Raw genomic sequence first — 81658 nt, 5'->3', positions numbered from 1 at the left:
GCAATTCTACTGCGACTGCATGTCGGTGACGTCTCTTGAGCGATGAATGAAGATCCAATACGACTCTGAGCTATTCCGTTCGCGCAATTGCGACGAGTGGATCACTTTTTCTTTGACCAGATTATTTTTGGCTTGCGGTTTCGTCCACCCTTACCGCGGTCGAGTCACGTTGTAGCGAGTGAAACACATTGTCCGAAGACCATCGAAACCCCTTGAACCGAACGTAAGGTCAAGTTGTACACTACCAGAAATGGTAGGGCATCGGGGCCTTCGATGACGTTCGAACGAGGATTGTGAATGTCTCAAACGCAGTTGTTGGCGCCGCGCCAGTCCGCAATCCGCTTCGATCACTTTGGAGGAGCCCGGGTGCATCTGTGTGTGTTTGCAGGAAAGCGGCCACGCTATCACGGCCCCCACGGGGCGGACATGCTTGAGGTCCGCCGTTGCCGACCAGCAGACACTGCTCTGTCTGAATTCACCGCCGACAGCCTCCATCGAGAAATCGATGCGGTACTCCAGTCCCGTCATAGGCCTCCGCTGGGGTTGAACAGCAATCCAAGTTGCGCATTTTCCTTCGCTTGACACGCGGAAGCGCACAATCCGACCGGATCGCCCCCTCGCAAAACACGATCGGGTCTACACAAGTTGCAGTTTTGATGTACACTTCATGCAACTGTTAGGATCTCCATCTAAACTCGGATGAAGCCCTGGGCCGTCTGACTGTGAAGAGGCAAGTCGGCCTGTTGGTGCGCAAGCACGTGAGCCAAGCACCAGAGTGTCACTCAAATCGGACAATCGCCATGCTCAGAACCCATGCTTTTCGACGGAGCGACCACATGTCAGACGCAAGGCTGCTTAGCGCACTCTCGTCCCTTTCACACGTGGCAAAACAGCTAGACGTTCCGCCGCCCGCGCCCGCCGCGCTTGACGCAAATTGCGTCAAACTCAACATGAACGAGAACCCATTCCCATTACCGGAAATCATCAAGCAAAGCGCGATTGCGGCTCTTGAGCAGCATTATTTGTATCCGGAAGATGATAACGCCGGCTTGAGAGAAGCGGCTGCCTGTGCCTACGGTCTCTCTGCCGATCAGGTGATTGCTGGGAACGGATCGTCCGAACTTCTCGGTCTCATCTACAAAGCGTTCCTCGCTCCAGGCGACACCGTCGCGATGATATCGCCGGGGTTTTCGTTCAACCGAAAGCTCGCCATGTTGCACGAAGCTCAATTTCTGGAGATCGGGTGGGGTAAGGCCCATTCCCTACCGACGCACCAACTGCTTTTCGGTCCAGCCAGAGACGCCAAGTTCATCGTGCTAGCCAATCCCAACAACCCGACGGGAACATTCGTTCCGATCGGCGATATCGAAAGGTTCGTAGCGCAATCGGACCGACTAATCGTCCTTGACGAAGCGTATGTCGATTTTGCGCCTGATAACGGACTACGGCTCGTTAACCGCTATTCAAATGTTCTGCTGCTGAGAACTTTCTCGAAAAGTTATGCCACCGCTGGCCTTCGCATCGGCTTCGGCTTCGGTCACCCCGAGCTCGTTGGCAGGCTTCGCGCCATGCAGAACCTCTTCAACATGAATGTAATTGGTCATGCGGTCGGCGCGAGCATCATTGCACATCGATCCACATTCGAGGACAACCATCGACAAATCGTCCTTGAAAGAGAGCGAACGACAATTGAGCTATCAAAACTTGGGTTCACTATACTGCCTTCCCAAGCCAATTTCGTGCTAGCCCGCGTGCCTGAAGGACACGATGGGACCTGGTGGCAGGCCGCGTTGCAGAGGCAGAACGTGCTTGTTGCCTTCTTCCCCGAGAACGGTCTCGAGAATTTCGTACGCATTACAATCGGCACGGAACGGCAAATGGATACGCTTTTCTCGGCCGTCAGTGACATTTCGAGATCGTCACTCTGAAGCCAAGCCGACAGCTCTCCCGCTGCAATTCTCGAGGTGGCCAAGTGAATAATACCTTTTCCTCAACACTGGCGTTCGGCATCTTCGATCATCTGGACGCGGATGGCCGTGATCTCGCCCAACAATATGCAGATCGCCTTCTGCTCGCCGAGGCATGCGATCGCCTGGGGTTCTATGCTTATCATCTAGCTGAGCACCACTGTACTCCACATGGCAGAAGCCCCTCGCCGAATCTGTTCTTGTCTAGCGTCGCACAACGCACAACCCATCTTCGCTTCGGGCCGATGGTCATGCTGCTTAGCCTTCATCATCCGCTGCGAGCATTTGAAGAGGTCTGTATGCTGGACCACTTGAGCGGCGGCCGGCTAGAGCTTGGCATCGGACGCGGCTCCCTGCCGGTTGAATTGGGATATTTCGGGGTCAGTGCAGATGCGGCGCCAGCGCGTTATGCAGAAGCCAGCGAAATTCTTGTTAAAGCCATGCGAGGTGGCCCCCTCTCCTATGAAGGCAGCCATTTCCAGTTGGACGACGTTCCACTGATGTTAACGCCTCATCAGCGGCCACATCCGCCGACATGGATCGCCGTAAATCAACCAGGCTCGGCAAGCTGGGCCGCTGAGATCGGCGCGAATATCGCCAGCGTTGGACCTGCATCATCCGTTCGAAGGGTAACTGACGCATATCGCTCGCATCGAGAGCAACACTCGGACCCGAATGGTCAGTCTCCGTTCCTTGGCTTGCTTCGAATGGTCGTGGCTGGAAATTCGGAAGCAGACGCTTATTCACTCGCAGAGCCTGCTTACGATCGGTGGCTCGACAGCTTCAAGTTCCTTTATGATCGAAATGACATCCCAACTCCATCAAACCTGCCCTTGACCTTCGATGCAGCAATCGAGAGTGAGTTGTGCGTTGTGGGCACGGCCGCTTCGGTACGACAAACGCTCCTTAATCATCTGGAAGAGGCGGGTGCCAACTATCTTCTCTGCCAGCTCGCATTTGGTGACCTTCCCCTAGATGCTTCATTGAACACTGCAACCGTCATTCGGTCTGAAGTCGTTGCGGGCGTGGCCAAACGTGAGGCCCGTCGTCGGTCGATGGAGATCGAATAGTTGCAGGCGTATCTTTTGAGGTTAGCGCTGGGTCATGACGTTAATCTATTCATTGCGCCGCGCTTCACACCTTTGTCTTGGTGTGATTTTCGGCGGCGCCGCTGCCGACGAGGCGGCCCGTCATGTACTCCTCGCGCATGGCCGATGCGATGTCATCAGCGCGCCGCCTTCGAATGGCGGCGGCCGGTAGCTGCCGCCACAAGACAGAGGGCAAGTTCAGAGCGCCGAACTCGCCACCGAGCGCAGACGTTCCTACACCCTTCCCTTAGCGATACGCGCTCTTGGTGATTTCTTGCTGAGAGCTAGGTCGACGAGGCACCGAACAGCCTCTAGTCGGGTCAAACCTTCATCCCTCTGCTTCGCAATCCTGCTGGCGCCAAACCCGTCAACGCCTCCGCGACGAAATGCCCATCATGCGACATGCGCAAGCGAGCGAGGCCTATCACGGGCGTCATGCAGTTTCCGATCGTTCTAGAGCCAGTCTCGGTTATATTCGTCGCGGTATCAACCTCCCGCGCATTCAGCGCACGCCAGATCTTCGCGGCGACCCGCGTCTCGCCTCCGACACTCAAGGTCAATCCCAGGACTTCCGGCGGTGGTACGGGTTGGCTGTGCGGGCATCAGCCGCGACTCGCTCGGGGTCCAATCAGGTCTTGAAATCAGCGCGCGCCGGATCTTCGCGCTCGACCAGGCGCTGCGACGTTCGCTTCCCAACAACGAAATAGACGAACCCGTAACCTGGAATGAATGCCGACAAGGCGGCATTTAGGATGGACCTGTTCTGAAAACTTCGAAATATCCCGATCGTCCGGCTCGCAAGTACGGCAATCGTCCAAACCCAGTGCAAGACGGATAAACTCAAGACCGAACCCCCACCCGACGTGTCCAACTAGCTCCAAGCAAAAACGGCCTCAGTTGGCCCGGGGGGGCAAATGCTGAGGCCGTTCTGCTCGATCTGCAAAACAGCTCGAGCTTGGTTGAAACGCGGTCTATGGTTGTTTGTTCCCGAATAGGAACGTCACTCGGCCGCTCTATTCGAGCAGAGCATGCATCTGAAGACTCCACGACCCGCAGTTTACAACCGATATCAATCCGCTAGTGGCGAACGGATTTGCCCAAAGCAACGAACGAGGTGCTGCGTGGACTCATCCGACGTCTCCCGGGAGAGTTCTGGAAACGCATCTGAACAGTTGAAAATGAAAGGCATAGAGAGAGCGATCGGCCCGGAGAGCAGCTTTCATGAGATACAACCTTGCTTTGATCCACAAGGACGCGGACAGCGACTACGGCGTCTCGTTTCCTGATCTTCCCGGCGTGAGCACCGCTGGTACGGATCTGGACGATGCGCGCGCCAGGGCCGCTGAAGCCTTGGCCCTTCATCTGGAAGGTATGGCAGCAGACGGCGAGGCCTTACCTGAGCCCCCCTCTCTCGAGGCGATCATGGCGAGCGCTGAGAACAGGGACAGCGTCGCCGTTCTCATGCCAGCGGCTGCAGGGCATGATCTGTGATACGCCTGAATATATAATGCCCGTGCGCGCGTGAGCGTCTCGCGCGATGGCTCGGGCGGTGAAGGCTTCAGACCACTCTTTCGATGTGTGCACGGATCGCATTTACTTTGAGATCGATCCAGCCTCGTTCGCGGGCACGATCGACCATCTGGCTGTAGGCCACGTCCCAATCTCGATTGTCGTTCGGACGACCAGGCAGGTTCGGCACTAGATCGATAGGAACCAACGCATTGTCCTGATCAACGACGGTAATTCCTCCGAGCCTTGGTGGAACACCGAGCGCACCTCTCAAAACGAGCTTGAACCCGGAAAAGTCGAGCGGCTCCGTCAGACGGATGCCGCGGTCGGGCGAGCATTCTACGATCATGACTTGGCTCCATCCATTTCAACCACACGTCTAGCTGTCAACGCTAAAAGGCCATTGCAAACACTGCGTTCAATCATGTGGCAATGTTCGAAGTTTGCCGCGACAGTTGATAAGCGGATTGCCATCGCCTGGGCGCACCGCAACGGTTCGGCCGATAAATAGCCCATGCGTGCCAATGACCTGGTAATGGTGCAAGAGGCATTCGAGCGCGCAGATTGCGCCCTGCAATAGGGGTACGTCGAGAATCCCCTGATCCCAAGTAGCCGTATCGAACCGCTGGAGACCTTGGGAGCCATCCCGGCCGGCGAATCGCAGAGCGATCTCCTGATGATCAATAGCAAGAAGGCTGACGCCAAACCTGCCGGTCGCAAGTATCGCATCGTGAGTCCCGGAATTGATGTTAATGCCGACCAGCAAACAAGGGGGCTCTATACAAATCGAGGTGATAGAACTCACCGTTAACCCGCGCCGTTCAAGTGCCGATCCGGTCGCCACGATGGCAACGCCGCTGGCCAGATTTCGCATGGCCTGCCGAAACTCGATCGCCTCGATTGATCGAATATCGCTCATCTGACAAGGCAACCCAAGATCAGCAGCCCCCTACGAATCGACATCCAAGTTCGATCGTTCGCGGGATGCGGGCCTCGCCTTGCCCACCGCTCACGGCTCTCCAGGCCGGCATCCGAGGCGTTCGTGCGAAAGGTACCGTTCTCGGAGTGAATAAGAGTGTGCCGCAACAGTTGGCTGGAGACTTTGCGTGTCATTGACGCGACCCGCTCGCCGCGGCTTGGTTTGGTGAAAGTAGCGCGCGAGTTGCTGCTGCGAGGTCTGACTGACGCATGAGACTTTCGCCTACGAGGAAAGTCGAGACGCCGGCTCGCGACAGCCGCGCCAGATCATCGAACGCACAGATGCCGCTTTCGCTGACAATCAGGCGATCCTTCGGGACGAGCGGCGCCAGCGTTTCACTTGTTTTAAGGTTTGTCACAAAGGTGCGCAGGTTTCGGTTATTGATACCGATCATCTTCGAGCGAAGCTTAAGGGCGCGATCGAGCTCTGCTCGATCATGAATCTCGACCAACACGTCCATACCATACGCTAAAGCCGCAGCTTCGAGGTCACGAGCGGCCCCGTCGTCCAGCGCCGCCATAATCAGCAGAATGCAGTCGGCACCACGGGCGCGAGCCTCGATGACCTGATACGTGTCGAAAATGAAGTCCTTGCGCAAAACTGGCAGGTTTGTGGCCGCCCGCGCCGCCTCCATGAAGTCAAGATCGCCCATGAAAGACACTTTGTCCGTCAAGACCGAGAGGCAGGCGGCGCCCCCTGCTTCATAGGATCTGGCAAGCGATGGCGGGTGGAAGTCCGCGCGAATGAGCCCCTTCGACGGCGACGCTCTCTTGATCTCTGCGATGAGAGCATAGCTACCCGACGCGTGTTTCTTGTGAATTGTGCTGATAAAGCCGCGCGGCGAAGGCGAGCGGCGCGCTCGCGCGTCGAGCTCGGCACGCGGAAGCGTCCGCCTGGCAGCTGCGATCTCTTCGCGCTTATATGTCTCAATCTTCGTCAGAATGTCGGGATAGATCATGCCGTCTATTTGGAATTGGAGACTGCGACCAGAAGCTTCAAGCGGCCGGCGGCGGCGCCACTGTCGAGTGATGCCTGTGCGATGGCCACGCCTTCCTTCAGAGTTGTGGCCCGTCCGGCCACTATAAAGGCCGCTGACGCGTTCAAGAGAGCAACATCGCGATACGGGCCGCGCACGCCCTCAAGCACGCCTTGCAGTGCAACCGCGTTGCTATCGGGGTCCCCGCCCTTCAATCCCTCCCGTCCGCAAAGAGGTAACCCGGCTTCTTCCGGCGTCATCTCGAAGGTCCGAATCTCGCCCTTTTCGAGCGCGGCGACAAAAGTGGGACCGGTGAGCGTGATCTCGTCGAGCCCATCGCAACCGTGAACCACCCATACCGATTCCGCGTTAAGCCTCTTCGAAACCTCCGCTAGAGGCTGCACCCACCGGCGCGAAAACACCCCGATCACCTGCCGCTTGACGCAGGCAGGATTGCAGAGGGGCCCGACGAGATTAAAGATTGTGCGGGTCGCGAGTTCGACGCGAGTTGCACCCACGTTCTTCATCGCCGGATGATGGGTCGGCGCAAACATGAACCCAATTCCGGCATCCCGGATACAGCGGGCGACTTCTTCTGGCTCCAAATCGATCTTCACTCCGAGCGAGGCCAGTACATCGGCGGAGCCTGAGCGCGAGGATAGGGCGCGGTTGCCGTGCTTGGCGACAGGAATGCCGGCACCCGCCACAATGAAAGAAGCACACGTTGAGACGTTGAGCGAACCGGAACCGTCACCGCCTGTGCCCGCGATGTCGACCGAATCGGGCGGTGCACTGACCGATCGCATTCTGCTGCGCATCACGGAAACTGCGCTGGCCACTTCTTCCGCTGTCTCCCCGCGCACCCTCAGCGCCAGCAACAAAGCGCCCATCTGCGAGGGCGTGGCCGCGCCGGATAGCATACTGTCGAATGCCAGGGCCATTTCCTGGTGGCTCAGGGGGGCGCCGCTGGCGACTTTGCCCATGATCAATTTGAGATCCATCAAGCGCTCTCGGACTGAGCGGAGTTGCTGCTGGCGTTTCCGGAACGGGCAGGCGCGGCCTCGTAGATCGCGGCAATTGTCGTTGGCGCCGTCCGAAACCGACTGCAAGATGCTTCAGATCTCGTTGCCACCACAGCCGGCACCTTCAGATTAGCAATCACGTGCATGACATGCGCTATTGTGGCGCGTGGTCACGATCGATTTCTTGAAGCCTACAACTTGACGCTGCGGGAGCTTCAAGCGATTTCAGCGAACGGAAAGACCAGCCACTGGCAAATGAGAGGCGCGCTCTCGAAACCGGCGTGAGTCCGTCTGGCTAACATTCGCCAAACTACTCACACTCGACGCTCCTCTCTGCGGAGCTCGATCTTGCCATCGGGCGATTCGTTCCGCCTGGAGCGCCAGGGATGTCGTCGCGTGCGGGTTTAAGCGCCTAGCGCCAGCTGCGATCACTGCGCGCCTCGCCTGGCGCACCTTGGTCAATTGTTCCGCCGCGACTGCGATTGAGCAGCAACGCGCGCGACCAAACAGAGAGAAATCGCCTGCCAAATACCAGGAATGGACCAGCGCACTTGGTCAACGGCGCGGCGATGGCAATTGCCGAGGTCTGAAATCGCAATCTCCAGACGGGATGCTGCCCGAGCAAGATTGGCGTCGATCTTTCAATCTGACGTCATCTCCTTGTTCAATATCGCCCTGCCCAACCGTCTTGGCTTTTCAATGGCCCCAGGTGGCTGTTTCGCCCTCGCTTTGCAACAGGGCATTCAAGAGGAGACCCCCGCCGGTGCACTCGGCGGGGGCACTGCGGGTGGATGACGCGAGGCTCGCAAGCGAGGTGTCGCATTAAGGACCCGCAATCATCAAAGGAAAGGCCCGTAGCTACCGATGAGCCGGAACATCATCTTCCGTGTCAATCGCCTGGGCTGCACTTCCTCATCATCTGGCTCGGCCCAAGGTTTTCTCGAGCTCCGCTTCCGATCACCAAGCCTCAATATGCTCTACGCTTGGGCGATTGAATAGGACGTTCTGAAACGCGGGAAATGGGACGAAATGAGGCCGCGTGTAAACGGTAGCGCTCACGCCGCTTATGAGAACGCCATGCGCGCAGGGTGTACCCTGCTGCGAAACCTATGAACAGGATTGATAGTAAAACGAAAACTGCAGTCATTGAGAATTCTCAGTTTGCAGAGCGGTTGCGCTTTTTTGGATCGGCAACAAGGACATCATGACACGGCCCTTCGTGTTCTTTTTGGGTTGAAGTCATTTTGGCATCATACAACTTGACGCTAGGTCCGATTCAAGCCCTGTGGCCGGAGAGTCCTGCTGCGGAGGCAACTGCCGTCGCAACCTCACTCAAAGCGCGCCCTGCCCGGGACGAACTGGTGACGTCGGGGCACTTCGCTCACCGTATTTGAAGGCGTTACCTTGGTCGCACTATCTCGTCGGCCAGAACGAACCAACTGTGCGGCCGATGACTGTTGCTGGCATTACGGTCCACGCGGGAAACATCCGCCCCTCACCAACGTCGCTTTTCGGAACCGAGAATCGGAAGGTCTTCAGTAGCAGGCCGTCAAATCCACTTGTCGGATTTATCGCGACAGGCGCCTGAACGCCGAAATGCCCTCGAGGCCGCACGCGGAGATGGAACGGTCTCCCCGGACTCAGGATTAGAGAGCGTCGCTTGATTGTAATCGGTTTTCTTGCAGCTTGACGGGCGGTTCACCGATCCTTCACAACCTATCGATGGACACCCCCGCGCAACTGCGATGCGAAGGCTACGAAATGAAGGTCAAAGAACTTATTGAGCTTCTCTCAACATGTGAGCAGGATGCTGATGTCATCATTCCGGATTCATTTTCATCACGCAGGGCCTTCGCAGTGGTGAAAGCCGTCCAGACCGGATGGACCTTTAATCCCCAGCTTGCCATTGAGGATATGTCGTTTTGGATTGATGGGGTTGAATATGCTGAGCCGCCGCGTGGTAGCCATATAGCTCGTGGAGTGAGATTGCTCGGTCCAAAATGTGGACCAGTACTTGCATTCCAGTAGATTCACATAGGCGCTAACGTCGTTGAAGCATCAAGCTTTAGGGCATCGATTGTTTTTCCCCTCGCCCCTCCAGCAACGTTGCGCTGCTTCCAGCTCTTCATTTGCGGCGTCCTTCATGAGGTCGTTCTTTTGCCACTCTGGAATCGCGCCTTGTGTATTACTTCGCACGCCGCTATTTAATGCACGATGAGATTTCCCCGCAGTGGCCGATCGCAATGAAAATGAATGACCTGAAGTCAATGACCGTCGATGAGTTGTGGAGTCTCCACGAGAAGGTGGCTGCGGCTCTCGCTCAACGGATTGCGGCAGAAAAAGTCAAACTAGAGGAGCGGCTGCGCAAGATCGGAGGGGTCGACAAGGTTGCCCGGCCCACCCGTGAGCGCCGCCCCTACCCGCCAGTGCGGCCAAAGTATCGAAACCCGAAAAACCCAGCGCAAACTTGGTCAGGGCGTGGCAGATTACCCCGATGGCTCAGCCCGCAAATTCGTGCGGGTCGGAAACTGGATGATTTCCTCATCGATCAATCTGCGCGAAAACGTCGCCACTAAAGCCTGACAGGTCAGTCAATCATGGCTGCCTCAACTCGATGCGTCCGTGCTTACCGCATCTGAGCTTATCGTCTCTGACCGACCTCGGGCTGCTTCCCGCACGTCTCACAGGTGCTCAATGTCTCGGCATCGCCAAGGCTTCGACTCGCAATTTTTGCACCTTCTGGCTTAGCGATAGAATAACGCGAGCACCCCGTGCGGTGAGCCCACGAGGACGCAAAGATTCTATGATTTCAATACCCCCTTAACCTACGATTTCGGGTCACCTCTTGGGACGCCAACGCCCTTCAGTGGAGGGATAGCTGTCGGCTCGACGGCGGAGTAGAGGTCACGTACCGGGGATCATGCGTTTGACTAAGAAGCCTATTCCGACTTGTCGGCCTTCTGTTTGCGCTCGATAGCGAACATACCTTGCGGCAAACAGAAGGCCGAATCCGAGTTAGCAGTTTTTATTCCGAAGCAATACGTCACCCTCCACTGCGCGGGGATAGAGAGTCACCACTTCGAACGATGGTAGGAGCTCGAGAATGGCTTGCAGGGATAGCTGCCCTTCGTAAAGCTCCCGGTCGCTATATTCCGTGTAGATGAAGCGCGTATTGCTCAGGGTACGTCCGCCACCAGCGATGACATCGGATTCTGCTCCCTGAACATCCATCCATATCAAATCAATCTTGTTTACGTTAGCTTCGCTGCTCCAGTCATCCAACCTCCGGGTTTCGACGGAAATTGGCTGATCGAATCGAACCCAATCGTACTCAGCTAGATGGTTTTTTGGCCGACGTATTGAGCCCGACAGATCCCATCCCTCCGCCTCTCCATCCCCATTGCTTGGATGAAATTCAATCCGGCCATTTCGATCGCTGATCGCGACCTCAAATAGCTTCACATTGTTGAGGTCTTGCATGTTCTTCTTGAAGCGAAGGACCGCTCGAGGATCGGGCTCAAAGCAATAGAACCGCGCTTCTGGGCACAGCTGGAGAAAACGTCGCGTATCAGTTCCGTCATAAGAACCGATGTCCAAGATAACGGGGTTTGGATTTCCCAGACGTGAAACGATCTGGCGGTGTACTTCTAATGGGTTAGGGTCTAGCATGCTTTAGGCCTTTCGCAGAAATTGCGGTTTTGGGCTTCGGTAGAGTTTCTCTGAGCGCCGGAACTATTTCCACTGCACGTCTTGACGTGCGCATATCCCCGCATGTGGTGATTTCAGCCATCGTTTCTCCGACGCTTTAGCCTTTTCGAACTCGAATCTTTGGAAAGGCAGCTCGTCGCTTTGAAGCCCTTCGAGTTCGGCGGATCATAACCTTGCACCCATTCGGCCGTCAGGCGTCCACGGTACTGGTCACACACGAGGGACGACTCTGGAAGTTGCGAACAACAATATTCAAGCGCGGCTCCGAAGCGTCGTCTGGTCTTTGAGTGCCGATTTGATGCACGCGAGCAGTTCGCTATTGCTGAATGGCTTGTGCAGGAATCGCGACACTCCGGCTTGCAGCGCGCGAGCCCGGCTGTCGTCGTCGGGACCTGCGAGAACAAGAATGGTGGGAATCGCGTTTCCGGATGCGACAAGGCGCTCGTATAAACTTAGTCCACTTGCGCCCGGCAACTGCATGTCCGAGATCAAACAAGACGTGCTGATGAAACGCTTCGAATTCACAAATTCATCTGCACTGTGGAACAGATCTGGCACATAGCCTGCCGAGATAAGCATCTCCAATATCGGTTGATGGACTGCCCGTTCGTCGCACACAACGGCGATGATATCGAGCGTATGGGCCATTCGGACCAGATCAAGGAAGGACTTCTTCTGCAACTTGGGCGCGACGTGACGCGCCACCTGACCGCACTCCACACGATCCTTTTGAAGAAACATTAGACACCTTAAATCGACAACTCTCGCCTTCGTCGCGAGGCTAAAGTGCCGTCGAGGGGGGCTCAATTGTACGGAGGTAGGAGGCCAACATCGAAGAGGTTGGAAACACTATACGAAGGTTTGCCGATAGTCGTTTACCACGGGCATCTGGCGCGCTTTCTGCTGGTCCACGAAAACACCTTCTAAATTGGCATCCGACCTCGATTGAGATTTCTTTTTCGTTGCCAATCATTCCGATGCGCCTGAGTTAAAGTCTCATCGGCATTTGTTATCAGCGGTTCTCGGTAGTTCGTAAAATCGATTGTATTGATAGATTATATCCGAACAGTGGATGGGTTCGCCGTCGTAGATAAAGCGGGCGAGCACACGAAAAGGATGACTGCCGAGCGCGATGAATTATCGATCCCAGCGCGAAATTCTTGAAGGCCACCAAGCGGAACAATTGGCGATCAATTGCATTCTTCCGGCCGATCTTGCGGGCAGCGCGCTATACGTCACGATCGGGATGAGCCCCAGTTCATGATCGTGCGAGCTCTAAGACCGCTCCATGGTCAGGGTTACCTGACCCGCATTTGTGCAGCCAGCGTAGCCGCTTCGGAAGGGCCAAGCCCAACTATGCCCACAAACCCCGAGGGGGGCATCGGAATTTCCTGGCTAGTCGGCCTCCAGAGATGCAGACAGTATCGGCTGTTGTTCACGTATTCGGACTGGGGCGGATGCAGCTGCATCACGCACTCTTCCTCATCCCAAAAAAGGTCCTTGACGAAGCACATCTCCTGCCAGTTCGGACAACGCCGCGGTGTTGAGACGGAGACATGCTCCCAGCGCGGGCGGAGCAATCCAATGACCCTGAGCTTGCAGCCACAGGGCCCCTGGACAAAGAAAAGACCACAAGGACCTGATCCGGGTGGGCTGGCGAATTGTCCATGATGTACGCGACCAGCCTCGAGCTGGCTCCCAATCCGTGCTCTCATGCTACCTCCCTCTGCCTGGCAGATAAGTTGAATCCAACGCAGATCACGTTCTGCTCGAACCTTCTTTCTTCGCTTCAGGCAAGCACTGCCACGTAATGGCAGTAAGCTCCTTGTATTGTCATGATGTGCAGGGCACATGTCGCAACGCACCCCGTCCTTCGATAAAGCCGCCAGACATCCCTACCTTTCAATCCGCCTACCTTGTGCGCCGATGGGATGCGCCGTTGTTCCGCGCGGACAGCCCAGCAAGTCGCGAACGGTTCACGACTTGGGGCGAGGCGCGATCGCGCTGAGGATAGACAGGCGTCCCTGGCACAACGCTTTTGGACGCTACTCTCGCCCCGCTCTCGGTGGCATGGTCGCTCGATCCGTGGACGACCCGACCTCGGCTCGAGCTTTCTTAGGTGCGCATGAAGCAACGCATCAGTTTACTCAGACAACATGTTGGCGCCGCCATCGTCCGACCAAGCCATTGCTGTCTCGGCTGGGCAGTAGGGGAACGTCGTGGCGGTGGCGCGCTCGACCGGCCGAGACGAGGCTGTGGCCATTTGACCGGTGGCGACTTCAATCGACCTCATCCTATAACTTGCGGCACCCTTCTGCCGGCAACCGAGGTCGCCAAACGGCCACACCGGAGGAGTTGGCTGCTCCTGCACCAACTCAATGGCTGCTTTCTCCTGCATGGCCACCGCGTGCAGGCGCTTCGAAACGCGCGCTGTCACCAGTAGCATCCCGGATTTCGCTGATCCTTCTTCGTCGCGCATTCAATCATAACGCTCTACACAGGTGCTTGACGTAGCGGGCAACCAGCTCTCTCCGACTGAATTGACCTACGGGTCACCCACGATTGTCTCTAATCCTACAACTTGACGCTACGTCAGGTTCAAGTCATTCCATGAGGCCGGTCACACTTTTTGTCTACCGGCCAGCGACTGCTCGGCGCGACGACAGCAGCTGAGATGTTTGGCAGCTACAAGATCAGGATTGGTGCGACTTCAAACCGCTTCGCTCTTTACAATGGTTTACCATTCCGGCCATGAACCGTGCTAAGAAGGTGGCGGGAGCTAAAGAAGGGGACAAATCATGCAAGCGCGGCGGACCTGGGCCTTCAACTCTCCAACACGTCGTGACGCGGACATCCAGCGACTTCAGTCTCAGCTAGATCGACTGAGCCAACGCCTGGACGCACTTGAATGTCATGCTCCAGAACTCTCCAGTATCGCGGCTATTCGCGCAAGAGCCCTTATGATATCTCAGGAAATTGAGGATATGCGTTGCTCGGCTGAAGCGATCGACGCGTTAACGGAGCTTCTTCGGAGATAGCTTTGACGTATTGCAGCGCGGCCGCAGAGCGCCTCCGTTGCGACCTAGTGCAGTGCCTAACTTAGACCTCAATGCTGCCGTCTCAAGATGCGCCTTCGGCTTCTTCGATAAGCCAGCCGCCATGTCCCCGAACTATCAAGATGATGTGGAAATCGGCTAAGTTGCGGCTCAATCAAATTCAATGTGGCTTTGAAATTCTCTACGGTTTTGACATTGCCATTCTGACAACCGAGATCCCGGGCATCTTCGGCTATTCATGGTTCGACGACGGCACCATCGTGTAACTCTCACGGTGCGGTTGCAACGTGCGCTGTTGCTTCTTCCGCCGACGCGCAGAGATCATCGGCGCGTGCCGATCCAACTGCCAAGCCGTAACGAACTTGTCGCTCTCGTGCTCGTCCTATCATCGGCCAGCAAGCGCGGGGGAGCGCCTAATCGATGATGCTCGCCGATCGATCTACCGGCAAACTCGCCCATTGAGCTTCTTGCGGTCGAGCTCGCCCTCCCACCAGGCAACGACCACGCAGGCGATGCCGTTGCCGCAAAGGTTGGTCAGCGCGCGGCATTCGCTCATGAACTTGTCGATGCCGAGCACGATCGCCATGCCCGGCACGAGCCGCGGATCGACAACCGCGAGCGTCGCGGCAAGCGTAATGAAGCCGGCGCCCGTGATGCCGGAGGCGCCTTTCGAGGTCAGCATGGCCACCACCAGGATGGTGATCTGTTGGCCCAAGGTGAGATCGACGCCGAGCGCCTGCGCGATGAACAGGGTCGCCAGCGTCATGTAGATGTTGGTGCCGTCGAGGTTGAACGAATAGCCGGTGGGTACCACCAGGCCGACCACGGATTTCGAGCAGCCGAGGCGCTCCAGCTTCTCCATCAAAGACGGCAGTGCGCTTTCCGAGGACGAGGTGCCGAGCACGATCAGCAGCTCGTCCTTGATGTAGGCGAGAAATTTGAAGATCGAGAAGCCGGCGACCCGCGCGATGGTACCGAGTACGATGAACACGAACAGCGCCGCCGTGGCGTAGAAGGTCGCGATCAACCCGATCAGATTGAGGATCGCGGCGGTGCCGAATTTGCCGATGGTATAGGCCATCGCGCCGAACGCGCCGATCGGCGCTGCGTGCATCACAATCGAGATGACGCCGAACACGGCGTGCGCGGCATCGTCGATGAAGTTGCGGATCAGTTGGCCGCGCTCCCCGAGCCCCATGATGGCGAAGCCGAACAACACCGAGAAAAGCAACACTTGCAGGATTTCGCCCTGCGCGAAGGCGCCGACCACGGTGTCGGGAATGATGTGCAGGATGAAGTCGACAGTCTTCTGTCCCTCGGCTTGCCTGGCATAGCTTGCGACCGCCAGAGCGCTGGCCGCCCCACTGCCGAAGCCCGCGCCCGGCTTGACGAGATTGCCGACGATAAGCCCGATCAAAAGGGCGAAGGTCGAAACGATCTCGAAGTAGATCAGCGACTTGACGCCGATGCGGCCGACCTTCTTGGCGTCCTGGATATGGGCGATGCCGGAGACGACGGTGCAGAAGATGATCGGGGCGATCACCATCTTGATCAGCTTGACGAAGCCCTCTCCCATCGCCCTGACCCAGTCGTTGGTGGCGACCGAGGGCCACAGCCAGCCGACGATAACGCCCAGGAAGATGGCAATCAGCACCTGGGCGTAGAGAATTTTGTACCAAGGCTTCATGGATAATACCGCGCCGCGACAGTCGTGAGAGATTTCAACGGCCCATCGCTACGACCTCGAATCAGAAGCGTGTGCCAGGGCTGCAAGTTCAGTTTCAAGCTTTGGCCGGTGCTTAAAGATCGCGTCGATCAACGCTGGTACAGGCTGCTCGGCGCCCTCCACCATCATTGCTTTCTCAGCACGCTTCGGGGGCGCAAAGACACGCTTAACGATAGTCGGCGAGCCCTTAAGACCACATTTCGAGATATCTGCCACACCAGCGTCCTGTGCGTTCCATTTTGCGATGTCAGTGCGTGCCGCACGCAAAGCGTCCCTCATGCCGCCCCGACGGATCTCGTTTGTCGCCTCTAGCATGGTGATGAGACATGGAAGCTTCGTGCGCAGCACCTGCACGCCGCCTTCCGCGCGTCTCTCTACCTCGATTGCGCGTGCCGCGAGATCCAGGTTCGTGATCTCAGCGACGTAGGTGAGTTGAACCACTCCGAGCCGCTTGGCAATACCTGGCCCAACCTGAGCGGTGTCACCGTCGATCGTCTGCTTGCCTGCGAATATGAGGTCGGGCGGGCCGTACTCCTCTCCGATCTTACGAATAGCCGTCGCGAGCGCGTAAGTGGTCGCTAGCGTATCGGCCCCCGCGAACACACGATCGGTGAGCAATACGGCGCGATCTGCACCGAAAGTCAGCGCCTTTCGCAGCGAGTCTTCGGCGGCGGGGGGCCCCATGGTCAGAACGGTGATCTCGCCGCCAATCTTATCGCGTAGCTCCAGAGCAGCCTCGAGCGCGAACAAGTCGTAAGGATTGACGATCGTCGGTACGCCTTGGCGCATGATGGTGTTCGTTACGGGATGCACGCGAATCTGCGCTGAGTCCGGAACCTGCTTTATGCAAACGACGTTGTGCATCGCGTATTTCTCCAAAAGATGCGAGGAATTGGGGTAAACCAGCCAGTCTCATACCAGAGACGGCTTCCACAGTTCGACTGTCGAGGCAATGGGCTGCCGCGGACGCAACTGAAGGCGTCGGTTGATGTCTTAACAATTTCGACGATCCGTCGCAGGTACGACGACAGAGTTTCTCGCTGGTTCAGGCGGCAAGCGATACTGCGGCCGCGATTCGTACCGACGTTCCATACGCGTATCCATCCCTTCGGGCGGCCTTTTTACTCTAGGCCGCGTCATTGCGAATTGCCGCCAGGTCGATGCGAGTTCCTGGCTCAGAGAATAGAACAGGGCGGGCCCGACACACGAGCAGGGGCGCATCGGGCCCGCCCCTACATCACCAGACTGAGTGGCGATGTTACCTTGAGCAGAAGCAAGCAACGTGCCGCAACCGACAACGCCGTTCTCAGAAAGCAATTCGTACAAGCATCTTTGAATGGACCGCTGCTAAACATCAACGTCATTCGAATTGTGGTCAACGTAACAATTGATGCTCGTAGTCCTACGCTCGGTTTGGCAACAGTGTACAATCGTGCAACATTCTCAGCGTCACCCTCGACTCGTGCTGTCTTCCATCAGAGGCGTTTCAGGCTTTTTGACTTTGCCAGTGTTTCCTCGATCACTGAGGAACAATTCATCAGTAGAGATTGCGCTTCGAACATGCCTTGCAGGAGAGGGGCCCGGACTGTCCGGCAATCCGAGCCCATAACCTCAGCAACCCGAGCGGTCGGTTGTTCGGCTACAAATACACCGTAGTTGGGAACGCCCGAAAAGCGCATTGATGTCGCTCAACAGCGCTTGAGCCTCCCATTTTGGCAGGCACAAGTCACAATTGTGGATAGCTGCGGACTGGGTGACGGTACCTATCATGTACGATGCAAGGTCCTCGAACGCTCGAACAGAGCCCTTACGGACAGTTCTGCACGATCGGTCTCTGGGACTTGAATCGTACGTTACGTCAAGTTGTAGCTAGTTCAAAGCAGTCGCCGGTGAATGAGGTCTCCGAACTCAGGCTGTCCGCAAACTTTCAACAGGTGCCGCGCGACAATGATACTGGACAGAATTGGACGGATCTCGGCTTTCTCGATCAGACGCACCGGTTTGCTTAGCTGGCGTGCGCCCAGGTGTAGCGACAGCAAAGACTACGACGTTCATGTTCCTAACGTGGAAGCACCAGGCTAGCCAACGCCGGATGTGTCGTAGCTCATTACGCGCAGCTAGCCGCGGCTGCCTCCCTCCCGCGTCAAGACGAACCGCGATGAGCTTCGAACGCAGCAAGGCTGGTCAGACGCAAACGCAAAAACGCAAAACAACCGACAGGAATACGATGGCAGATTTTGCACGCCACATCGAACGGAGCGCTTATGGAAGGCGTTGACTTGTTTGCGATGGTGATGGCAGGAATGACGCTAGGCGGCTTAGCCGCAGCCATCGCGCGTGACACGTCCGAGCGCGAGTTATGTTGGTGGGAGCACCTCGCGCTGTGGGCCGCCTCGATCGCTCTATTGTGTTTCATCGTCCACAACATAAGCGGGGCCGGCATGACCGCTGACTCAAATTAGAGCGCGGTCACACCACGAGAGCAGCAAGCTGCTGTAAGCTGACGATCGATGCCATCGAATGGTCCGCTCCATGTGGCATCGGCGCATAAGTCGCCGGACGTAACGATTGCCGCAGATTTACTCATCCGCAGCAATTTCGATGGCCGATGCGCAGAACGAAATCAATCACCTGTCAAGCCGTCTCTCGTCAGCAGAACGGATCATAGTTGGACGTCGCGCACGTTGTCCGCGCTTCCATCATTGACACGGCCTATCGATCATTATCAGCTTCCGTTTGCCCGGAAGCAGATACGTTCGTCTCCGGCTGCACCACGACCCGTCGCGCTTCCATCACATCGAGGACGGCCCGGCCCTTTTCCGTGATACGCCAGCCACCGTTCATCCGCTCAATGAGCCCCTGCGAAAAGATGTCGAGGTTCTGGACACGAGCGGCCATTCTCTTGGTACGCGCGGCCCAGTCTCGACCGCTCGTCGCTAAAATCGCCATATCGCGTTTAAGCTCCGCCATCGACGCGAACCCGTCCGGATAGCTCACAAGAATCTTTAGAACGGTAACCTGGAAATTCACCTGAGTTATTGTCGGCGTCTACCGCCACATGGTCGGTGCTTCTCGAAGCGCTTCGACACCAATCTGTTTGAGGCGGCCGGGTATCCTTTCGCCTCTGGTTGCGGCTTCCAGAAGCTTAGCAGCAACATGTGCGCGGACGCCCGTCTCGTATCGGGAAATGCTCGCGCAGACCTCCTCAAGCACAGCGCGCAGAAGCTCGGCGGTAGCGGTATCCAGCATTTGGAGATCTCCCCCGTCGTCTCGTGAGGAAGATAATACGGATCGCGTGATCCTGAATTCAAGTGAGATAGATCACGTATCTTCCAATACTGCTTCTTCCAGCTGTCTCAGAGAGTCCGGAGGCGTTTGCTTAATTCGTCGTTTGGAACCCGTTCGGCTTCGATCGCACTTCCCGCTGCGGCATGCTCTAGTTTTGACTCTCGGAGTTCTGCTGCGGCCCGTGCAATGCTCGATTGCAGCCCTCGCACTCCCTTATATCCTGCCGGCCTTTCTCAATGACCTCAATACTGGTCCTGTGCGACCTCAAACTTGAGAACAGTCCTGCGGAGGCTTTTTTTGCTTGGCGTCTTAAGCGCGGTGACCAGGCAATAGAGATAAATGGCCAAATCCTGCTACCATGGCGCTTCGCCGAATTTCAAGATGGGCACTACCCGCGTCAATTTCGTCGACTCCCAAGCAACCGGCCCGCACAAAGGTAGAGTTCCTACCGGATGTAGCTAGCTTTCGACTTTGATTAATGCAAGGAGCTCGCTATCGGCGCATAAATTCCGCACTTGGTTGCGTTTTTCGACGGATTTCACTCGCTCGCGTCGTGGCACTTCACAACTTTATCTATCGATTGCTCAGCGATTTTCGGCGCTGGAATATCGCTCGAAACTGCGTTCAGTGTCTCTAGTGCCGCGCCGGGACGCCCTTGGCGCGGCTGTTCTGAACACCTTGCCAGCATAGCGAACCGCAGGGCCAGGCGAAAAAGCTCTGCAAAATCATCGATATAACCGTCTATTGTCCTTCAGTACTCATTTCTTTATGACCGCGCAACGGTTTAGCTCCCGGCAAGTACCTGAAGGCCACGGAAATCGATCGGTTCGTTTGCATCAGGGTGAAATCTGACTAATCAAACTCTCAACGGCGGGTCGCCTTGATCACCGGCGTGACCGGGCAGGATGGCGCCTATCTCTGCGAATATCTCCTATCGCTCGGCTATATCATGCATGGCATCAAGCGGCGATCCTCTTCCTTCAACACCGCGCGCGTCGATCATCTGTATTAGGACCGGCATGTCGGGAGCGTGCCGTTTCTCATGCACTACGGCGACATGACCGACTCGACCAATCTGATCCGCCTGGTCCAGCAGATCAGACCGACCGAGATTTGCAATCTTGCCGCCCAGAGCCATGTCGGCGTCAGCTTTGAAAACCGGAATATACTGCGAACGCCGACGCGATCGGTGTGCTGCGCCTAAGGCGATCCGAAATCTTGGCTTGGAGAAAGAGACGCGCTTCTACCAGGCTTCGACGTCTGAGCTTTACGGCCTGGTTCAGGAAATCCCCCAGAAAGAGACCACGCCGTTTTATCCGCGCTCGCCCTATGGTGTGGCCAAGCTCTACGGCTATTGGATTACGGTGAACTACCGCGAAGCCTATGGCATGTTCGCAAGTAACGGCATTCTGTTCAATCACGAGAGCCCAATTCGCGGCGAGACTTTCGTCACCCGTAAGATCACCCGCGCCGTCGCCCGCATTGATGTCGGTCTCGAGGAGACGCTCTATCTCGGCAATCTCGAAGCCAAGCGCGACTGGGGGCATGCCCGCGACTACGTCGAAGGTATGCACATGATCCTGCAGGCGGACAAGCCCGATGATTTCGTCCTCGCCACCGGCGAGACGCGGTCGGTGCGCGAGATGGTCGAGCTCGCATTCGCCGAGGTTGGGCGCAAGATCGAGTGGCACGGCAAGGGAGTGGATGAGGTTGGCCTTGATGTGGCGAGTGGCAAGACGGTGGTCAGGATCGACCCGACCTATTTCCGCCCGACCGAGGTTGATCTTCTCATTGGCGATGCCACCAGGGCGCGCGAACAGCTCGGCTGGAAGCCGAAGCGCAATTTAGCGCAGCTCGTGCAGGAGATGATGGCGAGCGACCTAAACGAAGCGAAGCGGGAGGCCGCCGGTGGCTGCCACACCGTTTGAGCTGAAGGCAAGACGGTCGATGTCGCCGGCCATCGCGGCATGGTCGGGGCCGCGCTGATGCGCCGGCTTGCGCAGGAAGACCTGCGGCTCGTCACTTCGGAACGAAGCGAGGTCGATCTGCGCGACCAGGCCCAGGTGTTCGGCTGGTTCGCCAAGACGCGGCCCCAAGTTGTGTTCTTGGCTGCCGCCAAGGTCGGCGGCATCGTCGCAAATGATACACTGCGCGCCGAATTCATTTACGACAACATTGCCATTGCCGCGAATGTGATCCACGCGGCTCATCTCAATGAGGTCGAGAAGCTGATGTTCCTGGGGTCCTCCTGCATCTATCCAAAACTTGCTCCCCAGCCATTGCGCGAAGACATGGTGCTGTCCGGTCCGCTGGAGCCGACCAATGAGCCCTATGCGATCGCCAAGATCGCCGGCATCGAGATGGTGGAAGCCTATCGCAGTCAGTACGGAAGCGACTTCATCAGCGTGATGCCGAGCAACCTATACGGCGCCGGCGACAACTACCATCCCGAATATAGCCATGTTATAGCAGCCCTGATCCGCCGCTTTCACGAGGCGAAGCTCTCAGGTGCAGCGAGCGTTGCCGTCTGGGGCACCGGCACGCCGCGGCGCGAGTCCTCTATGTCGACGACATGGCGGATGCCTGCGTTCACCTCATGAAGACCTATTCGGCCGTGGAGCTGATCAATATCGGCACGGGCGAGGACGTCACCATCGCCGAGTTCGCCCGCGTCGTCGCCGACATCGTCGGGTATAGCGGCGCCATCACCTTCGACACTTCTCGCCCCGACGGTACGCCGCGCAAGTTGCTCGACGTCAGCAGGCTCGCAAAGCTGGGCTGGCGCGCGAAAACGTCCCTGAGAGATGGCATCCAGCAGGCTTACCGCGCCTTCCTGACATCAGGCGAGGACTGACGAAGATACCAGGACTTGAACTGAGCGCACCCTACTACGCTCTTATTTTGATCAAGAAGTCACTGACCTGCCCCTGTAACGATGCGATATTTTTGCTCAGATCGGTTATCTTCCCAACCGCCTGGCCCGCCGATGAGCCAGAGGTGCGCGATGCATCATTCAGTTGGTCAATATCTCTGGACGCATCGCGCATATCAGAACTGATGCTGGTGATACTTCTTGAGATGTCGTTCGTCACAATGGACTGCTCTTCTATGGCCGCCGATATGCTGCTCGAGATCTCCTGCACCTTGTCGACTATGTCAGCGATGTCCCCCATCGCCGCAGTTGCCAGTTCTGTCTTTTGTTGGATGGCGATGATTTGAGTATCAACCTCGCTCGTCGCTTTTGCTGCCTGTGCGGCGAGATTCTTAACTTCCCCCGCCACGACTGCAAAGCCTCGCCCCGCTTCGCCAGCGCGTGCTGCCTCGATGGTGGCGTTGAGGGCCAGCAAATTGGTTTGCGAGGCTATGCTCTCGATCATTTGGACGACGCTGCTGATCTTCGTCACCGACGCAACGAGCTCACTTAATGTAGCTTCAGCGCGCACGGTCTTATCGCGCGCAGTTTGCGAAATGCTCGCCGCGGTCGACACTTGTCGGCTGATTTCGGTAATCGAGGCCGAGAATTCCTGAGCAGCCGAAGACACGGCAGTGGAGTTTTCCTCCGTCTTTTTCACCATTCCTGTCATAGCTTCAGTGCGATGGTATACATCGTCCGTTGAAGCAGTAATTTCCGATGCAACCGCTTGCATGTCCTGCATTGAGCTCGCCACAACGTCGACGACCCGCGACACATCGCTATCAAATCTCCTTGCAAGACTCAGCCTCTCTTCGCGCATACGAACCAGGTCGGTTATGTCCTGCCAAACACACACGACTATCGGACGGCCGCTGAATTTCGATACGACAAGACTAATCCTGACCGGAATGGAGGTTTGATCTTTACGCCGAAGCCACCACTCGATTGCGACGTGGCCCGACCTCATCACAAGCTCATTGGTCTCCTCGAACATCTGCGCAACCGTCTTGCCGTTCGGTTGAGGATCCAGAGAAAGCGAAGCGATATCCAATCCTCTCAGTTCTTCTGCATTGGAAAGCCCGAGCATGTGAGCTGCAGCATCATTGCCGAGCACGCACCGGTCGGCGTCATAAATTGTAATACCATCTTTGATCGACTCGAACGCTTTGATCGCCATCGCTTCGTCCAAGTTCACTGCTGGCGCCTCCCGTCTCGTCGACGTCAAGAAGGAAAGGACCAACATCAATCCGCCGAGAAGGAGTCCGGCCCAGAAGTGAAGTGAGAGCGCATCTGCATTAGCCGCAACTGTTGCTGCTGGGACGGATAATGCCAGGGCGAGATTTGATATCCGATTGTGCCACATAATTCCAACCGCCACTTGAATCCAACATAAGTGGGCGTATCGAATCTCAATTAAGATTTCCCTTGCGCACCATCCTATCGGTGGCGCACCTATACTTGCGTATAGTCGAGTATACCGGCGTATATGTGCAGTTGCTCGCGAGGAAAGCTTGGCGTGCAGTCCAAGATCTCGGCGACAGCATGCGAGCGCGATCTGGACCACCGCTGTTGAGCGGTGATCAGTATCCAGTGCATGAAGGAATCCGCTGTACGGCATCTGGACAATCTTCGATGGAGACCGGGGCACCAGCGAAGTCAGCCCCGGGACCGTACCTAAGTCTATGGCTTGACGCGCACCATGGGACGAAGCGAAGGCCCTGCATCGGCCGCTATCCGATGACGCCCCAAAGATTGTCGCACGCGGCGTTTCCAAGGGAGATCGGGCCGTGGCATGAAACATGTCCAGGCACGCCCGTATGCCGGCGGAGCCGGCTCTACCGCAGCGGCATGTGGGTGACAATCGTTCACCTCAGTAGGTCTTCGATCGGCACTTCGTTAAATGGATCTGCGAGCGCGCGTCTGGCAACGAAGAGTCCAATTACGGGCGTCTGCGGAGCGCGCTCAAGAATCATCTCCTTGACGGCTTTGAAATGGGAGCCTGTCGTGAGGACGTCGTCGGACGATACCCACGATACCGCGCAGGTTCTGCAGTTGGTTTTCCGCGATCCTGTAGTTCTGCTTGAGCTCGGTCGGCGACATCCGGTTGCCGCCCTTGAAAGTGTTCGTCGAGGCGATCTGCTCGACTAACTCCCTGACGTCGGGAGGCGCCGGGGCGCGGACTGCTCTGCAGACCTGCACCATACGATCATCGTAGGCGGGATCGGTTTTCATCTTCGATGGCGGAACCGGAACAATCGTGGCTTGGCCCAACCATTCGGCGTTTAAAACCGCTGACAGATCGTTCGCGCATCTAGCGATTGCCGCGGCCTTATATTGGTACCCACCGTCGCCTCGCTTCTTCTGAAGATTGTGAATGAGCTGATTGGTCTCGCCGCCGCGCCAACCCAAAGGGGCCGTAATTTCGTAGAGGTAGTGACAATCGTCACCCTCGTCGAGGTACCAGTGGTCTCTGCGGTTGGTCTCGTCAATTTGCTGGAGAAGGCGTGCAATCACCTAACGCGCCCCAGATATCGGCAAGATCGCGGACACGGATCGCGCCCCTCTTCTCGAAGTTCGCCGGCCAAGTGATGTCATCTCGCTTGAAGCAGGAATCGAGAATGAACAGCTTGCGGCTTTGCTGCAAGGCCGCGCGAGCCTGCGTGAGCGTCCCGCTTGTGTCGCTGGCCTCGACGATGATCGTCCCCTTGGTGAGAGCGCTCATCGTGACGTTTCGCTCAGGGAAAAACAGCTTGTTCTGCGGTACGTGCTGACTAGCGTACCGGAGCACTGGCACCTGAGAAATGAGCAGATCTTCCTCCGCGATCCTGCGCTGGAGCGCCTGATTCTCCTTCGGGTAATAGGTCCCGATCGGCGTGCCGATCACAGCGATTGTGTGGCCCTTCGCCTCGATCGCGGCTGTATGAGCTGCAGTGTCGATGCCGGTTGTGAGGCCCGACACAACCGTAAAGCCGCGCTCGACCAACGCGCGTGAGAGCCTCGCCGCACGCGATTTTCCAGCTTCGCTAGGATTGCGGCTCCCCACGACGGCAACGCATCGCGTCTCGACGAACTCCCAAGCACCTTGGAAATAAAGCATTTCCACCGGATGTCTTGCATCCCGGAGCTTCGGAGGATAGTTGCCAGTGAGATTCAGCCGAGTTCCGAACCTAGATACGCCTGCCTTCTTGAGCGCAGCCAGAACTTCCGATGCGCGAACGTCCGCCACAGCACCTGAAACGAAGTCGGAAGGGACAGCAGTCGGGTCCGATGCGAATTTCTCGGCGATCGTTTTGAAGGTAGCCCCCTTCTCAAGCCACAGCGCTTCGTAGGCACCCAACTCCCTACGCGGCGAGATTGACCGTACGGCCGGCCCGTCATTCATTCGTGCGAGAAGGTTCATCGTCCAACCCTAGCTACCCCCTGCGGCGGCTGCTTTTCGGGGACAAAAGCGTCTGGAGGGTGTAGCAACTCGCAAAGAACAAATCAAGAACCGTAAATATCTCCATACAGATCATTGGGTTAAATGGTTAACATTTCCTTGATTTGCCGGTGCACTGTCCTCGGACGAGGCCGAGCACCGTATCGGCCGCTTCGGGCGTCAACCCGACAGTGATGTAGCGAATTGCCCCCCAAGACGCGCCGATCAGTCGGCCGCCGCCAAAATCGGGGAGACCTTTCCACCGAAAAGGAAGAAGTGTTGAAGAGTCGGCACTGTTCGCCCGTAACGCCCCGGCTCCACAACTGAAGCCAGCCATAATGTCTGCCAGGCAGTGGTCCGCGCGGCTCTGCCTATGGTCGCGGCCGAACAAGTCGGATGCCGCGAATGCAGAACCGATTTGTGAGGCCGGCACCCGGCTCACAATGCGGTTCGTACCGGTTATCTCTGTCGAACGACAAGCCACCGGCACGATTTGTGAAGGCGTAAAATGCTGATGAGGCAGCGTAGCCCGACTGTCTGCCCTGCGTGTCCACATGGACGATTGGGAATTGTGGCGGGCGCTGGCTTGGCGAGCACCGCCGAGCTGCTGGCGATTCTTCGGAACGAAAACCACGACAGAATCCCTGATGCCGCCCGCTTTGCCCTTATCCAAGTCGCTGAGCAGATTGAGCTGCTTAACGATATCGAGCGATTGGATACGTTCAGGCGCGAGAAACACCCGGTCCATGCTCCCCTCCTCTTCGATGTCTGACGTGAACGAAGGGACGATCATCATCGTCAGCAGCGGCTGGCTGCCGTACCAAACTGTATAGCGCCTGCGAGATCGAAGATCATTTCATGCCAAGGCTCCGGGCAACGTTGACAAGTTTAGCAGCGCTACTTACGAGCCTCGAAATCGTACAGCCAATGCAAGAATGCCTCCAAGAAACGGGAGATAAATTCCATTGATAGTTCGACTGCCGAAATTCATAGGTTTTTCCGGATTGATGATCTCCGCCTCGAAAAACCCGCTCTGGTCGCCCGTTCTAACGCTGACATCTTGAAAATCCAGGAATTCACCGGTTTCTGGCGAATATGCTTTGTATACAGCCTCCTTGATTACGAAGATTAGTTTTGGGCCAAAGCGACTGCTGGACCATTCCCGACGTTGTAGTTCCGCGGAGGTGCATATGATTGGCATAAGGTCAGCTCCGAGCGGCTCTTCATCTTCGATGTCCAATCCCAGGGCGAGGACGTTTCTTGAGCATCCCGCAACGGCGCCACAATCAGACGAAGAGTGGGAAATGCTCCCAACGACGCCTACGGGCCAAAGAGGAGCCCGATCACTTCTAGACAAGATCGGAACAGGAGTGAATCCGAGGCGGCGCAATCCCTCGCGAGCGTGATGACGTCCCCAAGCGAATTCACGCCGACGACGCAGGGACACGTTGCCTAAAATTTTCGCTTCAGGGGGAAACGGAGGAGGAGCGGGATCGTACATTGGTCCGCCCGAAAAGCTGATATCATGCGCCAAAGCGGCAGAAATGGCAGCTCCTAACGTCGCGAGCGCTTTCATAGCTGGGACAAACCCTTTTTTTTTCGAGGAGCGCGAAGTGGGACCTTTGAATTCCCGCGAGTGGTTAGCTTGCGACCACAAGAGCTTCAAGTCGCGGGAGACCAGCTCATCATGCGAGCGGCACCCCGATCTCGACCGGCGGGAAACTCCAGCTCCGCGTCCAGTTTCAACCCACAATCTGGGTTGCTCTTGAAGTGGGATGCCAGAGCGCTCGTCTAAGCTCAGCGAACTGTTGAAACATAACAAACAACGCGATCATGCCGGCGCCCAGCTCAGCGATTGCTTGACTGATCAACAGTCCGTTGAAACCCGATATGATCGGCAATAATAGTACGGCCGGTATGAAGAGATAGCCCTGCCTCGCGAAGGACACAACCGCACTGAGGCGCGCCCTCCCGAACGACTGAAGCATCGTCGTTACGAAACTCTCAAGACCAAAAAACCCAAAGAACAGATGGAAGACGATGGAGGTCGAGACAGCAATTTCCCTGACCTTATCGCTATTGCTGAACAGCCCAACCAAAGGCCGGGCAAAAATCACAACGGCCGCAGAATACGCAACGGAAAACGCGACCGTTATTGAGAGTATGAACTTCGCAGCCTTCAGTACACGAGCAAAGTCCCGTGCACCCCAGCCAAAGCCAAGGACAGCCTGCGAGCCCATACAGAAGCCGGTGATAGGCAGTGCGCCGATCGTCAAGATCCGTACAGCTATTCCCAGGGCCGCGATAGACTCGTCCCCGAACGGCGCAGCAGCTCCGTACAAGAGCATAACGGCAATAGCCGATAAAATACTGGTCGCGGACGCTGGCGCCCCTATGAACGCGAGCTGCTTGATGCGATCAGCTCGCAACGAGACGTGAGATATCCTGACGTGGACTATCCCGCGGAGCCTCGCAAAATACGCGATATAGAGGCTAACAGCAGCTATCTGAGATACCAGCGTTGCGAGGGCTGCGCCTCGCACACCGAGGTCCAGCAGAAATATGAAGATGGGATCAAGCACAGCGTTCAGTATGAAGGCGGTAACCATCGTCCACATGCTGAACCGTGTATTGCCTTCGGCCCTGACGACGAATCCGTTTACAATGTTTAGAAGCATCAATGTGTACCCAAACAAAAGCGTCGTTGTGTAGTCGAGCGCCACGGGTATAATCGTTGGGGTCGCCCCGAGCGTTACGAAGATCCCTCGCAGGTTTATAAGCAGCGCGACCGTAACCGTGATACCGATCGGAACGGCGAGCGCAAGTGCGGTGGTCGCGCCTCGACTCGCTTCCAGGTACTCTCCAGCGCCAAGATGACGAGATATGACCGACGCTGCTCCAACACCGATCCCCTGTCCAGCTGCTGTGAGCAGGACCACGATCGGGAAGGCCATGCTGACAGCTGCGATCGCCTGTGCGCCAAGCGCGCCAACAAAGATCGCGTTGACGACCTGCTGTAACGCGTTGATCGACAAGCCAACAACAGACGGAATCGCGAGCCGCAGAATGAGGCTCGACAGATTGGGGGCCGATAGGTCAATGTGCTGCATCTTCTTCGGCATCGCATCGCGATCGCTCTCGAAGGCGAATTCCGCATCTGGCTCATTCATGGGTGAACGTGTCGCGAGCTCTTCCGCATTCGCTAATCGTTTGCACCAACTCCTGTTGCAATGTTGTGCAAAGATTACGGGTCAGCTCATAACCGACTTGGCTTGAATCATACCTCGCTTCGATCTGAAGCTGGCCGGCTTGATATCCGACATCGAACCAGAACAGGTGAATCACGGACCCTTCATCCATGTCTTCGCCGATCCAGAGTCGAGAGGGTTCCCTGGCTAAGAGACGGCGTGGAAAATGGCGCTGCACACCCGCTCGATAATTCAATCCAATTCTTGGTAAGGGCAGGCGACCGACCCGGCTCCGCACGTCTGTATCTCGGTTTAAGAATTTCATGGCCCGAAACCCGATTCCCCTGCGCGGCAAGGAATTGCGCTGGCGGTATATTGAACGCGCACGATCGGGGCGGTGCTCCGTTGCTTTCAGTCTCAAGGGAAGCGGAACAAGTTCGCTGATATGGGCGATGATCTGAGATGGATCGAGATCATCAAAAAGCCGCCCACGGATTGAGGTAAGGCTATCGATCCAGAGCGAGTAGTTGCCGAAAACGCGTCCAAAGGCGCTGGATATGGCCGCAAGAAAGACATCGACGTCCTGACAATGCGCCCACCTGGCTGCAATATTGAAGAGATCAGCTGTCGCTTGTTTGTCGATCTCAAGATGGTATTTGGCCTGATCTTCCCAGAGGGATCGGCAGTTCGCTTCATCCGTGCGCCCCTCAAGGCGTGCATAGTGAAGCTCTCTCGCCGTCACCTTCGAAAAGCTTGCGCCGCCAGATGAAGCGTCGCTGATGTGAAAATCGAACTGATTGTAGTCAATCCCCTCCCAGTATTCGAGTTCGGCTGGCGCTTCGCTGTTCGCGTAGTGCTCAAGGCGCTTCAACCATGGACAGAGCGCTTGTGTGTTCTCGGGACCGCTTAGAGCATCGCCCGAGGCAAAAGCGTTGTATGCCGTATCCAACGCTTCCAGGAAAAGGCGATAGCCGATCCCGTCCGCTACAAAATGATGGATCAGGACCAGAAGATAGTAATCGCCGCTTTCCGCTGTGCGGAACGCTGTGACGCTGACAAGAGGCGTCTGGCCGTCAAACCGAAACATATGCTGACGTCTTGCCGAGATGCTCTCGATTATCTTACGCTGCTGAAGGACGTTTATTCCGACAAGATCGATCTCTTCCACCAAGCGTTCGGCCACGGAAGGCTCGATTGTCAGACGTAGGCCATCAGCAGTTCGAGCGACACGCAGTCTGAGGCCTTCGTGCCTATTCATGACATGGGCAAGGGCACGCTCCAGCGTTCGGACGTTGAGGACGCCGGCGGGCAAGTAGAACAGATCGCCGATGTTGAAGTGCTCGTCGAAGGCGGCAAGACGGTTCCAAGATGAGATTGCGGGGGTGATTGCCAATGAACCACCCGCGGAATGGGGTGTAACCGCTTCGTCTGCCGCCAATTCCCTGATAGTCGGTGTTCGATGAAGTCGCTCGACGGTGAGATTCAGCCCGGCTTTGCGCGCCAGCGTGACGCAGCGCACGCTGAGAAGAGAATCTCCGCCGATATCAAAGAAGCTCTGATCGAGTCCGACCCTCTTGGTGCCTAATAGATCCTGCCAGATCGCAGCAAGAATGCGCTCCTTCCGCGTGCGGGGCTCAGCACAGGGAGCTGGCCCCACCTCGCGGTAAGGAACGGACGACAGGCGAGAACGATCTATCTTCCCACTTGCCGTAAGGGGGATGCTGTCAACCAAACGGAAGGCGGCAGGAATCATGTAGGATGGCAATGTGTGGCGCAGGTGAGCGACGATATCTCCAGAGCTTAGACTGTGGCGAGCCGGAACCACGCTGGCGATCAAGCGGCGATGACTATCCATGCCGTCTGCGACGACCGCGGCTTTTGCGATTGCAGGATGAGACTCAAGAGCCGTTTCGACCTCCTCCAACTCAATGCGAAAGCCCCGTAGTTTGATCTGGTTGTCCGATCGGCCGCAAATCTCGAGCAGGCCGCCGGTTGAAATGCGTGCGATGTCGCCGGTTCGATAAAGAACGCTGTATCGGCCGTCATCATACGGATTCGGGATGAAACAGCGGTTGGTCCGATCTTGATCCCGCCAGTACCCAGCGCTCACGCATCGTCCGGCAATGCAGAGTTCGCCAGCAACTCCGACAGGGACTCTCCTTAACTGAGCATCGAGCACGTAGAGTTTGACGTTATCGATTGGGTGCCCAACGGGGACAACCGACGAGCCGTCGTCGGCCTCCGATGTTTCGTAGACTGCTGCATTGGATGCACATTCCGTAGCACCATAGAAGTTCCACAACGGCGTTTCAGGAAAATTCGCACGCCAGCGCCCGGGAAGCGAGGAAGGCATCGATTCGGCGCTGCTTGTGACCAGCCGCAAGGCCGTCGGTCGCGGGCGCCGTTCTTGCGAAGCGATGACGGCGGATAGGAGTGGCGGGGAGGCAAATAAATGTGTCGCACGACATCTCGCCAACGCGCATAACAGCAGATCCGGATCCAGCAACTGCTCCTGGGCTAGGATCAGCGCCGGTATACCCTTCAGAAGCCCCCCAAAGTACTCCCAAGCCGAAGCAACAAGTGATGCGGACTTCTGCACAACCATAACGTCGGTACCGTCGAACGGAAAGCGTCGCCACATCCAGTTCAGTCGATTGAGAATTGCCGATTCCGGTATAAGAACTCCTTTCGGCTTTCCGCTTGATGACGACGTGTAAATAAGGCTTGCAATTCCCTGATCTGATGGTTTGTCCCTGCGCCCAAAATCGTGCGCGGGCACGCTCGACCCCTCTAGGCTCAATAGACAGACCGACGGCACGTCGAAACGAGGCTCGGCGGCATTTGCGTGAACCAAGAGCTTTGCCTGACTATCTCGCAGGATATGTTCGATCCGATCACGCGGATAATCCGGCGATATCGGGACAACAATGGACCGCAAGGCTCGTGCCGCAAGAATAACCGCGGCCACGTCGGGCGACCGGTCGACAAGCATGGCAATCATATCGCCAGCTCCCACGTCCGAAGCCCGCAGTAGCGATCTGATAGCTGTTACGCGCTCGCGCAGGTGGCCGAATGTGATCTCACCGAACTTACCGAAATATGCCACCTGGCTCTGATTCGAGACGCAGATTTGCTCGAACGCCTCGACAAGCGGGCATTCAGTCTCATATGGCTGCGCCGAGCCAACCAGCGAGTCCAGCATAGCGACGTCTGACGCGCTGAGGCAGCTCAGATTCTTAATGGGCGCAAGCGACTTCTCAATGCAAGCTGCGATCAGACCGCGCAGATTGTCGGCCATGCGAACAATCAGATCGCTCGAAAATATGTCTTCCGCATACGCTAGCTGGAGAGCAATTTCATCGCCCTGATCTTGTGCGTACAATGTCAGATCGAATTTTACATAGCCGGTATCATATTCGCGGAATGTCAGATCCAACTCATGTTGGCCGGATGGCTCGGCGGCCTCGGAGTACATGTTGAACATGACCTGGAAAATCGGTGAGCGGCCGGCTTCGCGAAATAGACGGGCATCCCTCACCATCCAGCCGAATGGATATGCCGAATTTGCGATGGCAGTGCTAACTAGATCCTGGACGCGCAACGCATGAACCACAAAGGACTGGTCGACATCGATCGCGGTCCGGATTGGCAGCATATTCAGGAAAAAGCCAATAATTACGTCGCTGCCTGGTTGATCCCGTACGACGTGAGGTATGCCAACAATAATATCGTCCTGACCGCTATACATCCGCAGCAGCAGCTTGAAACATGAAAGGAGTGTTGTCGACGTGGTGCATCTATGGCGGCGCGCAAACTCCCGGACCTGATTGGAGAGCTCGCTGCCAAGCAGCACCGCATGCGAAGCGCCGCGATAGGAATTTGTCTGCGGCCGCGCTCGTCCCGTTCCGAGCGAAAGAACCGGCGGATCATCGCCAATCTGATTACGCCAATAACTCCGTTGCTTGGCTAGCGCCTCCGGCGTCGTGTGTTGGATTTCCCAGAGGGCATAGGTCGAGAGTGACGCCCGGATTTCTGGCAAGAACGCCGCAGCATCTACGTACCTTTGTCGAAGGTCCCTGAGCAGAACGGAGATCGACCAGGCATCGATGATGATTTCGTGAGCGGTGATCAGTATCAGATGGTTGTCAGGGCTAAAACGGATCATACGCGCGCGAAATAAGTGGCCTTGGCCGAGATCAAAATTGGCGTTAAGCTCTGTTCGTCGCAGCTCCGCGATCAGCTCCTCTGCTTCCTGCGCCGTGAGATGAGATGCATCAGCCAGTTCAAGGCTTGCGCATTGAGGAACACCGAAACATTGAAGCGGACCTTTCTCGTCGATGAAGCGTGCAGAAAATGCCTGATGGGAGTGAATGACATCGGTCCAGGCGCGATTGAACGCGGCCAAATCGATGCTGCCCTTTATTCGCAGCCCGCCCTGAATGATGTAGTTCCTGGCAGACGGATCAAACTGTGAGAGAAACCATAGGTGCTCCTGAACTCGCGTGAGGGGCGCTCGCGTTAGCCTACCGTGCGTCGGGACTGTGCACGGCTTCGATTCGACTGGAGCCGAGATCGACGCCGCAAGAGATCGGATCGTTCCATTCAGAACGCGCCTGAAATCCGCTCTCATTCCGAGCAAGGTCTGCACCTGGCCCAATATAAGCATCGCCCGAAGCGAGTCTCCGCCGAGACTTATGAACTCGTCATTCACGCCAATGTTCTCAATGCGCAGAACGCCGGACCAAATTTGACACAGCTGAGCTTCGAGCTCTGTTTGCGGCTCCTCAAATCGAGTCGGCAAGAAAGGGCGAACACTGGCCGGGTCCGGCAAGGCTCCAAAATCGACTTTTCCGTTTCTGGTCAGTGGAATACTGCCGACGTGGATGAATCTTTCTGGAAGCATGTAGGTGGGAAGCGCTTCGGCAAGAAAGTTCTGAAGCTCGCCCTCGCTCACCTCAGCCGGGGCCGACACGTATGCGATAAGTCGCCGCGATCCAGTTTCTCCCTCAGCCCTGGTTATGTTTCTCGCCGTAAGCTTCACGCCTGCGCAGGCGGAGGCGACCACGACGGCGCCACGTACCGAATGATGAGCGCAAAGGCGGGCCTCGATTTCTCCCAGCTCAATTCTGTGCCCGCGAATTTTCACCTGACGGTCCCGTCGACCGAGACATTCCAAGAGGCCGTCGGAACGAGCGCGCCCGAGATCACCTGTCCGGTATAGACGCTGGAACGAAGGATCGTTCGAGAACGGGTTTGGCCCAAAGGCATCCTTGGTGCGGTCGTCGTCATTGACGTAACCAGCAGCGACACCAACGCCGCTAACACAGATCTCGCCGACCTCTCCCGGGTTGCACAGCCGCGGTCCGTCCGCGACATAAACCTCTAGGTTGGAAATCGCTTTGCCGATCGGCACATAGAGGTCAGTCAGCGCAGGGGGGACGGAAAGCAGATGATGCGCAACGCCGTCCGCGCACTCGGTCGGCCCGTAGTGGTTGAGAATGGGGACCAGAGGATATAAGGTAAGCCACGCGCGCGCCAGTCCCGGCGTGAGAGGTTCTCCGACCGTAGAAATAACCCGCAAACCGTTCAGAGCTCGCTCAGCGGCCGCAAGCGATTGCAAATATTCAACAAACACCGCAAGCATCGACGGAACGAATTGAACAACCGTCACGCCACCTTGTTGAATTGATTGGAGAAGACCAACTGGCGATTTCAGGGTCGCATCATCGATGATAGCGCTACAGCCGCCGACGCAAAGCCCCGCCAGAAGCTGCCACAGCGAGATGTCAAAGCAGTGCGACGCTGTCTGCGCGACGCAATCCGTCCGGCTTAGGGTTAAAGCGTCAATTTTTGCCGCCAAATGATTATTCAGCGCTGCGCGCTCGATCATTGCGCCCTTGGGGCGGCCCGTCGAACCAGACGTAAACAGAATGTAGGCAAGTCCATTCCCGTTCGATGATGGCGCAAGAGACGACGCTTGGCCTTCGCGCAGCGCCGCCTCAATCGTCACGAATTGCGTGATGGCTTTGCTGTTCACCTGGAGTTGGCTAAGCGACGCCAGCCGGTCTGGACCAATAATCAGAGCGCAGCGGCTCTGCTCGATCATGAATGATGTACGGGAAGCGGGTAACGACGGATCGAGCGGCAAGTAGGTTGATCCAGCCTTCAAGATTGCGACGACAGTCGTCGCCCAATCGAGGTCCCGCTCACCCAAATAGGCGACCACCGCGCCGTGAGTCCCCCTCTCTCGTAACGTCCTCGCAAGGGCATCCGATCTTAAGCGCAGCGCCTTGTAGGTGAGTGCGTCTGCGCCGTACCTCAGGGCAACCCTCTCGGGATCCGAAGATGCAAGCCGATTGATCTGCATGATTGGATCGACCGGTTGACGTTCCTCAACAGGGTTTTTGTCCGATCGATTTTCCTTACGCATACGCCTTCCGCCATTCGTCGCCCTGTGTGGCCCTTGAATCAGAACACCGAGGGTCCTGAATGGCGGGTACATTTCTCCACCCTGGTTCTGCCAGTCATAATATGCCGTTTTGACTAATTGTTAGCCTGTCGTCCTTTGCGCTCACTGTTTCCTCGATAATCGGCAGGGGAATACGACCGAACGCTAGGGCCTCAAGTTGGCGGTCGCATCTACCTGATCTGGTAGTAGACACGCAATCGTCTGCATGCCACCCGCAATCAACGCGCCCAGAGACTCGGTTTTGGCTTGTGAATTCTTGCATGTGCTCTCCTGATGAAAGAAGACCTGACGCTCGCCGGGTTACATGTTGCCTACGGTCCCCAAGCGATGACGTCGACATCAAGACGGATGCGTGTTTGTTTTTCCACGAGGCGGTTGCGTAGCCGCTGAGGGGCAGTTGTAGGTGCTCGAACATTTTGACGCTTTTGGCTTTGTAGGGTTCTGCTGTAGGTCGGGAAGACTGAAACTTGCTTTGACGCGATGAAAAGGATTGTCGAGCATGCATCTCGCGGCGGCCAAGCGGCACTACACAAGCTTCAATTACCGCTCGGAACGCGTACCGGAGCGCCCTTTCGGGTACTCTAGAGGTTGCCCTCCGCGACCAGAGATGACGTTTCCGAGTGCGGGGCAGCGTAACGAGTCTTAGGCGTGCAGAACCAGCCACCGCGAGGTCCTTAATCTGCCGATGTTCGCAGCCGCTTAGCACCACAGCGAAGCCGGAGCCGGCGTGTTACAGGCATTCGTGGCAAGCTGGAAGACACTGACGGCGAGCCTTTCCCGCCGTGCCGCGTTGCGTGACCGATCGCTCGTGACGACTTCCCGCGAGCCGGACTTCGATAACCCCAGCGTAGCTCGTGCGCTGTGCGGGCAGATGGGTCCAGCGTCCAGGCCGGCTCCGCTCGTCGGTAAGAACCAGTGGATTATACCGGTTCGCATCAGCCTCGATAGGTGAGATCGAAATTCTGTCGAAACCAACGAAAGGCTCCTTCTACTCTGCAGCGAGGAAGGCGGCTTCCTGCCGCGCAGCATGTCGTCGGTACGTACAGAGCGATTGTCAGCTTTAAGACCATTGTCCACAACTTGACGCATGCACCTGGTACGAAGCAACTCGAGACTCCTCAATTTCCAAGCGGCACGCTGCTTGCTTCATTCGCGGCGCTATCACCGATGCAAGCTCGAAAGTGCTCGGTTGTGGACAGAGATTGCGCCGCGGAGTGTTTGATGCGATCTGGAGTTCGTTCTGGGGGAGCGACAACGATTGCGCTGGTCGCAAGCGGCGTAGCCCATTCGGCGGATCTTGAGCCAGCAGTACGTCTGTCATCGGCTCCGTGGAGCTTGTCCGGAGGATATATTGGCGGGCACGTCCGCGGTGGTTGCGGCCAAAAATGCTTCACTAATCCCGACATTCCGTCTGTCTATCACGGTGGCATCGATACCCATGCGTTCCTTGCAGACGACAAGATCGGCTACAACTCCCAGAAAAACAGTTCGGTGTTCGGCCTCAAACGTGATGCCTGGGGCGCTGTCTCTAACTGCACAAATACCTGCCTCGCCGCCTCCCGCATAGCACTGAGCGCAAACAAGGCGAGTCCAATCGTCTCTGTCACCGCGGCCGGTCGCCTCGGTTACGCTCTGGGCACGCACAGCCACACCCTAGCCTACCTCAAGGGAGGCGTGGCTTGGCAAAGCAATCGAGGCGAGGTCATAAATAACAACGAGTTTCGCCAATGTCGGCGACGGCGCGCTCGGCTTTTACAAGACGCTCGACGAGGTCTTTCCTGGCACAGGGCACAACGATGCTGGGTACACAAGACCGCGAACCTCCAGTGCCACCGTCGTTCAGGCCACCACGAAGAGGGATTTGCGCGAGGTCTATTGGCCGCGAATCGAGCGTTCGCGCGAAGCGGCGACCGAACTATTTGCCGACAAGTATTGCGCCAAGTACGGCCGGGCATTGAATGCCGACGCAGCGCTGGCCTTCCACCATCTTCTTGGCGAACAGAGATCTCTTGTGGACCACCAATTCAATCGAGAGCGTGTTCGCCACGGCAAGACAGGACCACGCAGACGAAGTGCTCCTGGTGCCAACCGCCCCAGGCCAAAGGTGTTTGAGCTGGTGATCGAAAAATAAAGGCCTGGCGGTGGCTTAAGGCACAAAGAGGTGCCGAAGGTCGCAGTTGTCAGATTCAGCGACGGCATTCACGTAATCAAGGTGCCGAGCGGGCCTGATCACCTCGTCACCTAAATCCCAAATAGCTCAGCTTAATGGGCCCATAATTCAATGGAGATTTCTGAGTGACTATTGATAGCGAGAAAGAAACCACGCCGTCTCTGTCCTCCGGTGCGACGCATATGCTCATCGACCTATGGGGAGCGAGGAACCTTGACGATCCAGTCATTGCCGAAGACGCAATCCGAAAAGCCATCCTGGCGGCGAGTGCGACATTGCTCCATCTTCATGTTCATAAGTTTTGTCCGGGTCACGGCGTCTCCGCAATAGCCTTGTTGGCCGAATCGCACATCGCCTTACACACCTGGCCTGAGAGGTCCTACGCGGCCGCCGATGTTTTCGTATGTGGCAACAGCGATCCTGAGAGCGCCGTCCCAATTTTAGTTGAGGCCTTTCAGCCCGAACACTCTGACGTTCGTCGCTTCCGCAGAGGCGTGTCAATCAAGCCAACGCGTTGAAGCAGCTGTCGATCTCCTTGGATTGGCCGCGGAGGCTGCTTCGCTCGCGCAGGCGTCGCGTCAGCAGTATTGCGAAAGCCGATTTGGGGCCCGCCCTTCGCAATCTTGCGGACGATGGCGGGGATGACAACGACCGGAGCAGCTTGGGTGCTCGATATCTTCACCTGAGCGTCGTCGACGAATGAGGCATCATTCAGTTTTTATCATCTTGAAGCCGTGTCATGTCGCAACGATGACGACCTAGCGCGCGGCGCTGTTGCAATGCGTGTCTCCTCAAAGAACTGAAGAAAGTTCTATCGAATAGAGTTCTTCCATTTTGCTCGCAGTCGCTAGCCAGTGCAGATATAGCCGTTTTGCATACAGCTTGCCGAGTGGCATCTCGCGACTTCGATAAAGCGTCGGATCGTAAGCACGCTTTCCTTGAGCAGGTTTATTCTATCGCAAGACGTTTTCGTGGACAAAGTCAGTTGGGTTCAGAACGCAGACGAGCTCTGCTTGGATTAAAAGTAGACGCAAAAGTGACATATCCCCGACATCAAACTCGGTAGCTGCGACGTCGATGCGCACTCAGATCAATTGTGCTTCTCAATTGTTTTTGATAGCACTGTGTCGCCCGTGCACTTTTTTAGGTCGCACGAGAAGCGTACGTAGGTTTTCGCCGAAGTGGACATCAACCTGTGCGCGTATCGGCGACACCTTGAACTGCCGGGAACAGCAACATGCAAGTGAAAGAACAACTCGATAGAGCCGTTAGCGACTTCATCTGGAACATCGTTGAGGTCCATTCCCAACTCGAGGAAATACACAAGAGTTGGGCTCAGCTACTAGGCATAACCGAAGCGCAGTGGTTGATCCTCATGGCCATCGACGAACTCGATGAAGGTCGAGGCGTCTCGGGAACAGCGGTTGCGAACAAGCTGCGAATCCATCCTGCTTTTGTTACCAACCAAACAAAGAAACTCGAACAAATGGATTTCCTGGCCCGTGTGACCTCGCCTGATGATGCGAGATACCTACAGATCTCACTGACGCAAAAGGCGCGGGCGGAAATCAGGAAGCTGTCAATCAAACGACAAGCTCTCAACGCCGCGATGCTTGACGGGCTCGACGAGGAGTCTCTTCACTACGTCAATAAACGGCTACTCTTAATTGCTAAGAACAGCCGATTGGCATCTCAAAAGCTGAGTATCGGAATATTGTAGATCTAAATGACGCGGTGCTGAGCTAGCATCAGAGCCTGCTCGCTCGGCACCACGACTTGAACCGCGGCGCCTAGGCCTGCTGAGCCCGCAACTTGACGAATACACGATGATGCGTCGAAAGTTGTGATCTACCGCTGAGAGGACGATGTCCATCGCGCCGCTGGCGCGCTTTTCGATTTAGCAGTTGGTGGGATGATCCTTGCGCGAAATTCCACCCTTGGCCGCAGCGAAACGCGAGCTGCAGAGCCTTTGGGCGCGCGTCTTCGCTTGGTTGCGATTGCTTTTTCGACCGGCGGCAACGATGGCCCGTATGCTGATGGATATCGTGATCGCGTCGCAGATGATTTTCGTAAAGATCATCGTGATCGGCGTCATGCTGACGATCGCGTTGACGTTGTTCGGTCAGCACAAGGTGCTGGCTGCGCGCAATGCGTGTCGACCATGGAGGGGGCGCCTTGAGACCCGAGAGATCCAGTCCGCTTCACGCTGGTGCGCGAGGATAGGTCGCGGGCCGTGAACCGCTGGCTCCGCCCAAAGAACGCCAGTCCGGCCCCGTGTCCGAGCATGTCGGTCTCAGCAAGGGGGAGGCTAGAGGGGGGAAGCTAGGTTCCAGGTTCCAAATAGTGGATGGGAACATTTTTTTGATGAGCCATTGATTTTGCTTTTGTTACCATTTTGCCGAAATGGACACAAAGACTTGCAGAGGCTATTGAGGCCCATTTCAGCGAGCCTCTGATCAAGGCCGGCGCGACTGCAGCAGCCGAGGATGAATCATTGCTGCAAGCCCTCGATGCATACGCGCGCCGCACTGAGCGGGAGGATATGAGCCAACCCAATGGCTCGCGCTATTCGCACTCCGCTTGGGCGCCGGCGCTCTGGACCAATCTGGGCCTCTCCTATCGTCACGACGGTTACTTCTCGCGCGCCCTCAACGCCTCGCAAAGGGCCTGGGCCGAAGGCCGACTAGTTGCTCAGATTGGACTTCTACAGAGCAACCTCCCTGGGATTGTTCGGGCGTCATATCGCCCATGTATGTCGACGCGAGCTTGTCCGCCGTACATTCGTTTGCAAGTAATGCCTCATGGCCACGCTTATGGCGTCTCCTGATGTGAGGCAAAGGTGTGAGAAGTTATACTGACGATATCGCCTGTGGCAACGGAATACAGCAGCGCGAGCGGCGCGAGGACTCAACAATGAATAGAGAGCGAGCTCAGCACAAGCTTGTGCTCTAGCCATCCGAAGATTCGATCGTCGGAGGTCACGAAATTTTCGACCTCTCCTCCGTCGGTCGTGATCGTCCGTGGTATGGCCAACTGCAGATCAATGGGTGCGGCCGCGCCGTTACGCAGCAGCTTCATCGCTTCCGACGCGCTGACGATGCCGCGGCCACCTGCTACCACGAGAACAGGGCATCTCAACCGCCGGAGCAACCGCAAGCGACGGGCCGAAATCACTTCCTCGTCCGGCACATCTGTGGTTCCGGTAACCCAGTCGACAGACGCCAGCATCCGAGCCAAATTCCAGAGGCCACCGTCACAGACCGCTGCGGCAACGCGGCTGTCGGATGCAGCGAAATCGGATGCCATGGCAGCGGATAACCCGTCTCCATAGATGCCTATACGAGCAGCATCAATGTCTGACCGGGCTGCTAAATAATCCGCACAGCAAGACAAGTACATGTCCGACTGACCGCGCCGGGTATTTGAGACGTCCTCGTGAGCGACAACAAGGACGGACATGCCTCGATCCATCACAACGGGCAAGAGCCTTCCAAGCAGCGTCGTTGCCGGCTCCTCTTCCGTGCTGATGCAAATAATTGCTGGGGCGCTAGAGCTGCGACCGTCTGCGGGCAAGTAGTGCGCGACAATCTCACCTTGATCGCAGCACTCGATTTGCACTCGCTCGATCTTCTGTTCCAAGGCTCCGAATTTTTGAATGACAGCGTTGATTTTGGCCGGAATGCCTGCGCTGTCTGAAGCGTCTTCACATGCCAAACGCCTTGCAACTTCAAAGGCGGTTAGCGCGCATAGCCAATCTTGTGCCGCCTCATCAAGGTATCCCTTTTCCCGATTCGTATCACCAAGGACCCGATGGGCATCTCCGATGTTTATCCATCTAATGACCCATTCAGTTCGGCTGATACCTGTGCAGGCGGCTTCGAGATTGTTGAGGAACGCCGCAGCGCCCCATCGCGTGGATCTAAGATCGCCCCTCACCTGGGGCCACGCAGCGTCGTCCATCCCATTTGCCCCTTGGTGCGGATCTGAAGAGATAGCCGGTTCTATAGCGCCAGCTTAGCTCCACGTGTCACGGAGACAGTAGCTGACATCGCTGGAGAAACTTCGCAGTATTAAGCCATGTAGCGCTGCAATTCTGCCTTTGGTCGCGAGCGCGCGCAGTTTTTCATCCACCTCCGTTCCGCTGCACCAGACGATCCGCGACTCAGTAAACTTGGCGCGAACCGCAAAGCCCTTGGAACTATAAACTGCCAGCAGTGCCGAGCCCTACGACGCCTCTATTGGCGCCGACTAGGAGACCAGCGCCACGATGAAAGCGGCTTGGTTCGCACTTCAAATCCTTATCACGCAAGGGGTATGGTAAATCATCACGCTAGGAGATTGACGGAGCTTTCAGCCCTTTGCACAATGTTAGCACAAGAGCCGGTTTAGCACGCTTCGCGTGAGCCAACGAAAGACATGCGTCACGCTGCAGGACGGACACCCGCGTTGCGCGCTTCCGCTGGCGATCGCTTTGCGTCAATCGGTGCTCGAGGTCAGCAGTTCGCGACTAGTCCAGCAGGGCAAAAGACTAAAGTCGAGCAGATCTATCAGTACCTGACTGCAACAAGATTTCGTCAGCGCGTTGAGGCCGTCGTCGAAAAGTTCAACGACATGCGCGACGACCTGGACAAGGAACGCAAGTTCATGAGCCGGCAGTGGGCCCAAGCGCGAGACGGATCGTCGCCGTCATCGAGTCCACCGTCGGCGTGGTGGAGGACTTGCAGGCGATCGCCGGAAAGGCGATGCCGGAGATTGCCTTGCTGGAAGTGCCCGATTTGGAGACTCGTGACGGGCCGCCAGAAATCCTGGGGCGGGACATAGCGTTCGGTGCGATAGATCGGGCGGGCTGATGAGTTGGAGACTATCTTATCTGGAGCACCCTATCAGCAGACCGGTGCCGTCCTTCGAAACGTTCGCACGACCATGGACGGCTCCGAGCGCTCAGGAAAGTCGGTTCGGAATCAGAGGATGGCACTGCGCCCTCTGTTCTTGAAGACGTGATCGGCACGAAGCCGATCTGAAAGCCGAACGCACGTCCGATCTTTTGAAGAGTTTCGGAAGTCGGGTTCGCCACCCCGCGCTCGATTTCGGCGACCTGACGTGTCGTAAGTTTGAACAGTTTCGCGAACTCGGGTTGCGAAAGCCCGAGCGCGTGACGCATCTCTGCGACAGCATGCGGAAGCCGTAGCTCGCCTGCCCGCGCCTTCGCCGAAACGGCGGCGCGGCGCTCTCGAATCTCGACTTTGGTCGGTTTGCGCCATCTCGGCATGTCGATCACCTGTTGCGGGGAACGTTCCCCAATTTCGCGACACCGTCCGCCATTTCCTTGTTCCTGATGATTGCATTCTGCACGACGGCCTCGGGTACCTCGTGCTGGCGCGCGAGGTCAGGCAAAGCGCGCAACAGATTCTCCTTCGCGGCCAAGCGCTCCATCAGACGATCGGCAGGAACTCCGGGAGCGGCGACGGCTTCGCAGACTTGCCGCCAATCGGGGGGCGTATCCCGGTTCTGTAGTCGCATGCATTCCCAGGTCGTAGACCTAGGAATGGCCGAAGCATCGAGCTTCATCGGACAGAAGTCGAAGAGTGGAGACAGCCGGATTGTTTCATCGGGAAACTTCCGAAAGGCGGTGTTGCGGCCATGATTGTCCGGATTTCCCATCGCCAAATTGAGGATGTCCCTCAGCAGATATTCGACGGTGTCTTCGAAAGGATCTGCCGATACCTCTTGGATGAGCTTGAGGTACGCCTCATGATGCCTCCTTGCGCCGAATTCTGCGACACCAAGCGCGGATACGAGACTCTCCTGGCCGTAGCGCACCAGTCCTTTGTCGGTGACCAGGCGGTCGAAGCGAGGGATGACGAGCACCCCGTCGCCATAGGTATTTTCACCTTCGACGATCAGGCCAAAATCCTTGGCTACTTTCAGGTAGCCGGCTTCGGCCTCAAGAATGCGTTTGTCGATCGCTTCGCCGCTGCGTAGAAGCTTGGCGATGACGTGAGCGCGGCGTCGTGCCACTCGCCGTTGAAAAACGTCTGAATCGTCAAGTCCATGACACACCCATTGTAGGGGTTTATATATCCCGGCTGCGTGGATATTCAACCCTTCTAGTGGGTTGAAACACATAAACATCGGAGACTATCCGGGCATTATGATGGGTTGATTGACGGATCGTAACCGCGCGGAATTGCAGAGTGGAAAAGGTGTGTTCGGCCGGTGACCGGTGACCCTAGTTTCCCCACCGTGGGATCAGGAAAGACCCTGCCCTTCGCCCCCTCGGCTTCGGAAGGAATAGCTTGCGGATCGACGGATGATCTCTCGGCATGATGCCGCGCTGACGACCGTTTCCGTGGGTCGCCTACCGCCTTACGAAGGGCTAGGTCTTCACCTCCGTCAAGGAAACCGACTGTTCCTGAAGTTCGGCAACTTTCCAGTGATGGCGGACGCAAAACAGTAGATGATGTAGTCCTCTCCGCCCACACTGTCGACGTTGTGCGGATCGCTTTGCGCGCGTTCGACATGCTCGGCCAGATTGCTGACTTGGAGAACGTTCGCGATGATCTGGTTGCGCTTGGCGTGCGTATGCTCCGAAATCGTGGCCGCCTGTGCCGCGAGCAACCAGATGTCGCGTGGCGTCGATTTGTTACCCAAGTCGCGGACGACATGTTCGAATTCGTTGGCGCCCCATTCCGGCGCTGTACCTCGGACCTGCAGGTAATAGAGCCAAGGGCTATCCCGGAAGCCCTCGCCCGATGCATGTTGAGTTTCAGTCAATGGCCCGAGATTCGGTGGCATATCTTCCGTGAAGCCACTCAAGAGCCTGCAGATGTTGACTGCGGTCTTTCGTCCGTCGCGGTGCTTGCCGAAGAAACGGCGCAGGAATTTCGAGACTTCCGGCGTTGCGAACTCCACGGTATTTAGGAGTCCCTTTGCTCCGCTGCCGCCCGACGTGGAGTAGGCGGTCCGGAACAAATGCTCGGCAGCCAGAAACTCTTGGATCGAGCGATGGCCGAAATAGACGTGTCCGCCGTATTTCTCGACGAGGCAGCCGGCCATCAGTTCGCGCCTTAGGGCGTCATCATCAAACTCGTGAAAGATGCCTTCGACCGCGTTGCGGCAGATGGACATCGGGATATTGTCGATCGATGCTCCGATCGCAGATTGCTTCGTCAGCAGCCACTACGATACGGCTGCATTGAACTTCGCGTGGACTTAAGGAAACGGCCTCAGCGGCTCCGGGGGGATATGCTGAGGCCGCACCTACGCCTCCGCGGAAAGGCCGGAGGCGAAGCCAGAATTCTCTTCTGTTCGCGCGAGCACGATTATTCAAGTCGGAGATTTTCGGCGAACATTATGCCAGAACGTCCGGCCCTTATCTCGTAGCTGATCTTTGCACCCTCTGCAACTCAGCGTAGCCGGCCTTTTCAACGGCACGAATGTGGACGATACATCGGGGCCGCCACCATCCGGCTCGATGAAGCCGTACCCCTTGGTCGAGCTAAACCATTTCACCGTACCGATTGCCACCACAGTAACTTCAAATTGAACCCGCAGGATTTTAGCCAGAGTACCTATTGAGCATCAAGACCATCTGCGGTCTGCGACATACATGCTGCTAGGCCGAGCGGACGTCGCGAATTCTCGATCGCCTCCCATGGCGTCCCCCTTGACTTGTCAATCGGCGTTGCGGCCCAGGCACCAAAGGTAGCCATCCGTTGGCAAAAGCCGCATCGAGCGGAAGACACGAAGCCACAGCCCAATACTCCAATATCGATGCACCATGTTGATCCACCCGGTTGCAGGGCTTGCGCGCGCTTGAGGCCGTCGAGCGTCGTTTCGCCATCGGTAGAGGTTTTCAGAAACCCTGGGGCGACATGAGCGTGGACGCCAGTCTCCTGCTTGGGATGTTCTCGCAAACCTCATTCACGATCGCTCGCTAAGCGACCGCATACGAAGGTTTGCGCGAAGGACGGGCGGTAAGTCCGCTTGGTTGCGGCCGTGACAAAGATTTCTTTGCCACCTCTGATCAGCTCGATTCAGCTGGGGACGGTTTCGGTTGCATTGTGTACATGCCAAACTGGCTGGTCCGCCAAGCCGGATCGGTGCTTGGCTCGCGCGAGTTCGTTCCCTGGCCGCATCAGGTTGTACTGCAGCCAAGCCTTTGCTCCGGGTCGCGCTGACTACGCCGAAACAACGTCTCGGCATATCTGCCCATACGGAGCGGTAGAAATGGTTGGCCATGTCCTGCTCCTATGGTGCTGCGCCGAATTGGTGTGGTCCCAACCGGCGCTTGTCCCTTATTGCCTCCAAAACAACGTGCGTAGTCCTGCAAGGTATGGCTTTATCGATATTGATTAACGCAATGATTCACACATCGACGCACAAATTCGGCGCCTGAACAGTCTTTTTGACGGATTTCACCACTCGATTGTCGGCCTCTGCTGCTAGCGAAGCCAACCACTTTGCCATCGCGAATGAAATGCTCCATACAGCGGCCAACGAGGCAAGAAAGCTCACTCATGTTTCTCCTCAACTCGCACCCCGATCATCGCGCTCTCCTTGACGCTTCGGACGCCGACACGCTGAGCGTCGATGCCGCCCGCGAGGTCGAGCGTTTTCTCAGGGATCGCGATGGGCACAAGGAAACTCCTCTTATTTCTTTAGCGGGCCTTGCCCGTGAGATCGGAGTTGGCTCGATCCATCTAAAGGATGAAGGCGATCGCCTCGGCCTTGGTAGTTTCAAAGCGCTGGGCGGTTCTTATGCTGTGATCCGCCTGGTGCTCGAGGAAGCCACTCGGCAGCTCGGTCGCGATGTTGAGCTGAGCGAATTGCACACATCTGAAGTTCAGTCCGTCGCACGAGGCATGACGCTCTCCTGCGCAACGGATGGCAACCACGGCAGATCAGTTGCTTATGGGGCCCAGCTTGTTGGGGCGAAATGCGCCATTTTTGTTCATTCGGGCGTCAGCAACGAGCGCATGTTCGCCATTGCTCGCTTTGGCGCGCAGATGATCCGCGTCGATGGCAACTATGACGATGCAGTTGCCGAGGCATCCCACGTTGCGGCCCAAAACGGCTGGATCACGGTATCTGATACGTCTTGGCCTGGTTATGAGCGAATCCCAGGACTGGTGATGCAAGGATACACCGCGCTACTGAGTGAGGCTCTGCGTCAATTGCGCGAACCCCCGACTCATGTGTTCATTCAGGCGGGCGTGGGTGGGCTCGCCGCCGCGATGTCCGGACATTTCTCGGTCCTGTTCGGCAACGACCGCCCGTTCTTCACTGTTGTCGATCCCTCGCGAGCGGCGTGCCTCCTTGAAAGCGCGCGGGCCGGGCGTCCTGTGAAAGTCAATCACCTGCATTCCACCGTGATGGCAATGCTCGAATGCTACGAGCCCTCGCTTATCGCGTGGCGCATCCTTTCGCGCGCAGCGGACGCTTTTATGACGGTCGACGACGAGGACGCAATCAGCGTGATGAAGCGCCTGGCAAATCCGAGGGATGGCGATCCGGCAGTTGTTGCTGGCGAAAGCGGTGGTGTTGGTCTCGCAGCGTTACTGAAAGCTGCTTCTGAGCCGACCTTGCGTGCCAAGCTTGGTCTTGGACCGAATGCACGGGTTTTCCTGGTCAACACCGAAGGTGCGACTGATCCTTCCCTCTATGAAGAGCTGGTCGGCACGACGCCTTCTCACGTGACCGCGAAAAACGATAAGGCCGGCAAAAACATGTCAACGGATGCTGCGAGCTAGCCTTTTGGGATCTGAACACCTTCTTGAGCATTCAAGCTGGGCGATCTTGATTGCGGCGAATGTGGCCGCTTTCTTCATCTCGAATCGTCCCAAGTTGTCTCTTTGCAGAGTGCACCACCTGTGCAAGCGGCTCGCAAAGACGTTGCCCAAGCCGTCAGGTCGGCTCAACGCATAAACTCCCCATCGATCAAACAGCAGACACTCTTAGAACGGCTCGACCAATAATCAAGATCTATTCGAATCGATTGCCGTGATCACAACGGACACCTCAATTCCAGGGATGTCGCGGCGGACGTACTCCGTTCAGCACGTAGTTCCCGATATGAAAGTACTTCCAGCGCACCGGGTCGTGCAGCGTGTGGGTACGCGCATTGCGCCAATGTCGATCAAGGTTGTACTGTGCAAGCGTCGATCGCGTTCCGCCAAGCTCGTGCAGTTTGTTCGCTGCCAAAATCGCGATCTCCGTCGTCGCCACCTTGGCGATTGCAACGGCGATTGATGCCTCGTCGACCGTTTTATCGTTTGGCTCCGCAACGGCAAAATCCAAGGCGTGCCCCGCTCGCTCGAGCAGGGCTTCAGCCGCGTGCAGTTTGATGCTGAGATCTCCAATTTGGGCGATAGTGAACTGGTCCTCATAACCATGGTTCTGACCGCTATCGATCCATGGCCGTACATACTGGCGCACGAAAGCAACCGTGTCGGCAAGAGCGCCTTTGGCGATGCCCGCGTCGATCGCGGCATGGACGAGCTGGGCAAACGGTCCGTTCGCAGTCGGGGCGTCATATACCGCATGCGCCGGCAATACTGCCAATTCGGGTACCCGAAGATTGCGTATAACGACGCTGCCGCTGGCAGTCGTCCTCTGGCCGAAGCTGGACCAATCATCAATGACGCTCAATCCATCCGCATCGCGAGGCGCGATCGCGATATGCGCTCTTCCGTTGTCGTCAGTTGCTGCAATGGCGATATAATGAGCAAAGAGCGCCCCGGTCGCATAGAACTTCTGACCGTTGATCAGAAAGCTATCTCCATCAGGGGTTATCGTCGTCTCGAAGATGCCGGTATGCTTGCTTTTGGCTTCGGAGACCGCATTGCCAAAGCGATGGCCTTGCAGGACCTTACCAAACCAGAAGCGCTTCTGATCGTCCGAGCCGGTCAGTCGCAACAGGTCCAGGACTCTCAGATGACTTTGTGGAATTTGCCCGAGTGAGGGATCGGCGGCCGAGATGATCTTGACTACTTCTGCGACCGTCGCGAAGGAGACGCCGGCTCCGCCATAAGCCTTCGGTACGGTGATGCCCCAAAGACCGCTTGACGAAAAGCGATCAAGCTCGGCTGCCGGCAGACGCCGTTCGCGATCGCGCGCTGGCGCATCGATCGCAAGTTCGGCGGCCATTTTGTGCGCGATGTCGATGGCCTCCGCGTCAGAACTGAGGACCTGCGCCTTTGGTACGACGTTGAACTCCGATCCAGCCTCGGGTCGGCCAGCACGTTCAATTATTGTGGTCATGAAAAACTCCGAAAGGCCTGGCGGCCGCCCCGGCTGGCTGGCACCATGCGGTGCCGTTCGCTACCTTGAGCCCAATCGCCGCATCTTTCGCGGCATAGACTCGCTTCCGATACGGTGCTCGAACTACTCTCCACCTTCGTAGAAGAGCTCAAGCGGCAAGCCCACCAGAGATTTGCCGATCCAGTCCCGAGCGATGATGTTCGATGGGCCCATTGCGATAGCGGCACGCGCGTCGCGGAAGGAACGTTCAATCGGCCCCCGGTGATAGCCGTAACCTCCGGTGACTGTTAGCGCAGCGGCGGCGACCTTGTTTGCGACCTCGGCCGCATGCACCTTGAACTCGGTCAGCGGGATCAGGATTTCGCTCTGCGGCTTGCCGGCGCGCCAGAGTTCGTCCAGCCTTGCTGCAAGCTCGAGGCGCCAGGGTCGCAACGATTCAACGAGCACCTTGGCCGCACCGAGTTCCTGCCGGACCGCCTGATAGTCCGCAACTCTCTTGTTCCGATCCTTGTGTACGAAACTTGCGGTGTGCTTGACGGCCGCATTCAACACGCCCCGGGCGAGACCTTCCCAGACGGCTCCGAGCCCAATCAGATAGACGGGCGAGACGCCATTGTAGATGATTTCCTTCCCCTGTCCCTCAGCACCGAGCCGGTCCCGTTGCGGTACCCGCACGCTGGTGTAATGGATTGGCCCCGAGTGATTGGCGCGCACGCCGAGGGCGTTCCAAGGTTTTGATTCAATTCCGGCAGACTTGCCGTCCACGATGAAGAACACAATGTCGGTCTGGTCCTTGGCGCCCGGCGTCCGTGTCTGCACCACATAGAAGTCGGCCTGACCGGAGCTCGTTGTGAATGATTTCTTGGCATCAAGCAGATAGTTGTCGCCATCGCGCGATGCCTCCGACAGATTATACCACCAGTGCCCGCCAGTGGCGCGCTCGCTGGTCGAATATGTACCCAGCAAGGCACCGTTGTTCGCCTTGAGCCAGCGCTCCTTCTGGTCGTCGCTACCATATAGATTGATAGTCTGAGCCGCGCCGACATGCATGACGTAGACAAGGCCCGTCGATGCATCAACCTGGCCAATACGATAGGCAGCTTCGGCAAAATCGACATGGGCAAGGCCAAGGCCGCCAAACCGGGTTTCGTTCAGGACGCCGGTCCAGCCGGCTTCCGCCAACGCTGTCAAATTCTCTCTCGGAAAGCGGCTTTCGAGATCATTGCGATCGGCATTGATCCTTACGGTCGCATCGATGGCAGCATCCAGCCGGGAATAGGGGGGTTGGCTGAAGTTGTGTGCCAGTTTGGCTGAAGCCATTCTCAGTCTCTCCTTTTTTCTTGCGAATTCAAGCAACGGCGTGCGTCAACACTTTCTGTGTGGAGTCGGTTGGGGGTGAGCCGCCGAGGTAAAGCGCTTTGATCTCGTCGCGATTGCGCAAGGCGACCGATGTACCGGAAAGGACGCTATGGCCGTTCTCGAGGACGACCGCGTGGTCGGAAAAGCGTAACGCGACCGTCGAATTTTGTTCAGCTACCAGGATGGAGAGGCCCTGCTCTCTGTTGAGCTGCTTCAGCGCTCGGAAAATGCTCTCAACGACAAGCGGGGCCAGCCCCATCGACGGTTCGTCAAGCACCAACAAGCGCGGCCGCGACATCAGTGCGCGGCCGATCGCAGTCATCTGCTGCTCGCCGCCCGACGTTAGTCCCGAGATGGACCTGCGATGATGTTTCAGCCGTGGGAAAAGCTCGTAGATCTCGTCCAGGCCAGCGCGGATCACACGAGACTTGGCGTCTCGGCCAATAGCGCCCGTAACAAGATTCTCTTCCACTGTCAGCGAGCGGAAGCAATGCCGGCCCTCAAGCACTGGAACGATCCCGGAGCGAACCAATTTGGCGGGCGACGCCGACACGATGTCGCGACCGTCAAAATTGATCCGTCCGGCGGTCACCTGGCCGCGCCGCGCCGGCAGGAGCCCTGAGATCGCCTGAAGCGTCGTGGACTTGCCAGCACCGTTGGCACCCAGCACGGCGACAATCTCGCCCCGCCGGACCGCGAATGACACCTCGTTCACGGCCCGGACGACATGATTGTAGGTCGCCGCCACCCCCTCGAGCGAAAGCAGAATGTCACTCATGCCCGGATCCATCCTTCCTCAGGCGAGATCTTTCGGGAGCTGACGCCTTCCGAAAGATACCGCGCAACACTTGCATTACTGGCTCACCGGATCATCACCGGAGGTACGGGTCTTGATGCCATGCTCCTTGGCATAGGCCGTCGACGACTTCTCGATGATCGGCCGGAGGAACGCCCAATCAGGCGCGATCCAATCCGAGACGACCTTCCACTTGCTCCCGTCCCATTGCTGAAACGTGACACGGCCGTCGCCCTCGTGATTGTCCCAGGTGACGTTGATCGAGTGGAATAGCCCTTTTGCGCCCAGCGCCTCGACCCGCGCAGGATCAAGCTGAAGGTGCTCAAAGCCCCAGCGAACCTCGTCGCCCGTCAGGGTGCGCTTGCCGAACTTGGCCTGCGCGATCCGGACAGCTTCGACGTTGAGGATACCGTTTACAATCCCGAGATTGTGATAGACGCTACCGATCCGCTTCTTGTCGTCGAGATTGCCCTTGTTCGCGCCGTACACGGTCTTGATCACATCCTGCAGCACCGGATATTCGGCGCCGGACGCCTGGGTCGTAATCGCGATATAGCCCTTGGCCGCCTCTCCTGCCGGAATGACGTCTTCCTCGGAATTGGACCAGACATTGCCGATGATGTGGTCTGCTGGGAAGCCGACCTTTTGTGCGCTCTTCAAGGCCACCGGATTCATCACGCCCCAGCCGCGCAGGACCACATAGTCCGGCTTTGCCCGGCGGATCGATAGCCACTGCGATTGCTGCTCATTGCCGGGATGCGGGACCTCGATCTGCTCAAGGTCAAAGCCGTACTTGTCCGCGAGCAGCTTATAGATCGGGATTGTTTCCTTGCCGTAGGGCGAGCCATGATAGAGCACGACGATCTTCTTGCCCTTGAGCTTGTCCGGGCCGCCCTCTCTCGAGGCGATGTAGTTTACAATTCCAGAGGTCTCGCTGTAGGGATTGAGCAACAGCGGAAAGACGTAAGGAAACACCCGGCCATCGGTCGAATCGGTACGACCATGGTTGATCGTGATCAGCGGCACTCTATCCTTTGTGATGCGGTCGATCATGGCATAGGCGATCCCGACCGACAGCGGATTCCAGGCAGCGATGCCGGGACGATTCTTCAGCCGCTCATAGACCTCTACGCCACGCTCGACCTCGTACTGGGTCTCGCCTTCATCCCAGGTCAATTTTACGCCGTTGACGCCACCATCGCGGATGTTGATGAGATTGAGGTAATCGATGAATCCGCCGAAAAAGCCGGTGCCGCCGGCGGCATAAGGACCGACGCGATAGCTTTGCAATGGAAAGAACTGTTCGTCGGCGTGGGCCGCCAGCGTACTGGCAAGGCCGGCCGCGAGTACCGCCCCCAGGGTCATTTTCAGGCGTGTCAGCATGCTCATTGCAAGCTCCTTTGAGTTGTTAAGAGATCAAATTGGCGCTGCCGTGCGCCTTCCAGACCGAAGGGTAGACCAGGTGCGATCCCACAAGGCGATCAGACCGCGTGGTTCGGCGATGACAAATACGATGATGAGCGCACCGATCAGGATACGTTGGCTCATCTCCAGAACGCCGGAATCAAAGACGCTGCCGAGCAGGGCCGCGCCGACGCGTGACAGCAGAAGCGGGAAGACGACGATGAAGGCCGCCCCGATGAAGGAGCCGCGCAGTGAGCCGAGACCGCCGATGATGATCATGAACAGGATCTGAAATGAGCGGTCGAGATTGAAGCCGGCCGGCTCGACCGTGCGCAAATAGGCAAAGGCCCAGAGAACGCCGGCAACGCCGATGAGGAACGACGAGATGCCGAAGGCGAGCAGCTTGGTTCGAAGCAGCGGCACGCCGATCACTTTGGCCGCGATCTCATGGTCGCGCACTGCGATGAAGTTGCGGCCCGACTGGGATCGTAGCAATCGCAGTGTCAGCAAGGTCGAGATGACGACGATCGTTAGAGAAAAAACATACCGCTCGGCGGCGTTCGTGAACGAAATACCCGCAACGCTCAGAACGGGTGCATCGATCACACCGGATGGATTGTCGTTAGAGAACCAGCCGAATTTGGTGAGCGCCCATTGTACGAAGAATTGTGCGGCGAGAGTCGATACCGCAAGATAGAACCCTCGCAACCGTAGGCTGGGCAATCCGAACACGATCCCAACGGCAGCCGCGATACCGCCTGCCAGCACCAGATCAACCAGCAGCGGCAAGCTCGGGATGCGAAGATGAAGGTTGTAGGCCGCATACGCGCCGACCGCGAGAAAGGCGGCCGAGCCGAGCGAGACCTGTCCAGTGTATCCGGTGAGAACATTGAGCCCCACGGCGGCCAGCGCTAGCGCCAGGAACGGCGTCAGCACCGCATCGAGCAGATAATCCGATCCGACGAACGGAACAACGCCGTAGGCGAGTGCGACGATGATCCCGCCCCACAGGATCTCGGCCGACGGACAGCTCGATTTGCTGAAGGGAATCGCCACTGCCTATACCCTCTCCACGAACTTCTGTCCGAACAGGCCAGATGGCCGGATCAAGAGCAGCGCAAGTGCCGCGACATAGGCGACCCAGGTCTCGATGCCGCCGCCAAAGGAGGGTCCGACATAGACTTCGGACAATTTCTCGATTGCCCCAACCAGAAGCCCGCCGACGATCGCGCCTAGGACGGAATCGAAACCGCCGAGCACCAGCACCGGCAGTGCCTTCAACACGACGAGCGAGAGCGAGAACTGCACACCGAGCCGCGCGCCCCACAACAGCCCACCGACCAGGGCGACGATCCCGGCCACTGTCCAAACTGCGGCCCAAACACGCGGCAGCCGCAGGCCGATTGCAAGCGCTGCAAACTGATCGTCGGCGACCGCACGGAACGACAGTCCAGTGCGGGTGTAGCGGAAGAACAGCGCAAACACCGCCACCAGGCTGCCTGCAACCGCGGCCGCGAACAGATCGAACCCGCTGATCAGCACGCCGGCGACTTCGAATGGGGTATCACTGATCCCGATGTCAAGCCCATGGACTTGCGTGCCCCAGAGGAGCTGTGCGGCGCCTTCGATCACATAGGAGAGCCCGAGCGTCGCCATGAACAATGTGATCGGAGGCTGGTTGACGAGCGGCCGCAGCACCGTGCGCTCAACGGCGATGCCCAGCGCGATCATGATGGCCAGTGTTGCCACGAGCGCCGCGGGAAACGGCGCCCCACGCTCGACCAGGCTGACAAAGGTCAGCGCAGCGAAAAGCAGCATCGCGCCTTGGGCGAAGTTGAGTACGCCGGAGGTCTTGTAGATCAGCACAAAGCCGATCGCGACCAGGGAGTACATCACTCCTGACAGGAGGCCTCCGATCAGCACCTCAATGAAGAACTGATAGTCGAACATCAAATCACAAACTCCGCATACTTCTCGTGGTCGACGCCGAGATAGGCTTCGATCACGGCAGGATCGGCTCGGACTTCCTCAGGCGTGCCGTCGGCTATCTTCCGCCCATGGTCGAGCACGGCCACGCGATCCGACAGCCCCATCACGAGGCCGATGTCATGCTCGATCAGCACAACCGTGGCGCCGAAGTTGTCGCGGGCGTTGCGCACGTGGTGCGACAACTCCTGCTTTTCGGTCATGGTCACACCAGCGAATGGCTCGTCTAGGAGCAGGACCCTTGGCCGGCCCACCAGCGCCCGCGCAAGCTCGACGCGCTTCTGCACGCCATAAGGCAGCGTTCCGGCAATACGGTCCTGAACGTGGTCAAGATGCAGGAAGCCGATGATCTCCTTTGCCGCCGCCCGGTTCTCCGCCTCGATGCGCCGCGCCAGCGGCGAGCCGACGATCTGCCGCAGAAAGCCGGGCCGCAAGCGGTGCGCAAGCCCCATGAGTACGTTGTCGAAGACCGAAAGTCCCTTGAACAGGGCGAGATTCTGAAATGTCCGCGCCACGCCATGGGCGGCGAGCTTCGACGTCGGCACATCACGGAACGAATGCTCGCCGAACCATACTTCGCCTTGACCAGGCCGGTAGAGTCCGCTGACAACGTTGAGCAGCGAGCTCTTGCCGGCCCCGTTAGGCCCAATGACTGCCCGGATTTCACCCCGCGCGACCTGTAAATCAACATCGCGCAGTGCTACGGCACCGCCGAAGCTCAGCGAGATGTTCGCAAGTCCGAGAACCGGACGTGCGAGCGTAACAGGCTCTGTGCGGCTCACAATCGCCTCGCCCCGCTTTCGCCTCGCGTGACCGACATGTTCGTCGGAAGAACCATCCTCCAGACAAAGCGCAGCCCCTCCTGTCGCAATCCCCGCCACTTGGTCCCCTCCCCAACGAACTCGATTATTCGGCAGCCTGCGCACGTACGGGCGCGCTTGCCTCGAGCTCTCGAACGAGCGGGATCACATGCTTGCCGAAATATTCGACCTCTTCCTGGAAATGGAGGAAACCGAGCAGGATGAGATCGGCACCAGCGCCCTTGAGCTCGATAATGCGTTCGGCGACCTGTTGCGGGGTTCCGATCAAATTCGAGCGGAAGCCATCATTGTATTGAACGAGGTCCTGGAAGGTGGATTTGGCCCAATTTCCCTCGCGCTCGGGGCTGGCATTGCCTGCATTCTGGACCTCGTGGTGGAATCCACGAACCGCATCGGGGATCGCCTTATCGATGATCTCCTGCAAGACTTCCTTAGCTTCGTCTTCTGTTTGCCGGACGATACCGAAGGCATTGATTCCAATCTTGGTGCGCCAGCCCTTGCCAAACGCCTTTTCCTTGGTCCTGATGTCCTCGACCTGGGCCTTCAGGCCGTCCGGGGTATTGCCATTGGTGAAGTACCAGTCGGACACACGGGCAGCCATGTCGCGGGCTGCCCGCGAGGAGCCGCCCTGAAAGATCTCTGGCAGCGGATCGAGCGGCTTTGGCTTGAGCGAATAGTCGTTGAACCGATAGAAGTCGCCCTTGAGGGTGAAATTTTCCTCGGTCCAGATCCCGCGCAGCGCGTTGATGAATTCCTCCGAGCGGCGGTAACGCTCGTCATGGTCCAGCCAAGGCTCGCCGATTGCATGGAATTCGCCGCGGAACCAGCCCGAGACGATGTTGACCGCAACGCGTGCATTGGTGAGTTGGTTGATCGTCGCAATCTGCTTTGCGGCGAGCGCCGGATTCCAAGGCCCGGGAAGGAGAGCGGCGATCACCTTGAGTTTTTCAGTCGCGGCAAGGAGCGCGTGAGAGAAGCTGACGGACTCGTGCTGCTTGTCGGCACCATAACCTGCCGTGAATCGGATCTGGCTCAAGGCATAGTCGAAGCCAGACTTCTCGGCGATCTGGGCAAGCTTGCGATTGTAATCGATATCCCAGCTGGTGCGCTGTTCGATCGAAGAAATCACGAGGCCACCGGATACGTTCGGCACCCAATAAGCGAATTTGATCGGATTGTTGCTCACAGTCATCCTGTTTGTCCCTCAAGAATTAAGCTTTGCGTGAAGAAGAGCGACGATCTCAGGCAGGCAGCATCGTGCCGTCGCACCCATCGAGACCGACGCGGCTCACGTGCTGTTCGTCGTCGTTTAAGCTATTGATTCAGAAGCGCTACGGTCGTCTCGGACGCGGTCCGAGCATGTGCATTTCAGCCGCACCAACACACGTTCGCACAAAAGCATCGACAAGCCGTGGGTTTGGTCAAATCACTCACCCCGTCGACGTTGTTGTTGCGCATCATGAGCGTCCCTGGCTGGCACCGTTGCATGATCTATCGTCTCAAAGAATTCTCGACGGCGCGAGTCGAAGACGAACTATTTTTCCTCCACTTAAGATAATCAATTTTTGTAATTTTTCATCAGACGCGATTTTTATTGCGCGAATGAGAACACCCACTGAATGAATGCGTACAAACTTGTCGCAAAGCTCACGATCGTCAGCCAACGTGTGTCTTATTCATCGAAAGGCCTTCAGCTGTTTTTCAACAGTCAGGCTCAGTCTTTCTTATCGTCCCATAAACTCTTCTAAAATCCTCGCCATGCTACCCCTCGAGGCAATGCACTCACCCGTTACGATCACGAGTGCTTTCGATTTCGTCTGCATGCTGGAACGGTCTTTTTTGCTGGCTGCCGAGATCCGCATGCCGCTCAACAGCTCAAACGCCGAAGTGACAAGGAGCGCTCAAATATATGACTAGCTGTCGCAAACAAAAACAGACATCCGGAGCGCGCGACGATGGGCGCGATGCCTTCGTACCGGCGTGGCTGGACATCAACTGATGCCATGTCCCATGGTGACAGGCAGACGCCTCGCGACTTCGCACCTTGAGATCTTCATCGCTCACAGAACGCTTTTTCATCGGTGATCGTCCATCGAAAACTGTGGAGGATAGCGGACAAACGATGTCCGTTGCCGACTGCGAGCGAGCCATGCTCCTGCGGACCACGGAGGCGTCTAGCGCGGTTGTTTGCTTTTGGAGCCGCCGAGCGCCGCGCGTTGGGATCAGCGAGGTTGAACCTACAGTTCGGAGGCAAAGAATTCGGAGGCTGGCGTCGGAAAAGCCATCACGAAGGCGGGACTTCGGACAACATCGACAAGGTCGTTCATGAGGTGCAGAGCGATGAACCGGATGCCGCTCACGGCGACGCCACGCATCGGATTTGATTCCACTGAAGGCGACCTTTTTCGGCGCTTCGATCGCTCCAATGAGTCCAAAACATCCCGCGTCTTTGCACCTAATACGATGCGTTCCGCTAACTTTGGCTCATGCGGTCTCCCAAAAAACCCAGCATCGGCGCTCTTGTCCATGACCGGCGCAAGCGCCTCAACGCTAGCCAACGCATTGGCACCACCCGCTAATACCGAGCGTGGTCACGCGCATGCCGAGTTGCGACTGCTGCTCTGTACCCTTGGGCTTCCGCCTGGATGCAAGCCGATCAGTCCGGGTACGCTCAAATCCCGCCTTGAGATCAACGCGGTCGTGACAGGAGCTAGAAACCAGAAAGAGCGACCTTGTTTGACCTGTTGGTGGGCTCCCCGCGGCCGACCATTTGGAGAGCAACTTGGTCCATTAATAAACCACTCTAGGCATTACGGTCGATTTATAGATCAAAACATCGAAGCTTCAGGCCGCAACGGCAATCGTCGAAAAAGGAGAGCCGCTGACGCAGGACCTCGATCGCGCGCTCATACATGGAAGCTCGATCGGCGGCGCCCGGCCCAAGACAGTGATCACCTCAGACAGCACGAAGTACATCGCCAAGTTCTCCTCGCAGAACGACCTTTACAATGTCGTGAAAGCCGAGTTCGTAGCCATGCGACTGGCCACCAAAGTGGGGCTTGCTGCGGCTTCCGTCAGCCTTGAGCGCGCCGCTGGCAAAGATGTGCTGCTGATCGAACGCTTTGATCGGCAAAGGGCCAATGGCGGATGGGAGCGCCGCGCCATGGTGTCAGCACTGACCCTGCTTGGGCTCGACGAAATGATGGGGCGCTACGCAAGCTATGAAGATCTTGCCACCATCATCCGCCACCGGTTCACTTCGCCCAAGGAGACGCTACGTGAGTTGTACGGCCGGATGGTGTTCAACATCCTTTGCGGCAACACGGACGATCATGCCCGCAATCACGCGGCGTTCTGGAACGGAAAAGATCTTATGCTGACGCCTGCCTACGACATCTGTCCACAAATCAGGACGGTCGGAGAAACAACGCAGGCGATGCTTATTGTTGGCAATCACCGCACGAGCCAAATTTCCGTTTGCCTTGAAGCGGCTCCCTTGTTTCTGCTCAACAAGATTGATGCCGTCGAACTGATCGCTCGCCAAATCAAGACAATCAAGAGGACCTGGAACGAGGTATGCGACGCCGCATCGCTGACGGAGGTCGACCGCAATTTCCTCTGGGGGCGCCAATTCCTTAATGCGTTCGCGTTCGTCAATGCTCCAGCGGTTCTCGCCGAACTTTCCAACTGAAGCCCGTCTTCATCGCCGAGGGCGCGACCCATCCCATGCGCGCGCCGGAGCCCACAGCACCGGCACGGCCGCATCGTGACATTTGTCGAGCATAATTTGACCGCCGAGCCAGCTCGTTAGCAATCAAGCCGTCGAAAAATACAGAACGGCATTTCCAGGGCCTTTCTGCGCAGTTGGCACGGACTCTTGAGTTTCTCTCTTTGCGGGAGGGGCTGAGCAGCATCTCTGACTGATCTTCTCATTTGAAAGGAGATAGCAATGAGGACGGCGCTTGTGCTGAGGCACGAAACTCTTTCCGAAGAGCCTGCGCGGCGCGTGGCGGTCGCCGATTCGTCAATGGACGGCGAAGAACTTTGGGCTCTCACCGGAAGGGGTTTCGGCGTCGGCTTGGTCGTGGGCCTCGGCTACGGAATTGTCTTGGGCCATCGGGCAGGCAGTTTGCTCCCCTGACTGTGGCTTGCCGCCGAGGCTTGGAGATTCTCTGGATCATGCTATTCAGCGCGGGACTTCGACCCCGGGCTTTGCGACATCAATTCAGGAGGGTGGCTAGGATTTTGGGAGCTTCGGCCGTAATTGCTTGAGCCGCCGAGCGACAGCGTTTTCGCTTCTCTCGAGAAGGATGGAAATCCGTTTCGGTACCTCGTTGTTTGCGGCGAGTTGGAGCAGACGTTTGTCCTCTTCCTTGCTCCATCGCCGAGACCCATTCCTAGGCATGCTTCATTCTGGCTATCTGTTCCACGAGTGGCGGCTCTTAGGATGAAACTCTCTGGATCACGACCACGTCGTACATTCTTACACCGAACCTTGTATCCTTGTGGGGCATCACCCTGTATTCGTCATTAGCGTATGCGATCGCAAATAGAGCGACACGTTGAAATCGGCCTGCTGCATCCACGCTCTTGTCGATGGGCATAATGCTGAACGACTCGGTACTGCTGTTCCGAACGTTATGAAGAGGCGATCCTTTTCTCAGCTCACAAAAGAAGTCCATAGACGACTCGCATTGCGCTTCGAGACTTAGTTCTAGACAAGGTTCCGAGCCGAAGATGTCGCGCCGCTCGGCCTTTTCGGCGAGTTCTGAATCTGTCGCTGGTGTCGAACTGTCACGGTTCCAGAGTTCTATCGCCTTATGTGGCGAGCGGCACGGTCTGGTCGCGACTATCATTCCGTACGGCTCGCACGCCTCGCAGAGAAGGCGCCAGGTGCTGGTGTTGTCCTGGACGAGAAATGGACGGCCACAACAAACTGGGCAATCGAGCACGTCTGGATCAAGAACCTCGACTTTGATCGACCTCGCGCCGATACAATCAACCATCATTCACTCACCTTCGCTGTGGCGGCTCCATCGGATGAGCGGCGACGCCAGTAGGACCGCTGTCTAAGCACCCCAGTCTGCGCCGTGAAGGCAAGTCATCTTGCGATGAGCCCATTTGATGAAAACGCGCTCGACGCAAAAGCCAGCACTGAATGAAGCGACAAGCGCAAGGGTGCAGGCGAGATAGGTATTTGCAAACTCCCAAGTGATTTGTGCGGCGACGACTACCACGAACGTTCCTACCATGGCGGCATTGCGAACACTCTTCATCATTCTGGTTCCCAGCTAACCGTGCAAGTCTATATCATGCAACCATGGCGATAATGAGCATAGTTGAACGCCATGCGCCGTCTTTCTGCTCGATAGGCCTTAGGCTAAGCTTCCCGCGATCATCCGGCATGCGCAGATTTGGTTCTCGACCTCCGGGCGCTTATTTGTCACGTCGTGCTGCCGACGCGCAGCGCGCCGGCGGCTTTCCACGATCACCCGTTCTCTAGGCCGCGCCGCCGATCGCCCGGGGTTGGGTCAGTAATTTTGGGATCGGCAGCGAGCCCCTCCCGTGGTCTCCGCCTTCATGCGAGCGCACTTCGGGCCCTGTGCACGCGTTAAGAGATTACCGTGCCTGGCCACGACCATCGGACGCAGGACGACAGCTGACCCAACAATTATCCCCTCGAACCAGCCCAACGGAAGCCCTTTTCACCCGATATTACCTCGATACAACAATGACTTGCTGAGATAACCAAGCACCGACCAAAAAATCGGGTACAGGTTGAAAATCGAACCATTTTCAGTTATTTCAGTTGAGCGAATGGAGGCTCGCTGTGGCGCCTGCACAAACGAAAGTCGAAAGGATTGGCCAGGCGGCGCGACGAGACGCTGAGGCCGTGGCGCGGCAGCTTGGCAAATTTGCTCGCAAGCAATCCGCTGATCTGAAGGTCGACGGTGTGATGCTCAAACTGCTGCGCCAGCTTACTGAGCTGACCTTGAAGCATTCTGGAGTTGCCATTGTTCCGATCGACAGAGAGCTCTCGCCAGGGGATGCGGGTAAGATTTTGGGCATTTCGCGCCCCATGGTGGTCCGTAAGATGGAGGCCGGAGAGCTTCCCTTCCGCTACGAGGGCAAGCATCGCCGATGCAAGCTCGAAGACGTGCTCAAGATAAAAGCGTCCGAAGAGATGGGCCATTCGGTGCGACAATCGATTCCTGACCGAGAGGTGGACGAGTTGGTTCTAAGCACTACCAATGCACCTTACAAGAAAGTCATATCGGCGGCTCAACTCGCAAAGCACCTTGCGTCGAGCGGCACTGGGTCATGGCATGTCCATGTAGCGACGTTCTTTACGGACGTTCGACCGGAGCTTATTTTGAAATTTGCCGCGATACACGGTGTTTCCAAGTCGGACCTTGTGAAGACCTATCGAGCAGTGAAGGCTGCGACTGGAGAGGCAAGCCCACGTCTGGAGGCGGTTCTTGAGCAACTGGCGCCAGCTGCCTAGTCGGACCATCGTGGGACTAGAGGAACTCAAGCAGCAGGGTCAGGCTGTTCCCGAATGGATTTTGGGTGGCGGCACCGCTCTGATGCTGCATGCTAATCATCGACTCAGCAAAGACATCGATGCATTTATCGACGATCCGCAATATCTCGGCGTCATGTCACCAAGAGTAACTGAGGTTTGGAATTGTCAGACGTGGGACGAAGCCGCGCACTATTTGAAGCTGATCTACGCAGAAGGTGAGATTGACTTCATCGTGAGTGCCCCGCTCTCACGCCTCGGTACGGATATATTCGAGGTCGACCTCACCGACCTGCCGGCTCTTGATGTCTGCCCAAATCGGTTCAAAAGCGGGATGCAAACCTCGCGCCGCCAACATGAGTATCCGGTCGCGATGCATCGGCCCCCTTGGTTTTCGACCACTGATGCCGACAAGACGAAATCCTTGGGCAACCTGGCGCTCGTGACCTGATGGTTGCGTTTGCAGGAAATCGCGACTTGATGCTGACTGCTGCTGCGGAATCGCTCGCGGCAAATAATCATCAAGGGCCCAGCCCAGCGCTTTCGTCTGAGTTCGGAGGCGGCTATAGCTTATTTATATCTACCTATGTTCAATTCTCGGAAAGCTCCATTTGTCGTGACATTGTCTGGCGAAGGGTGATATCGTTGGCTTTAGAGGTGGAAAATGGTTCAACGCACCAACCGAACAGAAAAGCTTGATTTACGGCTGAGCCGGGCAGCAAAGCAGACTTTGCAGGCAGCGGCGACGGCCCAACGCAAATCCGTCAGCGAATTTGTGCTTGAGACCGCGCTGAGTGAAGCCGAGGAGCGGCTTGCCGATCGTCGTGTCTTCACGCTTGGTGGCAAGAAGTGGGATGCCTATATCGCCGCTCTCGATGCGCCTCCCCGCCGGCATTCGCGCCTCGAACGTCTCTTTCGTGAACCGTCTGTCTTCGATGCGAAAAGCGAGCCGTGAAGGATTCGCTCCGTATCGAGAAGCTGGATCGCACCCACGCTGTTGAGCCATTCACCTGCAGGCAACCCGAGCTTGATCGTTTTTTGATCCGGCATGCTCTTCAGGCCCAACAATCTAACTCGTCGCAGACCTACGTTGCGTTAGCCGGCCAGGACGTCATCGGCTTCTATACTATCGTCGCCGGCGAGGCGCTTGCCGCTTGCGACGTCGTCATCGGCGAGGATGTCTCCCTCAAGCCTGCTCTCGCCCTGCCCTGGAGCATCTACCAGGAAACAGTCGATTCCTTGCAGACAGAGCGCTTCGGCCATCGACCGATAGGCCGTGGACCAGCCGCTCATACCCCCGAACACAATCACGCTTGCAGGGGTTCGCTCCGCTCCTGAACCGCTCGAAAGTGCCATCCAAACAGCGACCCCTGCCGGTATGACACCTCCACCTTCGTCGCCGGATATTTTGACAGCGCAGCAAAGCGCGCGAAGCACTGGGTCATCCGGCGATAGAGCTCCCGCTTTCGCTCGCCATCCGTATTAAAGGCCATTTGAGCAAAGATTATGCTCACGGCAGCGGCGTGCCAGCTTTCGCGGGCAAGCGCTACGTCACTGGTTGCCTCAGCAAGGCGTTGCTCCTCTTGCGCCATCTCCGCAAGCACGAGGTCCCAGGCCCTCCCCTCGCGCACCCGCTGATGTGCGAGCTGTGCCTTCTCGCGCGTCATGCCATAGTCGACCATGCGCGAGAGCGACATCGCCCGGCACAGGGCCTCGATTTCTTTGGCCTGTTCTTCAGATATGGTCATGTTCACGCTGCCAATGCCGTTGTGCGCCACGACAGTTTCTGCTGGAGATTTTCCACAAGGTCGGCGACGTCCTTCAGCCCGGCGGCAAAGCCAAACAGATTGGTGTCCGGACGGATGAGCATCGCGGCAGCGTTCTTTTCGGCCAGATAGGACGAATAGGTTCCATCGATATCGAGCAAGCGTTCGACGCCGGCGCCGGCATCGTCGGCGAGCGTCAATGCGCGGCAGCCGAGGCTCCTAAGAAAGCCCATCCGCGATGGACCAAGAATAGCCGCTGGATTGTGTTCAGCAATCAGCGCGAAACTGTAACCGACGAGGTCGTCGAGCCTTGCAACTCGATCGCCGATCCTGACCCGCCCCTGCGGCGGCACCGAGCCCACCGCCTTTCCCCGGGCGCCGCGACGGTCATCCTGAATGATGCCGGCAGAAAGGGAAGGAAATGGCGGCGGCGGCGGGACCAGGTTGAACCGGAAAGCCAGGTCACGGAAGAACGCTACCGTGCGGCTATGTGTATTGGCGATTTTCCCCAACATCACCGCCGTACGCATGATGTGCGCGACATGCGGACGGCGCTCGGGCTCGTAGCTCTCAAGGATTTCCGGTGATGCGACATTCCGGAGCACAAGATCGAGTTTCCAGGCGAAATTCGTGGCGTCCCTGATACCGGAGCAAGCGCCCTGCCCGAGATAGGGCGGCATGGTATGTGCGGCGTCACCTCCCAAGAGCACTGGCCCGCTGCGCCAGCTTCGCGCCATCCGGCATTCGAAGGTGTAGACGATCTGCCTGATGATCCGAAGGTCGTCCGGGCCGACATCGTGATACTTTTTCAAGATTCTCCACGCGCGCTCCGCCCGCTCCATCTCGACGGTGTCCTCGTCCGGCAGCAGCGCAAATTCAAACCGCTGACGATTTGTGCCGATCGGCAGGAACATGTGGCCTCGTGCCGGATCGCAATACTGCTTTGTTTCCTCGAAGCTTGGAGGAAGCGGCCGCGTGCGCTCCCCGTCGATATTGAGCCAGCGCTCGTTGAAGCCGGAATCGTCGCGTTCGATCCCGAGCGCGGACCTGACGAAGCTCTTGGCGCCATCGACTGCAAAGACGTAGCGCGCGTGCGCGGTTTCCGCGACGTCGCCTGCTTTTAGCGAGAGTTCGACGTTTCCGGCTGATATTTTCAAGCCGGTGAGCTTCACCCCTTGGCGTACCTTGACGTTCGGCAAGCTGCGCATCTTGCGGTCGATCGCCGCCTCGATATCGGGTTGATGAATCGAGATATGCGCAGGAAATCCCATCGGTAGGCTGGGGATGTCGACGACATCGACCAGCCGCTTTCCTTTTGCATTATAAAAAATGTAGGATTCGATCGGCGATGAATCCCTAAGCGCCTCCTCGATGTCGCATGCGAAGCTGAGCAGCCTCGCGGTCTCTCTATCGATATGCGTCAATCGCGGAAGACCATAATGAGACGGCCATCGTTCGACGACCAGGACGCGGTGGCCGAGCTGCCCCAGGAGCGATGCCGCGGTCAGGCCCGTCGGTCCATAGCCGATAACGGCCACATCGAAGTCGGTCTGAGCCATGAATGTCCTCCCCGTATTTTTTGCAGCTTGTGATACCGTGAGGCATGGGTACAATCGATTGTGTTTATGAGCCATATCTATTCGTGGATGCCTCATCATGCGCTTCAAAGGTCTCGACCTGAACCTCCTTGTCGCGCTCAACGCGCTGATGACCGAGCGCAGCCTCACTGCGGCGGCGCGAAGCATCCATTTGAGCCAGCCGGCGATGAGCGCGGCGGTCGCCAGATTGCGTGCCTACTTCCGCGACGATCTCTTCACGATGCGCTGCCGCGAACTGGTTCCGACGCCGCTTGCCGAAACGCTGGCTGCGCCGACCCGCGAAGCGTTGCTGCACATCCAGCTTTCCGTGACCAAGGGTGATACGTTCGACCCGGCCAAATCGAACCGCCGCTTCCGGATCATTCTGTCTGATTTCATGACTTTGGTGTTCTTTCGGACGGTGATCGCGCGTGTTGCGCGCGAGGCCCCCGGGATCACATTCGAGCTGATTCCGTTTGACGACCAACCGGACGAGCCACTTCAGCGCGGCGAGGTTGATTTCCTGATCTTTCCGGAAATGTACATGTCAGACGTGCACCCCAAGGCAAAGCTGTTTGACGAGACGCTGGTGTGCGTGGGCTGTCACACGAACAAGCAGCTTTCACGCAAGCTCACCTTCGAGCAGTACATGTCGATGGGACACGTTGCGGCGCAGTTCGGACGAACGCTCAAGCCTTCGATCGAGGCATGGCTCCTGCTCGAGCATGATCACAAGCGGCGTATCGAGGTTTCGGTGCCGAGCTTCAGCATGATCCCTCCGCTACTGCTGGGCACCGAACGGATCGCGACCATGCATTCACGGCTGGCGCGACATTTCGGGGCGACGATGCGGATGCGGATCGTTGATCTTCCACTGCCGCTTCCAGCCTTCAGCGAAGCCGTGCAATGGCCGGCGCTTCACAACAATGATCAGGCAAGCATCTGGATGCGCGAGATCATGTTACAGGAGGCGTCCCGCATCGCATGAGGCCACACGACATCGCATGCATAGCTAAACTTTGATTGGAGAGCCAAATATTTCGTCTCCAATCTTCGCGCCAATTCATCCGAAAAGGTTACCAAAACAATGTCAGCTTTCTACGATCGGCTTTGATTTGTCGCATCAAGCAACCTGGGCGACTTTCGCAATCGGCCTGAGGCTGCGATCATCGGCCGTTTGTGAAAAAGGACTAATACTTAAAGCGTGCAGTCCAAGTCCTTGGCTTGATTCTTATTGGACAACTTCGTAGGAAGCGGGAGCGCCGGCATTTTGAGACGTAGCACCAAAACGTCTGAGGACGACCGGACTTCATTAGTTATCGGCCGTTACTTCTTCATGTCCATCTGGATGAGATTGATCGAGTTTCGATAGTTGGCTGCGAATTCGCTTGACCCGTTTCTTCACTTCGAACGCGATCCGATCGAGCATTTGGTGCGACCCTACAGGCGATAATGCGATTGCATCTTTTGCCGCGTCGGCATTCGCGTTGACCAGTTCGCAAAGTTCTTCGACTCGTTTGAGGGTTCGAGCTGGGCTCAGCGATACCTGTCTTGCCAGTTGCTGCCAATCGGAGCCGTGAACGTGGATACCTTCCCTTCGACCGTTGAGGGCCTGCGCCAGCCGCTTCGTGATCTTAGGATAGACTTCGCCGCACATAAGGTCATAGAGCGGCGCGAATTTCGCCGACCCACTCGCACCTATCAGGATAGAATAGTTCTTGGCGTGAGCGTCGACGTTGCAGATCAAGATGTTGTAGATGACGGCATCCATAAGCGCCAGTCTGGCACCTGGCTGAATGAAACGAGCGGCACCGTCGAACAACGCCTTGAGACCCGGACCGCTCCTGACGGAAGGAGAGGTGAATTCGTATTTTGAGCTTGGGAAGTACCCAAGCAATTGACAGAAATCCTCTTGGTGCACGCGTACGATCTGGCCTTCCGACGTCTTGAGACGATCGTAGCGCTCGACCAGAAGGTAGAGCCTTTTTCCCGCTCGGCCGGTTGTTGCCTTGGCGGTATCCAATCCGATCATTTCCGCAAGCTTCAGGCAGAAGGCTTCATTGTGAACGTTGCCGGGCAAGCGATCGCTGTCGGGTTTGATGATATGCGTCGAAGGTGTCCCGTTGAGAGGGATGGCGAGCTTTCGGTCGATAAGGCTTAACGGAAGCTTGTCCTGCACGCCGGCTAAGGACATCGAGACCCCGTGCTCGCCGACGAGGAAGGGCTTCTGCGGAAGTTCGTTGATGATCCGCTCTAGATCAGCTTCCTTGGCGACAGGGCGGAATTCGTCTCGCTGGGGACGAGGCGCACCGATCGCAAGAGCGCCCGCCGTATCGCGACCAATGTGTTCGAGCAAGCCCAGGATATCTTGAGGAGCTACACCGATTTGTTGTCCGATTTCCGAGAGATGGCTCTCGGGAAGAAGATTGGCGAGCCAGGGGATGATCCTGTCGTGGTCGACGGGGTCCGGACCGAGCGGCATGGAGAGAGAGATCGGGAAGGCTCCGCGTCGCGTTAGCCAAGATGATTCGTAACGCATTTGGACGCGTTCGTTCGCAACGGCTATCGTCGCCACCTTCAGTCGGTCAAAGTAGATTTCGGGCATGGGGTCATTTGAACGTTGGGATGTGGGAGAGCGGATCGTCTTCGTCCGGTGGCGCGAGGGTCTGACCGACGGATGCTGGAACATCCCCCAACCGCAATCCAACCTCGGCGGCGGCGGTTAATGCCTTGCCTAGTTGACAGGAGGGTTTTCCGCTCTCCAGATCCACGATAAATCGCACGCCAACGCCGCAGCGTTCGGCGAGCTCGTCTTGAGTCAGCCCTAGAGCCTTACGCTTCTGGCGAATCAATGCACCGTACTCTTGGGATGTTGTGATTGAGGCCATCTTCCCGATCGGTAAATTTCAGAGACCAAAAGCCTAAATATTCCCGATCGGGAATAAAATCAAGTGGGTGATCCAAAAATTCCCGATCGGGAACAAAGACCCCGCGACTCCCCTAAAATATTCCCGATCGGTAACAGACATTCCATTTTTTAGAAAAGTTCCCGATCGGGAATATTAACTAACGTCCGCCGCAACACGGGAATGCCCGGAACGCCTCTTTGTCGGTCGCCGCCGGATCCGTCATCGTCAGCAAGCACCAGCAACAGCAGCAGTCGTAGCCGTTCGGTGCGGCAATCGTCGCCCTCGATCTCTCCATTCGTGGCCAGCAACCAGACCGCAAAAATTGCAACCGCTGCATGCATTCACAAGAGGGGGGCGCTGCGTACCGGTCGGATTAGGGCCGACGGGAGTAATTTGATCTGGTCGCACGAGCGCGACCGCGAAGTTGCGCCATGGCTGCCTAAGACGGTGGTCTGATGACTTCCGTTTTGCAGGCCAACACCGTCGCGCTGCGGGCTATGGATCACCTTGTAGCATGACAGGACGGCTGGCGGACGACTTCACGGGTCAGGCTGCCATTGACGCCAAAAGCACATCCGAATCGAGGTGCTTGTCGCCTACGACGAACACGTGCGTCACCAATTGCTGGTGGAGGGCGTTGGAAATCCATGCGCCGACGGCAAGGGATGGCGTCCTGCCCCAGCTCTTTCCCGCCGGGCCTCATGCGGGGGGTCGGAAAGAGCGCGGGCTTTGATCGATTAGAAGAGTACAAATGATCATCGGCGTCGGTACGGAGCCGGGGACACATCACGAGATCGCAGGTCCGCCCAGTTGCTGCGCCTATAGCCGTGATCGTGGAGCTGCCAGACATCAACCACGGCATCTGCCAGCGGCGGACACCAAGCCGGTAACGAGCACCGGGTCCCGGGTCCCCCTTCCATGTCGACGCCAAATCTCAAGTAAGCCCGGCAGCACAACGCATTAACCTGAAGGCATCTCGATGAACACCCAAATGCCAGGCTGGACCCCTTATCCGTCCTCAGCAGCTCTCCGGCGCACAACCGGACCAGAATGCTTCAATTCGAAGCCTCTGCTATGCCTTCCCGCCCGCGAAGGGCGATGAGCGAGTAGGCCACCGGCACCACGAACAGGGTGAAGAGCGTTCCGATCGATAGGCCCGTGGCGATCACAAGGCCCATGTTGTAGCGGGAAACCGCGCCGGCACCGCTTGCCGTGACAAGCGGCAGCACGCCCAGCACCATGGCCGCTGTCGTCATGAGAATGGGCCGCAGCCTGATCGTCGCCGCCTCGATGATGGCCTCCGTGCGGCTCCTGCCCTCGGCGCGCAACTCGTTCGCCACCTCCACCATCAAAATCCCGTGCTTGCTGACGAGACCCATCAGGGTGACGAGCCCGACTTGAGTGTAGATGTTGATACTTGCGCCGCCGATGCCAACGCTGATGAAGATCAGTGCGCCGGCGAGCGACATCGGTACCGATATCAGGATGATGAGGGGATCCAGGAAGCTATTGAACAGCGCGGAAAGCGAAAGATAGATGATGATCAGCGCGAACAGGAACATGGTGACGAAGCCGCCCGATTCCTGCTCGAGCTGGCGGGAGGCGCCTGCAAAGTCGGTCGAGTAGCCCGCTGGAAGGGATTTGGCGAGAGCCTTCAAGGTCGCGAGCGCATCCCCCATCGCAACGCCCGGCATCGCCACGCCGGAAATGGTCGCGGCGTTGATCTGCTGGAAATGGTTGAGCGCCTGCGGAGCGGCTTTATTCTCGAGGTGGGCGACCGTCGCCAGCGGCACCATTGTGTTGTTGCTGGTGCGGATCTGGTAGCTCAGTAGTTGCTCGGCGGTGAGGCGGTCGTTCTGCCGAACCTGCGCGATTACCTTGTAGGAGCGGCCATCCAGGCTGAAATACTCGACGTAATTGCCGCCCAGCATGGTCGCCAGCGCGCCACCAAGGTCGCTCATCTTCAGGCCGAGATCGCCGGCCTTGTCGCGGTCGAACACGACGGTGCTCTTCGGCTTGTCGATCTTGAGGTCGTCGTCGAGGAAGATGAATTGCCCGGTCTTGACCGCCTCCGCCATGAAGTTCCGAGCAACCTCGTCGAGCTCGCTGAACGAGCCCGTCGTGCCAATGACGAACTGGATCGGCAGGCCGTTGCTGCCCGGCAGTGGCGGCGGCTGGAACGCCACCGAACGCGTGCCCGCGATGCCGTTCAGCAGCTCCTGGAATTCGAACTGAAGTGTACCGGTGGACACAGTACGCTTGTCCCACGGCTTGAGCACCCAGCCGGCGATAGCCTGCGCGGGGCTGTCGATCTGGAAGACAACCCCCGTTTCAGGACGCTTTGCGACGAGGTCGTAGAGCTGTTGCTCGTAGAACTGGCGTTGCTCATGAGTGGCCGAGGGCGCCGAATTGGTCATTGTAAGGATCACACCTTGATCCTCGTCGGGCGCCAGTTCGCTCTTCGAATTCGCATAGAGCCAGGGAATGCTGCCGAGCAGCAGCAGCGCGAAGACCACCACGACGACCTTAGTGGCAAAAATGGATTCGAGGCGGCGGCGATAGGCAGCAGTCAGCCACTCCAGCGCGTGATCGATCCTGCGTACCAGGCGCGCCTCCCAATTCGTTGCATCCCGCTCGGTCCGGCGCAGCAGCCAGGCACAGTTCATGGGCGACAGGGTTAGCGCGATGACTGCCGACACAGTGACCGCCCCGGCCAACGTGAAGGCGAACTCCGTGAACAGAGCGCCCGTAAGACCTCCCTGGAAGCCCACCGGAACGTACACCGCGATCAGGACGACGGTCATTGCAATGATGGGACTGCCGAGCGCGCGGGCCGATTGGATTGCCGCCTCGACGGGCGGCGTGCCCTGATCGATCAGGCGATGGACGCTCTCGACGACGATGATGGCGTCATCGACGACGAGCCCGATCGCGAGTACCAGGGCCAGCAGCGTCAGGAGATTGATCGAGAATCCCATCAGCAGCATGAGTGTGAAGGTGCCGATCAGCGACAGAGGGATCGCGATCACCGGGATCAGCACCGACCGCCACGAGCCGAGGAAGAGGAAGACGACAAGGGTCACGATGACAACCGCCTCGACCAGGGAATGGACGACCTCATCGATCGAACTGTTCACGAACTCCGTCGAATCATAGAGAATCTCGCTGGTGATGCCGTTCGGCAGGTTCGCGCTGATGTCGGGAAGGACCCTCTTCACCCCCTTAATGACCTCGAGCAGGTTCGCGGTCGGCGCCACCTGGATGCCGAGGTAGACGGCCGTCTTGCCGTTGAACTTGGCCGAGCTGTCATAGTCGTCGTTGCCGAGCGTCACGTTCGCCACGTCCTTCAGTCGGACAATCGCGCCGTTCACATGCTTGATGACGAGGTTGCGGTACTGCTCGAGCGAATGAAGGTTGGTCGTGGCCGAGAGATCAACCTGAACGAGCCGTCCCCGCGTCGAACCGAGGCCGGCGATATAATCATTGCCGGACATCGCGGTGGAGACGTCGCTCGCCGTCAGGCCATAGGCGCCAAGCTTATCGGCGTCGAGCCAGGCACGCAGGGCAAACTTTTTGCCTCCGATCAACTCGGCGGTCTGGACGCCCGGCACGGCCTGCAGCTTGGGCTGCACGACGCGGGTCAGGTAGTCGGTGATTTGGTTGGGAGCAAGCACATCGCTCGCAAACCCGATGTACATCGCATCGATAGTCTGGCCCACCTTCAGCGTCAGCGTGGGCTGCTGGGTGCCGGCCGGAAGCTGATTGAGGACGGAATTGACCTTGGCATTGATCTCCGTCATCGCCTTGCCGGGGTCGTAGTTCAACCTCAGGTTCACCGTGATGGTACTGGTGCCGGTGGTGCTGCTGGAATTCATGTAGTCGATGCCGTTGGCCTGGGCGATCACGTTCTCCAGCGGCGTGGTAATGAAGCCGGTGATGATGTCGGAATCCGCGCCGGCATAGGTTGTTGTCACGGTAACGATCGCGTTCTGGGTACGGGGATACTGCAGGATCGACAACGAGGTCATCGACCGCAGTCCGAGGAACAGGATCAGCGCGCTGACCACAAGGGCCAGCACCGGGCGACGGATGAAGATGTCCGTGAAGCGCATCGTATCGGCTCTTACTGCTCGTGCCGCGTTCACTGGTCGACGATTGTCGGCGCCGCCTCGGTCAGCGGAATGTGGGAATTGTCGATCCTCACCGGAATGCCATTGCGAAGCTTGATCTGGCCCGCGATCACGACGGTCTCGCCGGGCTTGATGCCGTCGGTCACGGCGATGCGGTCGCCCTTCGCCGGCTTGGTTTTGACGAACATCTGCCGCGCGGCGCCCTGCCCGTCGTGCACATTGTCCACGAGATAGACCAGGTCACCATAGGCGTTGTTGACGATCGACGTGAGCGGAACGGTGACGATTTCTTCGGGCTTGCCGACCTCGATCTCTACCTTGGTGAACATGCCGGGGAGCAGCCGCGCGGGGTTGTTCGCGATAGTCGCCCGGACCTGAATGTTGCGGCTGGAGCTATCGACCTTGGCGTTGATCGCCGAGATCTGGCCCCAGAAGCGTTCGTCGGGGAAGGCATCCACGGTCGCGGTGACATCCTGGCCGATGACGATCGAGGCCAGCGCCTGCTGCGGCAGAAAGAAATCGACGTAGATCGGATCGAGGCTCTGCAAGGTTACGATGGTCGTCCCGGCGCTTAAAAACTGGCCGATATCGACGGCTCGAATCCCGAGCCGCCCGGCAAATGGCGCCTTGAGCGTCTTTTGCTCGACGATGGCCTTCTGCTGGTCGACCAGGGCTCTGGCATTCTTCAGATTGGCCTTGTCACTGTCGAGCGTGGCCTGACTGACGGCGTTGAACTTGATCTGCTCCTCGTCGCGCTTGACCACAATCGCGTAGTTCTCGGCGGTCGCCTGCAGCGATTGCAATTTGGCGACGTCGTCGGTCGCGACGAGCTGCAGCAGCGGCTGGCCTTCCGCCACCTCGTTTCCGGAACTGAACTGGATACTTTGCACGATTCCGGAAGTCTGCAGCGCGAGATCGGCACCGTTAACGGCGCGGAGCGAGCCGACAGAGGAAAGGGTGGATCGCCATGGCTTGGTCGTAGCAACCACCGTGGAGACGGTCTGCAGCGGGTTCGTCATGGCCCCGATGGCCTTGCGGATCATCATGTCCTTGAAGATCTGGAATCCGTAGAGGCCGCCGAACAGGACGGCCATCACGGCCAGCATGATCATCATGCGCTTGGTCATCGCACTGCTTCCTGGGTTGAGCGGGTGGGACCGGCGAAATAACCGGGATTAGCGCGAGGCAAGGCATAGGCGGCCTGGTCGGCCCTGTTCCACCAACCGCCGCCAAGCGACTGGAACAAGGCCGCGGTATCGGCGAAGCGCGCCGCTTGCGCCTTGATGCGCGATATCCGCGCGTTGAGATAGGATTGCTGGGCCGTGATGATGTTGGCGTAGGGGACTGCGCCGGTCTTGAATTGCTCGATCGACATCGCAAGGCTGTCGGATGCCGCCCTCTCGGCTTCCGCCTGCGCCTTTAGCGTCGCGGCGTCGTACTGGATCGCGCGCAGCGAATCCGCAACGTTCTGGAACGCAGTGATCACAGTGCTCTTATAGGCGGCCGTATCCTGTTCGAAGACCGCCACGTTGGCTTCCTTGGTGTGATAGAGGGCGCCACCGTCGATCACCTTCTGCGTGATGGTGGAGGTCGCATCCCAGACGATCGTCCCGGGCGAAAACAGCTTGCCCGTTCCGCTTGCACCGTAGCTGCCGGACAGCGTGATCTGCGGCAAAAGGTTCGCGACACCGACACCGACGGTCGCGGTCGCCTGATGCAGCGTCGCCTCAGCCTGACGGATGTCCGGACGCTGGCGGACGAGCTCCGAAGGCAAGGATATTGGAAGCCGTCCAGGCAAACGCAGTTCGGCAAGCATGACATGCTCGCCGCGATCTTCGCTCGGCAGCCGCCCAAGATAGGCCATCAACTGATTGCGCTGCTGCGCGAGCTGCTTCTGCAGCGGGGGCAGCGTCGCCTTGGCCTGCGCAAGCGTCGATTCCTGGGACAGCACATCGGACTTAGAGACCGCGCCGATCTCGAACTGATGCTGGATACGCGCCAGCTGATCCGTCTCTGCCTTGACGATCTCTTCAGTCGCTAAGATCTGGTCCCGCAGCGAGGCGTCGGTGATCGCTGCTGTGATCACGTTTGAGGTTAGCGCCAGGTAGGTCGCCTCCAGCTTGAACGCCTCGTAGTCGGCCTGCGCCTCGAGCGCCTCGACCTGCCGGCGTGTGCCACCCCAGATATCGAGCGCATAGGAGACGCCGACCGACGTGTTGAAGAGCTTGTAGAGCGCCCCCTGCTCGCGTGCTGCCGACCCGGTCCCAGTTACTTGCGGAAACAAGGCCCCCTGTTCGGCAAGCACAGTCTCCCGGGCGGCGCGGAGGGCAAATTCGGCAGACTGAATATCGGGATGGTTCCGAACAGCCTCTTCAACGAATGCCGTGAGCTTGCGCGAACGAAAGAGTGTCCACCAGAGGCCTGAGATGTCCTCCCCTGGCGAGAAGGACTGCGAATTGCCGCCGAGCGTTTTGGTGCTGTCCGTCGCGGCCACGTGAGGCTCCCGCGTGTAGCGCTCGACAGCCGGGGCTTCGGGCGCAACGAAGTTCGATCCGACCGCGCAAGAGGCGAGCAATAAGGCAGGCGCGACGACGCCCGCCAAATAGCGCAAGCATCCGAGCCGAAATGTGACGGGATGCCTGGCAATCACACTCCTTTCGCCGCGCCGTGCTGCCACCAAAGGTACGTGATTAGCGAAAAACGACATTCTCTCCTGACCAACAATAGAACCGTACGGTTCGGTACCGATATTGCGCTAACCTGTCAACTAACCGTACCGCGAGGTACTATTCTTTGATCGCCGCATCATTCCTCCCACAAGTCCAAATCCGGCTTTGCTCGCAGTGTCACATCCGGCGCCTTGACTGCCGGGCGGCGTCAGCCCCCGCAAACCACAAAGATTGGGAATCAAAAGCAAGACTGGCGCCAAGCCGCCGATTCGCGAACGCTAGCGTTCGGGCCCCGCCGTTTGGTGCGTGCGGGCGTGCGGGCGTATGGCCTCGCGAGAGCCAAGGGTGCGACAGAATAGAAGTGGACGGTGAAAGACCGAACCCGGGGCGAATTCCCGCAAGAGCCGGACGGCGTAGATTGCTATTGACCGGGCTCACTGGCGCGGGAGGCCGCGAGGAAGAACGAAACCCTCTCCGCCACATGGCCACGAATCTGCGCCCTAAGCCGTTTGGGATCTTCGCCGAACACCGCCCGCATCACGAGCGGTGCGACGACGAGATCCAGGAAGAACTGGGCCGTCTTGGTCAGGCGTTGCGGAGCGAAGGCGGCGCACGCCTTGCCATGCTTCGAGCCAGTCACGTCCTCCAAGACGCCAGCCGTGTGATGAATGCCGCGTTCGCGCATCATTCGCTCTACCTTGGCCAGATCAGGGAAACGGCGCGCTTCGGTCGCCGCAAGACGAAGGAAATCGACACTATCTGCGGCCAGGACATGCTTGAGTATCTCGCTCCCGAGAACCATCAATCGCTCCTCGGGCGTGTCGCCCGATGGCACCGCGCTTTCGTATCCTTCCCGCACCTTCTGCGCGTTGCGCATCGCGATTGCAGCGAACAGCGCCTCTTTTGTTGAAAAACGTGCATAGATCGTTCCCTTGCTGGCACGAGCAAGGCGCGCAATCTCCCCGACGCTGACCCCGGCCAGTCCACGTGCCAGGAACAGCTCACGTGCGGCATTGAGGATGCGCTCGTCCACCTCGGCAGCCAACTCCTTCGGAGGGCGACCAGCGCGGACCGCCTTCTGCGGAGTCTTGCCCTTCTGTCCCATCTGCATTCATTCGCCTCAGCAGTTCGAAAAAGGGCCTCCTGGAAAATATTACGTTGCCCATAATGCGATTTAGCGTGCGCCATGACAGAAGTAAATAGAACTAGTCGGTACACATATTTTGGACGCCCCTGCGCATCTCCCCTCAACAGTCGAAAGCAATCAGCTTATCCAGCGATTCCCTTGCTGGAAAAGACTGTCTGTGGTGGATCGGTGCAAATCGGCTAAGTGCGGCATTTCGACGGCAACACCGCCTCGCCGTCAATCGGAGCGGCCGGCGCTCGACGCGCCTAGTGTTCCTCAAACGTCGCATCAACGATTTGATAGAACGCCATTGGGCTGTTGGCGATTTCCCAGACCGCCAAAATAACGTGATAGCCGGTGCGCTTTGGCAGGTAGCACGTATGCACAGTGGGCCCCTTGGGCATCAGGTTGGCGTTCGGATCCCAAAACGGCTGGCCGTGATTCTGGATTGTGCAGAATGGCTTCACTTCGAATTGGCTACGAGCGAGTGGAGAGGACGAATCCCAGCCCACCCGTGTGATGAAGTAATTCCAACGCCGTGTCAGGTGAGCCGCGCTGTATTCCCACCTGAACTTCTGTTTTGCGCCGGGGCGTAACCGAACTTTTTCCCAGCGCGTCGGGGTCTGCTCATCGAGCAAAGGCACATCGCCGCGTACGCTGCTGCCTGCGATAACGCCGTCCCTTGGCGGCGCCGCGTTCTGCACATCAGTCGGCGCGATCGGGTCTAGCAGTCCTCCCTCCAAGGCGGGGAAGAACTTGCCATTCTCCATCACGTTTGCCCTCCACAAATTAATTGGACAGTCCTTATTTCTGTGTTCGGCGCAGAGCACGACGCGCGAGGCTGGCTCGATGAGGCGCCCCTGCGCGTGCACGCTTGCAACAGCGAACAACGACACCGCGGCGCATAAGAGCACTCCGGACCAGTGTCGAAATATATACCTCATGGTTATCCTCGAGAATTGTCGGATTGGCCGTTGAAGGAAGGCTGAAACCTGTGTTGCTATCCGCCGTCAGGCAACCTGCCGCGCAGCTGGTTGCGGAATAGCACCTCGCCGAGGCGGCGCGCGTAGCTCCTGCAGCTTCACGTACCTCAAATCGCGGCGGCGTCTGGTGGGCCGCGCCTAGCTCTCCTGGCATCCAAAGTGGCCCGCGATGTCGGGGTATTATGCAATTGGCGTGCCGTGAGAGAAGTGCTTTGCGCCTTCGAAAGAAGGGACAAACCGATACGCTTCGTACGAGGCCGAGCGCCCAGTGTCGGGCTGCTGCCAACATGTCGCGAAGCCGACGTCGAGCAGGAAAACACGTATTCATTCGCTCGCGAGGCTTGGCTCAGTTTCTGCATGACGGCCGGCAATCTTATTGGATGCCCTCCCGAAGACGTGTTGCTTGGTAGCGGCCTCGAAGAAACCGGAAGTCTCATGCGCAAGGTGTCTATTGCTATCGTTCTAGCGCTCGTCTCATCTCATGCTATTGCGAACGACGATTTAATGACGGCGGCGAGACGAATTTTCAAACCGATCCCCTCGGCGATCCCCGCAGTTAAGGACAATCCTGTCACAGTCGCGAAAGCAGCGCTCGGCAAGATGCTATTTTTCGACCCTCGCCTCTCAGCGAGCGGGATCATTAGCTGCAATACCTGCCACAATCTTGGCACCGGTGGGGTCGATGCCGGCCCAACCTCGGTCGGTCACGCCTGGCAAAAGGGAGTGCGTCGGGCGCCAACCGTGTACAATGCCGTGTTTAATGTCGCTCAATTCTGGGACGGACGCGCGCCGGATCTCAAGGCACAAGCCAAAGGGCCCGTTCAGGCAAGCGTCGAAATGAATGCGACGGCGGATCACGTGATGAACACGTTGAACTCGATGAAAGACTATGTCGATCTGTTCAGACTGGCGTTCCCGGATGATACACCGCCGGTTACTTTCGACAATTTCGCCAAAGCGCTGGAGGCCTTTGAAGCGACCCTCACGACACCGGCGGCTCCGTTCGATCGGTACTTAAATGGCGATGCCAAGGCTCTGGATGATCAGCAAAAGAAGGGTTTGAAGCTGTTCATGGACAAAGGATGCGCCTCCTGTCATAACGGAATCAATATTGGGGGACAGGATTTTTTCCCATTTGGTGTGATCGAAAAGCCCGATAACAAACTGCTTCCCGCCGCCGACAAGGGACGGTTTGCAGTCACTAGGGCGCCCAGTGACGAATACGTATTTCGTGCCGCCCCCTTGCGCAACGTTGCCTTGCGGGCGCCCTACTTCCATTCGGGCGAGGTTTGGAGCCTCAAGGACGCCGTAGAAGTCATGAGCGAAGTCCAGCTCGGTGCCAAGCTTAGCGAGAAGGAGCAGAACGATATTGTCGCGTTTCTTAATTCACTGAGCGGGCGTCTGCCCAAGATCGAGTATCCGATATTGCCAACGCGCACAAAGGAAACGCCTCCACCCTCTTTAAGCAAATAGTGTCGTTCTTATCTGTACACTATGGTCAGGTCGCCCTCTCTACGGTTTGCTTGCGGCGCAGCTGCCGGCTCTAGCAGCGACCATGAGCCCTGAACGCCGCCCAACCTGTCGAAGTGGTCTCTCAGCATCGCGACGGTTCCTACCGCGGCCGGCGGACGCGCTGGATCAAAGGTGAGGAAAAAGAGGCATCGCCGATGGATCGCGAGCTGTAACGGAGATCAGATGACGACGGTCATTAAAAATCTGCTGGTCCGAAAGCAGAAGCTTATTGAGCAACTTGATTCCACCCAAGACGAAGAGCAGCGCGAGAACATTGAGCGTCAGCTCGAGCAGATAGGTACTGCGCTTGATCTTCTCGATCGGCCTCAGCAAACGAACGAATGAGAAACCGAGGCGAAAATCCCCACCACGATCTTGAATGTGTGCTCCTGGCTTTTTAGCAATGTTGGCCCCGGATCGTGGCCGCCTTTCCTTAGCGCTTCGTAATCAATTTTCTCGGTATTACCCAGCGGCCGCCGCCCGGTACTTCTTCAGTCTCTGGTCTGCAGTGAGGCGCTGCAGATCCTGAGCCTCTCTGACGGGCATGATCCCGATTCCGGGCTGCGTCAGGGATTGGGTCGGAACACGCCATACCGACATGCGCCGCGATATGCAAAGCATGATGTGCACGGGCAGGAGAGCTTGAAACGCGATCCTCGCGCTACCGGTTTTTACATCCTCCCAGACCGCTGCGGCGATCTGTCCAAGAGCCTTTGGCATGAGAGGATCGGACTGTCGCTTTACGTTGACCGTGCGGCCCCAGGCATCGGCCGAAGCGATACCGATTCGAGCGGCGCGGATCGCCTTATGTCCCGGAAGGAAAACGACTGGCGGGATCCGCAACTGCGCTGCCGACCACGTAGAATTGCTGAGCGAAGAACTTCGGTTTGCCAATTTTTAGAGGAACCCGATTGTGGGGTTGGAGACAACATGTCTGCAAGTTGACAATACGTACGACCAAACGACCCGCGCAGAATATTCTAGGCCGGCACGCCGCTTGCTTTGTTTACGACGTCATCGCTTGTAAGGGCAGCAGGGATGGGTAGGCAACATTAGGAAAAGGCGCGCGGAGATTAGCTGTGTCGCAAACTGACGTAGAGAGATTCGTCGACGATCTAGGGCAAAACGGTCGTCTGCTTGAAAACCTCAAACCGTGCGCCACGGGACTTGCACCGATTGTGGCGATGGGAAACCGCCTCGGCTACAACATCACGCTTGATGAGGTGAAAAGTTGCATCCCATTGCCTAACCGAGGGGAGTTCACAACTGAGAAGGTCGACGCGATTGCAGGCCGAAAGCAAGGTTCGAGCGTTGCGACGTCGACGAGCCTTGTACAGAGCACTGCGTTGGCTAGCTCCACGGTCGTACCGATGAACACCGTGCAAGTCCCGGAAATGGCCCCGAGCTTCGCCGCGGTCGTTCTTGTCGTTGTCGTTGTTATTGTGGTCGTAGAGTGACGTAAGTTTTAGCTCTCGCCGCGTTGGTTCGGTTGAAGCCAAGTGCGCAGAGAGATGAAAGCAAACTTCGTCAGGGGGGATCATGCCGTCAGTCCTCCAAAATGCAGCGACGGCTCACCGGTACCGTCAGGGCGAACACTGCCGACAGTTTTTCGACCGCCGCACCCCCGAGCAATGGCGCACGTTGTCACACATCAAGCGCTTCATGGAGCGGCTTGCCGGCGATATGGAGTTCCGCAGGGCGCTTTCGGAGAGCGTCGATGCGCCTCGAGCGGTAACAGAACGCTACGGCATCGAAGTTGACCCGATGGAAATACTGCCGCTCTGGCGCGCTGACCACCTTAAATACCGCTTCAAGTCGGATTCTGCCCCGTGGCCGCTGGCTAAGATGTGGGACGAGTATACCCGCGAGATGTTGCACCATCGGGACTTCCTGCGCAACAGAGGCGAGATGTCGACAATCAACCCGCGCTTTCATGCCTGGCGCGAACGCCAAATCCGGCGCTGCGACGACGAATTGGGCAGATCGGCCCCGTCGTTTACGCACCCCATTATCGCTTTTGAGCTGAGCGAAGGCTGCAGCGTCGGCTGCTGGTTCTGTGGCCTGTCGGCAGATCGCTTCAAGGGCTATTACGAATACAGCAAAGAACATGCACAGGTTTGGCGTCGCGTGGTTGGTATTGCGACCGAGATGTTTGGTTCGGCAGCCCGTACTGGCTTCTGCTATTGGGCAACTGATCCTATGGACAACCCACACTACGACCGCTTTCTGTTCGACTACTATCAGATCACGGGCGCTCTACCGCAAACAACGACGGCCGCGCCGCTCAAGGATGAGGCACTCACGAGGCGCGTGCTCGAGCTTTTCAACCGGTATGGCACTACGACGAATCGTTTTTCCGTGTTGTGCACAAGACATCTCAATCAGATACACACGGCGTTTTCGGCTGAGGAGCTGATGGGGGTCGAACTTATCCTGCAAGGCAAGGAGGCGCCGATCGCAAAGGCTCTCACCGGGCGGGCGCGCGAGCGAAAGGAGAAGCTCAGGGTTGGCAACAAAGATGATGCAATCGCCTTGCTGGAGCGCGACCAGACGACGATCGCCTGTGTTTCCGGCTTCCTGGTAAATATGCCCCAGGGACGTTTACGACTGGTGACGCCGGTGCCGGGTAGCGAACGCTGGCCTCTCGGCTACCGTATCGTGGGTGAACGCTTCTTCAGGACGCCTGACGAGTTCCGGGAGGGACTGCAGAGAATGATCGACCAGCATATGTCCGAGAGCCCCGCCCCCGACCTGCCGATCCGCTTCCGCAGCGACCTGCAATACAAAGCGGGAGACCGCTCCTTCCATCTACGCTCACGCAACATGGAACACCAGGTGCTCGACGATGTCGCTCCAACTTCCGTTGGTCATCAAATCGCGTACGGCAATTGCACAGCCTCGGAGCTGGTGATGCGGGTCACGACCGACGGAACGAGCGTCCTTGCAGTTGCCGACCTGCTTGATCAGTTATACGCAGCCGGGGTGATCGAAGAGGACCTTGATGACCGCTTGGCGTGGCAGACCAGCGACGACGTAACGAGCCGCATCGAAGGGACCAAACACGCGGGCCTCTCGCACGGGCGTGGATCGTTTCGCTTCCTATTGAGGACCACATCGCCCTGAACGAGCTGCACCATCTTGCCATCTCGCAAGTCGCGGAGCGCGGCTGAAAAACCAGCGCAAGGCGATCAAGCGCAAGGCCGAGGATGTCCAACGCGGGGTTGATGATCGTGGCCTGGCGCTTCTTCATCCAAAACAACGAACTGGCTGCCTGCCGGGCCTGCGGCGCGGCGATCAAAGTGAGAGTGCAGCGTCAATCAAGATGAGAATGCCGCCGCTGGACGGGAACGTAGGGAG

General features: G+C 57.6%; 61 protein-coding genes and 8 pseudogenes. 27 read left to right on the top strand and 42 right to left on the bottom strand.

Annotated features, from left to right (window positions below; genetic code table 11):
* The first annotated feature begins 836 nt into the window (after positions 1-836).
* The 3 genes and pseudogenes from SO180_RS21185 to SO180_RS21175 form a co-directional block, all read left to right on the top strand.
* Entirely contained in the window at positions 837-1928 is a 1092-nt protein-coding gene (locus SO180_RS21185) for a pyridoxal phosphate-dependent aminotransferase (RefSeq protein WP_449380767.1), read from the top strand.
* Positions 1929-1972: 44 nt separating this feature from the next.
* A complete protein-coding gene (locus SO180_RS21180; protein ID WP_449380766.1) occupies positions 1973-3037 on the top strand; it encodes an LLM class flavin-dependent oxidoreductase in 1065 nt (354 codons plus the stop codon).
* A 1239-nt stretch (positions 3038-4276) separates the two neighbouring features.
* A pseudogene (locus SO180_RS21175) lies at positions 4277-4519 on the top strand (type II toxin-antitoxin system HicB family antitoxin); the annotation flags it as partial.
* Positions 4520-4613: 94 nt separating this feature from the next.
* On the opposite strand, the gene SO180_RS21170 reads toward SO180_RS21175, so the two are convergent.
* From SO180_RS21170 to trpD, 4 genes are all read right to left on the bottom strand, one after another.
* Positions 4614-4913 (bottom strand): hypothetical protein, encoded by a 300-nt coding sequence (locus SO180_RS21170; RefSeq protein ID WP_449380765.1) that lies wholly within the window; start codon positions 4911-4913, stop codon positions 4614-4616.
* Positions 4914-4982: 69 nt separating this feature from the next.
* Positions 4983-5483 (bottom strand): flavin reductase family protein, encoded by a 501-nt coding sequence (locus tag SO180_RS21165; protein WP_449380764.1) that lies wholly within the window; start codon positions 5481-5483, stop codon positions 4983-4985.
* A gap of 190 nt (positions 5484-5673) precedes the next feature.
* The gene (trpC, locus tag SO180_RS21160) at positions 5674-6501 is read right to left on the bottom strand and encodes an indole-3-glycerol phosphate synthase TrpC (RefSeq protein WP_449380763.1); all 828 of its coding nucleotides are present in this window, start codon (positions 6499-6501) and stop codon (positions 5674-5676) included.
* 5 nt (positions 6502-6506) lie between these two features.
* Positions 6507-7523, bottom strand: a complete 1017-nt coding sequence (gene trpD, locus SO180_RS21155) for an anthranilate phosphoribosyltransferase (protein WP_449380762.1) — start codon at positions 7521-7523, stop codon at positions 6507-6509.
* Positions 7524-9302: 1779 nt separating this feature from the next.
* Between trpD and SO180_RS21150 the strand changes: the two genes are divergently transcribed.
* Positions 9303-9569, top strand: a complete 267-nt coding sequence (locus SO180_RS21150; RefSeq protein ID WP_449380761.1) for a hypothetical protein — start codon at positions 9303-9305, stop codon at positions 9567-9569.
* A gap of 152 nt (positions 9570-9721) precedes the next feature.
* On the top strand, positions 9722-10117 hold the full coding sequence (locus tag SO180_RS21145) for an H-NS histone family protein (RefSeq protein ID WP_449380760.1): 396 nt from the start codon (positions 9722-9724) through the stop codon (positions 10115-10117).
* Between the two features lie 439 nt (positions 10118-10556).
* On the opposite strand, the gene SO180_RS21140 is transcribed toward SO180_RS21145, so the two are convergent.
* The 4 genes from SO180_RS21140 to SO180_RS21125 all read right to left on the bottom strand — a co-directional run bounded on the left by SO180_RS21140 (position 10557) and on the right by SO180_RS21125 (position 13728).
* On the bottom strand, positions 10557-11210 hold the full coding sequence (locus tag SO180_RS21140; RefSeq protein ID WP_449380759.1) for an FkbM family methyltransferase: 654 nt from the start codon (positions 11208-11210) through the stop codon (positions 10557-10559).
* A gap of 291 nt (positions 11211-11501) precedes the next feature.
* Positions 11502-11954: a response regulator transcription factor gene (locus tag SO180_RS21135; RefSeq protein ID WP_449380758.1), complete on the bottom strand. Its 453-nt coding sequence runs from the start codon at positions 11952-11954 to the stop codon at positions 11502-11504.
* Positions 11955-12547: 593 nt separating this feature from the next.
* On the bottom strand, positions 12548-12964 hold the full coding sequence (locus SO180_RS21130) for a DUF7694 domain-containing protein (RefSeq protein WP_449380757.1): 417 nt from the start codon (positions 12962-12964) through the stop codon (positions 12548-12550).
* Positions 12965-13392: 428 nt separating this feature from the next.
* Positions 13393-13728 (bottom strand): hypothetical protein, encoded by a 336-nt coding sequence (locus SO180_RS21125; RefSeq protein ID WP_449380756.1) that lies wholly within the window; start codon positions 13726-13728, stop codon positions 13393-13395.
* Positions 13729-14448: 720 nt separating this feature from the next.
* Between SO180_RS21125 and SO180_RS21120 the strand changes: the two genes are divergently transcribed.
* Positions 14449-14571, top strand: a complete 123-nt coding sequence (locus tag SO180_RS21120; RefSeq protein WP_449380755.1) for a hypothetical protein — start codon at positions 14449-14451, stop codon at positions 14569-14571.
* A 173-nt stretch (positions 14572-14744) separates the two neighbouring features.
* On the opposite strand, the gene SO180_RS21115 is transcribed toward SO180_RS21120, so the two are convergent.
* From SO180_RS21115 to SO180_RS21100, 4 genes and pseudogenes are all read right to left on the bottom strand, one after another.
* Positions 14745-15992 carry a dicarboxylate/amino acid:cation symporter gene (locus SO180_RS21115; RefSeq protein ID WP_449380754.1) on the bottom strand — a complete coding sequence of 416 codons (1248 nt, stop codon included), beginning with the start codon at positions 15990-15992 and terminating at the stop codon, positions 14745-14747.
* A gap of 48 nt (positions 15993-16040) precedes the next feature.
* Positions 16041-16895, bottom strand: coding sequence for an electron transfer flavoprotein subunit beta/FixA family protein (locus SO180_RS21110; protein ID WP_449380753.1), 855 nt, complete (start codon positions 16893-16895; stop codon positions 16041-16043).
* Between the two features lie 1896 nt (positions 16896-18791).
* A pseudogene (locus tag SO180_RS21105) lies at positions 18792-19061 on the bottom strand (hypothetical protein); the annotation flags it as partial.
* A gap of 18 nt (positions 19062-19079) precedes the next feature.
* A complete protein-coding gene (locus SO180_RS21100) occupies positions 19080-19280 on the bottom strand; it encodes a hypothetical protein (protein ID WP_449380752.1) in 201 nt (66 codons plus the stop codon).
* Positions 19281-20199: 919 nt separating this feature from the next.
* Here SO180_RS21100 and gmd point away from each other — a divergent pair.
* Together gmd and SO180_RS21090 are read left to right on the top strand one after the other, a co-directional pair.
* Positions 20200-21247: pseudogene (gene gmd, locus SO180_RS21095) on the top strand (GDP-mannose 4,6-dehydratase).
* Positions 21228-22173 (top strand): annotated as a pseudogene (locus SO180_RS21090) (GDP-L-fucose synthase family protein). Before gmd ends, SO180_RS21090 begins: the two co-directional pseudogenes overlap by 20 nt.
* 34 nt (positions 22174-22207) lie before the next feature.
* On the opposite strand, the gene SO180_RS21085 reads toward SO180_RS21090, so the two are convergent.
* The 3 genes from SO180_RS21085 to SO180_RS21075 all read right to left on the bottom strand — a co-directional run bounded on the left by SO180_RS21085 (position 22208) and on the right by SO180_RS21075 (position 25633).
* Positions 22208-23428 carry a methyl-accepting chemotaxis protein gene (locus tag SO180_RS21085; protein ID WP_449380751.1) on the bottom strand — a complete coding sequence of 407 codons (1221 nt, stop codon included), beginning with the start codon at positions 23426-23428 and terminating at the stop codon, positions 22208-22210.
* A 767-nt stretch (positions 23429-24195) separates the two neighbouring features.
* The gene (locus SO180_RS21080) at positions 24196-24747 is read right to left on the bottom strand and encodes a hypothetical protein (protein ID WP_449380750.1); all 552 of its coding nucleotides are present in this window, start codon (positions 24745-24747) and stop codon (positions 24196-24198) included.
* Positions 24719-25633 carry a DNA-processing protein DprA gene (locus SO180_RS21075; protein ID WP_449380749.1) on the bottom strand — a complete coding sequence of 305 codons (915 nt, stop codon included), beginning with the start codon at positions 25631-25633 and terminating at the stop codon, positions 24719-24721. Before SO180_RS21075 ends, SO180_RS21080 begins: the two co-directional genes overlap by 29 nt.
* Before the next feature lie 398 nt (positions 25634-26031).
* Between SO180_RS21075 and SO180_RS21070 the strand changes: the two are divergent.
* Both SO180_RS21070 and SO180_RS21065 read left to right on the top strand, forming a co-directional pair.
* A pseudogene (locus tag SO180_RS21070) lies at positions 26032-26143 on the top strand (IS110 family transposase); the annotation flags it as partial.
* A 94-nt stretch (positions 26144-26237) separates the two neighbouring features.
* Positions 26238-26423, top strand: coding sequence for a hypothetical protein (locus SO180_RS21065; RefSeq protein WP_449380748.1), 186 nt, complete (start codon positions 26238-26240; stop codon positions 26421-26423).
* Between the two features lie 129 nt (positions 26424-26552).
* Here the strand turns inward: SO180_RS21065 and SO180_RS21060 are convergent, their stop codons facing one another.
* The 3 genes from SO180_RS21060 to SO180_RS21050 all read right to left on the bottom strand — a co-directional run bounded on the left by SO180_RS21060 (position 26553) and on the right by SO180_RS21050 (position 35269).
* Positions 26553-27227, bottom strand: a complete 675-nt coding sequence (locus SO180_RS21060; protein WP_449380747.1) for a 4'-phosphopantetheinyl transferase family protein — start codon at positions 27225-27227, stop codon at positions 26553-26555.
* Between the two features lie 166 nt (positions 27228-27393).
* Entirely contained in the window at positions 27394-28821 is a 1428-nt protein-coding gene (locus tag SO180_RS21055; RefSeq protein ID WP_449380746.1) for an MATE family efflux transporter, read from the bottom strand.
* Positions 28814-35269 carry an amino acid adenylation domain-containing protein gene (locus tag SO180_RS21050; protein WP_449380745.1) on the bottom strand — a complete coding sequence of 2152 codons (6456 nt, stop codon included), beginning with the start codon at positions 35267-35269 and terminating at the stop codon, positions 28814-28816. Before SO180_RS21050 ends, SO180_RS21055 begins: the two co-directional genes overlap by 8 nt.
* 1900 nt (positions 35270-37169) lie before the next feature.
* Between SO180_RS21050 and SO180_RS21045 the strand changes: the two genes are divergently transcribed.
* The 4 genes from SO180_RS21045 to SO180_RS21030 all read left to right on the top strand — a co-directional run bounded on the left by SO180_RS21045 (position 37170) and on the right by SO180_RS21030 (position 39715).
* Complete coding sequence (locus SO180_RS21045) at positions 37170-37439, top strand: hypothetical protein (RefSeq protein ID WP_449380744.1); 270 nt, start codon at positions 37170-37172, stop codon at positions 37437-37439.
* Positions 37440-37603: 164 nt separating this feature from the next.
* A complete protein-coding gene (speD, locus tag SO180_RS21040; RefSeq protein WP_449380743.1) occupies positions 37604-37996 on the top strand; it encodes an adenosylmethionine decarboxylase in 393 nt (130 codons plus the stop codon).
* A gap of 719 nt (positions 37997-38715) precedes the next feature.
* Positions 38716-39198 (top strand): MarR family winged helix-turn-helix transcriptional regulator, encoded by a 483-nt coding sequence (locus tag SO180_RS21035; protein ID WP_449380742.1) that lies wholly within the window; start codon positions 38716-38718, stop codon positions 39196-39198.
* 217 nt (positions 39199-39415) lie between these two features.
* Entirely contained in the window at positions 39416-39715 is a 300-nt protein-coding gene (locus SO180_RS21030) for a hypothetical protein (RefSeq protein ID WP_449380741.1), read from the top strand.
* A gap of 670 nt (positions 39716-40385) precedes the next feature.
* Here SO180_RS21030 and SO180_RS21025 read toward each other — a convergent pair.
* Positions 40386-41438: an alpha/beta hydrolase family protein gene (locus SO180_RS21025; RefSeq protein WP_449380740.1), complete on the bottom strand. Its 1053-nt coding sequence runs from the start codon at positions 41436-41438 to the stop codon at positions 40386-40388.
* A 456-nt stretch (positions 41439-41894) separates the two neighbouring features.
* Here SO180_RS21025 and SO180_RS21020 point away from each other — a divergent pair.
* A pseudogene (locus SO180_RS21020) lies at positions 41895-42089 on the top strand (hypothetical protein); the annotation flags it as partial.
* Positions 42090-42133: 44 nt separating this feature from the next.
* Positions 42134-42328: a hypothetical protein gene (locus SO180_RS21015; RefSeq protein ID WP_449380774.1), complete on the top strand. Its 195-nt coding sequence runs from the start codon at positions 42134-42136 to the stop codon at positions 42326-42328.
* An 11-nt stretch (positions 42329-42339) separates the two neighbouring features.
* Here SO180_RS21015 and SO180_RS21010 read toward each other — a convergent pair whose 3' ends face one another.
* The 5 genes and pseudogenes from SO180_RS21010 to SO180_RS20990 form a co-directional block, all read right to left on the bottom strand.
* Complete coding sequence (locus SO180_RS21010; protein ID WP_449380773.1) at positions 42340-42639, bottom strand: helix-turn-helix domain-containing protein; 300 nt, start codon at positions 42637-42639, stop codon at positions 42340-42342.
* A gap of 113 nt (positions 42640-42752) precedes the next feature.
* Positions 42753-43496 carry a HipA domain-containing protein gene (locus SO180_RS21005; protein WP_449380739.1) on the bottom strand — a complete coding sequence of 248 codons (744 nt, stop codon included), beginning with the start codon at positions 43494-43496 and terminating at the stop codon, positions 42753-42755.
* A 375-nt stretch (positions 43497-43871) separates the two neighbouring features.
* Positions 43872-44606 (bottom strand): hypothetical protein, encoded by a 735-nt coding sequence (locus tag SO180_RS21000; protein ID WP_449380738.1) that lies wholly within the window; start codon positions 44604-44606, stop codon positions 43872-43874.
* A gap of 194 nt (positions 44607-44800) precedes the next feature.
* Positions 44801-45005: pseudogene (locus tag SO180_RS20995) on the bottom strand (cold-shock protein).
* An 840-nt stretch (positions 45006-45845) separates the two neighbouring features.
* Entirely contained in the window at positions 45846-45995 is a 150-nt protein-coding gene (locus tag SO180_RS20990; protein ID WP_449380737.1) for a hypothetical protein, read from the bottom strand.
* A gap of 2 nt (positions 45996-45997) precedes the next feature.
* Between SO180_RS20990 and SO180_RS20985 the strand changes: the two genes are divergently transcribed.
* Positions 45998-47230 (top strand): diaminopropionate ammonia-lyase, encoded by a 1233-nt coding sequence (locus tag SO180_RS20985; protein WP_449380736.1) that lies wholly within the window; start codon positions 45998-46000, stop codon positions 47228-47230.
* Between the two features lie 268 nt (positions 47231-47498).
* Here SO180_RS20985 and SO180_RS20980 read toward each other — a convergent pair whose 3' ends face one another.
* The 8 genes from SO180_RS20980 to sfnG form a co-directional block, all read right to left on the bottom strand.
* Positions 47499-48740, bottom strand: coding sequence for an SfnB family sulfur acquisition oxidoreductase (locus SO180_RS20980; RefSeq protein WP_449380735.1), 1242 nt, complete (start codon positions 48738-48740; stop codon positions 47499-47501).
* 123 nt (positions 48741-48863) lie between these two features.
* On the bottom strand, positions 48864-50060 hold the full coding sequence (locus SO180_RS20975; protein WP_449380734.1) for an acyl-CoA dehydrogenase family protein: 1197 nt from the start codon (positions 50058-50060) through the stop codon (positions 48864-48866).
* A 28-nt stretch (positions 50061-50088) separates the two neighbouring features.
* A complete protein-coding gene (locus SO180_RS20970; RefSeq protein ID WP_449380772.1) occupies positions 50089-50877 on the bottom strand; it encodes an ABC transporter ATP-binding protein in 789 nt (262 codons plus the stop codon).
* Between the two features lie 75 nt (positions 50878-50952).
* Complete coding sequence (locus SO180_RS20965) at positions 50953-52284, bottom strand: ABC transporter substrate-binding protein (protein WP_449380733.1); 1332 nt, start codon at positions 52282-52284, stop codon at positions 50953-50955.
* A 27-nt stretch (positions 52285-52311) separates the two neighbouring features.
* Complete coding sequence (locus tag SO180_RS20960; protein ID WP_449380771.1) at positions 52312-53313, bottom strand: branched-chain amino acid ABC transporter permease; 1002 nt, start codon at positions 53311-53313, stop codon at positions 52312-52314.
* Positions 53314-53358: 45 nt separating this feature from the next.
* Entirely contained in the window at positions 53359-54249 is an 891-nt protein-coding gene (locus SO180_RS20955) for a branched-chain amino acid ABC transporter permease (RefSeq protein WP_449380732.1), read from the bottom strand.
* Positions 54249-55070, bottom strand: coding sequence for an ABC transporter ATP-binding protein (locus SO180_RS20950; RefSeq protein WP_449380770.1), 822 nt, complete (start codon positions 55068-55070; stop codon positions 54249-54251). The genes SO180_RS20955 and SO180_RS20950 overlap by 1 nt, the downstream gene beginning before the upstream one ends.
* A gap of 121 nt (positions 55071-55191) precedes the next feature.
* Positions 55192-56298 carry a dimethylsulfone monooxygenase SfnG gene (gene sfnG / locus SO180_RS20945; protein WP_449380731.1) on the bottom strand — a complete coding sequence of 369 codons (1107 nt, stop codon included), beginning with the start codon at positions 56296-56298 and terminating at the stop codon, positions 55192-55194.
* A 1647-nt stretch (positions 56299-57945) separates the two neighbouring features.
* On the opposite strand from sfnG, the pseudogene SO180_RS20940 reads away from it, so the two are divergent.
* Positions 57946-58797, top strand: a pseudogene (locus SO180_RS20940) (type II toxin-antitoxin system HipA family toxin); the annotation flags it as partial.
* A 1378-nt stretch (positions 58798-60175) separates the two neighbouring features.
* On the opposite strand, the gene SO180_RS20935 reads toward SO180_RS20940, so the two are convergent.
* Positions 60176-60385, bottom strand: a complete 210-nt coding sequence (locus SO180_RS20935; RefSeq protein WP_449380730.1) for a hypothetical protein — start codon at positions 60383-60385, stop codon at positions 60176-60178.
* 551 nt (positions 60386-60936) lie between these two features.
* Between SO180_RS20935 and SO180_RS20930 the strand changes: the two genes are divergently transcribed.
* The 4 genes from SO180_RS20930 to SO180_RS20915 all read left to right on the top strand — a co-directional run bounded on the left by SO180_RS20930 (position 60937) and on the right by SO180_RS20915 (position 62967).
* Positions 60937-61611, top strand: coding sequence for a MerR family transcriptional regulator (locus tag SO180_RS20930; RefSeq protein WP_449380729.1), 675 nt, complete (start codon positions 60937-60939; stop codon positions 61609-61611).
* Entirely contained in the window at positions 61586-62080 is a 495-nt protein-coding gene (locus SO180_RS20925) for a nucleotidyl transferase AbiEii/AbiGii toxin family protein (RefSeq protein WP_449380728.1), read from the top strand. The genes SO180_RS20930 and SO180_RS20925 overlap by 26 nt, the downstream gene beginning before the upstream one ends.
* 213 nt (positions 62081-62293) lie before the next feature.
* Positions 62294-62584 carry a type II toxin-antitoxin system TacA family antitoxin gene (locus SO180_RS20920; protein WP_449380727.1) on the top strand — a complete coding sequence of 97 codons (291 nt, stop codon included), beginning with the start codon at positions 62294-62296 and terminating at the stop codon, positions 62582-62584.
* The gene (locus tag SO180_RS20915; RefSeq protein WP_449380726.1) at positions 62581-62967 is read left to right on the top strand and encodes a hypothetical protein; all 387 of its coding nucleotides are present in this window, start codon (positions 62581-62583) and stop codon (positions 62965-62967) included. The genes SO180_RS20920 and SO180_RS20915 overlap by 4 nt, the downstream gene beginning before the upstream one ends.
* Here SO180_RS20915 and SO180_RS20910 read toward each other — a convergent pair.
* A complete protein-coding gene (locus tag SO180_RS20910; RefSeq protein WP_449380725.1) occupies positions 62937-63407 on the bottom strand; it encodes a hypothetical protein in 471 nt (156 codons plus the stop codon). The two genes, SO180_RS20915 and SO180_RS20910, sit on opposite strands and share 31 nt — an antisense overlap.
* Positions 63380-65053 (bottom strand): bifunctional 3-(3-hydroxy-phenyl)propionate/3-hydroxycinnamic acid hydroxylase MhpA, encoded by a 1674-nt coding sequence (gene mhpA / locus SO180_RS20905; RefSeq protein ID WP_449380769.1) that lies wholly within the window; start codon positions 65051-65053, stop codon positions 63380-63382. Before mhpA ends, SO180_RS20910 begins: the two co-directional genes overlap by 28 nt.
* Here mhpA and SO180_RS20900 point away from each other — a divergent pair.
* On the top strand, positions 65052-65960 hold the full coding sequence (locus tag SO180_RS20900) for a LysR family transcriptional regulator (protein WP_449380724.1): 909 nt from the start codon (positions 65052-65054) through the stop codon (positions 65958-65960). The two genes, mhpA and SO180_RS20900, sit on opposite strands and share 2 nt — an antisense overlap.
* Positions 65961-66284: 324 nt before the next feature.
* Here SO180_RS20900 and SO180_RS20895 read toward each other — a convergent pair whose 3' ends face one another.
* From SO180_RS20895 to SO180_RS20865, 7 genes are all read right to left on the bottom strand, one after another.
* A complete protein-coding gene (locus tag SO180_RS20895) occupies positions 66285-67577 on the bottom strand; it encodes a type II toxin-antitoxin system HipA family toxin (RefSeq protein WP_449380723.1) in 1293 nt (430 codons plus the stop codon).
* Positions 67578-67581: 4 nt separating this feature from the next.
* Positions 67582-67860 (bottom strand): helix-turn-helix domain-containing protein, encoded by a 279-nt coding sequence (locus tag SO180_RS20890; protein ID WP_449380722.1) that lies wholly within the window; start codon positions 67858-67860, stop codon positions 67582-67584.
* Between the two features lie 1076 nt (positions 67861-68936).
* Complete coding sequence (locus tag SO180_RS20885) at positions 68937-71993, bottom strand: efflux RND transporter permease subunit (protein WP_449380721.1); 3057 nt, start codon at positions 71991-71993, stop codon at positions 68937-68939.
* A gap of 29 nt (positions 71994-72022) precedes the next feature.
* A complete protein-coding gene (locus tag SO180_RS20880; protein WP_449380720.1) occupies positions 72023-73138 on the bottom strand; it encodes an efflux RND transporter periplasmic adaptor subunit in 1116 nt (371 codons plus the stop codon).
* Positions 73135-74622: an efflux transporter outer membrane subunit gene (locus SO180_RS20875; protein WP_449380719.1), complete on the bottom strand. Its 1488-nt coding sequence runs from the start codon at positions 74620-74622 to the stop codon at positions 73135-73137. Before SO180_RS20875 ends, SO180_RS20880 begins: the two co-directional genes overlap by 4 nt.
* Before the next feature lie 479 nt (positions 74623-75101).
* Entirely contained in the window at positions 75102-75713 is a 612-nt protein-coding gene (locus SO180_RS20870) for a TetR/AcrR family transcriptional regulator (RefSeq protein WP_449380718.1), read from the bottom strand.
* A gap of 359 nt (positions 75714-76072) precedes the next feature.
* Positions 76073-76750 carry a lytic polysaccharide monooxygenase gene (locus SO180_RS20865; protein ID WP_449380717.1) on the bottom strand — a complete coding sequence of 226 codons (678 nt, stop codon included), beginning with the start codon at positions 76748-76750 and terminating at the stop codon, positions 76073-76075.
* A 474-nt stretch (positions 76751-77224) separates the two neighbouring features.
* On the opposite strand from SO180_RS20865, the gene SO180_RS20860 reads away from it, so the two are divergent.
* The 4 genes from SO180_RS20860 to SO180_RS20845 all read left to right on the top strand — a co-directional run bounded on the left by SO180_RS20860 (position 77225) and on the right by SO180_RS20845 (position 81424).
* Positions 77225-78262: a cytochrome-c peroxidase gene (locus SO180_RS20860; RefSeq protein WP_449380768.1), complete on the top strand. Its 1038-nt coding sequence runs from the start codon at positions 77225-77227 to the stop codon at positions 78260-78262.
* Positions 78263-78484: 222 nt separating this feature from the next.
* Positions 78485-78646: a hypothetical protein gene (locus SO180_RS20855; protein WP_449380716.1), complete on the top strand. Its 162-nt coding sequence runs from the start codon at positions 78485-78487 to the stop codon at positions 78644-78646.
* Positions 78647-79380: 734 nt separating this feature from the next.
* The gene (locus tag SO180_RS20850) at positions 79381-79758 is read left to right on the top strand and encodes a Nif11-like leader peptide family natural product precursor (protein WP_449380715.1); all 378 of its coding nucleotides are present in this window, start codon (positions 79381-79383) and stop codon (positions 79756-79758) included.
* An 82-nt stretch (positions 79759-79840) separates the two neighbouring features.
* Complete coding sequence (locus tag SO180_RS20845) at positions 79841-81424, top strand: radical SAM family RiPP maturation amino acid epimerase (protein ID WP_449380714.1); 1584 nt, start codon at positions 79841-79843, stop codon at positions 81422-81424.
* The last annotated feature ends 234 nt before the right edge of the window (positions 81425-81658 follow it).

It is taken from the genome of Bradyrhizobium sp. UFLA05-112 (genome assembly GCF_053572325.1).
Note: the sequence above shows the minus strand (reverse complement) of the source record. Positions and strands in the feature narration are given on the sequence as shown.

Excerpts from the sequence above, each read along its gene's own strand:
- SO180_RS21185 (WP_449380767.1), top strand. The coding sequence starts at position 837 with ATGTCAGACGCAAGGCTGCTTAGCGCACTCTCGTCCCTTTCACACGTG.
- SO180_RS21140 (WP_449380759.1), bottom strand. The coding sequence starts at position 11,210 with ATGCTAGACCCTAACCCATTAGAAGTACACCGCCAGATCGTTTCACGT.
- sfnG (WP_449380731.1), bottom strand. The coding sequence starts at position 56,298 with ATGACTGTGAGCAACAATCCGATCAAATTCGCTTATTGGGTGCCGAAC.
- SO180_RS20900 (WP_449380724.1), top strand. The coding sequence starts at position 65,052 with ATGCGCTTCAAAGGTCTCGACCTGAACCTCCTTGTCGCGCTCAACGCG.
- SO180_RS20955 (WP_449380732.1), bottom strand. The coding sequence starts at position 54,249 with ATGTTCGACTATCAGTTCTTCATTGAGGTGCTGATCGGAGGCCTCCTG.
- SO180_RS20985 (WP_449380736.1), top strand. The coding sequence starts at position 45,998 with ATGTTTCTCCTCAACTCGCACCCCGATCATCGCGCTCTCCTTGACGCT.
- SO180_RS20970 (WP_449380772.1), bottom strand. The coding sequence starts at position 50,877 with ATGAGTGACATTCTGCTTTCGCTCGAGGGGGTGGCGGCGACCTACAAT.
- SO180_RS21025 (WP_449380740.1), bottom strand. The coding sequence starts at position 41,438 with ATGGACGACGCTGCGTGGCCCCAGGTGAGGGGCGATCTTAGATCCACG.
- SO180_RS21110 (WP_449380753.1), bottom strand. The coding sequence starts at position 16,895 with ATGCACAACGTCGTTTGCATAAAGCAGGTTCCGGACTCAGCGCAGATT.
- SO180_RS20975 (WP_449380734.1), bottom strand. The coding sequence starts at position 50,060 with ATGGCTTCAGCCAAACTGGCACACAACTTCAGCCAACCCCCCTATTCC.
- SO180_RS21115 (WP_449380754.1), bottom strand. The coding sequence starts at position 15,992 with ATGAAGCCTTGGTACAAAATTCTCTACGCCCAGGTGCTGATTGCCATC.
- SO180_RS21170 (WP_449380765.1), bottom strand. The coding sequence starts at position 4,913 with ATGATCGTAGAATGCTCGCCCGACCGCGGCATCCGTCTGACGGAGCCG.
- SO180_RS21055 (WP_449380746.1), bottom strand. The coding sequence starts at position 28,821 with ATGAATGAGCCAGATGCGGAATTCGCCTTCGAGAGCGATCGCGATGCG.
- SO180_RS21010 (WP_449380773.1), bottom strand. The coding sequence starts at position 42,639 with ATGCGTCACGCGCTCGGGCTTTCGCAACCCGAGTTCGCGAAACTGTTC.
- SO180_RS21000 (WP_449380738.1), bottom strand. The coding sequence starts at position 44,606 with ATGTCCATCTGCCGCAACGCGGTCGAAGGCATCTTTCACGAGTTTGAT.
- SO180_RS21100 (WP_449380752.1), bottom strand. The coding sequence starts at position 19,280 with ATGCTGGATACCGCTACCGCCGAGCTTCTGCGCGCTGTGCTTGAGGAG.
- SO180_RS20980 (WP_449380735.1), bottom strand. The coding sequence starts at position 48,740 with ATGACCACAATAATTGAACGTGCTGGCCGACCCGAGGCTGGATCGGAG.
- SO180_RS20855 (WP_449380716.1), top strand. The coding sequence starts at position 78,485 with ATGACGACGGTCATTAAAAATCTGCTGGTCCGAAAGCAGAAGCTTATT.
- SO180_RS21050 (WP_449380745.1), bottom strand. The coding sequence starts at position 35,269 with ATGCGTAAGGAAAATCGATCGGACAAAAACCCTGTTGAGGAACGTCAA.
- mhpA (WP_449380769.1), bottom strand. The coding sequence starts at position 65,053 with ATGATGAGGCATCCACGAATAGATATGGCTCATAAACACAATCGATTG.
- SO180_RS21035 (WP_449380742.1), top strand. The coding sequence starts at position 38,716 with ATGCAAGTGAAAGAACAACTCGATAGAGCCGTTAGCGACTTCATCTGG.
- SO180_RS21125 (WP_449380756.1), bottom strand. The coding sequence starts at position 13,728 with ATGCGCGACGAAGAAGGATCAGCGAAATCCGGGATGCTACTGGTGACA.
- SO180_RS20865 (WP_449380717.1), bottom strand. The coding sequence starts at position 76,750 with ATGAGGTATATATTTCGACACTGGTCCGGAGTGCTCTTATGCGCCGCG.
- SO180_RS20845 (WP_449380714.1), top strand. The coding sequence starts at position 79,841 with ATGCCGTCAGTCCTCCAAAATGCAGCGACGGCTCACCGGTACCGTCAG.
- SO180_RS20890 (WP_449380722.1), bottom strand. The coding sequence starts at position 67,860 with ATGGCCTCAATCACAACATCCCAAGAGTACGGTGCATTGATTCGCCAG.
- SO180_RS20860 (WP_449380768.1), top strand. The coding sequence starts at position 77,225 with ATGCGCAAGGTGTCTATTGCTATCGTTCTAGCGCTCGTCTCATCTCAT.
- SO180_RS20935 (WP_449380730.1), bottom strand. The coding sequence starts at position 60,385 with ATGATGAAGAGTGTTCGCAATGCCGCCATGGTAGGAACGTTCGTGGTA.
- SO180_RS20885 (WP_449380721.1), bottom strand. The coding sequence starts at position 71,993 with ATGCGCTTCACGGACATCTTCATCCGTCGCCCGGTGCTGGCCCTTGTG.
- SO180_RS20880 (WP_449380720.1), bottom strand. The coding sequence starts at position 73,138 with ATGACCAAGCGCATGATGATCATGCTGGCCGTGATGGCCGTCCTGTTC.
- SO180_RS21060 (WP_449380747.1), bottom strand. The coding sequence starts at position 27,227 with ATGAAAGCGCTCGCGACGTTAGGAGCTGCCATTTCTGCCGCTTTGGCG.
- SO180_RS21165 (WP_449380764.1), bottom strand. The coding sequence starts at position 5,483 with ATGAGCGATATTCGATCAATCGAGGCGATCGAGTTTCGGCAGGCCATG.
- SO180_RS21150 (WP_449380761.1), top strand. The coding sequence starts at position 9,303 with ATGAAGGTCAAAGAACTTATTGAGCTTCTCTCAACATGTGAGCAGGAT.
- SO180_RS20920 (WP_449380727.1), top strand. The coding sequence starts at position 62,294 with ATGGTTCAACGCACCAACCGAACAGAAAAGCTTGATTTACGGCTGAGC.
- trpC (WP_449380763.1), bottom strand. The coding sequence starts at position 6,501 with ATGATCTATCCCGACATTCTGACGAAGATTGAGACATATAAGCGCGAA.
- SO180_RS20965 (WP_449380733.1), bottom strand. The coding sequence starts at position 52,284 with ATGAGCATGCTGACACGCCTGAAAATGACCCTGGGGGCGGTACTCGCG.
- SO180_RS20895 (WP_449380723.1), bottom strand. The coding sequence starts at position 67,577 with ATGCCCGAAATCTACTTTGACCGACTGAAGGTGGCGACGATAGCCGTT.
- SO180_RS21075 (WP_449380749.1), bottom strand. The coding sequence starts at position 25,633 with ATGAACCTTCTCGCACGAATGAATGACGGGCCGGCCGTACGGTCAATC.
- SO180_RS21130 (WP_449380757.1), bottom strand. The coding sequence starts at position 12,964 with ATGAGAGCACGGATTGGGAGCCAGCTCGAGGCTGGTCGCGTACATCAT.